This window comes from Pandoraea terrae (assembly GCF_902459695.1).
GTDB lineage: Bacteria > Pseudomonadota > Gammaproteobacteria > Burkholderiales > Burkholderiaceae > Pandoraea > Pandoraea terrae.
Genome location: NZ_CABPRZ010000012.1, coordinates 57,284 through 172,626 on the forward strand (window position 1 = coordinate 57,284; position 115,343 = coordinate 172,626).

Sequence of the window (115,343 nt, forward strand, 5' to 3'; positions counted from 1 at the left end):
GTACAATAATCTCATGGATTTCACGATCCAGTTCGACCCGGTCAAATGCGCGCGAAACGTCAGGGACAGAAACCTCTCGTTCGAAGCGGCCCGTCAGTTTGACTGGTCCACAGCTGCGCTACTGGAAGATGCCCGCAACGAATATCCAGAGCGCCGCTTCATTGCGGTGGGGTATCTCAATGCGCGGCTGCACGTGATGTGCTTTACTCCGATTTCCGGCGGCATACGCGTCATCAGTTTTCGAAAGGCCAACTCCCGAGAGGCACGTGATCATGACAAACCGCTTACCCTTGACCGATAAGGACGGTGAAGTGCGCGAACTGACGCAGGAAGACTTGCGCAAGTTCCAGCCCGCCGCCGACGTACTTCCCGGCGTCGTCGGGAAAGCATTGTCCGAAGTGATGCTCAGGCCGCGCGGACGTCCCAAGGCAGATCAAACGAAAGTCCACCTGAACGCACGATTCGACCCTGAAGTCGTGAATGCCTTCAAGAACACCGGATCCGGTTGGCAAACTCGTATGAACAATGCCCTTAAGGATTGGCTCAAGACGCATGATCCCCAGGAGGCGTGAGCCTCTCGCCCGCGCAGCCCGAAACAATTACGTGCCGCGACACCTGACGCGCTAAGATGCCGACGGCACATATTCACGCGCTTAGAAGAATAAAGCGCCAGCCGGCGACTCCCAAGTCCACCCGAATTCGGCACAAACGCTTCTCGGAACGCTTCGACCAACACATCCTCACTCCCCGTCCAAGCGTTATCAGGCCATCGATTCAACATAAGAACTTCTTAATAAGAAATTCTCACTTTCGCGGCAATAGAAGCAAAAATCCCTCGCCGCTTTCAATGTTTCTCAGAATCGACCGTTTTCCAACCGAAAAACTCACAACCGACGAGTTCTTCCCCCGTTGCACCTCACCGGCAATCCATATATCATCAGCCGTAGATTTAATTCCGGCGATGTCCGATTGAGTTGACGCCGCGCCGGTTTTCCCGTCCCGCACCGCATGACGACGGCCTCTGGCCGCACGCAGGGACCTTGCATTCTCTTTGCCAAGACGCATCATGACGCCATTCGGAAGAGAAGTTCCGCCGCGCGCACCGCGCCGGAGGCTCGGCAAGATCGCCGCTGCCGCTGCGGCCGGACTGTTGATCGGCGGCCTTGCCGCCTGCGGCAAGAAGCCGCCCCTGCCCACCGCGCCTCGCCCGGTCGTCGCTGTCGCTGCCCAGGCAGACGGTCAAATGCCGGTCGCCTCGCTGCCGGGTCAGATCGAAGCCCGCTATTCGACACCCCTGTCGTTCCGCGTCTCCGGCAAGCTCGTCGAGCGCAATGTGCGCCTGGGCGATATCGTCATAGCCGGCCAGCCCGTCGCCAGGCTCGATCCGTCCGACATCGCCAAGAACGCCGCCATCGCGCGTGCGCAACTCGACGCCGCGCAGCATCAGCTCGACTTCGCCAAGCAGCAGCTGGACCGCGACCGCGCGCAGGCCAAGGAAAACCTGATCGCGCCCGCCCAGCTCGAACAAACCGAGAACGCCTACGCCGGCGCCCTCGCCCAACGCAATCAGGCGGCACAGCAAGCCGCGCTGACAGGCGACCAACTCGGCTATGCCACGCTCAAGGCCGATCACGCTGGCGTCATCACCGCCGAACAGGCCGACACCGGCCAGAACGTCACCGCCGGCCAGCCCATCTACATGCTCGCGTGGAGCGGCGACGTCGACACGATTGTCGACGTTCCCGAAAGCGCACTCGCCGCGTTCGCCGTCGGCCAACATGCCACCGTCACACTTCCCGCACTGGCCGGCAAGCCCTTCAACGCCCGGGTGCGCGAAGTGTCGCCGGCGGCCGATCCCCAAAGCCGCACGTATCGCGCCAAGCTCACGCTTGAAGCGCCCACGACCGACATCAAACTCGGCATGACGGCCAACGTCGCGTTCACACAAACCGCACCGCAAGGCGCACAGCCCCAACAAGGCTCACAAGGCGCCACCGCCGCGTTCACCGTCCCGTCGACCGCCCTTTTCCACGACGGCAAACTGCCGGCGGTCTGGGTCGTCAAAGCCCCGGGCGACACGCTCGAACTGCGCCGCGTGCAGGTCTCGCGCTTCGGCGAGCGCACCGTCACCGTCGTCGGCGGCATCCAGGCCGGCGAGCGCATCGTCTGGCAAGGCGTTCACACCGTGACCGCCGGCGAGAAAGTCCGTGTCGTGCAGCCGCTGCACCCCGAGGACTTTGCTTCATGAGCGCGCCGCAAGAAAACGCCCTGTCGCCAAACGCGCCTGACGAGGCCAAACGCTACGAAGAGGGCAGCTTCAACCTGTCCGCATGGGCGCTGCGTCACCGCGCGCTGGTCGTCTTCCTGATCGGCATGGCGACGATCTTCGGCATCTTCGCTTACTCGCGTCTGGCACAGTCGGAAGATCCGCCCTTCACGTTCCGCGTGATGGTCATCCGCACCTTCTGGCCGGGGGCGACCGCCCAACAGGTGCAGGAACAGGTGACCGACCGCATCGCCCGCAAACTCCAGGAGATGCCGACGATCGACTTCCAGCGCAGCTACTCGCGCCCCGGAGAATCGTTACTGTTCTTCGCGATGAAGGACTCCGCGCCGCCCGGCGAAGTGCCCGAGACGTGGTATCAGGTCCGCAAGAAGGTCGGCGACATCGCCGTGACACTGCCGCCCGGCATTCAGGGCCCCTTCTTCAACGACGAATTCGGCGACGTCTACACGCACATCTACACGCTCGACGGCGACGGTTTCGGCCCCGCGCAACTGCGCAATTACGCAGATGCCTTGCGCACCGTGCTGCTGCGCGTGCCCGGTGTCGCGAAGGTCGATTACTTTGGCGACCAGGATCAGAAGATCTTCCTCGAGATCTCGAACACGCAACTCACGCGACTCGGCCTGTCGCCGCAGCAGATCGCACAGGCGGTCAACGGCCAGAATGCCGTCTCGCCCGCCGGCACGATCATGACGCCGAACGACCGCGTGTTTGTGCGTCCAGGCGGACCATTCAAGGATGTCGCCGCGTTGGCCGACACGCTGATCCGCGTCAACAATCGTACCTTCCGGCTCGGCGACATCGCCACCATCAAACGCGGCTACGTCGATCCCCCGGTCGCGCAAATGCGCTTCGCGGGCAAACCGGTGCTCGGCATCGGCATCACCATGCAGCCCGGCCGCGACGTCGTCCATCTCGGCCGCGAAGTCGAAGCCAAAATGGCGGCGTTGCGCAAGGAATTGCCCGCAGGGCTCGTGCTCACCGAAGTCTCGAGCATGTCGGAGGCTGTGTCGCAATCGGTCGACGACTTCCTCGAAGCCGTGGGCGAAGCCGTCCTCATCGTGCTGATCGTCAGTCTGCTGTCGTTGGGCGTGCGCACCGGCATGGTCGTGGTCATCTCGATTCCGATCGTGCTGGCCGTCACGGCGCTGTGCATGTACGTCTTCGACATCGGCCTGCACAAGGTCTCGCTCGGCACCTTGATTCTCGCGCTCGGCCTGCTTGTCGACGATGCGATCATCGCCGTCGAAATGATGGCGGTGAAGCTCGAGCAAGGATGGAACCGTTCGCGCGCCGCCGCCTTCGCCTATACGAGCACGGCCTTCCCGATGCTCACAGGCACCCTCGTGACCGTCGCCGGCTTCCTGCCGATCGCGCTGGCGAAGTCGAGCACCGGCGAATACACGCGCTCGATCTTCGAGGTGTCGGCCATTGCGCTGCTGGCCTCCTGGTTCGCAGCCGTCGTGCTGATTCCGCTGCTCGGCTACAAGCTGCTGCCCGAACGCAAGCGCGAAGCGCATCACGACGAGCATCATGAACACGACGTCTACGACACGAAGTTCTATAACCGCCTGCGCGTCTGGGTGACGTGGTGCATCGAGCGCCGCTTCGTCGTGCTGGCGATCACGGCCCTCCTGTTCGTTATCGCCATGGCCGGCTTCTCGCTCGTGCCGCAACAGTTCTTCCCGAGTTCGGATCGTCCGGAACTGCTCGTCGACCTCCGCCTGCAGGAAGGCGCCTCGTTTGACGCGACGTTGCGCGAGACGACACGCCTGGAGAAAGCGCTCGACGGACGCCCCGAGATCGATCACACCGTGAGCTTCGTCGGCTCAGGCGCGCCGCGCTTCTATTTGCCGCTGGATCAGCAACTGGCACAGCCGAACTTCGCGCAGTTGGTCGTAACGACGAAATCCGTCAAGGATCGCGAAGCGCTGGCCCGCTGGCTGGCGCCGAAGCTGCGGGAAGAATTCCCGTCCGTACGCACGCGTCTTTCGCGTCTGGAGAACGGGCCGCCCGTCGGCTTCCCGGTGCAGTTCCGCGTGAGCGGCGACGACATCGCCACAGTGCGCAAGTTCGCCGACCAGGTCGCGGCCGTCATGCGCGCCGACAACCGCACGTCCGACGTGCAGCTCGACTGGGACGAACCGTCGCAGCGCTCGGTCCGCTTCGAAGTCGATCAGCAGAAGGCGCGCGCGCTCGGCGTCAGCTCCGACGACATCTCGAACTTCATCGCCATGACGCTCACGGGCTACACGATCACGCAATATCGGGAGCGCGACAAACTGATCGCCGTCGATCTGCGCGCGCCGAAGGCGGAACGCGCAGATCCGTCGAAGCTGGCAACGTTGGCGATGCCAACACCGAATGGCCCTGTGCCGCTCGGCACGCTGGGTCATGTCGTCAACGAGCTGGAATACGGCGTGATCTGGGAACGTGACCGTCAACCGACCATCACCGTGCGCTCGGACGTGCGCAACGGCGCGCAGGGCATCGATGTCACGAGTGCGATCGACAAGCAGATCCAGCCGATTCGCGACACGCTGCCGGTCGGCTACCGCGTCCAGATCGGCGGGTCGGTCGAGGAAAGTGCCAAGGGCCAGTCGTCGATCATGGCACAGATGCCGATCATGATCATCGCGGTGCTGACCTTATTGATGCTCCAGTTGCAAAGCCTCGCCCGGGTGATGATGGTCGTGCTGACGGCGCCGCTCGGCATGATCGGCGTGGTCTTGACGCTACTGCTGTTCGGCAAGCCGTTCGGCTTCGTCGCGATGCTCGGCGTGATCGCCATGTTCGGGATCATCATGCGAAATTCGGTGATTCTCGTCGATCAGATCGAGCAGGACATCCGCGCCGGCCAGCCGCGTTTCGATGCGATCGTGGGGGCGACGGTGCGCCGATTCCGGCCGATCGTGCTGACGGCGGCCGCCGCCGTGCTCGCGCTGATTCCGCTGTTGCGCAGCAACTTCTTCGGACCGATGGCGACCGCCCTGATGGGCGGCATCACCAGCGCCACGATCCTGACCCTGTTCTATCTGCCCGCGCTGTACGCGGTATCGTTTCGCGTGAAGCATCACGAACGCGAAGGACATACGCCGCCCGGCAACGATCCGGCCGGGACCACCGGCGCCCCCGGGGGTGCTGCGCCAGCCAACGGAGGTGCGCAATGAGAGCCGGCTCGACACTGAATCGGCGCCGTGTACGTCCGGCCTCGCGCGCCTTGGCAAGAACGCTCGGCCTGTCACTGCCGCTGTGGCTTGCGGCCTGCGCGTTCGCGCCGAGCAGCGACGCACCGAAAATGCCGGCGCCGGCCCACTACGGCGCCCAGGCCCAGCCTGAACAGACCGTGTCCGCACAGGGGACGTCGCAACGTTTCGATGTGGGCGCAGCGCCCGTCGCCGCATGGTGGAAGGCGTATCGCTCGGATGCCCTGAATGCCCTGGTCGACGAAGGGCTGCGCAACAGTCCGTCGCTGGCGGCGGCGGACAAAAACCTGCTGGCGGCGCGCGAGCAGTTGAAGGCGCAAATCGGCGCCTCGCTGTTTCCGTCCATCGATCTCGGCGGACAGGCGACGCGCCAGCGCAATCTCGGCGTACCGACGTTCGGCCCGCCGACGGCTTTGTACAACGTGTTCGTCGGGCAGGTTCAGGCGCGCTATGCGTTCGATCTGTTCGGCGCGGCACGCTATGCGGATACGGCGCTCGCGGCGCAGGTCGACCAGCAGGCACGTCAGTTCGATGCGGCGCGCCAGGCACTCGCCGCCAATATCGTGACGGGCGCCATCGCCGCGTCGGCGCTGCATGCGCAGATCGTGGCGACGGAGCGGCTTGTGACGCTCGCCGAGACCGACGCTCGCGAGACCGAGCGGCGCGCGGTACTCGGCTCGGCCTCGCGCAGCGATGCCCTGTTGGCGCGACAGAACGCCGAGTCGATCGCCGGGTCGCTGCCCGCGATGCGGGCGCAGTGGTCGTCAACGCGCCATGCACTGGCCGTGCTGCTGGGCCGCACGCCCGACCAGGCACCGGACGATCTCGCTTTCGACACCCTCGCCGTTCCCGCATCGGTGCCGGTCGTCGTGCCCTCGACACTGCTGGCTTCGCGCCCCGACATCCAGGCGGCCGATCTGGCCTTGAAGGGCGCGGCGGCGGAGGTCGGGGCGGCGACGGCGCAGCTGTTCCCGAGCTTGTCGCTCACGGCGTCGATGGGTAAAGGCGGCTTCAACTGGACAACGGTGATGTCGAATGCGGGCTCGTTGTGGAGCGTCGGCGCGGCGATCACGCAGCCGCTTTTCCACGGCGGGGCATTGCTCGCCCAGCGGCGATCGGCCAAGGCGGCGTATGATGCAGCCGTCGAGCAATACAAGCAGACGGTGCTGACGGCATTCAAGAACGTCGCCGACACGCTGTCGTCGCTCGAGCAGGACAATGCCGCGCTCGCGCACGCCGATGCGGCCAGCCAGGCCGCGCTGGGCGTGTTCCGGGACGCCGATGCGCGCGTGCGCCACGGCGCCCTGCCGCCGTCAGCGGCGCGCGGACGCGAACAGCAGTACCTCAACGCGCATTTGAGCACGCTGCGCGCGGCGGGCTCGCGCCTGTCCGACACCGCGTTGCTGTTCTACGCAATGGGCGTGCCGCCTGCGGAGCCGCAAACGGCAAGCGAGTCACCAGCGGGGGCGAATGTTGCGCCGTCACCTTGAGTAAGCAAATGTCATGCGGCCCGGCGCACTGCGCCGGCCGCTGACTCGGGAATGGGTTGTGAAGAAAACGGATATCGAGGCGCCCGTCACGCGTGGCCGCCGCCCCAAACATATGCCGGAAGGCCGCACGGCGTTGCTCGACGCCGCGCTGAAAGTGTTCGCCCAACGGGGTTATGCCGGCGCGGACCTGCGCAGCATTGCGCGTGACGCCAAGGTCGATGCGAGCCTCGTGCGCGTGCATTTCGGGTCGAAGGAAAATCTCTGGCGCGCCTGCGTCGACATGCTCCAGGCCAGTTTGACCGAAGCCGCGGCGCGGCTCTCGGCTGTCGCCGGCGATACGGCGCTACCGGTCGTCGACCGCCTCAAGGCGGCCATCGGCGCCACCGCCGAATATACGGTGCAGCACCCCGAGCATCGCGAGTTCATCAAACAGCACGCGGCCGAGATGGGCGAGCGTGCCGAGATCGTCAGCCGGCAGCTCGTCAAGCCGATTTTCGACAGCATGGAACCGCTCATCGCAGAAGGCATTCGTGCCGGCGTGATTCGCGCGGAACATCCGGCGTTATATTTCTGTCTGCTGGTGAACGCACTGCACCCGCCCCCCGGCTGCGACGCGTTGATGAGTGTGCTGGCGCCGGAAATCGGCGGTCCCGAAAAATTCATGCCGGCGCTGCTGCAGCATGTCACGACGATCTTCGTAAACGGCCAGGACAACTAGGGCCTCAGATGTGCGCCAGTAGCAGACGCAACAGCGCCGCGCCTTCGCGGCCCTTGGCGGAGTCGGCCCACAGCCGGTCGATCATGGCGCCATACATTGTCACGGCATCCGGCGAGGTCGTAATCGTGGCGATGCCGTTTCGCAGGTTCGGCAGTTCGCCCAGACGAAACGGCGAGACGGCGACGTACGTCTGTTCGGCGGCTTCGAAGATCTGAAAGGTTTCGTTCGGCACGTGGTCGCTGACAATGCCGATCTGCACACCCAGCGTATCCGTTTCAAGAAACTCGACGATGCGCGCTACCTCGTCGCGCGCAGCCTGCCGACGCGACGCCTGCACTTCAGGCGGCAATCCGAGGCGGCCGACAAGGCCGTGATGCAGGAACTGCTCGATCTGCCGCAAGCCAATCAGGCTCGTGACGTTCGGCCGCATGCGCGAGAACGCCTGTTTGCGTTCCTGCAATATGCCGAGCACACGATCAATGGTCTGGGTCCAGTCCGCGTCCGCCAGTTGCGAGGGGATGCTCTCTTCGAGCATTTCGCGCAACCAACTATCGTAGGCGTCAGACGTCAGCAGGAACGAGATCGGGTCGAAATGCGCCACGATGCGCCCGGAACGGCTTTCGAGCTGCCGCATGCGCTCGAAATAGCTGACGGCCGAGTTGTGATACTCCACTTCCACGCCGAGCAGGTTGGCCAACGACACGTTGAACAGCGCGGCCAGGCGCTCAAGCGTATCGATCTTGACGATCTCGCCGCGCTCGAGGTTGTAGATCGCCGCACGCGAGATGGCGAGGCGCTCGGCCACGTCCTCGCTACGCAGCGCCGCCGCCATGCGATAGGCGCGCAGCCGCTCTCCGATGCTGCGGAAATTGAAGCGCGCGCCGCGTGGCGCATTCGAATTCGTCGCGAGCTGGTTCAATTCGCCCCCCCCAGGTTCAGTGGGCGAATTATACCGGCGGCATCTGTGAATCACGGCGCCGTCCGACCATCGGCCGTGCCGCGGCATTTCGCCGCAAGCGCATCTCGTCTGCGGTTGACGCAGATCGAGGCGGAGTGCAGACAGGTCAACGACTTGCAGTGTTTGGCCGCGTATCGCCATCGTCTGCCCGCGCGTGCCTGCGACCTTTCGTCACCTGCCATACGAGGTCACCAGCGTCTACGCTCCAACATGCGGGCACATCCCGGACATTGGCTTTCCCCTTGCCATGACGGCGTACCCGGCGCCCCAACACATCATGGAAACTTCATTGAAAGCCCTCGACCTGGCGCGAATCCAGTTCGCGTTCACGGTCTCGTTCCACATTGTCTTCCCCGCCCTGTCAATCGGCCTCGCCAGCTTTCTGGCCGTGCTGGAAGGGGCCTGGCTCAAAACAGGCAAACAGCACTACAAGGACCTGTTCCACTTCTGGTCGAAGATTTTCGCCGTCGCCTTCGGCATGGGTGTCGTCTCCGGCGTCGTGATGGCGTACGAGTTCGGCACCAACTGGTCCGGGTTTTCGAGCTTCGCGGGGCCGGTCACCGGGCCGTTGCTCGCCTACGAGGTCATGACCGCGTTCTTTCTTGAAGCCGGCTTTCTGGGCATCATGCTGTTCGGCTGGCATCGCGTGAGCGCGCGCGCGCACTTCGGCGCGACCTTGATGGTGGCCGTGGGCACCCTGATCTCGACGTTCTGGATTCTCGCGTCGAACAGCTGGATGCAAACGCCGCAGGGCTTCGAGATCGCCGACGGACGGGTGGTGCCGGTGTCATGGTGGGCGATCATCTTCAATCCGTCATTTCCATACCGTCTCGCCCACATGGCGATCGCGGCGTTCATCGTCGCAGGACTGGTGGTCGCCGGCACGGGCGCGTGGCATCTGCTGCGCGGGCGCCGCGATCCGGCCGTCAAGACCATGTTCTCGATGGCAATGTGGCTGCTGCTGATCCTGGCCCCCGTGCAGGCGTTCGTCGGCGATCTTCACGGCCTGAACACGCGCGAACATCAGCCGGCAAAACTCGCCGCCATCGAAGGCATCTGGGACACCGAGAAAGGCGGCACAGCGCTGAACCTCTTCGGCATCCCCGACATGGAAGCCGAGACCACGCGTTACGCATTGAAGATCCCGCGTTTGGGAAGCTTGATCCTCACGCATAGCTGGGATGGCGAGATTCGCGGTCTCAAGTCGTTTCCGAAGGAAGACCGGCCGAATTCGCTGATCGTGTTCTGGAGTTTTCGCGTGATGGCGGGTCTCGGCATGCTGACGATCGCGTTCGCCGCCATCGGCGCGTGGCTGCGCAAACGCGGACGTCTGTTCGATTCGCGCCCGTTTGCGCGCGCGATGGTCTGGATGGCGCCGACCGGCTTTCTCTCGCTGCTCGCCGGCTGGGTCACGACCGAAGCCGGCCGCCAGCCGTGGGTCGTGTACGGCGTGATGCGCACGGCGCAAGCGGTCTCGCCGCTGCACGAACAGCAGGTCGAAGTCACGCTGCTCGTATTGGTGCTTGCCTACACGCTGGTCTTCGGCACCGGCATCTATTACCTGCTGAAACTCATGCGCACCGGTCCGGCGCATCCCGACGGCCACGACACCGCGCGCCACAAGCGGCAGCAGCAAACCGCCCGCCGGCCGATGTCGGCCGCCGACGACACGATCGAGGCCGTATGAAGACGCATACACCGGTCGCCACCTTCCCCCCGGCACGCTTGGACGAGGCTTGAAATGGATGTAACACTGGCATGGGCCGCGATCATCGCGCTGGGCCTTTTCATGTATGTCGTACTCGACGGCTTCGACCTCGGTATCGGCATTCTCTTTCCATTTTTCCCCGACGAACGCGAGCGCGACGTGATGATGAACACGGTCGCCCCCGTCTGGGACGGCAACGAGACCTGGCTCGTGCTGGGCGGCGCGGGACTCTTCGCGGCGTTTCCGCTGGTCTATGCGACGGTCCTCTCTGCCCTGTACCTGCCATTGATGTTGATGCTCGTCTGCCTGATTTTTCGCGGGGTGTCGTTCGAGATCCGCGCGAAAGCGAACCGCACGCGTCCATGGTGGGATCTGGCGTTCATCGGCGGGTCGGCCGGCGCAACATTCTTTCAAGGCGTCGCGTTGGGCGCCTACCTGTCAGGCATTGACGTGCAGCACGGCCGCTTCGCCGGCGATCCCTTCGGCTGGCTGACGGCCTTCAATCTGTTCACCGGCCTCGGCCTGCTGGTCACCTACGCCTTGCTCGGCGCGTGCTGGCTGATTGCGAAGACGCAAGGCGACCTGCAGCGTCGGATCTACCGGCTCGCCTGGCCGTTGACGCTCGTGCTGCTGGGCGTGATGGCTGTGGTCAGCCTGTGGACGCCGCTGCTCGATTCGTCGATCGCCGATCGCTGGTTCAGCCGTCCGCTGTTTTACCGCTTCCTGCCGGTACCGCTGCTGGTGATCGGCCTGACGTTCGGGATGCACCGCGCGATTCTCGCCGGGCATGAACGCTCGCCGTTCGTGATCGCGCTGCTGCTCGTCTTCCTCGGCTACACGGGCCTGCTCATCAGTCTGTGGCCGTACGCGATCCTGCCCGGCGTCACATTGTGGGAGGCCGCCGCACCGCGCCCGAGCCAGGTGTTCACCCTGTGGGGCGCGGCCATCATCCTGCCGATCATTCTCGTCTACACGACGCTCGGCTACTGGGTCTTTCGAGGCAAGGTGACACACGATGCGCATTATCATTAACGCTGTGCCGCTTACAGTGATAACGGCACCGCGCTCGTGCATTTGATTTCGTCGAGGCAAACGCTCGAATTGACGCCGCTCACCCCGGGGATCCGCATCAGGGTATCGAGCAGGAAATCCGAAAGGGCCTTCAGATCGCGCGCCACGACCTTCAGCACGTAGTCGATATTGCCGGTCACGGAGAAGCACTCCTGAATCTGGGCTAATTCTGATACGAGCGACTTGAATTTCTCCAGGTCGCGGATATGCCCGCGCTCCATCGTCACCTGGATGAAGGCGACGACGTTCAGGCCGAGCGCCTGCGCGTCGAGGCGCGTCTCATACGCCTTGATGACGCCCATTTCTTCCAGGCGACGATGCCGCCGCAACGTCTGGGCCGGTGACAGCTTGATGGCCTCCGCCAACTCCAGGTTCGACACCCGTCCGTTGGCCTGCAAGACCCCCAAAAGCCGTAGGTCGATACGGTCCATCTCGATCGTATGCATTTATATTTCTCCATTGGCCGCTTGCTGGAAATTTTAACGCACATTCTAGGGTTTGCCTGTGGGCCTTATGAAATCCTATTTTGCGAGGACAAATTTACACTGGCGCCATAACAGATGCGTTCACGTACGATGCGTGCCGACAAATTCCGTAGCGACGTGTAACACTGCGCCGCTGCGGCCAGGCCGCTGATCGTGCGGGGATCACCGAGAAATTTTATTTCCCGACGCGCCGGAATGCGCGGGGCGGGAAATACCGATCCAGCGTTTGACGTCCAATAGCCGCTCCTTCCTCACATCCGCAAATACGAACATGGCCGATTTGTTTGAAAATCCGATGCAACTGATGGGCTTCGAATTCGTCGAATTCGCTTCGCCCACGCCGAATGTGCTTGAACCGTTGTTCGAGAAGATGGGCTTCCAGCTTGTTGCGCGGCACCGCTCGAAAGATGTCGTGCTGTATCGTCAGAACGACATCAATTTCATTGTCAACCGCGAGCCCCACAGCCAGGCCGCCTACTTTGCCGCCGAACACGGCCCGAGCGCCTGCGGCATGGCGTTCCGTGTGAAGGATTCGCACAAGGCCTACGCCCGCGCGCTTGCCCTGGGCGCCCAGCCCGTCGAGATTGCCACCGGCCCGATGGAGCTGCGCCTGCCGGCCATCAAGGGCATCGGCGGCGCGCCGCTGTACCTGATCGACCGCTTTGAAGACGGTAAATCGATCTATGACATCGACTTCGAATTCATCGAAGGCGTCGACCGCCGCCCGGCCGGTGTCGGTCTCAAGCTGGTCGACCACCTGACGCACAACGTCTACCGCGGCCGCATGGCCTACTGGGCGAATTTCTACGAAAAGCTGTTCAACTTCCGCGAAATCCGTTATTTCGACATCCAAGGCGAGTACACGGGCCTGACCTCGAAAGCGATGACCGCCCCCGATGGTAAAATCCGCATTCCGTTGAACGAGGAATCGTCAAAGGGCAGCGGCCAGATCGAGGAATTCCTGATGGCCTTCAACGGCGAAGGCATCCAGCACATCGCGTTCCTGACGGACAATCTGCTCGAAGTCATCGACAAGCTGCAAATGGCCGGCGTGGAACTCATGACGGCGCCCAACGAGTACTACTATCAAGGGCTCGAAAAGCGTCTGCCGGGCCACGGTCAGCCGGTCGCCGAACTTCAGGCGCGCGGGATCCTGGTCGACGGCACGACCGAAGGCGGCAAGCCACGCCTGCTGCTGCAAATTTTCTCGAAGACCCTGCTCGGCCCGGTGTTCTTCGAGTTCATCCAGCGCAAGGGCGACGACGGGTTCGGTGAAGGCAACTTCAAGGCCCTGTTCGAATCGCTCGAACGCGATCAGATCGAGCGCGGCACGCTCAAGGTCTGACCCGCAATCGCATTGCCATCCATGCGCCGTCCAGCGCCACAAGCGCCGGGCGGCGGCGGCCCAACACATTCAAACGCTTACGGGCGAGAACAGAAATGTGCGCCGATTTGACTCAAAGGTAGGGGAACAGGAATAGACATGGCAGCAACTCAAGAACACGACGAACTCAAGCGTGGCCTCAAGAATCGTCACATTCAATTGATCGCCCTCGGCGGTGCGATCGGCACCGGCCTCTTTCTCGGCATCGCACAAACCATCCAGTCGGCAGGCCCCTCGGTCCTGCTCGGCTACGCGATCGCCGGCGTGGTGGCCTTCTTCATCATGCGGCAACTCGGCGAAATGGTCGTCGACGAACCTGTCGCCGGTTCATTCAGCTACTTCGCCAACAAGTATTGCGGGCATTTCGCCGGCTTCATGTCGGGCTGGAACTACTGGGTGCTGTATATCCTCGTGAGCATGGCCGAGTTGTCAGCCGTCGGCATCTACATGCAGTACTGGTGGCCGGAACTGCCGACGTGGGTGTCTGCACTCGCGTGCTTCGTGCTCATCAATGCGATCAATCTGTCGAGCGTGAAGTCATACGGCGAGATGGAATTCTGGTTCGCCATCATCAAGGTCGTGGCGATCGTGGGCATGATCGGCTTCGGCGGCTATCTGCTGTTTTCGGGCACGGCCGGCCCCGATGCCAGCGTGTCGAACCTGTGGCGGCACGGCGGCTTCTTTCCGAACGGCGTTTCGGGACTGGTGATGGCCATGGCCGTCATCATGTTCTCGTTCGGCGGTCTGGAACTTGTCGGCATTACGGCGGCGGAAGCCGATGACCCGTCGCGCTCGATCCCGCAAGCGACCAACCAGGTCATCTACCGGATCCTGATTTTCTACGTGGGCGCGCTCGGCGTGCTGCTCTCGCTGTATCCGTGGGAAAAGGTCGCCTCCGGCGGCAGCCCGTTCGTGCTGATCTTCCACGCAATGAACAGCAATTTCGTGGCGAACGTGCTTAATCTGGTCGTGCTGACTGCGGCGCTGTCGGTCTACAACAGCGGCGTGTATTGCAACAGCCGCATGCTGTACGGCCTGGCCCGCCAAGGCAATGCGCCGCGCGCGTTGCTCAAGGTCAATGCCCGCGGCATCCCGCTCACGGCCCTCGCCGTGTCCGCGGCGGCCACCGCCACGTGCGTCGTGATCAATTACTTCATGCCCGGCAAGGCGTTCGAATTGCTGATGGGCCTCGTGGTGTCCGCGCTGATCATCAACTGGGCGATGATCAGCATCATTCACCTGAAGTTCCGTCACGACAAGCGCCGTGCGGGCAAAACGACGTTGTTCAAGAGCATTGGCTATCCGCTCACGAACTACCTGTGCCTGGCATTCCTCGCCGGCATTCTGGTCGTGATGTACCTGATCCCGGGGCTGCGCATCTCGGTGTATCTGATCCCGGTCTGGCTGGCCGTGCTCGGTGTCGGCTACTGGGTGCGCCAGAAGCGCGCCGCCGGTGTGGTGCCGGCGCAGGTGTCGGCGTCGTAATGCGTGAATCGACGGGCGGCCGGTGCCGCCCGTTGTGCTTTACGGGCGCGCTCCCGTCGGACAGTTCGGAATTCGCGCGCGGCAACGATGGCCGCACTGCCCGCCGGCCGAATCTGACGGTATCATCGTTGTCTTGGCCTAACGCCCGTTGTCGAGTTTTCCGCAAGTTCCCCCCGTTTTTGTCAGGAATTACCATGTTCGAACATATCGATGCCTATCCTGGTGACCCGATCCTCACGCTGAACGAGAATTTCCAGAAGGATCCGCGCGCCAACAAGGTCAATCTGAGTATCGGCATCTATTTCGACGACGAAGGCCGCCTGCCGGTGATGCAGGCCGTGCGCGAAGCCGAAACCGCGATGCTGGGCGAGATCGGCCCGAAGCCGTACCTGCCGATGGCGGGCCTGGCCCAATATCGCGATGCCGTGCAAGCGCTCGTCTTCGGCGCCGATGGCCCGGCGCGAGCCGACGGCCGTATCGCCACTGTGCAGACGCTGGGCGGCTCGGGTGCGCTCAAGGTCGGCGCGGATTTCATCAAGCGCTATTTCCCGGATGCCCAGGTGTGGGTGAGCGATCCGACCTGGGAAAACCACCGCTTCATCTTTGAACGCGCCGGTTTCACGGTCAATACCTATCCCTATTACGACGAAGCCACCGGCGGCCTGAAATTTGACGCCATGCTGGCCGCCATCGATGCGCTGCCCAAGCGCAGCGTCGTGCTGCTGCATGCCTGCTGCCATAACCCGACCGGTGTCGACCTGACGCAAGCGCAGTGGGAACAGCTGATCGGCGTGCTGCAAACGCGCGAGCTGCTGCCGTTCGTCGACATGGCCTACCAGGGCTTCGGCGCCGGTCTGGACGACGATGCCTTCGCGATCCGCGAACTGGCCCGCCGCGGCGTGCCGGCATTTGTCGCGAACTCGTTTTCGAAGAACTTCTCGCTGTACGGCGAGCGTTGCGGCGGCCTGTCCGTGATCTGCGATTCGGCGGAAGCCGCCGACCGCGTACTGGGCCAGCTGACCGGCTCGGTGCGTTCGAACTACAGCAATCCGCCGACGCACGGCGCGAAGATCGTCGCGAAGATCCTCACGACGCCGGCGCTGCGTCAGTCGTGGGAGGCCGAGCTGGCGTCGATGTGTGAGCGCATCGCACGCATGCGCACCACGATTCACGCAGGCTTGGCCGGCCACGTGCCGTCAGCCATGCTGGCGCGCTACGTCGACCAACGCGGCATGTTCACCTATACGGGTCTGAAGGCCGAGCAGGTCGACATCCTGCGCGAGCAGCACGGCGTCTACGTCTTGCGCTCGGGCCGCATGTGCGTGGCCGGCCTGAACGACAGCAATGTCGGACCGGTGGCCACCGCCATCGCGAAGGTGCTGGCCACGGCCTGACGGCCGATCTCGGGGACGGGGGCAAACACGCCCCCCGTTTTCCCCGCCGGCAAGAATTCGTTAACACGGTTATATTGTTCGTTCTGCACGCCAATCAGGACGCAAGATGACCGATCTGTCGACATTCGCCATTACCCGCAAATGGCCAGCGAGCCATCCCGAACGCCTTCAGCTGTACTCGCTGCCGACGCCGAACGGCGTGAAAGTCTCGATCATGCTCGAAGAGACCGGCCTGCCGTACGAACCGCATCTCGTGAGCTTCCAGACGAACGACCAGCTCTCGCCTGAATTCCGGTCGCTCAATCCGAACAACAAGATCCCGGCCATCATCGATCCGAACGGTCCCGGCGGCCAGCCGTTGCCGCTATTCGAATCGGGCGCGATCCTGTTCTACCTCGCCGAGAAGACAGGCAAATTTCTGCCGAAGGACGCCGCTGGCCGCTATGAAACGGTGCAGTGGCTGATGTTCCAGATGGGCGGCATCGGCCCGATGTTCGGCCAGGTCGGCTTCTTTCACAAGTTCGCCGGCAAGGATTACGAAGACAAACGTCCGCGCGACCGGTACATCGACGAATCGAAGCGTTTGCTGAAAGTGCTCAACGATCGTCTGGCCGAGCGCGAGTGGATCCTCGGCGACGAATACACGATCGCCGACATCGCCACGTTCCCGTGGGTGCGCAACCTGATCGGCTTCTACGAAGCCGGCGATCTCGTCGGCATTCAGGACTTCGCGCATGTGACGCGCGCGCTGGACGCATTCGTCAAGCGTCCGGCCGTCCAGCGCGGTCTCGAAATCCCGAAGCGCGGCTGAGTTCGCCGCGCCCCGGGGAGCGCTCATTTCTTGAAACGGGCCGCCTCTTCCGAGCCGCCTGTGGCATTGCCGGCGCTGTAGGAGTGCGCCCCGACCCCCGCGAGCTTGCCGTTTTGCACGATCAGATACTCGTTGCGGATCGGTCGATTCTCGAAGTAGCACTCGAGAATCTCTCGCGTGCCGGCAGCATAACGTGTCTGCGCGGACAGGCTGGTACCGGAGATATGGGGCGTCATCCCGTGATGGGGCATGTGACGCCACGGGTGGTCGGCCGGCGCCGGCTGCGGGAACCAGACGTCGCCGCCATAGCCCGCGAGTTGCCCCGATTCAAGCGCGGCCGCGATGGCGTCGCGATCGCACAACTTGCCGCGTGCCGTGTTGATCAGATAGGCGCCACGCTTGAAGTGCTTGAGCGAATCGGCGTTGATCATGTGCTCGGTTTCGGGATGGAGCGGGCAGTTCAGCGTAACGACATCGCACACCTTGGCCAGGCTTTCGAGGCTGCTGTGATGCGTGAGGCCCAGTTCCGCTTCGACGGACGCCGGCAAACGGTGCCGATCCAGATAGTGCAGCTTCGTGCCGAACGGCTTGAGCAGGCGCAGCACGCGCAAGCCGATGCGCCCAGCGGCCACGGTACCGACGTGCATGCCCTCGAGGTCGTAGGAGCGCGATACGCAATCGGCAATGTTCCAGCCGCCCTTGAGCACCCACTGGTTCGACGGCAGATAGTTGCGCACCAGCGCCAGCGTCGTCATCAGCACGTGCTCAGCCACGCTGTTGCTGTTGCAGTACGTGACTTCGGCCACGGTGACGCCGTGGTCCATGGCGGCCTGAAGATCAGTGTGGTCCGAGCCGATGCCGGCCGTCACGATCATCTTCAGGCGCTTGGCCTTCTTGATGCGCTCGGCCGTCATGTAGGCAGGCCAGAACGGCTGCGAGATGACGATTTCCGCATCATGCAGCTCGCGGTCGAGCACGCTGTTGTCCCCGTCCTTGCTCGACGTCACCACGAGCTGGTGGCCGTTCGATTCCAGATACTTGCGCAGGCCCAATTCGCCCGACACGCTGCCAAGCAGCGTGCCCGGCTGAAAGTCGATCGCGCGCGGCGTCGGCAGCGACTGCCCGTCAGGGTAGGCTTCGAGGACCGGCAGGTCGTCGCGCGCATAGGTCTTGGGGTATCCGGTGACGGGGTCATCGTAAAGCACACAAACGATCTTGGCCATGCTGTCTCTCTCCTCATCGTGGCACGCCCTTCAGGGCGGATGCCGGCATCGGTAAATGTCTGCAAGCAATCGCGCTGCATTGAGGAGGATGATCGGCGCTGGCGCTCGCGCTGGAAAATCGTTGTGGCCGATCGATTGATCGGCGCCGCCTATCAAAGATCGAGCAGGGCGTCGACGCGCGACTGGATTTCGATGCCGCGAAATGCCTCCATCGCCGCGTCGAGCAACGGCGGGCGTGGCTGACGGTCGCGTAGCACCAGGCCGATCTCGCGATGCATCGCAGGCGTCAACGGCACGGCGTGCAACTCGTGGCGCATCTCGGCCAGGCACAGCACGCTGTGCGGCACGACACTGCATAAGCCCGCACATCGCACATGGGCGTACAGTGCCATCAACGAATCCGTTTCGACGCGCGGCGAGACGACGACCCCGGCGTTGGCAAAGGCATCGTCGACGCCCTGACGACATTGCATGTTGCCGGTCAGCAGCACCAGGGGGAATCCGGCGGCTTCCGCCCACGTCAGCGAATCACGCCCGCCGAGCGTCGCCTCGTCGCGCACGATCAGCACATAACGCTCACGAAATACGGGAATCGTGTCGAACTCGCGCAGACGGGGATCGTCGAGATAGCTGAGCACGACATCGAGATCGAGGTCGCCCAACTGGCGGAGCGCCTGCGCCGCAGAGAGGGTGTAGACCTCGTGACGCATGGCGGGGAAATCGCGCAGACAGGCATCCGTCAGCATCGGCACGAGCGGCAAGGCCGTTGGAATGGCGCCGATGCGCAGACAGCCCGAGACCTCGCGGCGACTCGAGGACGCTTCCTGGCGCAACCCCTCGCAATCGGCGAGCACCTGCCGCGCCCACGCAAGTACCCGCTCACCCTCGGGCGTGAAACCCTCGAAGCGCCGCCCTCGCCGCACGATCGGCAGCCCGAATTCTTCCTCGATGCTGCGAATCGCTCCCGAGAGCGCCGGCTGGGAAACATTGCATAGCTCGGCCGCGCGCCGGAAATGCTGTGCCTGTGCGAGCGCAACAAGATACGTCAATTGCCGGATGAACATGCCCTTCCCCCGGTATGCGCCGGCGGGAATCGTCAGCGTTATATTCCCGAGAATATAACGCACTGCCGCCTGTGGCAGTCATGAGAAAACGTCATGAGTTGGGCCGGGTGTCGTCGCTTGCCGGTGCAGGTGGCATCGAGGGCGCCGGCGATATCGAGGGCGCCGGCGATATCGGCGGCGCCGGTGTATAAGCGGGCGCCTCGCTGCTGCCCGGCGCATCCGACGGATACGGCGACACCGGCACGGGCCATGGCGCAGCCACACCGCTGTCAGGCGCCGGCGCATTGACATCGGACGCACCGAAGATCGGCGCCGTCACCTCGGACTCGCTAGCGGCGGAGGCTGGCGTGTCGGGCGGCGGCGCCACGCGCTTTGGGGCGGGCTTGGGCGGCGGTGCGGGTTTGGAGGCGAACAGACCAACCACCCAATCTCGGGAGCGCGTGAACCATCCGTCATACCAGTGCGATGCGTCCGGCGCCTGGAATTTTTCGTTCGGATCGACGATCCGCGCACGCAGCGACCGCGAAAAGAAATCGCCAACGATCGGCAGCGCGCTATGCGCGCCCTGCCCCCAATAATCGCTGCGCAGCGTCACGCGGCTGTCGTTGAAACCGACCCACGCGCCCGCCACCAGTTGGGGGTGGATGAGGATGAACCAGCCGTCCGCATTGTCCTGCGTCGTGCCGGTCTTGCCCGCCACGTCGGCGCGAATACCGAAACGGCTGCGAATCAGCGAACCCGTCCCGCGATTCACGACTTCGCGCATCACGGACAAGAGCGTGTAGTCGTCTTCGGCCGACAGCGCTCGTTCGGGCGCGCTCGGCGCGAACTCGGCGAGTACGTTGCCATGCGGATCTTCGATACGCGTGACCATCAGCGGCGTGTGGTAACGCCCTTCGTTGGCGATCGTGCCATACGCAGACACCATCTCGCGCAGCGACACGGGGCTCGTGCCCAAGGCGAGAGACGGCACCGCCTCGAGCTTGCTGTCGCGCACGCCCATGGCGCGCGCAAGACCCACGACGCGCGACGGGCCGACCGTCTGCATCAGCTGTGCCGTGATGGAGTTGCGCGAATACGCCAGACCGTCGCGCAGCGTCATCGGCTTGTTCGACGGGGGTGTGTCGTCGGTCGGACGCCACACCTCGCCGCCCGCGAGCGGAATCTCGACCGGTTGATCCAGCAGCGTATCGTCGGGTTTCGCGCCCTTCACGAACGCCGCGCCGTAGACGAACGGCTTGAACGTCGACCCCGGCTGCCGGCGCGCCTGCTGCACGTGATCGAACGGGTCCTGCGTGAAGTCCCGGCTGCCGACCCACGCGCGAATCTCGCCGGTGCGCGGATCAAGCGCCAGGAAACCGGCTTGCACGCGCGTCTTGGTCTGGCGCAGGTTCTGCATGAACTGGCTGTCGGCCAGCAGGTGCTTCATCGCGGCTTCCGGCGTTTGCCCGGCATCGCGCTCGGCGCGGTATTCGGGTGTTTCGCGCACGAACGCCTGCACCAGCGCCGGATTTTCGCGCCAGCCATTGCGCGGTGACCATGCCGCGTCGGCAATCGACTGCAGTTGGTTCCCCTGGCGATTGAGCGCCTGCGTCGCCATGGCCTGCAAGCGCGCATCGATGGTAGTGCGCACCACGAGTCCGTCGGCGTAGATGTTGTAATTGTGACGATCGGCCCAGCCGATCAGCCACTTGCGCAGTTGCTGCGCAAAATGCGGCGCAGGACCCGGCGGTTCCGTCTGACGTTCGAAATCGATACGCAACGGACGCCGCTGAAGTGTCCTGACGCGCGCCTCGTCCAGAACGCCGCGCTTGGCCATCTGCGCGAGCACGATATTGCGCCGTTCGACCGCGCGCTCAGGATTGATCACCGGGTTGTAGTAACTGTTGCCCTTCAACATGCCGATCAGCGTGGCGGCTTCGACCACGTCGAGTTCGTCCGCCGACTTGTCGAAGTAGGTGCGCGCCGCCATCTCGATGCCGTAGGCGTTGTACAGGAACGGGACGGTGTTCAGGTACGTCTCCAGGATCTCCCGCTTCGTGTACAGCGCCTCGATCTTGAAGGCCGTGATCGCTTCCTTGAGCTTGCGCGTCAGCGTCGGCGCACGGCCGATCTCGTCGGGGTAGAGATTGCGCGCGAGCTGCTGCGTGATCGTCGAGCCGCCCTGGCGGTCTCCGGAGAAGGTATGCACGGCCGCAGATGCGGTGCGTTTCCAGTCAAGCCCGTGGTGTTCGTAGAACCGATGATCTTCCGTCGCGATCAGCGCGTTCACGACATGCGGCGAGATGTCGGACAGAGCGACCCATTCGCGATGCGTGGGCTTGAATTCGGCGAGCAGCTTGCCGTCGGCGGAGAGGATCTGCGCCGGCTGCTCGACTTTTGCCTTGCGGATGTCGCTGATGCTCGGTGTAAACGGAATGAGGAGCAGGACATACAGCAGGAACAAGGCGGGCACGGCAGCGGCGGCAAGCGCGGCGCCGCGCCGCGTCGGATGACGCACGTGGTGCCAGCCGCGCGCGGCCAGGGGCTTGCATCGGAGCCATTGCTGTTGCAGGAATTCGCGGACGGCGGGGACGTTCGGGCGCTTCACGCTGACATTGCCGGAGAATCGAAAGAACGAATGCTACCAAAACCCGGCGGCGGGCCGGCGAAACCGGACACGATGGGTGCGCGCCGGTTCGCGGTCAGGGGATCGGCGGCACGGGCACGTCGGGCTCCAGCTTGCGCCAGATGAAGCCGATGTGTTCGCGCATGACGCGCCGCGCCTCATCGGGTTGGCGGGCACGAATGGCGTCCCACAACGCCAGATGATGCGCGAGGATGTGTTCCGACGCCATCTCGCGCAGTTCAAAGAGACCGGCGTTGTTCAACGAGATGTGCTCGTAGAGCATCTTGACGACGCTGCCCTGCAGGTGGCGCAGCATCGCATTGTGCGACGCATTGGCGAGCGCGGTGTGAAAGTCGCCGTCGAGCCGGGACTCCAGGACCGTGTCGCCGCTCTTGTGCGCCTCGACCAGCCCGTGGACGACCTCGGCCAAGCGGGCGAGGTCCTCGTCAGTCGCGCGCAACGCGGCCAGATACGCGGTCGTCCCTTCAAGCATCAGGCGAAATTCAAGCATGTCCGGGCGCAACTCCGGATGGTCCGACACGAGCTGCCGCCATGGCGAAATGAGGCCCGTCTGCAGACGATCGGAAACGTAAATACCCGACGCCGGGCGGCTCTTGAGCAGACCGCGCGCCACAAGCCGCTGCAATGCCGTGCGCACGGTGGAGCGCGCCGCGCCCATCGATTCGGCCAGCGCGCGTTCGGACGGAATGCGCTCGCCCGGCACCCACATGCCCTCCAATAACTTCGTTTCGATATCGCGCATGATGCGCTCGGTCACGTTCGGGGTGGTCACGGTGTCTCTCAGGCCTGGCAGGCGGATTTCCGCGCGCGGGGGGCAGCACCGCCGGGAAATGCATGAAGTCCGGAAAGTGTGCCCGAGTCGGGCGGCGGTGTCGACAACGGCAACTGGTACTACCAGTTTGCCGCGCGCCCCCTTGCGTGACGATGATGCATTCGGCCGGATATCCCGATGCCGTGCCAACCGCGAAACCCGCCTCATCGCCGCCGCCCACGGCATTCCGACACGGCGACGGCACGCGGAACAAGTACCAATCGATCACCAAATCGAGGAGACGTTACAGTGGAAGTGTGGCTTCAGAACTATGTGCCGGGTGGCACGCTATGGATCGCGGCGCTGATGGCTGCGCTGCCGATTGTCCTATTTTTCGTCGCACTGGCCGGGCTTCGCATGAAGGCCCATACTGCCGGCGCCCTGACGGTGGCGCTCGCGCTGACCGTTGCCATCGGCTATTTCGGCATGCCGGCTGGCATGGCCGCGATGTCGGCCGCCTACGGTTTCGCCTATGGCCTGTGGCCGATCGCGTGGATCATCGTCACGGCGGTGTTCCTGTACCGCGTGGTCGTGAAGACGGGCCAGTTCGACATTATCCGCAGTTCCGTCGTATCGCTGACCGACGACCAACGCCTGCAGATGCTGCTGATCGGTTTCTCGTTCGGCGCATTCCTTGAAGGCGCGGCGGGTTTCGGCGCTCCGGTGGCGATCACCGCCGCGCTGCTTGTCGGCCTCGGCTTCCAACCGCTCTACGCAGCCGGCCTCTGCCTCATCGCCAACACCGCGCCGGTTGCCTTCGGTGCGATGGGCATCCCGATCATCGTCGCGGGGCAAGTCAGCGGTCTGGATGCATTCCATATTGGCGCGATGGCTGGCCGGCAGTTGCCGTTGCTGTCGCTCTTCGTGCCGCTCTGGCTCGTGTTCATCATGGACGGCGTGCGTGGCGTCAAGGAAACCTGGCCGGCAGCACTGGTCGCCGGCGGCAGCTTCGCCGTCGCGCAGTACTTCTCGTCGAACCATATCGGACCGGAACTGCCGGACATCATCTCCTCGTTGTTCTCGCTCGTGTGTCTGGCCAGCTTCCTCAAGGTCTGGCAACCGAAGACGGCTTATGCACGCGGCACGTCCGGCGTGAGAGTCTCCGGTGGCGCGGCCGCGCTGGGTGGTTTTGGCGGAGGAGGCGATGCGGCACGCGGCGCGCGTCAACCGTCGCCCTACAGCGGCTGGCAGATCCTGCGCGCGTGGTCGCCGTTCCTGATCCTGACCGGCATGGTCACGATCTGGAGCCTGCCAGCCTTCAAGGCTTTGTTCGCCAAGACCGGCGCCCTCGCGTGGACCGTTCCGTCGTGGCACGTGGCCGGCCTCGATCGCCTGGTCGCGAAGGCCGCGCCGATCGCGGCGAAGCCGATGCCGATCGATGCACTGCTCAAGTGGGATGTACTGTCCGCGACCGGCACCGCTATCTTCTTCGCCGCGCTGATCTCGATGGCCCTGTTGCGCATGAAGCCGTCTGATGGCGTTCGCAGCTTCACCGAAACCGTTTCAGAGCTGAGGAAGCCGATTCTCGCGATCGGGCTGGTGCTGGCCTTCGCGTTCGTCATGAACTACTCCGGCATGTCGACCACCCTCGCGCTGCTGCTCGCGCACACCGGCGCCGCGTTCCCGTTCTTCTCGCCATTGCTGGGCTGGATGGGCGTGTTCCTGACCGGTTCGGATACATCGTCGAACGCGCTGTTCTCGGCGCTGCAAAACACCACCGCGCAACAGATCGGCGTATCGAACCTGTTGATGGTCGCGGCCAACACGACCGGCGGCGTGACCGGCAAGATGATCTCGCCGCAGTCGATCGCCGTGGCGTGCGCCGCCACCGGCCTGATCGGCAAGGAAGCCGACCTGTTCCGCTTCACCTTTTGGCATAGCCTGATGTTCGTGGTGTTGGTCGGCCTCATCACGCTGGTGCAGGCCTACTGGCTCACCGGCATGCTGGTCCATTAGGGCCTGCTCACACCTGGCCCGACACTTCCGCCGCGCAGGGTACCCGCCATGCGCGGTGGAAGCTTTGCAATCGCTGGAGAGATTTCCCCATGAAAGTGGCCTTGTTCGTGCCCTGCTTTATCGACGCCCTGTTCCCCGAAGTCGGCATCGCCACCCTGGCACTGCTCGAAAAGCTCGGCGTGACGGTCGAGTATCCCCGCCGTCAGACGTGCTGCGGACAGCCGCTCGCCAACAACGGCTGCGAAGCCGACGCGGCTGGCGCCGAGACCCTTTTCGTCGAAAATTTCGCCGGCTACGACTATATCGTCGCGCCTTCGTCATCCTGCGTGCACCATGTGCGCAAACATCTGACGGCCGTGGACGAATCCGCGCGCTCTGCCCAGGTGCGCACCAATACCTATGAACTGACCGAATTCCTGCATGATGTACTGAAAGTCCGGGCGTTTCCGTGGGCCGAATTCCCGCACACGGTCGGCCTGCACAACAGCTGCAGCGCGATCCGTCATCTGCATGCTGCGTCGGCCAGCGAGATTCCCGGCGAGCCCTGGTCGAAGGCGCGCAACCTGCTCGCGGGCGTGCGCGGCCTGACGTTCGCCGCCCCTGCCCGCCCCGACGAATGCTGCGGCTTCGGCGGCACGTTCGCCGTCAGCGAGGAAGCGGTGTCCGTTCGCATGGGACAGGACAAGGTGCGCGACCATTCGGCAGCCGGCGCCGAAGTCATCGTCTCCGCAGACATGTCCTGCCTGATGCACCAACGCGGCTGCGCGGCCCGTGCGCATATGCCAATGCAATTCCTGCATATCGCGCAGGTCCTCAACGGGACGACGCTCGCCGCCGCCGGGGTGGCCGCATGAAGCCCACCGGACGCGTCGATCACGCCAAGGCGGCGCAGGCGTTTCTCGCGAAGACGGAACACGTGGCCTTCCATGACAAGCGGCTGTGGGACCTGCGCCAGAAACGCGACGGTCAGGCCGCCGGCATCGGCGAATGGGAAACGTTGCGCACGCTCGCCTCGCAGATCAAGGAGCATACGCTCTCGCGGCTGGCCGACTATCTCGCGCAGTTCGCTGCCAACGCCGAAGCGAATGGCGTGAAGGTCCATTGGGCGCTCGACGCCGCCGCACACAATGCCGTGGTCCACGACATTCTGGCCGCGCACGACGTGAAGACTCTCGTCAAAAGCAAATCCATGCTGACGGACGAATGCGAGCTTCGCGAATACCTTGAGCCGCGCGGCATCCGCGTGATGGAGACGGACCTCGGCGAACGTATCCAGCAGCTCGACAACCAGCCGCCGTCGCATGTGGTCGTGCCGGCCGTGCACAAGCTGCGCGGCGACGTCGCCGAGCTGTTCGGCCGCACGCTCGGCACCGATCCGGCCAACGACGACGTGCACTACCTTGCCGAGAGCCAGCGCATGACCACGCGCCCGGCGTTCCTCGAAGCCGGTGCGGGCATGACCGGCTGCAATTTCGCCGTCGCGGAAACAGGCACGGTCGTGGTGTGCACCAACGAAGGCAATGCGGACCTGTCGGCGAATGTGCCGCCCGTTCACATCGTGTCCCTCGGCATCGAAAAACTGATACCACGGATGGCCGATCTCGGCGTGTTCATCCGCCTGCTCTCGCGCAGCGCGCTCGGCTCGCCCATCACGCAATACACGTCGCATTTCCGCATGCCCCGGCCCGGTACGGAGATGCACTTCGTGATCGTCGATAACGGCCGCTCGGCGCGGCTCGCCATGGACGACTTCTGGTATTCGCTCAAGTGCATCCGCTGCGGCGCGTGCATGAATACGTGCCCGGTCTACCGGCGCAGCGGCGGATTGTCATACGGCAGCACGTACGCCGGGCCCATCGGCGCGATTCTGAATCCGGCGTCGGATTTGAAACGCTTTTCCGCGCTGCCGTTCGCGTCGACCATGAATGGAAGTTGCACCAACGTCTGTCCGGTAAGGATCAATATCCACGAGCAGTTGTACAAGTGGCGGCAGATCATCGCGGAAGAAGGCGAGTTGCCGCGCGTGAAGCGCGGCCTCATCAAGGTTGCGGGCAAATTGCTGGCGAATCCGGTGCTGTACCGCGCGTCCGTCAAATCGATGAACGCCGCCCTGCACCGGCTGCCCAATCTCGTGCTGTACAACCCGCTCAACACGTGGGGCAAGCAGCGCGATCTGCCTGAACCGCCGAAACAGACGTTCCGCGATTGGTACGAAGCCACGCGAGGCAACCAGCCATGAACACGACGAAAGACGAATTCCTGACGCGCGTGCGCGCGGCGCAACGCGTGGCGATGACCGGCGGGCAATGGACGCCTGCGCAAGCGGCGCATACGCAAGCGGCGCACGCGTACGCCCCCTACCCGCTGCCTGAACTGCCGCGGTTTGCAACGCCGCACGGCGATCGGCTCGCACGGTTCTGCGCGAACCTGACGACCATGGGCGGCGAACACGTTGCGCTTGACAGCGCAACCGCGCTGCCGGCATGGCTCGCCGAACGCTTTCCGGGCGTCGTGCTGGTGAGCGCAACGCCCGAAGCAACGTCCGCTGCGCCGCTCGACCTGACGCGCCCGCCGGCGCATCTGCATGACGTGGAAGTGGGCATCGTACGGGCGCGCTACGGCGTGGCCGAAACCGGCTCGTTGTGGCTCTCCGAAGCCGAGTATGGCGTGAACGCGCTCGGTTATCTGGTTCAGCATCTCGTCGTGCTGCTCGATCCGGCCGCTATCGTCGACGGACTGCAGGACATCTACCGCTTGCCGGACTTCCATGAAGCGCGCTACGCCGTGCTGGTGACGGGCCCCTCCGCGACCGCCGACATCGAGGGCGTGCTGATCCAGGGGGCGCAAGGGGTGCGCTCGTTGACGGTGATCCTGACTGCGGCAAATTGTCGCGCGGCGGAAAATTCGGGATGAGAATCGTTTACCGAATTCCGGGGCGCGCCTACAATGCCGGGTCCCCCCTTAGTAACTTCCCCCCTCCTTTCCAGGTCCGGCATGCGCAAGCTTCGTCTGCATCGCGTCGCAATCGGGATCGCGTTGCTCGCGATCCTGCTGGCGTCGCTCATGCCGGCAATCGCGCAATGGCGTGCGGCGCTCACAGCCGATCCGTTTGCGGTCTATTGCGCGACACAAGCGTCCGCTGACGCCCCCGCGACCGCCCGTTCCGCGCATGCGTCGCCCGGACCGCATGCCGAACAAACGGCGCTCACCGGCGAAGGCCACGAAGGCCACGGCCACACGCTCGCCTCCGCCGACCATTGGGAGAAGTGCGGCTACTGCACGTTGTTGGCGCATCAGCCGCTGTTCACCACCGTTTTCGCCACACCCGGGCTCGACGCCCCACAGGGTGCCGACGCAGCGCTGAGCGCGCCGGCACCCTTTCACCCGCGCATGCCATTCCCTGCGGCACGCGCACGGGCGCCGCCCCTCCTCGCTTCCTGAACACCCGGTCGCCTCACGCGGCGCACACACCTTTTCAAAAAACAACTGACACATGGCTCGCCGGCCACCGGCGCGCACGTGTGCGTTGGCTCGGCCTGCGCACGCGTGCACGCGCGACGCTCGACGCCGAGCCGCAGGAGAACCAACATGCTTCGCCCAACGCCTTTTCATCGCGCCACGATTCTGCTTTTTGCCTCGCTGGCCGTGTTCGGAAGTGCGCCTGCTTTTGCCCTGACGACGGACGCGGATGCGGACACGGCCGCAACCGCGACGACCGTTGCGCAGGTGCCCGCTGCCACGCTTCCCGCCACCACGGTGACCGCCGCGCCTGAGTCGTTGACGTCGCCCGGCGTCGTCCAGCAACGCCGTCAACTGTTCCAGACGACGGGTTCGGTCGGGTTCGTCGACGCCGACGCGTACCAGAATACCTACGCGTTCAATTTGCGCGACGTGCTCAAGGACACGCCGGGCGTCTATGTCCAGAACCGCTACGGTCAGGAGCTTCGCCTGTCGGTCCGGGGATCGGGCATCGCACGCGGCTATCACGTTCGCGGGATCGACCTCCTGCAGGACGGCATCCCGACCAATCTGGCCGACGGCAGCGGCGACTTCTACCAGATCGATCCGTTGGCCTTGCGCTCGGCCGAGGTCTATAAAGGCGGCAATGGCCTCGCTTACGGCGCAACGACGCTCGGCGGTGCGATCAATTTCGTGACGCCGACCGCCTACACCGCCGAAGCGCCAAACGTGTTCCGCATCGATGGCGGCAGCTTTGGCACCGTGCGTGCGAGCGCCCAAATGTCGCGCATCCATGGTCCGCTCGACGCCATCGCCACGCTGTCCGTCAATCGTGCCGACGGCTTCCGCGACCACGACAAGGGCACCTATGCGCAGTTCAACGCCAATTTCGGCTACCGCTTCACGCCGAACGTCGAGACACGGTTTTTCGTCGGCGCGTACATTGTCGACCAGAAGCTGCCGGGTGCCCTGTCTCTGTATGACGCGCTGAACAACCCGACCAAGGCGGCCGCGTCGGCGCTGTCAGGCGATCAGGCACGCAATACGCGAACGGAACGCCTGGGTAACCTCACGACGATCCGCCTTGACGTCGGTCGGCTCGATATTGCCTCGTGGCTGATTCACAAAAGCCTGTATCACCCGATTTTCCAGGTCCTCGATCAGGACGGTTGGACATATGGCGTGGCCCCGCGCTACACCGCCAACCTGACTGTCGCCGGCATGCGCAATGACCTGATTGTCGGTGCACGTTTCTTCGGCGGCAACACGAAGGCACTGCAGTTCGTCAACAACGGCGGCTCGCGGGGCGCGCAGACGCTCGATTCGCGGCAGAACGCGTACAACTATGAGGCGTACTTCGAGAACCGCCTGTTCTTCCTGCCGACGGTCGGGTTGATGGTCGGCGCAAAGGCCTATCGCGACGTGCGGCAGTACGTCGACCGTGGCGGACGGCCCGCCGATCCGAACTACCGGTCGACGCGTGCCGCCTACGCCGGCATCAATCCGAAAATCGGTCTGTTGTGGGAGCCGCGCAAGGATGTGCAGGCGTTCATCGACGTCACACGCAATGCCGACGTCCCGGACTTCGGGGATCTCTCGCAAACCTTTGGCGCGACCTCGCGATTCGTGCCGCTGGCCGCCCAGCACGCCTGGACGATCGAAGCAGGCACGCGCGGCAAGCTCGGCCGCGTGGCATGGGACGTGACCGGCTATCGCTCGCTCGTGCGCGATCAACTGCTGCAGTTCACGACAACCGCCGATATTCCCGCGTCGACGTTCAACGCCAACAAGACGGTGCTGCAAGGGCTGGAAGTGGGTGCGTCCGTCGATTTGTTCGAGGACGTCGTGGCCACGGGTGATCGCGTGACACTCTCGCAGCTCTGGAACTACAGCGACTTCCGTTTCAAGGACGACCCGCAATACGGGGGTAACCGTATCGCGGGCGTGCCGGCGAATGTGCTGCGCACAACCCTCGGTTACGCATGGCCGAAGCACTTCCAGATCGCCGCCACGCTGGACTGGGTGCCGGCGGGCGCGTATGCCGATTACGCCAACACGTTGCGTGTGCCGGGCTATGCGTTGATCGGGCTGCAGGGGTCCTACGAACTGCACCGTGGCGTCACGCTGTACGTCGACGCACGCAATCTGACGAACAAGCGCTATGTCAGCGATCTGAGCACGATTACCGACGCACGTAAGGCGAGCACGGCGATGTTCTATCCGGGCGACGGGCGCAGCGTGTTTGCAGGTGTGCGGATGACGTTCTGAGGTTTGCCTGAGAATCCCGTCGATCGCCCTCCGTGGCGGGCGATCGACATCCAGGCTGGCGAATCCGGATTCCTGAAATAAGAATTATCCCAATCCACAACCGGCGAAATGCGCCCAGAATACGGGACTTTCGTGGCATCTACGCCGCCAGATGTTGCCCAACCTCCTTGGCCGGTGTCGCGAGCATCGGCCTTTAGCCCCGCCTGGCGGGGCAATTTTTTTTAGCGCGCCGTGCAACGTCCTTGCGACCGCCGGACGTTAATTTTCATGCGCGTCACTGTCCGCCTCGCGGTGCCCGAGGTGCGTGCGCAACGATACGCCGTTGGTGCCGTGCATGTGGCCGCGGACACTGTAGAGTTCGCCGGCAAGCGCCACGTCAATCTCTCGCCCGAGCATGAAGCCGTAGCTGTTGTTCGCCTCCCCGGCCTTCACGGATAGCGTACGATCTGCCAGCATCCGGCCGCGCGTGTTATCGACAAGATGCCCCTGCGCATCGATCGCAATCCCGCCTCTGCCCGCGATCGTGCCGCCGGCGTTATCGACGCCGGCAGCACGCAACGATATGTCCCGCCCCGCATGGATGGCACCCTTCAGGTTGTTCAGCGCCTGGCGCGGCGTCACGATCGTTACGTTGCCCGTGTCGCTGCGAATATCGCCATAGGCGTTATCCAGCGCCCCGGCATCGATCGAAACGTGCCCGCGCGCCAGCAAACGGCCTGCCCCGTTGTCGACAACGCCGTCGTCCCCCACCGCTAACGCGAGCGAACGGGTTGCCTCGATTCGCCCGTGGGCGTTGACCAGCGCCTTTGCCGCGACTTCGATGTCGCCCGCCGTCATCGCGCCACGGTTGAGCACCTCGCCGTCGCTGGTGATCTGCAAGTGATCATCGGCGTGCAATCGCCCCGCGTTGCGCACGCCGAGACCGTCCCTGCGACCAATCAGGCGAATACTGTTTGCATACATGCCGCCCAGCGCGCTGACGTCGAGCGCGTATTCGTCATCGGGCGCAGCGCCGCCCTCGCGTTCACGCTCGCTCGCATCGCCCGGGCCCTGCCCGCCAGTCGCCGTCACACGCAAGTCGTTCGCCCAAAGGGCGCCCCCGACACGTACGGCGTGCGCAAGGATCGCGGTGTAGTCGGTATCGCGCGCATTCAGGCCGGCACCGTCGACGACGACCGTGCCTTCGCGAACGTCATATCCCGCCAGCGCGCCGTCGCGCCATCGTGGCGTGCCAGCCACCAGCGTGCCCCGCCTCGCATTGATGAACCCGCATCCGTCACAGGCGATGCCTGACGGATTGGCCACGATCACGTCGGCCCGGTCGCCCGCCACCTCGAGCATGCCGCGAAGTTGCGAGGGCGCACCTGACAAGACTTCGTTCAGGATCACGCGCGCGCTCCCGCCGGACAAGGCAGGATTGGCCTCGACCTGCCCGGCCAATCGGGTATCGGCGCACTCACGCGCATTGTTGAGCACGACGCCCGCTTGTCCGACGTCGAATTGTGCGTATCGGTTGTGCGACACGCCCGCGCCGTTGGGCGCAGCAATATCGACGCGCTGCACGCCTGCCGCAGGCGCCGTCTGAACGCTGGCCGCGCCGCCGCCCGCCCCGATCGGGACGATGTCCGCCCGAGCCTGGCTCGCCACCGCCCACACCACAATCGCCACACCTGCCGCGCCTATGCCGTGCGCCTTTCGTATGCCGCCCATTGCTCGCATCATGCCTCCGGCTAAAATCGCGCCGGGGGGAAACGCGGGGTTCCAATGAAATGTCTGCCGATGCGCGGCGTGCGACGGAGAAACGACGCACGCATTCGCAGCCGCACTGCACGCTCACTTGCGCCGTCTCGTTGCGATGATCGGCAAACGACTGCGGTAGCGCATCGGCAAGCACCACCTTAGCGGTCCAGACTGGACATGCCTAGTGCCGGCGGATCAGATTTGTCCGAGAAAGCACGCAGTTCGTAAGAATCCCGGACCCATCCGATCGAATCGTCGGCGCGCAAGCATGCCGAAAGATCGGAAGCTGCCGCGACATGCGCACGGGTGCCGGCGGGGAGCGGACAAGCGTTGCGGGTCGGGCAATAATGGAGGCAGACATTCCAGCAGGAGACACACAATCATGCGAACCGTGATGTTGCCGGACGGCGAAGCCGTCCCCGCCTTGGGCCAGGGTACGTGGATGATGGGAGAGCGGGCCGCCCACCGCGCCGCGGAGATTGCCACGCTGCGCACCGGCGTCGCGCTCGGCATGACGCTTGTCGACACCGCCGAGATGTACGGCGAGGGCGCCTCGGAAACGCTGATCGGCGAGGCGCTCGCCGGCCTGCGGGACAATATCTTTCTGGTCAGCAAGGTCTACCCGCACAACGCGTCAAAGCGTGGCGTGATCGCAGCGTGCGAGCGCAGCTTGAAACGGTTGCGCACCGACAGGCTCGATCTTTACCTGTTGCATTGGCGCGGCGAAGTGCCGATCGAAGATACGATCGCCGGCTTCGAAGCGTTGCGCGATGCCGGCAAGATTCGCCATTGGGGTGTGAGCAATTTCGACACGGAGGACATGGCGGAATTGTTTGATACCCCGGGGGGTGACCGCTGTGCCGTGAACCAGGTACTCTACAACCTGTCACGACGCGGCGCCGAATTCGACCTGCTGCCGTGGCTCGACGCGCACAAGGTGCCCACGATGGCCTACTCGCCCATCGAGCAGGGCCGGCTGAATACGCGCGGCGTGTTGACGGAGATCGCGACCCGGCTGGGGATCGCCCCCTTGCAGGTCGCACTGGCATGGGTACTGCGCCAGCCAAACGTTATCGTCATTCCGAAGGCGAGTTCCGAAGCCCACGTCCGCGCCAATCGCGCCGCGCTCGATGTTGCGCTCAGCCAAGCAGACTTGGCCGCGCTTGATCATGTCTTCGAGCCGCCCGGCCGCAAACGTGCGCTCGAAATGATCTGACCGCTCAACGCCCGTCGGCCCTCACCTGCGCCACGATGTCGAAAGACCGCTGGCGCAGTGCCGGGTCATAAATGTCCGACACGATCATCAACTCGTCGGCCTGCGTGCGCTCCAGCAATGCATCGAGACCCTGGGCGATCTTCTGCGGACCGCCCACGACCGCGACGCCGAGGAACGCTTCAACCGAATGCTGCTCCGCCGGGTCCCAGCGGGCATCCATATCGTTGACCGGCGGTTGCAGTTTGAGGCTTTGCCCTCGCATCAGCGCCAGAATCTTCTGCTGCGTCGACGTCGCCAGATACGCGGCCTCTTGGTCTGTCGGCGCGGCGATTACCGGCGCGCCGACCATGACGTAGGGCTTGTCGAGCGCCGCCGACGGGCGGAAGAGCTCGCGATACAGACGGATCGCATCGAGCAGGAAGCGCGGCGCGAAGTGCGACGCAAACGCGTACGGCAGACCGAGATGCGCCGCCAACTGGGCGCTGAACAAACTGGACCCCAGCAGCCACACCGGGATGTCGGAGCCCGCCCCGGGCGTCGCAACGAGACGCTGTCCCGGTTGCGCGGGCGCGAGCAGCGCCCGAAGCTCGGCGACCTGTTCAGGGAAATCGTCGCCATTGGACAAGCGATCGCGGCGCAGCGCGCGCATCGTGGCCTGGTCTGCTCCCGGTGCGCGCCCCAATCCGAGATCGATGCGCCCCGGATACAGCGCCGCCAGCGTCCCGAAATTCTCCGCGACCACAAGCGGGGCATGATTCGGCAGCATCACGCCGCCCGAGCCCACGCGAATCCGTGACGTCTGGCCGGCAATATGCCCGATCAGCACCGGTGTCGCCGAACTGGCGATACCGTCCATGTTGTGGTGCTCGGCCAACCAGAAGCGCTCAAAACCCAGCGCTTCGACATGACGCGCCAGCGACACCGATTGCTGCAGCGCCTCAGCCACCGTGCCATTCGCCCGGATCGGCACCAAATCCAGTACCGACAACGCCGCTTTCGACAGCCTGCTCATTCGTTTCTCCAAGCCTTCATTTCCATGCGGCACCACGCACCCTCGACGTCTGCGTCATCCCGTTCCCATGGCAAAGTATATGACGACGGCGCAAATTCGACAGTGGACACGTTTCTGTTTAGTAGTCGCCTTGGGTAGCCATGACGATGCTCGAGCGTCCGCCTTCGCTGAAACCCGTGCATCGCCGGGTTTCCCTTTCCTTGGACTCATCGATTACACGCGTCTGGTACTAACACCGGATATTTTTGGCCTTCAATACTGGCATGCAGACAACCGGCAATATGTTGCGCTCAACGTCAAGTGACGTGAAGTGACGTAACGTCCGACCGGTTGCCTCCCGTCCCATTGCCGATGGCCGGCGGCGCCCCCGCGCCCATGGCCCCGGCAAGACACTTTCGGAGGAGACATCCATGCTCAGGTATCTCATCGGCATCGGACTGCCGTATCTCGGCGTCATCGGCGTGCTGCCATGGGTTGCGGCGCAAGACCGCTTCGTGTTCGGCGTGCCGTTCATCTACATGTGGATCTTCACCTGGTTCCTGCTGACGTCGGCGTGCCTGTTCACGTGCTGGCGCCTGTTCGACCGCCATCTGCCCGAACCGGACACACACGCGTCCTGACCCGGCGCGTCCGGGTGCTGCCCGTTTCACGCCGTTCACCGTCCCCCAATGGAGTTTCCGGCATGTCCACCGTCGTCTTTCTGGGCTTCATTGCCTATTCGCTCTATCTGGCGCTGCGCTCCAAACGCGGCCACGGTTCGCAGAGCGTTCATGATTTCTTCGTCGCGTCGCGTCAGTTTGGCACCGCACTCGTTTTCTTCCTGACCGCCGGCGAGATCTACAGTATCGGCACGATGGTCGGTTTTCCCGGGGGCATTTACGCCAAAGGGCCGACCTACGGCGTCTGGTTCCTCGGCTACATCCTGCTCGCTTACCCGATCGGCTACTTCATCGGGCCGCTTATCTGGGAAGCCGGTAAACGCCACAACGCCATCACGTTGCCGGACCTCTTCAAGGGTCACTTCCGCAGCCGTGCGCTGGAACTGGTCGTCGCGGTCACGGCAATCCTGTTTCTCGTGCCCTGGGGCCAACTGCAGTTCACGGGCCTCGTTGCCGCGCTCAAAGGCCTGGGCTGGCATTTCGAGCCCTTGCACCTGATCCTCATCTCCGCCGCGCTTGCGTTCACCTATATCGCCATCTCCGGCGTGCGCGCATCCGCCTATATCGCGATCCTGAAAGACATCTTGATGGTCGTCGCCATCGTCGTGACGGGCGTCGCTGTCGCCTGGAACGTTGGCAGCGTGCACGACGTCTTTCACGCGGCCAGCCAACAGGTCAGCAATAGCATGTCGGGCGATCAGTTGCGCTTCTCGATGAGCACCATGCTGTTTCAGTCGCTCGGCTTCTACATGATGCCGTTCGCGGTGCAGAACTTCTTCACGGCGAAGAGCCCCGGCACGATTCGCCGCACGCAGGTCGCGATGCCGTTGTACATGCTGATGTATCCGTTTCTCGTGATCGCGTCGTACTACGCGATCAGCGCAAATCTGCATCTGAGCTCGCCGAACGATGCGTTCTTCGCCGCCGCCGTGAATCTGCTGCCGGGCTGGTTGCTCGGCCTCGTCGCCGCCGGAGCTGCGCTGTCGGGTCTGCTGGTGCTGGCCGGCATCTGTCTCGCGATCGGGCCGATCGTCACACGCAACCTGCTGCCGAATCTGCCGGAGAGCAAACAGAAGCGCACCGCGAAGTTCGTCATCGTAGGCTATCTGCTGGTGTCGATCGTGACGACCATGCTCACGCCCAACCTCATGCTCACGCTGGTCAACACGACGTACTACGGCGTGACCCAGTTCGTGCCGGGCATGGTGATTCTCCTGCTGCAGCGCCGCGTGCGCCCTGCCGCGGTCGCAGCGGGGATCATCGCCGGACAAGGGCTTGCGATCTGGTGCTACACCCGTCACGTCGATTTCGGCGGATTCAACCTCGGGTTGGTCTGTCTCGCGGTCAATCTGGCGGTCCTCGGCATGGGTCACACGCTGCTGCGCCCGATGAAGCCTTACGCACTGTCCTGATTCCCGCCGACGACCATGTCACCGACGCCCATGCCATCGAAAATGCCATTGAACGAAACCCGACGCGACATTACCGTTTTCGTCGCGCGCCGCATCCTCACGCAGAATCCGCGCCAGCCGCACGCCACCCACGTTGCCGTGCGCGACGGACGCATCCTCGCCGTCGGCGACCTGGACGACGTCTCGGCATGGGGGCCGTGCAACATCGACGAGACATTTCACGACAAAGTGCTCATGCCCGGACTCGTCGAGGGCCACTGCCACCTGATGGAAGGCGCCATGTGGGACGCCACCTACGTCGGGTATTACGACCGGCGCGGGCCTGACGGCACGTTATGGCCCGGACTGAAGACGCTGGATGCGGTCATTGCGCGGTTGCGCGAGGCGCGAGCGGCAATGCAGGACGACGGGCCCCTGCTGGCTTGGGGATTCGACCCGATTTTCTTCGGCACGGCACGCCTGTCGGCGCGTGAACTGGACACGGTCTGTGCCGAGCGTCCGATCGCCATCCTGCACGCCAGCGTGCACTTGATGAACGTCAACAGTGCGATGCTGAGCCTCGCGGGCATCGACGAAGACACCGACATCGACGGGATCGCACGCGATGGCGACGGGCAGCCCACCGGCGAATTGCAGGAGTTCGCGGCGATGTTTCCGATCTATCAGGTCATCGGCGCGAAGCTGTCAATCGCGGCGAGCGAAAAACCGCACGCCGTCTGGAATTTCGGGCGCGTGGCGCAACTGGCTGGGGTCACTACGGCGACCGATCTCGTCAACGATCTGTCCGAGACCGGCAATCGCACCTTGCGCGAAGTCACGTCCGACCCGGACTATCCGGTGCGGATCGTGCCTGCGCTTGCGCCTCAACGCAGTCCGTCGCTGGGCGCCCGGGGACTGCGCGAGGCGATCGCCGCCAACACGGACAAACTGCATTTCGGCCCGGTCAAATTCATCGTTGACGGATCAATTCAAGGCTTCACCGCGCGCGTGCGCTGGCCCGGCTACGCGGGCGGCCAACCGAACGGACTGTGGCTGATCCCCCCCGAACAGCTGGTCGAGACGTTCCTGCCGTTCCATCGCGCCGGTCTGCAGCTGCACATCCACACGAATGGCGACGAGGCGACGGACGTCGTGCTCGACGCCATGGAGACAATGCTCGCGCAACACCCGCGCCCCGATCATCGGCACACGCTGCAGCATTGCCAGATGGCCGATGCCGCGCAGTTGCGGCGCATCCGCTCGCTCGGCATGTGCGTCAATTTCTTTGCGAACCACATCTACTACTGGGGCGACGCGCATTACACGCAGACGATGGGCCCCGACCGGGCGAGGCGCATGGATGCCGCAGGCTCCGCGCAACGGCTCGGCATTCCGCTCGCCTTGCACTCGGACGCGCCGATCACGCAGCTGAGCCCGCTGTTTACCGCGTGGTGCGCGGTCCGGCGGGAAACGTCGTCAGGGCGCATTCTCGGGGAATCGGAACGGCTCACGGTCGATGAAGCGCTGCACGCGATTACCCTCGGCGCCGCCTATACGCTGGGCCTCGACGACCGGATCGGCAGCATCGAAGTCGGCAAATATGCCGACTTCGCCGTGCTGGACGAGGATCCAAGCGCCTGTGCGCCGCATGCGCTGAAAGACGTGCCCGTGTGGGGCACCGTACTCGGCGGCAAAGTGTTCCGCGCGCCGCGATGAGCACGGAAGCGTTTGAGGTGCGCGCGCCGATCGATCTGATTGTCGTCGGCGGCTACCTCGGCGCCGGCAAGACGACCGTCGTCAACGCATTGCTCACCGAGCCGCACGGCAAGCGCATCGCCGTGCTCGTCAACGATTTCGGTGCGGTCAACATCGACGCAAAGCTCGTGCGCACCCGCACCGACGACGTGATCGAGCTCGACAACGGATGCATCTGCTGCACCATCGGCGGCGCGCTGGTGGATGCCCTGACACGGCTGGAAATGCGGGACGATCGTCCGGACGTGCTCGTCATCGAAGCAAGCGGGGTTTCCGACCCCGCAAAGATTGCCCAGATCGGCCTGCTCAATCGCGCGTTTCGCCTGACTGCCGTGCTGACCGTGGCTGACGCCGTCAACTTCGCGCAGACCCTGGGCGATCCCCGTGTCGGCAGTATGGCGCGCCAACAGCTGGACGGCGCAAGCGCGGTGATCGTCACCAAACTGGATCTCGTGCCGCACGCCGCTCGCGCCGGCGTGCTCGCGCGCGTTCGCGCGCAGGCGGCCACCGACATCGTCGTGGCGGCCGACCATGGCGCGATTCCTCCGGCCTTGGCCTTCGACGCAGCGCATGCCGACAGCCGCCCCGCCGCTGCGTCGATGTTCGTGGGATCCCGTGACGGAAGGTGGCATCCGCGCATCGCCATGCCTGCATTCGAGAGCCTGGCGTTGCCCGCCCCCGGTCCGCTGGACAAAGGTCGTCTGAAGGCATGGCTGAAGCAATTGCCGCGCACCATCCTGCGGGCGAAAGGCATCGTGCGGCTCGCTCGCCCGGGCGATGCGGACGGCCCCGCGCACGTGGTGCAGGTGGCTGCGCGGCGGCTGCAAATCACGCTGGCGGATCACCGGATGACACAATGTGCCACGCCGTTGGCGGCGGCGCCGAAGGACGTCCTTGTCTTCATTGGATGGCTCGATGCGGATACGATCGTCGCGTTGCGGCAAGGTCTGGCATCTTGCGGCACGCTGGCGCCAGCGATGGTTGCGTGACGACACCCGCGTTTGGCGCGGTTGCCGATTTCATTTTTATCTGAGAGAGTGCAGATATCCCGACGTCTATCGCGGTCTCACGATCGCTTAGCCGAGGTTCTATGCCGCGCATTCTTTCCGGCGCCAACGCCCGGGCTGCCGCCACGCCGGAAGGCGCCGCGCAGGCTGGGGCCCCGCATGCCCCCTTGAAGATCGATCTCGCGCTGCAGGGCGGCGGTGCGCACGGCGCCTTCACCTGGGGGGTGCTCGACCGGCTGCTCGAAGCGCCGCGTCTTCAGATCGAAGGCATTTCGGGGACTTCGGCCGGGGCGATGAATGCGGCCGTACTGATCTCGGGGCATGCCCGAGGCGGCCCGGACGCCGCCCGCACCGCCCTCGACCATTTCTGGCGCGGCGTCGCTTCGGCGGGGCAATTCAGCCCGTTTCGCCGCATGCCCTTCGATGTCATGGCCGGGCGCTGGTCACTCGAAAATTCGCCGTTGTTCACCCTGTTCGATCTCGCTGCACGCGTCGTCTCGCCTTACGACCTGAGCCCGGTCGATTTCAACCCGCTGCGCCGGCTGCTGACGGAACATATCGATTTTCCGGCGCTGGCCGCGTCCTCGATCCGCTTGTTCGTCACCGCGACCAACGTGCGCACGGGGCGCGGGCGTGTGTTCCGCAACGCCGACCTCACCGAAGACGCGCTGCTCGCCTCGGCATGCCTGCCAATGCTCTATCACGCAGTCGAAATCGACGGCGAAGCATACTGGGACGGCGGTTACACCGGCAACCCCACGATCACGCCGCTGATCCGCGAATGCGAATCGAATGACACGCTGCTCGTCCAGGTCAATCCGGTCGAGCGTGCGTCGGTACCGCGTACGGCACGCGAGATTCTGAACCGCGTAAACGAGGTGTCATTCAACGCGACCTTGCTCAAGGAATTGCGGATGATGGCCTTGCTCCGGCAAGTGGCCGACGCCGGCAGCCCGGAGGGCAGACGCTGGGCGGGCATGCGAATCCACCGCATCGCCAGTGACATGATCGTCACGCTCGGCTCGACGTCCAAGCTGAACGCGGAATGGGATTTCCTGGTGATGCTGCGCGACGAGGGCCGCCGGTGCGCGCAGGCATTCCTCGAAGCGCATGCGGGCGATCTCGGCCATCGCGCGTCATACGATCTGGATGCCCTGCTCGATTGCGTCTGACGGCGCTGCCGGGCATCCTGAGCGGGCGCGAGACGGCCCCGCCCTCGTTAGCGTTAGCGGTCCAGCAGGCGCCCCAGCCGCATCAGCGTCACGCCGACACCGAGGTGCCGCAACGACGGCTGCACGATCACGCAGTTGTCGTACGGCGTCACAATCGGCTCGCCGCCGTCGCGCGCAATCTCCGTGCCTGCCTTTTCGATGACTTCCAGCCCGGTGAACGGCTGGGAGAACGTGAAATCCATCGTGCGCGCGATCACTGGCTGCGTGATCTCGACGAACTTCTGCTTCACGCGCGGTTGCGTCAGCCATTCCGATACGTCCGCTTCCGCCACCACGCCCGCATGCAGCAGAAAACGCGCAGCGCAGTCCAGCGCGACTTCCCGCGCGCTCTTCGCGAAATGCTGGCCTGTCTCGATCAACAGGGCATTCTTCGGGCTCGAAGCATCGCCAAAACCGCCGAAGTCGCGCAGGCGCGTGCCGTTCGCGTGGCCCTTGTCGATGATGACATGCTCAGGCGTACCCAGTTCCGCCGCCAGCGCAATGGCCTTGTCCAACGGCCCCGTCATCATCAACGGCGCGGAGGCTTCATGCATGGAGTGGATGTCGAGGAGCAGGTCGACCGTATCCAGGAACGGCCGCATCGCACGCGCACGCGTCAGTTCACGGCTCGTGCGCGGACCGTCCAGCGCCGCCGTACTCCATACGCGGTTCATGTCTTCGTCCAGAAAACGCGTGGCGTCGGCGTTCTCGGCGCTGAATTGCTCGTACGCGCCAACGTTGCCGAAGCCGAAGCTCAGACGGCCGGCGACCGGCCTCAGCCCCGACGCGAGCAGCGTATCCACGGCGATCGCGCCGCTGACCTCGTTGCCGTGCGTGAGCGCCAGGATCATGACGTGCATGCCCGGCTTGCCGCTGTCGAAGGTGTGCACATAATCGATGCCCGTGTTGCCCGCCTTCCAGCGAGTGATGTCGGGAAAGGAAACTTCGATCGGATACGCCGGCAAGGCAGCGCGGATCGCTTCGAGCGTGGTCATGTCAAGGCTCCGGGAGGGGTGCGATATCAAACGGTTATCGTGCGGTGGCCGCAGCCGTGGCGCGCGCGCCGTGCATGCGGCGGCCCAGCGCGACGACGGCCCAAATGCTCAGCACAGCCGTGCCCATCACGTAGTAGCTCGGCGCGAGCTTGCTGTGCGTGGCGCCGATCAGCCAGGTCACGATCAGTGGGGCGAAACCGCCGAACAGCGTCACCGAGAAGTTGTACGAGAGCGCCAGGCCCGTGCCGCGCGTGCTCGTCGGGAAAATGTCCGCGAGCAAGGCCGGCAGCGGGGCCAGGCTGGCAGCGATCAGCAAGCCGACCAGCGCCTGCACCGCGAGCAGGGTGCCGAAGGTCGGGAACAGGTTGAGCAGCAGGAACAGCGGATACGTCGTCACGCCGACGAGCAGCAACGCCCACAGCATCACGCGCAAGCGCCCGAAACGGTCCGACATCGCGCCCACGACGGGCGCCGCGATCATCAGCATGACGCCGGTGACGACCGCGCCGACGAACGAGGACGTGGCCGGAATGTGCAGTTGCTTGACGGCATACGTCGGCATATAAAGCTTGTGGACGTAATTGAAGGCCGTCGCGGCGGCAACCACGCCCGCGCCCAGCAGCATGTTCCGGCGGTCGCGGCCGAACACTTCCCTGAGCGGCGACTTTTCTTTCTGCGCGGCGCCCAGCTTCTTGAAATCGGCGGTTTCGTCAATGTTGCGGCGAATATACAGACCCACCGGCCCGATCAGCAGACCGATCGCGAAGGCGACGCGCCAGCCCCACTCGGTCAGTTGATCGTGCGAGAGGAACTGGCTCAGCAGGGCCGACACGCCCGCCGCCAGCACAGTCGCCAAGCCCTGTGTCGACATCTGCCAGCTCGCGAAAAAGCCACGGCGCTTCGCATCGGCATGTTCGACCATGAATGCCGTGGCGGCACCGAATTCCCCGCCCGTCGAGAAACCCTGCAGCATGCGTGCGACGATGATGATGATCGGCGACACAATGCCGATCTGTTCGTAGGTCGGCGCGAACGCGATCATCGCGGTGCCGAGCATCATCAGGGCGATCGAAACGGTCAACGATGCCTTGCGGCCGGCGCGGTCGGCATAGCTGCCGAGGATGATCGAGCCCAGCGGTCGTGTAACGAAGGAAATGCCGAACGTGCCCACCGACAGCAGCAACGACGTGGTCGCGTCGTGCGACGGGAAGAACAACTGCCCGATCACGATAGCGAAATAGCCATAGATCAACAGATCGTAGAATTCGAGCGCGTTGCCGATGCTGGCGGCGCAGATCTCGCGCCAGGGATTGTGAGGCGCCGGCGCGGCGCTGCGGGTGTTCTTGGTCATGCCCTGCTCCTCTTGATCGCTGGCTGGGGATTTGGCGAACCGTCCCCGAAATGCGGGGCAAGACGGCGCCCTGCCAGTCTGAAGGAGCGAAGTGTAGACGGCGGAAAATCGGGCTTTGTGCCGTTTCGGCACGGAAATCTGCTTTTTCGGGCGAAGCCGTCAGTCGTCAGCGTGACCGGCGGCCAGTTGCGGCCAGAGCGCGTCGAGCACGGGATGCGCATCGTGCCTGCGCCGATACAGGGCGATGTCGAAGCCGGCCTGCCATTCCGGGCCGCCGACGACTGCGAGGATGCCGCGCGAGACGTCGTCCTGCACCAGCCGATGCGGCAGCCACGCGATGCCGGTCCCGCGGCGCGCCATCGCGAGGATCGATTCATAGGAATCGGCCTGATACACGGGGCGCAGCGCCGGACGGTTCGGCATTTCCGCCAGATGCCGCGCCAGCACGGCCCGTAACGTCAGCGTCCGGGCAAAGGCGAGCCACGGCAGCGGATCGCTGCCCGCCGGCAGGTGAAACAAGGCCCGCCCGCGTCCGTCGAGCGCGCTCACAGGCACCAGGCGCTCCCGCGCCACCGGCAGCCAGTCGAAACGATCGCGGTCGATCAGCAGCCGCGTATGCGGACTCGAATAGACAATCAGCAGGTCCACCTCGCCTGACGCCAGCCGGAGGATCGCCTCCTCGGCCCCGCTCGTGGTCAGCGTCGCCGTAAAGAAGCCTGCGCGACGCACGGCATCGTCATACCAATCCGGAAAATAGGTGGCGGCGAGCGTGCGGCCCGTGGCAATCTTCAGATTGTTCTCAAGCGCCGGCGCGGCGTCCTGCAACTGGGTGCGCGCGCCGTGCAGGATTTCCAACGCGTTGGTGGCCGCATCGAGAAAGACCGTGCCCGCCGGCGTGAGTTCGAGCGGCTTGGACCGTTCGATCAGACGCGTGCCGACCCACTCCTCGAGGGCGCGGATGCGCCGCCCGAAGGCAGGATGGGTCACGAACCGGTTCTCCGCCGCGCGCGTGAAGCTGCGCGTGCGCGCCAGTTCAACGAAATCTTCGAGCCATCTCAGTTGCACGGGGTGACTCCTGTGGGCTGCACGGTCAGCCGCAGGCGCAAGCACGCCCCGCCCACCGGCGACACGTCAGTCCCTCAAGCCTTCGAGAGCGCCTTGAGGGCATGCTTGATGCCGTCCGACACGCTCGCGCCCTCCGGCACCGTCTTGACGGCCGCCAGCGCTTCCTTGTCGGAATAGCCGAGGGCCAGCAGCGCATTGACGACATCGCTCTTGTGATCGTGCGGCATGGCGGTGCCCGGCGCTGTGCCGAGTTCCGCGCCCAGCTTGCCCTTGAGCTCGAGCAGCAGGCGTTCGGCAGTCTTCTTGCCGATACCCGGGATTTTCGTCAAGCGGCCGGCCTCCTGCAGGGTGACGGCCTGCGCGAGGTCGGCGACGCTCATGCCGGAGAGGATCGCCAGCGCCGTGCGCGCACCGACGCCGGAAATCTTCAGCAGCTCGCGAAAGGTATTGCGCTCTTCTGCGCTGCCGAAGCCGAACAGCAGCTGGGCGTCTTCGCGCACGATGAACTGCGTGAGCAGCGCCACACGCTCGCCCATGTGCGGCAAATTGAAGAAAGTGCTCATCGGCACCGAGAGTTCATAGCCGACGCCCTGGCAGTCGACCAGGATGTGGGGGGGATTCTTTTCCAGCAGGACGCCGGAGATGCGGCCGATCATTGGGATTCCGCCAAGGAGATAACGATGGCGGCAAGTGTAGCAATTAATTTTCCTCGCAGCGCCGCAAACGTTCGTGATATAAATCGCCTCAGCAAGAACGACGCTGCAGGAGAGACTGGCGGCGCATGACGCGATCATGCGCCGGGCCGGCGCCGACGGAGCAACCACCCCGGAAACTCTCAGGCAAAAGGACTGTAGCGCCGCCGCAAACTCTGGAGAGAGGCGCTTCGGGCGCCCACCGAAGGGGATGGCACACCGCCGTCAGGTGCGCCCAAGCTCTCAGGTACCGTGACAGATGGGGTAGTCGGCCGCCAATCGTGCAGAAATGCATCAAGGCCGGCTCAACCCGTCATTCACAGGACCTGTCATGCCGCACATCCTCGTGCTCGGCGCCGGTATTACCGGCGTCACGACCGCTTACACCCTCGCCGAACTCGGCTATTCCGTCACCGTCATCGACCGTCACCGCTATGCGGCGATGGAAACGTCGTTCGCCAACGGCGGCCAACTCTCGGCCTGCAACGCCGAAGTGTGGAACAGTACCGCCACGATCCTCAAGGGCCTCAAGTGGATGCTGCGCCGCGACGCGCCGCTGCTGCTCAATCCCGCGCCGTCGTGGCACAAGTACTCCTGGCTTGGCGAGTTTGTCGGCGGCATCGCCCACCATCGCGAGAACACGATCGAGACGGTGCGTCTTGCGATCGCCGCACGCGCCCGCATGTTCGAGATCGCCGAACGCGAAGGCATCGATTTCGACCTGGAAAAACGCGGCATCCTGCACTTCTATCACGACGCAGAATCCTTCTCCGCTGCCGTTCGCGGCAATACCTTGCTCACGGCCGGCGGACTCGAGCGCTACGCCGTGACCCCCGAGGAAATCACCGCCATGGAGCCGGCCCTGCAAGGGCGTTATCACGGCGGGTTCTATACCCCGTCGGACGCCACGGGAGACATTCACAAGTTCACGCGCGGCCTCGCCGACGCCTGCCGCAAACGCGGCGTGACGTTCCATCACGGCGTGATTGCCGAAACGCTGCGCGCTGATGCGGGTGGCGTGCGCGCCATCCTGCGCGCGGCCGATCCGCTCGATGCAACCCCCTCGGATACGCCCGAGACCATCGAGGCGGATGCGCTTGTCGTCTGCGCAGGCGTCGGCAGCCGCGACGCCGCAGGACAGCTCGGCGACCGCATCAACGTGTATCCGGTGAAGGGCTATTCGATCACGGTCCACCTCGACGACGAAGCCAGTGTCGCCGGCGCACCGTGGGTCAGCCTGCTCGACGAGAGCGCGAAAATCGTCACCAGCCGTCTGGGCGCGTCGCGCTTTCGCGTGGCCGGCACCGCCGAATTCAACGGCTATAACCGCGACATTCGTGCCGATCGCGTGGAACCGCTGGTGCAGTGGGTGCGGCGCAATTTCCGCATCGATACGTCTCGCGTGGTGTCCTGGGCCGGGCTGCGGCCAATGATGCCGGACATGATGCCGCGCGTCATGCGTGGCCGGGCGCCGCGTGTTTTCTACAACACCGGCCACGGCCACCTGGGCTGGACCCTGTCCGCCGCGACGTCGGCATCGCTCGGCGCGTTGGTGTCGCAGCATCTGCCGGCGTAGGCCCTAAGCGCTTTCCCCCCCGTCACTGACGGCCCGGTCCGCGGCCCGGCGCAGGCATTCGAGCGCCGTGGCCACGGCCACGCGCGCGAGTCCGTCTTCACGCCAGTACATCGAGACCGACCCGAAGCCCGCCAGCCGCAGCGGCACGATCCGCAGCGCGCCCAGTTCCTCCAACCGGCGCGCCGTGCGGTGAGACTGAAGCCCGATCATGTCGCTGTGGTTGAGCAGCGTCAGGTTCAGCACGGTCGAGTTGGATTCCACGCTGTCGGCCGGAAACGGATGCCCCGCCGCCGCCAGCGCCGTCTCCAGCGCGTTGCGGATCGGCGTGCCGCGCGGCCAGACCACCCACCGGAACGGCTGCAGGTCGGGCCAGTCGAGCGTGGCCACTGTCTCGCGCGCAAACAGCGGATGGCGCGGCCGGGCCACGAAATGCAGCGGCTCAAGGTAAAGCGACTCCGTCAGCACTTGGCGATCATGCAGCTCCGGTGCGGAACGTCCGACCACGATGTCCAGTTCGTTATGCGCCAGCTGGCTCATGAGCCGGTCCATGGTCGTCTCGACCACGCGCACCTGCGCCCCCGGCAAGCGCTGCAGCAGTTGCAGCACGGCCAACGGCACCGTATCCGCCGCTGAGGCGCCGGACGTGCCGATCACCACCAGGCCGCTGCCCCCCTCCCGCATGGCGTCCAGATCGTCGCGCGCGGTGTCGAGCTGCGCCTCGATCCGGCGTGCATGGGCGATCAGCGACTCGCCATAGGGGGTCGGCCGCAATCCGCGCGCCAGACGCTCGAACAACGGCAGGCCGATATCGTCCTCCAGATCCTTCAGCCATTTCGACAAACCCGGTTGCGTGGTGTTGAGCATGGCCGCCGACTGACTCATGTTGCCCGTCTCGGCCAGACTCAACAGCATCTGCAGGTTTCGCAGCCGCAGGCGTTGTGTCCAGTCCATCGTCCCGCCTCCATTTTTCCCTCGCCCCCGCCGTTCCAGCCATACGATTTTTCGTATGGATATGACGAATATTTCATTTCAATCTTCATATGTCGGCGAGTATAACGTGAGTCATAGACCGAACGCACAGACCTGATTGGCCCCCGTCCCACCCGACGAACGGCAACCGCAGGCGCCGACATCAACACGGAGACTTGCATGAACGATCGCGCTCCCAGCGCTGAACGCGCTGCCTACTACGAACACATCGGCCGCAGCCACATGACGCCGCTGTGGGAATCGCTGCATTCGCTGGTCCCGCCGCATCCCCGTCCCCGCATCGTGCCTGCCATCTGGAAATACGAGCAGGTGCGGCCGCTGGTCATGGAAGCGGGCAAGGTCATCAGCGCGGAAGAAGCCGTGCGCCGCGTGCTGATTCTCGAGAATCCCGGCACGCCCGGTCAGTCGAGCATCACCGGTACGCTGTACGCCGGGTTGCAACTGATTCTGCCCGGCGAGATCGCACCAAGCCACCGCCATACGCAGTCGGCATTGCGCTTCATCGTCGAGGGCAAGGGCGCATGGACGGCCGTCAACGGCGAGCGCACCACCATGCGTCCCGGCGACTTCATCATCACGCCGTCGTGGACGTGGCACGACCACGGCAATCCCGTTGAAGCCGACGGGGGCGAGCCGGTTGTCTGGCTCGACGGCCTGGATATCCCGCTCGTGCAGCAGTTCGACGCCGGTTTCGCAGAGAACTATCCCGAATCGCAGCAGCCGGTCACCCGCCCGGAAGGCGACAGTTTCGCGCGCTTCGGCTACAACATGGTGCCCGTGCGCCATCGCGTCACGGACCCGACGTCGCCGATCTTCAGCTACCCGTACGACCGCTCCCGCGAAGCGCTCGATCAACTCTTTCGCAACGGCGAACTCGACGCCTGGGACGGCATCAAGCTGCGCTACACGAATCCCGTGACCGGCGGCTGGCCGATGCCGACGATGGCGACGTTCATGCAGTACCTGCCTGCCGGCTTCGAAGGAAAGACATACCGCAGCACCGATGCCACCGTTTTCTCCGTGGTCGAAGGCCGCGGCACGGTACGCATCGGCGATGCGCAGTTCCAGTTCGAGCCGCGCGACGTCTTCGTCGTGCCGTCATGGGCGCCCGTACAGCTCGCCGCCATCGACGACGCCGTGCTGTTCAGCTACTCGGACCGCCCCGTGCTCGCCGCGCTGAACCTGTTGCGCGAATCGCGCACCTGACGCCGCGCGGGGATGCGCGTTCGATCCCGGTCGATCCGCTCCCCGCCGGCTCCCGAAAACCGCTTCGCCGGATAACGACGCCGCCCCGCGCGCCCTCCGGCCGGCCCCGTGTTTCCATTTTTCTGAGGCAACGACCATGTCCTACGTTTTCCCGCCGCCCGCCACCGTCGCAGTTCCCGTCGCCGGCAGCGACGCGCAGTTCGCCGTGCGCCGCGTCTATTGCGTCGGCCGCAACTACGCCGCGCACGCCCGCGAAATGGGCTTCGACCCGGACCGCGAGCCGCCGTTCTTCTTCTGCAAGCCGGCCGATGCCGTGATCCCGGTCGCTTACGGCGAAACGCTTGAACTGGCGTACCCGGCGCAAACGGCCAACTATCACTTTGAAGCGGAACTGGTCGCGGTGATCGGCAAGGCCGGGTCGGACATTCCGCTGGAGAGCGCGCTTGAACACGTGTGGGGCTACGCGGTCGGCCTCGACATGACGCGCCGCGACCTGCAGATGAAGATGCGCGAGATGGGCCGTCCGTGGGAAATCGGCAAGGCATTCGATGCCTCCGCGCCGATGGGGCCGATCCATCCGGTCAGCGAAATCGGTCATCCGGCGCATGCGGGCATTTCGTTGACCGTTGACGGCGCGCGAAAGCAGAAAAGCGACATCACACACCTGATCTGGTCCGTCGCCGAAACGGTGTCATACCTGTCGCAATTCTTCCGCCTGGAACCGGGCGACCTGATCTTCACGGGAACGCCCGAAGGCGTGGGCGCGGTGAAGGCCGGCGAGACGATGGTTACGGCCGTCGAGGGTCTCGGCGAAATCAAGGTCCATATCGTTTGAGGCGCCGGTTACGCGTTCGCCGGCATTGGCCGGCGCCGGTGCCGGCGAACGCACCGCGAGACACATCATGCAGCTTTACAGTTTCTTCAATAGCTCGACGTCCTACCGCGTGCGCATCGCGCTCGGTCTGAAGGGCGTCGCGTTCGATACCCTGCCCGTCAACATCCGTGTCGGCGAGCATCGCGACGAGACGTACGTCGCCACCGTCAATCCGTCGGCCGTGGTGCCGGCGATCGTCGATGGCCAGTTCTCGCTCGGCCAGTCGCTTGCGATCATCGATTACCTCGACGCGGCGTATCCGGAACCTCGCCTGATTCCGCAAGACACCGAAGCGCGGGCTCGCGTGCTGGAGCTGTCGAGCCTGATCAGCTGCGACATCCATCCGGTCAACAATCTGCGCATCCTCAAGTATTTGCAGGAAGTGCTGAAGGTGTCGCCGGAACAGAAGGACGCCTGGTACCAGCACTGGATCGCGCAAGGCATGGCCGGCGTGGAGCGTCTGCTCTCGCGCCACAGTCACGGCCAATGGTGCTTTGGCGATGCGCCGACCCTCGCGGACGTGTGCCTGATTCCACAGATCGCCAACGCGCAACGCATGCGCTGCGACCTGTCCCGCTATACGCGCGCGATGGCGATCTACGCGCACGCAATCGAACATCCCGCATTCGCTCAGGCGGCGCCCGCCATGCAGCCGGACTATTCCGCATAGACGAACGGGAGGAGGCATCATGCGAGGAGGCATCATGAATACGCAGCAACGCAAAGTCATCATCGTCGGCGGCGGCATCGGCGGCCTGGCCGCGGCCCTGGCGCTCGCGCGCCAGGGCGTACGCATCGAACTGCTTGAGCAGGCGGAGAAGATCGGCGAAATCGGCGCGGGCATCCAGCTCGCCGCCAACGCCTTCGCCGCGCTCGACGCCCTCGGCGTCGGCGATGCAGCGCGCAATCGTTCGGTGTTCACCGATCAGCTCAAACTGATGGACGCCATCGATGCGAAGGAAATCGCCGTTGTCGACGTCGGCGACGCCTATCGCGCGCGCTTCGGCAATCCGTACGCGGTGATCCATCGCGCCGACATCCATCTGTCGATTCTCGAAGCCGTGCAGGATCACCCGCTGATTCAGTTCCGCACCGCCACGCGCGTCGAACGTCTCGAACAGGATGCCCAGGGCGTGACAGTCATCGATCAGCATGGCGAACGCCACACGGCCGACGCCGTGGTCGGTTGCGACGGCGTGAAGTCCGCGATCCGTCACGCGCTCATCGGCGACGAACCGCGCGTGACCGGCCATGTGGTCTATCGCGCCGTGGTCGACGTGGAGAACATGCCGGCGGACCTGCAGGTCAACGCGCCTGTCGTGTGGGCGGGCCCGCATTGCCATCTGGTGCACTACCCATTGCGCGGCGGCCAGCAATACAACCTCGTCGTGACATTCCACAGCCGCGAAACGGAAACGTGGGGCGTGCGCGAAGGCAGCAAGGCCGAAGTGCTGTCGTATTTCGATGGCATTCATCCGCTGCCGCACCAGATGCTCGATCGCCCGACGTCGTGGAAACGCTGGGCGACCGCCGACCGCGATCCGGTCGAGCAATGGAGTTTCGGCCGCGCCACGATTCTCGGCGACGCCGCGCATCCGATGACGCAATACGTCGCGCAAGGCGCATGCCAGGCGCTTGAAGATGCCGTCGCGCTCGGCGCTGCCGTGGCAAAGACCGGTGGCGATTTCGAAGCCGCGTTCCAGTTGTACGAACAGGCCCGCATCCCGCGCACCGCGCGCGTATTGTTCGCCGCCCGCGACATGGGCCGCATCTATCACGCGAAAGGCGTCGAGCGGCTCGTACGCAACTCGCTGTGGGTCGGCCGGACGCAAACGCAGTTCTACGACGCGCTGCAATGGCTGCACGGCTGGCGCGCCGAAAACTGCCTGAATCCGGTGTCCTGGCTGTAAATCGCGGTCTGCACCGCAATTGCAGCAAGTGCAAAAAGCGCAGTCGCACCCACAAAAACAAGCGACGCGAGCCGGACCTTTCGATTCATTTTTTGCGGCAGCCTCCGGGTCGCCGCCGCCCCCTACAGGCACACGGAGGAGACAACCATGCCTGCAATCCCCCCCATCAACGTGACGGCGTTCATCGATCGTCATCGCTTGTCGCCGTTTCAGGTCATGACGGTGGTGTTGTGCTTCCTGATCGTGGCGATCGACGGCTTCGACACGGCCGCCATCGGCTTCATCGCGCCAGCGATCCGCGCTGAATGGCAACTGACACCTGCCCACCTCGCGCCGTTGTTCGGCGCCGGGCTTGCCGGCCTCATGGCAGGCGCGCTTATCTTCGGCCCGCTGGCGGACCGCTTCGGCCGCAAGCGCGTGCTGATCTTCTCGGTGGTCTTCTTCGGCTTCGCGAGCCTCGCCTCGGCAGGGTCCGGCGACCTCTGGCAATTGATCGCCCTGCGCTTTCTCACGGGCCTCGGACTGGGCGGCGCAATGCCCAACACGATCACGCTGACCTCCGAGTACTGTCCGGAGCCGCGCCGTTCGTTCCTCGTTACGACAATGTTCTGCGGCTTCACGATCGGTTCGGCCATCGGCGGCCTCGCATCGGCGTGGCTCGTCGAATCCTTCGGCTGGCGCTCGGTGCTGCTGACGGGTGGCGTCATGCCGCTGGTGCTGAGTCTGGTCCTGATCTGGAAGCTGCCGGAATCGGTGCGATTCCTGGTCATCGCGCGCAAGCCTGTCGAACGGATCGTCGCGCTGCTGCAACGCGTCGCCCCGGCGGAAGATCTGCGCGGCGCCACGTTCGCGGTGCCTGAGCGCGCCCCCGGCTCACCTGTCAGCCATCTCTTCAAGCCGGCCTTCCTGCGCGGCACGCTGCTGTTCTGGCTGACGTTCTTCATGAGCCTGCTCGTGATCTATCTCCTTTCGAGCTGGCTGCCGACGCTGTTGCGCACGACCGGCTTGTCGCTGCGCACCGCAGCGATCGTCGCCGCCATGTTCCAGGTCGGCGGCACGCTCGGCGCGATCGTGCTCGGTTGGCTGATGGACCGTTTCAACCCGCACTACGTCCTGAGTGCGAGCTATGCGCTGGCCGGCGTGTGCATTGCGACGATCGGCGCGTTGGCCACCTCGCCGCTGCTTGTCTCGGTGGCCGTATTCTTCGCCGGCTTCTGCGTGTCGGGTTCGCAAGTCGGCGCGAATGCGCTGTCGGCCAACTTTTATCCGACCGATTGCCGCGCAACGGGCGTGGCTTGGGCCAACGCCGTCGGCCGGCTTGGCTCGGTGGTCGGTTCGGTCGGCGGGGCCACGATGCTGTCGCTGGGCTGGTCCATGCCGGCTTTGTTCGCCGCCATCGGCGTGCCTGCCCTGCTGGCCGGCATGACCATGTTGACGCTGGGGAGATTTCGCGCACGACCGGCGCGAAACCCGGTTCCCGCTTGAAGTTTTACCCACCGGAACGACCTCGAAGGCGTCCGTCGGGAAGTCTCGAGCAAGGATTCATCTTTCCCGCTACAGTGTCGCAGTTGACGCAATGCACAATGCGTCGCGTAGCGGTACGGTGCGGCACGTGGCCTCAAGGGCGGCGTGCCGTTTCTGCCTTGCGGCCACCGCAATGGCGAAGATGACGAATCCTGCGGAGATTCATGGTGTTGCCCTCCCTACTGGTACTGATCCCCCTCAAGCCCGAGTATCTGGAACGCCTCGGCGCCCACTTCCACGTCATTCACGATCCCGGTTTCGATCCATCCGATACCGGCTGGGGCGACGCCGACGCACATATCCGTTTTGTGCTGACGAATGGTGCGCGCGGCCTGCACAAGCAGGAATTCGCGCGCTTGCCCAAGCTGGAGTTGGCGGCCGCACTCGGTGTCGGTCATGAAAGCATCGACCGCAAAGCCGCCGCAGCGCATGGCGTCAAGCTGGTCAATGGCGCGGGCAGCAATGCCGATTGCGTGGCCGATCACGGTTTTGCGCTGCTGCTTGGCGCGGTGCGCTTCGTGCCGTCATTCGACGCCGCGTGCCGCAAGGGTGTCTGGCGCGACGCGCTGCCGACGCCACCGAATTTCTCCGGCAAGCGCATGGGCATTGTCGGCCTGGGCGCCATCGGCAGCCGCTTCGCGGTGCGCGCCGAGGGCTTCGGTATCGATATCGGCTATCGCAACCGCAAGGCGCGTGACGATGTGCCGGAACATTATCGTTACTTCAATAGCGTGCGCGAACTCGCCGAATGGGCCGACTATCTGGTCGTGACCGCCCCGGGCGGCCCGGATTCGCATCACCTGATCAATGCGGAAATCCTCGACGCGCTTGGCCCTTCGGGATATCTGGTCAATGTGGGACGTGGCAGCTCGGTCGACACGGCGGCACTTGCCGAGGCCCTCAGGGACAGGCGGATCGCCGGCGCCGCGCTCGACGTCTACGAGGGTGAGCCTGCACCGCCTGCCGAGTTGATCGGGTTGGAGAATGTGGTGTTGAGTCCGCACGTCGGCGCACGGTCCCCCGAAGCGGAGGACGCCGCGATCACGCTATTCATCGAGAACGCCAACCGGCATCTCGCCGGACAGCCGCTGCTCACGCCGCTGTAATCGCCGGTGCCGCCTGACGCGCGGCCTGGCGTCCGTCTCAATGATTGTCCATGCCGTCCAGGCTGCGCTCCGGCGTGGGCTTGAGCGTGACGCCGTCCTGCACGGGTTCAAGTTCGACACTGCTGAGCGCCTTGTTGCAAGCGAAGGTCGTATCGCACGTCGGGCATCGCACCCGTGCGTCGGACGCCAGATATTGCCGCATGTGCTCAATGTCGGGCGTTGTCGCCGCGACAGGAAAACGCGCGAGGCACGCCGGACACACGACGAAGCCGGTATGCATGGCATGCATGGTCTACCTCCTGGAATGCGGCGGTCACCGGACGTCATTTGCGCCTCACCCGAAGCGCAATTCGCATCCATTCTGCGCTGCGGTGCCGGTGACTGCAAGACACGCGATACGGCCGGCGTAAGCCGGACTTTGCCACGCAAGCCACAACGCAGGCAAAATCGGCCCTGGCTTGGCGCAGGATGAACGCCTCGGTCTTGGCGCCGGCGAACCGCGCTCACGCGCGAAACACTTCCCGCCCTAATTCCTGGCTAAGCATTGCTGATGCATAGTTCAGGCATCGCAGTTTCGACGAGGAAAGCATCATGCACCGGTCACAGCAATACGATGGCTTCGCTCGACTCCTGCACTGGGGCGTCTTGATCGTTTTGGTCGCGCAGTACGGGGTCGCCTGGACCATGCCCGACATTGGGAAGGACACCTTGCCGGTGGGTCTGGTGGCATGGCATTTGTTGCTCGGGACAGCCATTCTCGCCCTCACGGTGATTCGCGCCGTCTGGCGCCTGAGCCACGCTGCCCCGGTCAGCGTCGCGTCGCCGACGTTGCGTTTTCTCGCGCGCACCGGCCACCTTGGGCTTTATGCGCTGCTGTTTGCAGTCCCGGTGATGGGGTGGATTAATGCGTCGTCGAGAGGCTATGCGGTCACGCTGCTGGGTGTTGTTCCGCTGCCGGCGCTCTCGCCGGTGGGCTCGGCGCTGGGACATGCATTCGGCGATATTCACGCCATTGCGTCGTATGTGCTGATCGGACTCATCGGTGTGCATGTTTTGGGCACGCTTTACCATCAGCTGGTTTTGCGGGACAACACGCTATCCCGCATGTTGCCTGGGCGTGATTAGAGGCGTTCAGTCGCCCCCTGCCAAATTGAATCGTCGCCGATAATGGTGGGGGCTGGTTCCGAGCCGTCTTCGAAAATGATTTCTCAGTGTTGCCGCCGAACCGAAGCCGACTTGCTCGGCAATGTTTTCCACGGGTAAGTCGGTCTCTTCAAGCAACTCGCGCGCCCGGTTCATTCGCTCCGTCAGCAACCACTCCCCGGGCGACACGCCCAAGGTGCGCGCGAAATGCCTTTGAAAACTGCGAGCGCTCATTGCGGACTGCGCGGCCATTCGAAGGATTGACCAATCTTCGCCCAGCGTTGCGCGTACGGCATCCGTCAACGGCGCCAGGGGCGAGCCGCTGCGCTTCGACACCGGCCCTTCGATATATTGGGCTTGGCCGCCCTCACGATGCGGCGGCATGACGAGCCGGCGAGCCACATGATTTGCGGCTTTTGGCCCAAGATCCCGCCGAATCAGGTGCAGGCATAAATCGATTCCCGCCGTGCTCCCTGCCGAAGTGAGCACGTTGCCGGCGTCGACATACAGCACGTCCGGTTCCACTTGAATTTTTGGATATCGTGACGCAAGCGCCGCGACATGCCGCCAATGCGTCGTCGCGGATTTGCCGTCCAGCAACCCTGCCGCCGCAAGCGGGAACGCCCCCGTACAGATCGACATCACCCGAGCGCCGCGCTCATGCGCTTTTCGCAGTGCGAGACAAAGCGCCTCCGGGACAGGTGCGTCTATGCCACGCCACCCCGGGACGATGATGGTCTTCGCTTCATCCAGAAGTTCGAGACCGCCGTCGGCCTGCACGCGAATGCCTCCCGCCCCGCGCAGCACCCCCGGTTCTGCGGCACAGGTGGCGAATCGATACCACGTGTCACCCATTTCCGGCCTTGGAAGGCCGAAGATTTCGACGCTACAGCCATATTCAAACAGGCTCAGGCCGTCGTACACGACGACGGCAACCAGACCGGCATCCGAAGACGCGGGCGAATGCTTCTTTGGCATGATTTGCACGGATATAGGCATTGATGCCACTCGTGCCCACATTTTGCACTGGATAAACTTCGTTTCGCAAGTCGATCAAGGCGTTTTCCAGGAGAGAGAAAATGAAAGACCAATTGTTTATTCTTCGCCCCGGCTTTTTCAAGGAATCGGAAGGTCCGTTCTATTGCGGCGATTCCGTGTCAGTGGAAGGACTGCTTGGGTTCTACCCGCAATTGCGCCACGCGGTGGATGTCGTTTACGTCGACGCTGCCCGCCCGCGCGTGCCGATTGTCAAGTTGATCGGCGAGGATAACCAGTCCGCCCCGGTGCTCGTCCTGAGCCCGGAGAGCGGCCCTGCCTGCGACGGTGTGGACATTCGCGTTTCCGGCGAGATGCGATTTATCGACTCCCCGGACCATATTCGCCGGTACCTGTCCTCGAAATACGGCGTCGCACATCAGGCGTGACGTTCATAGGGCGAAGCACTCTGCAGCCCGTGCTGATCACCGGCATGGCCCAAGGCGGCCAGCTGATGACCACCACTGACGTGGAAAACTGGCCGGCCGACCCCAACGGCGTTCAGGGCCCGGAACTGATGCAGCGCTTTTTGGACCACGCCGAGCGCTTCAACGCTAAAATCATCTTCGATCAAATCCATACCGCCAAGCTGACCGAGCACCCGATCCGCCTGGTCGGCGATGTTGGCGAATACACCTGCGATGCGCTGATCATTGCCACCGGCGCCTCGGCCCGGTACCTCGGCCTGCCGTCCGAAAAGGCCTTCATGGGCCGCGGCGTGTCGGCCTGCGCCACGTGCGACGGATTCTTCTACAAGGATCAGGAAGTCGCAGTGGTCGGGGGCGGCAATACCGCCGTGGAAGAAGCGCTCTACCTGTCGCACATCGCCAGCAAGGTCACCGTGATCCATCGCCGTCACAAGTTCCGCGCCGAGCCGATCCTGGTCGATCGCCTGCTGGCGCGCGAGCAGGAAGGCCGAGTCGAAATCCGCTGGAATTCGGTGCTGGACGAAGTGGTCGGCGAAGCGGCCGGCGTGACGGGCATCAAGGTACGCAATGTGCAGACTGACAGGGTCGAGGAGATTCCGTTGGCTGGCGTGTTCGTCGCCATCGGCCACAAGCCCAACACCGATCTGTTCGAAGGCCAACTCGAGATGCGCAACGGCTATATCGTGACCAGGAGCGGCCTGGCCGACGATGCCACGGCCACCAGCCTTCCGGGCGTGTTTGCCGCCGGCGACGTGCAGGACCACATTTACCGTCAGGCCATCACGAGCACCGGCACGGGTTGCATGGCTGCGCTCGATGCACAGCGCTTCCTGGAACGCGCTTCAAGTGTGCATGCGGACCGAGGTGCTTCCGTAAGCACCGCGTTCTGACGACGGTGCAGCGCCCGCGTGGATGCCGGGCTTTACGCGTTCACCGTCGCAAGCACCGGAGCGGCTGTTACGGCCCGCTCCACCTACACATGCCCGGACCAAAGCAATGGCGCGACCACCAGCATTGCAAGAATTGCTGTTTCACCAACGATCAGCAGGACTGGGCGAAGGCCAATCTTCGCCAACGATTGCAGCGACGTTTTCATGCCGATCGCCGCGATCGCGCTGACGAGGCACCATCGGGAGAGTTCGCCAGCGTTTTGTAGTGCGGCAGTTGGCAACTTCACCATGCTGTTGATGATCACGAGTATCGCAAACACGATAAGAAACGTGGGCAGCAGGCGCGGCCGCTTGGTCTGGCTTTCATTCGCCGCATGCTGGTGACGGAAGCGCCAGGCCACCACAAGACTCACGGGCAGCAGCATCGCCACGCGCATCAGCTTTACGATAGTCGCAGTATCACCGGTTTCTGGTGAAATGCTATACCCGGCCACGACAACCTGGGCCACATCATGAATGGTGCCCCCAAGGAAAATTCCCGCCTGATGGCCATGGAGGCCCAGGACCGCAACCAGCATGGGATAAATGATCATCGCCAGCGTACTGAGGCAAGTGATCCCCAGAACGGCGAACAGGGTATCCCGCTCGGAGTCTTCATGTTTCGGCAAGATGGCAGAGACCGCCATCGCAGCACTGGCGCCGCAGATGGCCACCGCCGCGCCGGTAAGAATACCGAACTCCTCTCTCATGCCCAACCATCGCGAGAGTATCCAGCCGAAAAGAATGGTCGCAGCAATGGCGCCGACCACCAGCATCAGTGGCGCGGCACCCAGCGAGACAATCTGCCCGGAAGTGATGCGCAACCCGAGGAGGGCGACACCGACGCGCAACACGGTAGTCGATGTAAAGCGAATACCCTCTGCGCACGGCCCTTCGGAAGACAGGAAGTAGAAGGCCATCCCCAAGAGCAGGGCGTACAGCATGGTCGGCCCGCCATAGTGGCTGGACAGGAACGTGGCTGCCACGCCGACCGTGACAGCCGTCAATGTGCCGGGAAACAAATTGCGATAGGTGGACAGTGGAGGCAACAAGAACTTCATGATGCATTCTCCGGAATTACCCTACGCCACTCAAAGGGGCCAGACGGACGACGGCACGGCCGTGATAAGTATAGTCGGCAACCGCCGCTCCACGACAGGGGGTATTTGCGCTTGACCGACTCAACAAAACAAAGCGGGGACGCTGCCTTCGGCCAGGCAGCCGTCCCCGCCATCAAGAAGTTCGCGCCGCCGCGAGCGGTGCTCAGTTCGCGAGAAAGTCCAGGACCATCTGGTTGAACCGGTCGGCATGTTCCCACTGGGCCCAATGCCCGCACCGGCCAAAAATATGCATGTGCGCGTTTTGCATGCCCCACACAAGTCGCAGGCCGACGTCGAGCGGCACAAAGCGGTCGTCGCGACCCCAGATGACCAGCGCCGGCGCGGCAATTTCGCCGAGACGCGGACCGTAGTCGGTGAACTGCTTCGGATTCGCCGCGAGACTCTTCACGAAATTCTCGAGGTGGTCGCGCCTGGCAAGCATGTTGTCGAGCCGTGCCTGCATCAGTTCTTCTGTCAGCGTGCTGGTGTCGTAGACGAAGATGCCGAGCATCTTCCTCAAGTTTTCCAACGTCGGATCACGATACAACCCCTGCAACAGCTTGATGCCTTCAGTGGGCATCGGCACGAACTGGCTTGGCCCGCCGGTGCCGCCGCCCATCAGCACGAGCTTGCCGACGCGCTGCGGATGCGCAAGCGCAAACGCCACTGCACTGTGCCCCCCCATCGAATTGCCGAGAATGTGCACACGGTCGATGCCGAGCGTATCGAGCAGCCCCTCCAGCACGCGCGCGTTCAGCTCAGAGCGCGAGCTCGTGCAAACGATCGGATCACTCTTGCTCCAGCCCGGGCAGTCCATCAAGATCACGCGATAGCCCGCGTTCACAAGCGGCTCGACGTTGCGATTGAAGTTGGCCCAGCCGCTCGCGCCCGGTCCCGAGCCGTGCAGCATCACAATCGTTTCGCCGCCCGTACCCGCGTCGTTGTAATGAATCCGGAGATCGACATCTCCTTCCCTGACCTCGGCAAACCGGCTTGTGGATGCCTCGGTAATCGTTTGCGCGGTGGCAATCATGTGATATTCCTTTTGACGCTAATCCGATGGTGGTGAGGAGCGCCCGCGCTTTCCGGCGCGCGCAGGCACGTTGAACCTACTGCGCGGGGCGCGCGGCGTAATGCGGCCTATACCGGCCGACCACGAGCAACGCGGCGGCGGCCGCGATCACGATCAGCGGAATGCTGGCCATCACCAACATCGACGCACTTTGGCCGAGTGCAAGCAGTTGTCCGGCAACGAGCGGCCCCAGAAACGAACCGACCCGCCCGACCGCCACTGCCGCACCGACGCCCGTACCCCGTACTTCCGTCGGATACGCGTGGCCCGCGAGCGCATACAGCACCGACTGCCCGCCGACCAGGAACAATCCGCACAGAAGCCCGCCACAGGCCGTCGCGACATTGCCGTTTGCACTCGCCAGCATCGCAAGCGCGACCGCGATCCCCACATACATGCCGATCACCGTGCGACGCCCGCCCACGCGGTCCATCATGTTCGCTATCCCGATGGCACCGATGCCGCCGCCGAGGTTGAACATCATCAGCACGACGCTTGACTGAACGCGCGTGAGGCCGCGCGAGAGCACCATGGACGGCAACCAGTTCATCAGGAAGTACAGCACGGTCAGCGTACCGAGATAGCTGATCCACAGAACCATCGTCGTGCTCGCGCGGCCCTCGCGCCACAAGGCATGGACGACACCCGACGTGCCGTACGCCGACCTTTCCGCCTTCGACCTGACAAATTGCGCGGACTCGCGCAGAAACAATGCAAGCAACGGCACCGTCAGAAGCGGCCCAAAGCCACCCACGTAGAACACGCTGCGCCAGTCCGCGTCGCCCGGGCTCAAGATGCCGATCACCGCGGCCAGCGCCGCGCCAAACGGCATCCCGCAGTACATTGCGCCAACCGCCGTGTTGCGCTGCTTCGGCGAAGCCGCTTCGGAGCACAGCGCAATCAGGTTCGGCATTGCCGCGCCGAGTCCCAGTCCGCAAAGGAACCGTGCGGCCAGCAGACCCTCGAAGTTCCAGACCCGTGTCGTTGCAAGCGAGAACAAGCCGAACAGCACCACCGACAACATCAGGACTTTCTTGCGCCCCAGCCAATCTGCCAGTCGTCCGCCAAGTGCGGCGCCCGGCAAAAGGCCGATCGCGCCGGCGCCGAATGCCCAGCCCATCTGTTCGACCGTGAGCGAAAATTCGCGCGCGATGCGCGGACCTGCCAGTCCCGCAGACTGCAGGTCAAGTCCTTCCAGTAATGCGACGATCAGGCAAAGTGCGATCGTGGGTGCGCTACTCGTGCGCCCCGTTTGTGGCGTGTTCATGCATGCGTCTCCAATGTATGGGTTTCAATTCGCGCTTGCCGGCGATTGTTTTTCTGTCGCGATGTCACGTACCGCGTGGGCCATCGCCGCGATTAATCGGTGAAGGTTGCGCGGACACTGCCAAGGGCATCGATCTGCGCGGTGAAGGTGCCGGGCTGCGTGACCGTCACCATTGGGCCGAGCGCGCCGGTCAGGACCACGTCGCCGGCGCGCAGCGGCGTGCCGAGCTGTGCCATGCGGTCCGCGAGCCAAACCGCCGCGTTCAGCGGATTGCCGAGACAAGCCGCGCCGCTGCCGCGCGACAGCACTTCGTTGTCGCGCGATAGCGTCATCGCGCACGCTGCGAGATCGATCTCTGCGAGCCGCACGGGACGGCTGCCGAGCACGAACAGCCCGCTCGACGCGTTGTCCGCGACCGTGTCGACAAAGCGGATATCCCAGTCACGAATGCGGCTGTCGACCACTTCGATGGCGGCCAACGCGTAAGCACTTGCGCGCAGGACGTCGGCAAACGTATGTTTTTCGTGGGTGAGATCGTGTTCGAGCACCAACGCGATCTCCGCTTCGATCTTCGGCTGGATCAGCCGCGTGAGCGGCATTGGCTCGCCGTCACCGTATGCCATCGTCGCGAACAGCGCGCCGAAATCCGGTTGATCCACCCCCAGTTGACGCTGCACTGCGAGTGACGTCAGGCCGATTTTTCGGCCGACAATGCGTTCGCCGGCCGCACGCCGCATGTCGACATTCACCTGCTGCACGGCGTAGGCCATCGCAATGTCGTCAAGGGAAATCTGACCGCGCACAGGCGCCATCGGTTGGCGTGCCGCTTCTGCTTCACGCAACTGCACGGCCAGGGCTTGAATGGTGTTCTGATCGGACATCGAATACTCCTTGGGCGATACGCATTACGCCGTGACCGGCGTGGCATGCATGGCGGCGAAACCTGCGATCCACTCGGGAATTGCACGGTAATAGTCAAGCGACGCGCGGTAAGGACCGTAGGCGGCGAGCGCACCGAACGCGGCCACCCACGTGCGGATCTCGTGCGCGGACTTGCCCGCGTCGCGTGTAATCGCGTTGTTGTTCATACCGTCAACCGTGGTCAGTTCGCCGGACGCGAGCACCGCGAGAAAGGCACGGTCCCATTCGGGGTTGAGCGGATGCAGATGGCTGTCGCCCGCTGTGAACGCCTGCGCGGCAGCAAGCGTGCGCGCCTGGCGCGCCGCACGCGAATCAGCCGACGGATTGCGGCCCGCGATCAGACGTTCTGCCACTTCCGCGCTGGCGCCGGCGAGTTCCGGGACAGGCGGCTCGTGCGAAATTCCGCCCGAGCCGACCACCAGCACGCGCCTTTCCGTGCGTGACAGGAAGCGCCCGATCGCATCGCCGAGCAGCCGTGTGCGGCGCAGCGTCGCCATCGGCGGCGCCACGGAATTGATGAACACAGGAATGACCGGATACTGGTCGAGACCGCCGGTGAGCACCTCAAGCGCCTGCGCGCAGCCATGGTCAACCTGCATCCGATACGACAGCGACACGTCGACATCGCTTGCGAGCACGGCTTCCGCCACCGACTGCGCGAGTTCGCCGGGCACTGCCAGCGGGCCCGCCAGGCTGTTGAAGTCGCCGATCGCGCTGGCTGCGGCGCCAATGCAAAACGGCGGCATCATGTCGTAGAAGAAGCCGTTATAGTGATCCGGCGCAAACACGACGACAAGCTCCGGATCGAACGCGCGCACACGCTCATGCGCTGCGGCTTGCACGCGCTCCACTTCCGCCACGACTTCGGGCGCGGGGTCGAAATAGCCGTGCAACGGCGTGTGCGACAGGCATTCAAGTTGAATCGGCATGTCAGGCTCCTACGGCGAGGGCAATGTCACGGTCGCAGACGGGTTGCGACATCGGCGCATGGCTTGCCGTGGCATCGCGCCGCGGCGCATGGGTCAGCGCAAGCTTTCCGGCCAGTTCGACGATGGCGTCCGACACCTGCTGAGGCGTACACACGCCCGCCACGAAACGGTCAGGGCGCAGCAACACCACCGATTCCGGCTGGCGGCTGAACCATTCCTTCAAACGGCCACTGACATCGCCAATGGCGATCACGCTGGCAGGCACATCCTCGGTATGACGCAACTGCACGTCCGGCTTCGCAATCACAAAACACGCGCCAAGTATTTCCCACACCTCACGCGCCTGCGGCGTGAGCCCGAAAGTCGGGTCGGCGCCCCAGCCAATCACGGCAAAGCGGTTGCCGATCGCGTCGTCGAGCAGCACAACGCTCCCTTCGGGGTTCCGGACACGCGGCTGGATGAACATGCGGCCCACCGGCGAGCTGCCGAGCGGATCACGGCCGTAGGCAAGACGCCCGACGAATGAATCGCGCTTTTCGCTCATCAATCCGAGCATGCGGCCCGGCGCGGAATTGCCGGCACGCTCGAGCATGCGCGCGAACCCGCCGCCGGTCTGCCGTGGTTCGAGCAGGAGTACTACGCCGGCCTCGTATCGCGGCATCGGCTTGAAGCGCATTTCGACAAAGTAGCGCTTCACAGACGGGAAAAAGTCGAGGCAGCGCACGAACGCATCGCGAAAGCGCGCGCCGAAGCGCGTGGTCGGCGCGAAGATGTCGCCGGCCACTTCGGAAAGATGGATCATGGAGCGCGCATGCGCGCGGCGCTCGACCGTATAGGTGTCCAGCAAGTGATGATGCGCGAGTCCCTTCGCCACCATTGCAAGCTTCCAGCCAAGGTTGTTGGCATCGCGAATGCCGCTGTTGTAGCCTTGCCCCTGCCACACCGGCATGATGTGCGCGGCGTCGCCAGCCAGCAGCACACGATCAACCCGGAATGTGTTCGCCAGCCGCGCGTTGTGCGTGTACACCCGCTTGCGGATGTAGTCCACTTTGTCCGGGTTCGCGACGACCTTGCGAATCAGCGCCGCCAAGTTCTCCGGCTGCGACAGGGCTTCCTCCGTCTCGCCCGGCATGACCATGAACTCGAAGCGCCGAATGCCGTGCGGCAGCGCCGCCGACACATAGGGCCGCTCGTGGTCGCAATGCAGGTAGACATGCGGTGAACCGATCGGGTCATTGCGAACGTCAACGACAATCCATTGATTCGGCTTCGTGCGGCCCTCGAACGGCACGTCGAGCACACGGCGCACAAGACTGTTGCCGCCGTCCGCACCGACCATGTACGCGGCCCGCAACGCGCGCCGCACACCGCCGGCGTCTTCCATTTCGATCGTCACGCCGGCCGCGTCCTGGCGGAAGCTGTCAACCGAGTGGCCGAACAGCACCTGGACGTGCGGGAAGCGCTTGAGTCCTTCGTACAGAATGCGGTCGGCGAGCGGCTGGATGAACGCGTTGCGGCGCGGCCAGCCAAACTCGTCGGTGCGCGGCTCGATCGACGCGAAGCAGTGGCCGGACTTCGTAACGAAGCGCATCCAGTGGTCCGGCGTGGTGTGTGGCAGCAGGGCGTCGGAGAGGCCCACGGCCTGGAACACGCGCAGCGCCTCGTCATCAAGGCCGATTGCCCGCGGATAGTCGATGATCTGATCGAGCTTCTCGACCACCACAACGCGCACGCCCTGCGAGCCAAGGATGTTGGCGATCATCAGGCCGACCGGCCCGGCGCCGATGATGGCGACGTCTGCGGAAAGGGCGGCCGACGGGTCCGCCGCCGGCGAATGGATGCGACGCTCCGAATGCATCGCCGGATAGGCAGGATTTGCCATGAAACGCGTCTCCTTGACTCTGTGATTTTGATGTGAGTCTAGGTTCGGCGAGACGGGGCCTCAACTATTTCCGAGAAATGTGCGTAGAATGCACATTATTGATTTTTATAGATTTTCCAATGACAAAGTACGCGAACGTGAGAGGGCTTGCGCGTGGTTTGCTGGTGCTGCAGGCGCTCAATTCAATGGAAAACGGGCGGGCGACGAGTCAGCAGATCAGCGATGCAACGGGCTTGCACCGAACCACCGTTCGACGGCTGCTGGAAACGCTCGTCGAGGAAAACTTCGTGCGGCGCAGCGCGTCGGACGACAGCTTCCGGCTCACGCTCAACGTGCGCTCGCTCAGCGAGGGGTTCACCGATGACGAACGTATCGCGACAGTCGCCCCGCCGATCATGGGGCAATTGCTGCAACGCGTCGTGTGGCCTTCCGACCTCACAACGCCCGATGGCGACGCAATGATCATTCGGGAAACCACGCATCGCTTCAGCCCTCTCTCGTTCCATCGTTCGATGGTGGGCCGGCGGCTGCCGATGTTGCTAACCGCAGCGGGACGCGCGTATTTCTCGATGTGCCCCGACACCGAGCGCGATGACATTCTCGAGGTATTGCGCTCGGGCGCCGGCGGCCAACAACAGCAAATGCTTGCATGTGACGAAGCCTACGTTCGCAATCTGATCCGGCAAACCCGTGCCGATGGCTTTGGCTCGAATCATGGCGACTGGTCGGATCAACGCAAGATCGGCGCGGTGGCAGTTGCGGTCAGGTCACACGATCGCGTGCTGGCGAGCCTCAACGTGGTTTATCTGGCGCAGGCCATCACGCCCGCGGAAGCGACGCGGCGCTTCGTACCCGAGTTGCAACGCGCGGCCCAGGACATGGCCGACGCGCTTGACGTCGAGGAAACGGAAGCGCCCGCCCAGCGCGGTCGGCACGTGTAGCGCACCGCCGCGCGGCGGCCTCACCCGCCTATCCGGGACAGGATTCCATGACGTGCTGCCGTGCGCCTTGCGGTCAGCTTCTGCTGCCAGTCGAGCCATTCGCCCACCATGCCCCGACGGAACAACAGCACGCACAAGACGAAAATTCCGCCGGTCACCACGCTGACCATCGTTCCTAGCCCGGCAAAGCCCTGCCAGCCGGTCCATTGCGCGAGCGCATTGCCGATGTCGCCAAGCCTGGTCTCCAGCGAGACGATAAGCAAGGCACCCACGACCGGGCCGAAGCGTGTCCCCATTCCCCCTACCAGCGTCATCAGGATCACTGATCCCGACAACATCCAGTGCACATCGCTGAGCGTCGCGAAGCCCAGCACCAGGGTCTTGAGCGCGCCGGCGAGACCCGCGACGGCAGCCGACAACACGAACGCCAACAGCTTGAAGCGGTCGACCTGATAGCCCAGCGAAATCGCGCGCGCTTCGTTTTCCTTGATGGCGGACAGCACGCGGCCGAACGGCGACGCCACCACACGCGAGAGGAAGGCGAACGTGGCGGCAACGATGGCCACGACCACGTAATACAGCGTCAGGTCGCGATCGAGCGACAGGCCGAACAGGGCATTGCGGGGTACACCCTGCAGGCCGTCCTCGCCGCCCGTGAACGGTGCCTGCAGGCAGAAGAAGTAGAACATCTGCGCGAAAGCCAGGGTGATCATCGCGAAATAGATCCCATGACGGCGAATCGCCAACAAACCGAAGACGAGCCCGAACGCCGCGCCGGTCGCCACGCCGGCGACGAGACCAATCAGTGGCGACAAGCCCAGGTCGCGCATGATATAGCCGGCGAAATACCCTGCACCGCCAAAGAAGGCGGCGTGTCCGAACGACAAGAGTCCCGTGTATCCGAGCACCAGATTCAGCGAACATGCGAACAAGGCAAAGCACAGCACCTTCATCGCGAACACGGGATAGACACCAAGCGCCGGCAGCGCGAGCAGCACCGCTAACAGGCAATAATCGAAACGGTAATTGCGCATCATCTCTCTCACTTGTTGGCCGAACCGCCGAACAGACCGTTGGGGCGCGCCAGCAGCACCAGCGCCATGATCACGAACACCACGGTGGCCGAGGCCTCCGGATACCAGAGCTTGGTCAGCCCTTCCACCACGCCCAGCACCAGCCCCGTCACCACCGAGCCGGCGATCGAGCCCATGCCGCCGATCACGACGATCGCGAAAACCGTCACGATCATCGGCTGTCCCATGAGCGGCGAGACCTGCGTAATCGGTGCCGCAAGTACTCCGGCGAAGGCGGCAAGCGCCGCACCGAATGCATAGGTCAACGTGACCATCAGCGGCACGTTGACGCCGAACGTTTCGACGAGGCGAGCGTTTTCGGTGCCCGCACGCAGTAGCGCGCCGACCCGCGTGCGCTCGATGGCGAACCACGTCGCAGTGCAGGCCGCGAGCGACGCAACCACGACCCACGCGCGGTAGTTCGGCAGCACCATGAATGGCAGGCGCGTGGCCCCGGCCAGCAGTGCTGGCCCGTCGAACGGCATGCCCGACACGCCGTAAGCCGAGCGTCCCAACCCTTCGATCACGAGCGTGAGGCCCAGCGTGAGCAGCAGACCGTAGAGATGATCGAGTTTGTAGATGCGAGAGAGCAGCCCCCGCTCCAGCGCCGCGCCGAGCAGCCCCGCGGCGAGCGGCGCCAGCGCAAGCATGGCCCAATAGTCGAGCCCAAGGTATTGGGCGCCCATCCACGCCACCAGCGCACCGGTCATGAAGAAGGCGCCGTGGGCGAAGTTGATGACGTTGAGCAAGCCGAAAATAACCGACAGGCCCAGGCTCAATACCGCGTAGAAGCAGCCGTTGACGAGGCCGAGCATCAACTGGCTCAGCAACACCGGCAGGGGGATATCAAAGGGATTCACGTCATTGACCTCTAGACATTGAGCAACGCCTGCAGCGCCGCCGTATGCGTCGCGAGCTCGGGCGCTTCGAAGCGCAGCACGATGCAGCCGTGCTCCATCACGTAGAAGCGATCGGCCAGGGGCGCCGCAAACCGGAAGTTCTGTTCGACCAGCACGATCGTGTAGCCTCGCGCCTTGAGGGTCTGGATCATGTGGCCTAGCGTGCGCACGATCGCCGGCGCGAGGCCTTCGGAGATCTCGTCGAGCAGCAGAAGCCGCGCGCCGGTACGCAAAATGCGCGCGATCGCCAGCATCTGCTGCTCGCCTCCGGACAGGCGCGTTCCCGGGCTGTGCCGCCGTTGCGCGAGATTGGGGAACATTGCATAGATCTCGTCGAGCGACATCCCGGCGGGTCCGGTGCCGGGCAGCAGCGGCGGCAGCAGCAGGTTTTCCTCGCACGACAGGCTTGCGAAGATGCCACGCTCCTCAGGGCAGAACCCCACTCCGCAACGGGCGACCCTCCGCGTAGGCAGGCCGATGGTCTCGCGCCCGAACACGCGCACGGACCCTTCTCGCGTGTCGGTGAGTCCAAGTATGGCGCGAAGCGTAGTGCTGCGCCCTGCACCGTTGCGGCCCAGCAGGCTGATCACTTCTCCCTGCCCCGCGACCAGATCCACACCGTGCAGGATGTGTGACTCGCCGTACCACGCCTGCAGCCCGGAGACCTCCAGCGCCGCCTGCACGCCGGTCTGCGTCAGAAACGTTTCACCCGCCTTCATGCGTGCGCTCCTTCCAGTTCGGCGTCGGCCGTGCCCATGTATGCCTCGCGCACGCGCGGGTCAGCCGTGACCACGGCATACGCACCCTCGGCCAGGATCTCGCCGCGCTGCAGGACGGTAATCGTGTCGGCAATGCCTGCCACTACCTTCATGTTGTGTTCGACCATCAACACCGTGCGCCCCCTTGCAACCTGCTTGATGAGCGCCGCGACACGGTCGACATCCTCATGCCCCATGCCCTGCGTCGGCTCATCGAGCAGCATCAGGTCGGGCTCCATCGCGAGCGTGGTGGCGATCTCCAGCGCGCGCTTGCGGCCATACGGCAGAGACACGGTCAGATCGTCGGCATATGCGGCGATGCCCACCTCGTCGAGCAGCGCCATGGCGCGTTCGTCAAGCTCGGAGAGTCCCTTCGCGCTCCGCCAGAAATGAAACGACTGGCCGCTCGCGCGTTGCAACGCCACGCGTACATTCTCCTGCACGCTGAGATGCGGAAACACCGCGGAAATCTGGAACGAGCGGATCATGCCGCGCCGCGCAACGGTGGCCGGCGCGGCGCGCGTAATGTCCTCCCCACGGTAGAAGATTTGCCCGGATGTCGGTGCGAGAAACTTTGTGAGCAGGTTGAAGCATGTCGTTTTGCCGGCGCCGTTCGGCCCGATCAAGGCATGGATCGCCCCGCGCCTGACCTTCAGGTCGACCCCGGACACGGCGGTAAAACCGCGAAACGCCTTGGTCAACTTGCGGGTCTCGAGAATGATGTCGTCGTGATGCATGACGTCTCCGGACTTACTTCCTGACGAAGGCGCATTGGCTCTGCGCCAGCGGACGAAATGCGTCGTTCGCCGGGATCGTCTGCAGCACCTTGTAGTAATCCCACGGCTTCTTCGATTCCTTGGGGGTCTTCACTTCGACGAGATACATGTCGTGCACCATCAGGCCGTCGGGACGGATCTGGCCGTTCCTGGCAAAGAAGTCGTTGACCGGTGTCTTCTTCATCTCCGCCATGACCGTATCGGCGTCATCGGTGCCGGTGCGCTGAATGGCTTGCAGGTAATGCATCACCGACGAGTAAGTGCCCGCGTGCACGAGCGTCGGCATCTTGCCTGCCTTGGCATAGAAGCGTTGCGCCCAGGCGCGCGAGGCGTCATCGCGATCCCAGTAGAACGCCGTGGTCAGCGTCATGCCCTGCGCAGCCTCGAGGCCCAGGCTGTGGATGTCGCTGATGAACATGTGCAAGCCGGCAATTTTCTGCTTGCCCGGGCCGACCAGGCCAAACTCTCGCGACGTCTTGATCGCGTTGACGGTATCCGCACCGGCGTTCGCGAGACCGATCACCTTCGCGCGCGACGCCTGCGCCTGCAGCAGATACGAGGACAGGTCCGACGAATTCAGCGGATGCTTGGCGCGGCCGGCGACCTTTCCGCCCGCGTGCGCGAGTGCTTCGCTGGCATCCTTGTCGAGTGAAGCACCCAGCGCGTAGTCGACCGTCAGGAAATACCAGCTGTTGTCGCCGCCGCGGGTCATCGCCTTCACGGTGTTGGTGGCGAAGGCGTAGGTGTCATAGGAATACTGGATCGTGTAAGGCGAGCATTCCTCGTTGACAAGCCGCGTCGTGCCGGCGCCTGTGGCGATCGCAATCCTGTGCTTGGCACGGGCGACGTTGGCCACGGCCAGTGCCACGGACGACGGCAGCAGATCCTCCACCATGTCGACCTGTTGGTTGTCGAACCAGTCGCGCGCAATGGTCGCAGCAACGTCGGTCTTGTTCTGATGGTCGGCCGAGACGACTTTGATGGGCGCCCCGTTGACCTTTCCGCCGAAGTCGTCGACAGCCATCTGGGCGGCGATGACGGAGCCTTTGCCACCGATGTCGGAAAAGATCGACGACATGTCGGTCAACACACCGATCTTCACGACGTTGTCGCTTATCTTGCCGGGTTGCGCGTGGGCAGCATGGCAGAATGCGAGGCCGGCGGCGAACGCCAGGGCGATGCGGCTTGCTTGGAACTTGAACATGATGATTTCCCGATAGCCAGAAGTGAGGGCTGCGAGTGGAAGTCTCCAACGGTGCGGCGCGCCCTCACGCTGCCGCACACTGACGTCCGGCTCAGGCCGGATCGTAATAATGAATCTCGAGAAGCATGCAGCCGCCGTTCGACTTGAACGGGCCGTGGAAGGCGCCGGGCGGACGGCAGGCATAGGTATTCGGCGCGAACGCCTCGCCGCCCTCGCCACTCGCGTCGTTGCCCACCGTCAGGTCGCCGCTGACCAGATAGACCTCCTCCCAGTACGTATGCACGAATGGGGCTTTCGTGTAGATGCCCGGCGCGAACCGCAGCAGGCGCGTACGGCTGCCGGACTTCGCCGTTTCGTCAAGCGAGCCTGAGAGCACCTTCTGCTCGATGCCTTGGGGATAGCCGGGCGGGACTTCCCAGCCCTCATGCATGTCGATGGTATGGAACTCATCGTGCTTTTTGTTGATCGCCATGGTGACTCCTCAGGGATAGCGATGGAAAAAGAAAAAGGGGCGGGTTCAGGCCGCAGCCGGTTCGCGGCGGATCTCGTCGGAAAGCGCGTAGCTGCCCAACAGGTTGTCGACCAGACCGGTGGCCTTCTGCCAGTCGTAGGTGCGGTAGGCGTGACCTTTGGTCACGAAGGTGGCGCCCGCGTAGAACATCTCGTACTGGTTGTGGCGCGACGCGAATTCGGACCCGACGGCGTCCCACGCGAGCTTGAAGAATTTCACGCGCTCTTCGGCGCTGGCCACCGGGGACTTCTGGGTCTTCTCGATGATGCTGGCAAGCATCGGGTTCTCGAAGTCATGGATGCTCGAGGGCAGCATGATCATGCCGCCGCCGGCGAGCTCACGCAGGGAATTGAGTACCTTGGCGTAAAGCTGCTGCGTGACGACCTGCGACGCGTACAGCAGGTTGCGGTCCGGCACGAAGTAGCCTCCCGCCATCTGCCCCTTGGCCTCCATGCCGTGGACCCACGCTTCGATCATGGCGGCCTCGGCGGCAAGCTGACCGAGCATCTCGCGTACCTGCGGGAACGTGTTGGTGCCGTTGACCTCGGTGATCTTCATGGCGATGCCCACGAGGAAGCGCAGCTTCACCATCAGGCGCACCTGGCACTGGTAGTTCTGGTAGCTATGCGCCGGCGTGGCGTGAAACTGTTTGGCGCACATGGCCGTGTCGCCCGCCACGAAGATGCGCTCCCACGGCACCTTGACGTCGTCGAAGTACAGCACCGCGTCGTTCTCGTCGTAGCGCGACGCGAGCGGGTTGTCGAACACCGATGCCGCATTCTCCTCATACGACTTGCGCGAGAGCACACGCAGGCCCTTGGTGTTCATCGGAATCGCGAACGACAGCGCGTACATCTCGTCGCCTGCCTTCAATGGCTGGATGCAACTGCAGAACACTTCGTTAGCCATGATGCCGCTGGTGGCCAGCATTTTCGCGCCGCGCACCGTGATGCCCTCGTGGTCCTGATCCACGATGCCGACCGCGAGGTACTTGTCTTCCTGCTCGTGTGCCGCCTTCGACTGGTTGGCCTGCGGATTGACGATCACGTAGGTCAGGAACAGGTCGTTGTCACGAGCGTACTTGTAGTAGTCGCGCAACGCGCCTGCGCGTTTCGCATCGTATTGTTCAAAGACGTCGATGCCCATGACCATGCCGGAAATGCACGATGCCACGTGATCGGGCGAGCGCCCCATGAAGCCGAAGTGCAGTTCGGTCCAGGCCTCCAGCATGCGCCGGCGCTCGACCAGTTCGTCGTAGCTCGTGGGCATCTGCCAGATGCGCGACACGCGATCGCCCGTGTCAGGTGAGGCGAACGTCATCGCCTCGATGTTCTCCGGGCGCGCCTGGAAATCGTAGAGGCTCGCGTAGCTGCGGATCGAATTACGGAATGCCGGGTGCATCGTCACGTCGCCGACCGCCTGGCCGTTCAGATAAACCTCGCGGCCGTCGCGCAACTGACTGATGTGTTGACTGCCATTCTTGACCATGACTCTCTCCTGAAAATTGTCGGATAAGGCCGCCGTCATGCCGCTGCGGGCTCGACGTCGAGCGAGCGGTACTGACCGCCGAAAAAAATGAGGGGGCGGCCGTCGTGCCGCGCGTCGTGCCGCACCACGCGGCCGAGGAAGATCACGTGATCGCCGCCGTCGTGCCGGGCATACGGCGCGCATTCGAACGCCGCGAGCGTGCCCGGCAGACGGCAAACGTCCTCGGCGTCGAGCGGCAGGCCGTCCCACTTGCTGCCGCGCGCCGTGGCGAAGCGGTTCGAAACGTCGCGCTGGGCTTCGTCGAGCACGTTGACGGTGAAACGCGGTGCGGCGCACAGGTCGTCCAGGCTCAGGCAGCGGCGATCGACCGAGAACAGAATCAACGGTGGATCGAGCGATACCGAGTTGAACGACGCCACCGTGATGCCGATGGGGCTTCCCGTTGCTCGCGGTGCAGTAATGACGGCCACGCCCGTGGCAAACATGGCGAGCGCGCGCCGGAATCGGCGGGCGGCGTCTTCCGGGGTTTCCGCCGGACATGGAGCATCTTTCATCACAACCTCCTCACGACATCAGGGATCAAGGCGCAGACAACCCGCCATCAACCTTTCATAATTAGCTTTGTTTGTTAGTCATTATTGAACGTTAACAAAATTAGCTAATCAAGCAAGGTAAACCCTAGGTTAGGAAATTGAGCTATCGACCGCCGCCAATGCTGCGCCGCACGAAAACGTGCCATCCCCTTATGTGGCGGTGGTTTTCTGGCGATTTCGCACCTGCACGACTGCGCACTCGAGATTGAATTCCCCCGCTGATCGTGGGGAGATGAAACCCTGCTTTCGATGTGGGAGACCGCATTCGCCGCAAATCGCGGTGCTACACTCGGCCGCAGTTTGATGGGTGCGCCGTCGCGGCGGCCGCACCTATCCGCCCATCCGCACCCCATGTTTGGAATTCGTCATGCAGACGCTTTTTGAAGCCCCGATTTACATGGACTACAGCGCAACGACGCCCGTCGATCCGCGTGTGGTCGAGAAGATGGTGCCGTACCTGAACCAGCACTTCGGCAATCCGGCCTCACGCAGCCACAGTTACGGCTGGTCGGCCGAAGAGGCGGTGGAAACCGCGCGCGAGCACGTGGCAGCGCTCCTCAACGCGGATCCGCGCGAGATCGTCTGGACCTCCGGCGCCACCGAAGGCAACAATCTGGCGATCAAGGGCGCGGCGCATTTCTACAGCGGGCGCGGCAAGCACTTGATCACGGTGAAGACCGAACACAAGGCCGTGCTCGACACTTGCCGCGAACTGGAGCGCCAGGGCTTCGAGGTGACGTATCTCGACGTCCAGGAAGACGGGCTGTTGAGCGTCGACGCCCTGCGGGCCGCGCTGCGGCCGGACACGATCCTCGTGTCGGTGATGATGGTCAACAACGAGATCGGCGTCATTCAGCCCATCGCGCAAATTGGCGACATCTGCCGTGAGCGCGGGATCGTCTTTCACTGTGATGCAGTGCAGGCCGCCGGCAAGATTCCCATCGACCTGGACACGCTCAAGGTCGACCTGATGACAGTGACGGCGCACAAGGTATATGGCCCCAAGGGCATCGGCGCGCTGTATGTGCGCCGCAAGCCGCGCATCCGCATCGAGGCGCAGATTCACGGTGGCGGACACGAGCGCGGCATGCGCTCGGGCACCCTGCCGACGCACCAGATCGTGGGCATGGGCGAAGCCTTCCGCCTCGCAAGGCTGGAGCAGGCCGACGAAGCGGCGCGCGTGGGCGCGCTGCGCGACCGGCTACTGGCGGGATTGCGCGAAATGGAAGAGGTCTACGTCAACGGCAGTCTGGAACACCGCGTGCCGCACAACCTGAACATCAGCTTCAACTTCGTCGAAGGCGAATCGCTGATCATGGGCATCAAGGGCGTGGCCGTTTCGTCCGGCTCGGCGTGCACTTCGGCGTCGCTGGAGCCGTCGTTCGTGCTGCGTGCGCTGGGCCGCAGCGACGAGCTCGCGCACAGTTCGATCCGGCTCACTCTCGGTCGCTTCACGACGCGGGCGGAGGTCGATAGCGTCATTGACCAGCTGCGTGGCACGGTCGAGAAGTTGCGTTCGTTGAGTCCGCTGTGGGACATGTACCAGGACGGTGTGGATCTGAACACGATCCAGTGGGCGGCGCACTGAACCTCAGGACGCGAACGATCGCTGCCGTGCGATCAGCGCAATTCCTTGGTGGCGAGCAGATGACCGAGTTCAAGCGTGGCCCGGTCGCCGTTATTGACGAGCCGGTCAACCACGGCGCACAGCACCTTGAATTCCGTGCGGCTGATCCCGTCGAACAGCACGTCATTGATATGCTGTTGTGACGGGGTCAATTCGCGGAGCAACTTCGCCCCGGCGGCCGTGACCGTCAGGCGCATCTTCCGGCGGTCTTCGGGATTCTGTTCCTTGTCGATGAGATTGAGCGTCTTGAGCTTGTTGGTCTCGATCGTCACGAACGCACCCGAGAGATGCAGATGATCCGCAAGCTGGTTGACGGTGACGTCACCTTTTTCCGCCAGGTGGGTGACGGATCGCAGCAGCGAGTATTGGATGCCCGTCAGTCCTATGAGGCTGCCGAAACCATCACGCACCGATAGCAGACGCGCGGCGAACGGCAGCAAGCCGTTGATGAGATGACGGAACTCGGTGTCCGAGCCATCGATCAGGCATGCCGGATGGGTAATCGTCAGGGCCTTGGCGGCAGTCGTTCTTGTCATACGTTCACGACTTGCGAGGTCGGAATAATAGCTTTGGAAAAAAATTATACCGCAAAGCGTATTACTGCCTGGACAAGGTGTTGACGGACGAATCGCCACTCGCAAGACAGCTTGAGGAGCATGCGCAACGCTTCCTTACGTTCGCGAAACCTGATGTCCGTTGGCTTGGCGGGGGCGGAACGAGGACTTGCGGATCCCATTTAACAAGATCAAGATTGTATTGGCCGAGGATGCTCAAGCTTCGGTTCAGGATTCAGGCCTTTGACCGGTTCGACGTGAAAAATCAGGGGGAACCCCTATGAACACTCCGGGTCATATCCGCGCCGTCCGTCGTCGCACGGTGCTCAAGGGGGCCGCTGCAGCTGCAGCGTTGCAGCTCGCCTCGCCCTTCATCATCAAGGCACGTGGGGAGACGCCGCTGCGCATCGGCATGGTCGATCCGTTGACCGGCGTTTATGCTGCAGTTGCACAGAATGAAGTGACGGGCGCCAGGCTCGCCGTGCAACAGGTCAATGCCAAAGGCGGCATTCTCGGGCGCCCCATCGAACTGCTGGTAGAAGACTCGGCGAACGACGTCGGCACTGGCGTGCAGAAGGCGCGAAAGCTGATCGATCGTGATCAGGTCGCGTTCATGATCGGGGATGTGAATTCCGGCGTCGCTCAGGCAATCGCCCAGGTCACCAACGAGAAGAAGGTATTGCACATCGTCTCGGGAGGCCACACCGACACGATCACCGGCAGCGATTGCAAGTGGAACGTATTTCGCGTCTGCAATACGACCAGCATGGAGGCCAACGCGGTCGCCGACCTCCTCTTCACCAAGTTCGGCAAGAAGTGGCATTTCATTACGCCGGACTACGCCTTCGGCCATACGCTGCAGAAGGCCGCGCTGGCGGATTTGCAAAAGCTCGGCGGCCAGATGACCGGCAACGAGCTCACGCCGCTCGGCACGACCGATTTCTCCGCGTACCTGATCAAGGCGCGCGCCGCCAACCCCGATGTTTTGCTGGTGCTGCCGCAAGGCTCCGACATGGTCAACTGCCTGAAGCAGATCGCGCAGTTCGGCATCGGAAAGCAAATCCACGTTGCCGGGCTTCAGCAGGAGCTCGAATCGCTCGAGGCGATGCCGCCGGAGGCGCGCGTCGGCATCTGGATGTTCGAGTGGTACTGGAAGCAGCCGGGTGTCCCGAGCGTCGAGAAGTTCGTCGCCGACATCCGCAAGATGAACGGCGGCAAAGTCCCCACTGCACGTCACTGGTTCGGCTACACGTCGGTTCATACGCTCGCCGCGGTCGCCAACAAGGAAAAGAGCCTCGATGCGAAAAAGCTCGCGGAGGCGCTCGGCGGGTTCGAACTCCCGGACAACGTCAAGCTGCAGCCCAACAAGTGCTACTACCGCAAGGGAGACCACCAGTTGATGACCTCCTCGTTCGTCGGCGAAGCGCTGTCTCAGCCGGCGGGCGACCCGGAGGATCTGTTTCGCGTCGAGCGCGTGGTCGCTGGCGACAAGACTGCGCCGCCCGAGGCTGCGACTGGCTGCCAGCTGAAGTGGCCGGCCTGAGCCCGGCGACGATGCCCGCCCGAGTCGTGCCGGAAACCATTGCCACAAGCCGGCCACGCATGCGTGGCAACACAGCGGCCCAAGCTGCCCGGTGCGGCTCGTGCATGGGTCGCGTCGGAACATGAGCGGCCGATGACTCAACTACTCCTTTTCAACGTCACCAACGGGTTGATCATCGGTGCGTTTTACGTGCTGATGGCGCTTGGCCTGTCGCTCATTCTCAACTTGAGCAACGTGATCAACTTCGCCCATGGCGGCTTTCTCGTGATCGGCGGCTACATTGCCTATACGATCACGCCGTATGTCGGGTTCTGGGGTGCATTGCTGATCGCGCCGCTTTGCACGGCCGTCATCGGTCTCGCCGTCGAGCGGGTGCTCATCCGGCGAGTCTACGGGCGCGATCCGCTCTACAGCCTGCTGCTGACGTTCGGCCTCGCCTTCATGATCGAGGACGGCACCCGCTTCATCTGGGGTGCGCAGGGCAAACCTGTGACGATTCCGCCCGCGCTGGCTCAGCCCTTGAGCAACGAGCTGTTCTTCATCACCGGCTACCGCCTGTTCATGGTCGGCACCGTGACCATCGCGGTTGCATTGCTTTTCATGCTGTTACGCTACAGCCGGCTCGGCATACGCATCCGGGCCGGCACGCTCGATCTCGAGACAGTCGCGGCGCTCGGCATCAACGTGGGCAGGCTGCGCGCGCTCAATTTCGCCGTCGGCATCTTTCTCGCCGGTCTGAGCGGCGTGCTCGCCGCGGGCCAGCTCGGGCTGGAACCGACGATGGGAACCGGTCTCCTGATGCCGAGCTTCATCGCCATCATTGTCGGCGGGGTTGGCAGCCTCACCGGTACGCTGCTCGGCGGCTTGCTGATCGGCGTCGCCTCGGGCGTCGCCGCGGTGTTCCTTCCTGCAGCGAGCGAAGCCATCATGTACGTGCTAATGGCCGCGGTCCTGCTGATCCGACCGCGCGGGCTGCTCGGCGAAGAAGGCATGATGACATGAGCGAATACCTTCACCCTCCCCGGCTGCCCGGTATCGCTGCACTCTGGGCAGCGCTCTTGCTGGCCCCCTACTGGATGCCGCTGCTTGGCGGCTACACCGCGCTCGGCACCCGCGTGCTCGTGCTCGGACTGGCAGCCATGTCGGTAAACTTCCTGCTCGGCTTTACCGGGGTGCTGTCTTTCGGACATGCGGCGTATTTCGGGCTCGGCGCGTATGGGGCCGGTTTCGCGCTGAAGTTTCTCGCGCCGAGCACACCGCTCGCACTGTTGTGCGGCACGCTGCTCGGCGGCATTGCCGGCGCACTGCTGGGCGCCCTCATCGCACGGCGACGCGGCGTCTACTTCGCGATGGTCACCATCGCCTTCGGGCAGGTCTTCTACTACATCGCGTTCCAATGGAGCTCCGTCACTGGCGGCGACGACGGGTTGCGCGGCTTTTCGCGTCAGCCGCTCGATCTCGGCGTCGCCCGGATCGACATCCTGTCGAACGCCAACGCGTTCTACTACTTCGTGCTGTTTTGCCTTGCGCTGGCGATCGGCGTGATGGGTTTCATCCTGCGCTCCCCGTTCGGGCGCACCATGATCGCGATCCGCGAAAATGAGCGGCGTGCGCGCTTTCTCGGCATTCCCGTCGATCGGCATATCTGGATCGCCTTCACGCTGTCCTGCTTTTTCATGGGGTTCGCCGGTGCGCTCTACGCGCTCCTGAACAACTTCGCCGATCCGCGCGGGCTACACTACAGCCAGTCGGGCGATTTCGTGATGATGGCCGTCATGGGAGGCATGCGCAGCTTGTGGGGGCCGCTGCTCGGCGCGGCGGTGTTCGTCGTGCTGCAGGATTATCTTTCGAGCATCACGGTCAACTGGATGTCGTTTGTCGGCATGCTGTTCGTCGCGATCGTGCTGTTTTTCCCGCGAGGGCTGCTCGGCTTCATTCAGCGCAGGGGCGACTCATGAGCGTGCTCGAAGTCAAGCGCGTCAGCAAGCGCTTCGGCAGCCTGGCCGCGGTGCGCGACGTATCGCTCACCGTCGAGCAGGGGGAGCTGCGCGCTGTCATCGGGCCGAATGGCGCCGGCAAGACCACCTTCTTCAATCTTATCAGTGGCTTTTTCCCGCCGAGCATGGGAACGATAGTGTTCGATGGACTCGACATCACGGCGCTTCCTGCGCATCGGCGCGTTGCATCCGGCATTGCCCGCACGTTCCAGATCACCGAGATTTTTCCCGAACTGACGGTATTCGAGAACGTGCGCATCAGTGCTGAGGTGACGAACGGTTTTCGCCTGCGCCCGTGGATCAGTAGCCGCGAGCGGGCGCGGGTTCGTCGTCACGTCGAGGAAACGCTGGATCTCACGGGTCTTGCCGGCAAATCGCACCGGCTGGTCGGGGAGCTGCCGCACGGTGACCAGCGGGTTGCCGAGATCGCAATGGCGCTGGCGCTGCGACCGCGCCTGCTGCTGCTCGACGAGCCCACCGCCGGCATGGGCGATCAGGAGACGCACGAGATTACGCAACTCGTGCGCCGCCTGCAAAGCGACCGCAATTTCACCATCGTGCTGATCGAGCATGACATGCGCGTGGTCTTCCATCTGGCCGATCGCATCACGGTGCTCGACCAGGGCAACCTCCTCGCCGAAGGCTCGCCAGAGGAGATCGCTTCCAACGAGGCCGTACAGGCCGCCTATCTGGGTAGTGCAACATGAGCGCCGCGCCGGACCGCTCCAAGCAAGCTCGCGCCCCCTCGGGGGGCAGTGAGGACACGAAGTGCCGAACGTGGGGGTTCCAATGAGCGCCGCGCCGGACCGCTCCAAGCAAGCTCGCGCCCCCTCGGGGGGCAGTGAGGACACGAAGTGCCGAGCGTGGGGGTTCCAATGAGCGCCGCACTGATCGCCGACGGGCTGCATACCTACTACGGCAAGAGTCATATCCTGCATGGCGTAAGCCTGGAGGTAGCGCAAGGCCGGATCACGGCATTGCTTGGTCGCAATGGCGCCGGCAAGACCACGACCTTGCGTACCCTCGTGGGATTGACGCCCGCGCGCGAAGGGCGGGTGACGATCTTCGGGGCGGATACCACGCGCTGGCCGACCTTCCGGATCGCCGCGAGCGGCGTCGGCTATGTGCCCGAGGGGCGAAGAATCTTCGCCAATCTCAGCGTCGAGGAAAATCTGAAGGTCCCGCTGGAGCGCGGCGGGCCGTGGACGATCGCGCGGATCTACGAGCTGTTTCCGCGCCTGGCCGAGCGCAAGCTCAGCCGCGGGCGCCAGCTCTCCGGCGGCGAACAGGAGATGCTGTCGATTGCCCGCGCACTCCTGCTCAATCCCCGGCTGCTCATTCTCGATGAGCCATCACAGGGCTTGGCCCCGCTGATCGTTCGGGAGGTCTTTCGCGTCGTGTCGCAGATGCGCGATGAGGGGATCTCGGTACTGCTGGTGGAGCAGAACGCACGCATGAGTTTCGAGATCGCCGACTATGCTTACGTCCTGGACGATGGCGGCATCGCTTATTCGGGAAACGCGCGCGCGCTCGCCGCCGACGAAAGCCGGGTACGAGCCCTGACCGGCGCCAGCGCGGAGCAGTGAACACGCTCATGGCGGAAGAAAAAAGCCCATGACCACTTGGATCACGGGCTTGCTGCTTACACTTCTCTACAAGTACCGGTTAGAACGGAATATCGTCATCCATGTCGTCGAAGCCGCCGGACTGCTTGGCCGGGGCTTGCTGACGCGAAGCACCGCCGCGCGCGCCACCGCCACCGCCACCGCCCCCGTAGCCGCCTTCATCGCCACCGCCGCCGCCGGCGTTGCGCGAGTAGCCGCCGCCACCGCCACCACCGCCTTCGCCGCCAGAACTGCGGCCGCCGAGCATTTGCATCTGGTCAGCGATGATTTCCGTGCTGTACTGGTCCTGGCCTTGCTGGTTCTGCCACTTGCGCGTGCGCAGGCGGCCTTCGACATATACCGACGAACCCTTCTTCAGGTATTCGCCCGCGATCTCGGCCAGCTTGCCAAAAAACGCCACGCGGTGCCATTCGGTCGCTTCCTTGAACTCGCCGCTGGCTTTGTCCTTGTAACGGTCCGTGGTGGCCAGTCGGATGTTGGTGACCGCATCGCCGCTCGGCATGTAGCGGGTTTCCGGATCGGCACCCAGGTTGCCGACCAGAATTACTTTGTTCACAGATGCCATAATCTTTCTCCGGTATTGCAGATTCGCTGATGTCCGCTCAAGAAAACGCCGGGCCTTCCCGGGGCTTCTTGCTCAATGGCGGGGCGCAGGGGCCTTCATCGGTGCCGCGATTATAAGCCAGACCAATGCCCCAACCCCGCAGAACACGAAAATCGAGGTTTGCCCGAGATGGGTCATTAAGAATCCTCCGAGCACACCGCCACAGAAGAGTCCCAATGCCTGGGTGGTGTTGTACACGCCCACCGCCGCGCCCTTGCGCGGGCCCGGCGCCAGCTTCGACACCAGCGAGGGCTGCGAGGCTTCCAGCACGTTGAAGCCCGCAAAATAGATGAACAGCAGCGCAGTCAGCACCGCCACCGTCGGCGGCAGTTCCGCCAGCGCGAACTGGGCAATCATCACCAGCCCGATGGCCGAAAGCAGCACCGCCTTCATCTTTCCGCGCTTCTCCGCTGCGATGATCGCCGGGACCATCGCCACGAACGACAGGAACATCACCGGCAGATAGATTTCCCAGTGCGACGACACCGGCAACCCGGCGGCCACGAGCATGCGCGGCATGGCCACGAACAGTGCCGTTTGCGTGGCATGCAGCACGAACACGCCGAAGTTCAGGCGCAGCAGTTCGGGGTTGTGCAGCACCTCGGAAAAAGGCGCATGGCCGGTCTTGGGATGTGCGGGCGGCGTCGGCACGACCCACAGCACCACGAAAATCGCCAACACGGCCAGAATGCCGATGGCCGAGAACAGGCCGCTCATGCCCAGCCAGTGATAGAGCGACGGCGCCGAAACGATCGCCAACGCAAACGACACACCGATGCTGCCGCCGATCATCGCCATCGCCTTGGTGCGGTTCGCCTCGCTCGTCAGATCCGCCACGCAGGCCATGACCGCCGACGAAATCGCGCCCGCGCCCTGGATGGCCCGCCCCACGATGATCCAGTAAAGGTCATGCGATAGCGCCGCCACCAGGCTGCCGATCGCGAACACGATCAGGCCGAAAATGATGACTGGCTTGCGGCCGAGCCGATCGGAAGCCCAACCGTAGGGGATATACAGCAGCGATTGCGTCAGCCCGTAAATGCCGATCGCCAGACCGACGAGGAAAGTATCGTTGCCGCCGGGCAGGGTCTGCGCGAACACCGAAAAGACCGGCATGATCAGGAACAGGCCCAGCATGCGCAGCGCAAAGATGGCCGCCAGCGACGCGCTCGCGCGTACTTCGAGCGCGCTCATGCGGCCGCTGCGGGCGGCGGGCGTAGCAGTGGAAACGGAATCGGTCGGCATTGAGTCTCGGTTCAGAAGAGGCTTGCCAGACCGAAGTCCCGATGCGGCGCGGCGGTGCGCCATTCCGCCCTTGGAATGGTGCGAAACGGCGTCATATGGCCCTTGTGGCCGACGCACACGCGGTTGCGCCGGCAGGCCCCGTCCGGCGGGTTCAACCCTGGCAATCAAACTTGGGTATATTAGCAGGTTTAGCCGCCCGGATTTTGTCCCCGGCCGTCCCCCCGTCGATCGCGCCCCTCGCCTACCCTGCAGGCCCGGCGCGCCGTTCCGGGGAATTCCGGATGCCGCGGGACCGTTGGGGGCGCTGGACCTGCCGGACCCCGCAAGCCGACTTCGGCGTGTGGCGACGATTCTCGGAAGCGTTGATGGAAACCATTCGTATTCGTGGGGCACGTACCCACAATCTCAAGAACATCAATCTCGATTTGCCGCGCCACCAACTGGTGGTCATCACCGGATTGTCGGGTTCGGGCAAGTCGTCGCTCGCCTTCGACACGCTGTATGCCGAAGGCCAGCGGCGCTACGTCGAGAGCCTGTCCGCCTATGCCCGTCAGTTCCTGCAATTGATGGAAAAGCCGGACGTCGACCTGATCGAAGGCCTGTCGCCGGCGATCTCCATCGAACAGAAGGCAACGTCGCACAATCCGCGCTCTACCGTCGGCACCGTCACCGAAATCCACGATTACCTGCGTCTTCTATACGCCCGCGTCGGCACGCCCTTCTGCCCCGATCATGGGTTGCCGCTGGAGTCGCAAAGCGTCGCACAGATGGTCGACGCCGCACTCGCGTTGCCCGAAGATACGAAACTGATGATCCTGGCGCCGGTCGTCGCCAATCGCAAGGGTGAGCACGCCGACCTGTTCGACACCATGCAGGCGCAGGGTTTCGTGCGTTTTCGCGTGCGTTCCGGCGGCGGCGCCGCCAACGAAGGCACGGCCAAGGTCTACGACATCGAGACCCTGCCCAAGCTCAAGAAGAACGAAAAGCACTCGATCGATGTCGTGATCGACCGCGTCAAGGTGCGCGCCGACCTCAAGCAACGTCTGGCCGAATCGTTCGAGACGGCACTGCGCCTGGCAGACGGACGCGCCGTCGCGCTCGAAATGGATACGGACAACGAGCACGTGTTCAGCTCGAAGTTCGCGTGCCCGGTTTGCTCGTATTCGCTGCAGGAGCTCGAGCCGCGCCTGTTCTCGTTCAACAATCCCATGGGCGCCTGCCCGACGTGCGACGGCCTCGGCCAGATCACGTTCTTCGACCCGAAGCGCGTGGTCGCCTTCCCGTCGCTGTCGCTGGCCTCCGGCGCGATCAAGGGCTGGGACCGCCGCAACCAGTTCTACTTCCAGATGCTGCAAAGCCTCGCCGCATTCTACGATTTCGACGTCGACACGCCGTTCGAGGAACTGACCGAAGCGACGCAGAAGATTGTCCTCTACGGGTCGGGCGAACAAGCCATTCCGTTCACCTACGTGAACGAACGCGGCCGCACGTCGGTGCGCGAACATGCTTTCGAAGGGATCGTCCCGAATCTGGAGCGCCGTTACCGAGAGACGGATTCCGTGGCGGTGCGCGAAGAACTGGCGAAGTACCAGAACAACCGTGCTTGCCCCGACTGCGAAGGCAGCCGCTTGCGCCGCGAGGCGCGCTTCGTGAAGCTCGGCGACGACACCCGCGCGCGTGCGATCTATGAAGTGAGCGGCCTGCCCCTGCGTGAAACGCTCGGCTATTTCCATGAACTGCAGCTCAAGGGCGCGAAACGCGAAATCGCCGAGAAGATCATCAAGGAAATCGTCGCGCGCCTGTCGTTCCTCAATAATGTCGGCCTCGACTATCTGTCACTCGAGCGTAGCGCCGATACGTTGTCGGGCGGTGAAGCCCAGCGGATTCGTCTGGCTTCGCAGATCGGCTCGGGTCTCACCGGCGTCATGTATGTGCTGGACGAACCGTCCATCGGCCTGCACCAGCGCGATAACGACCGGCTCATCGCCACGCTCAAGCACCTGCGCGATCTCGGCAACTCGGTCATCGTGGTCGAACACGACGAGGACATGATTCTCGCGTGCGACCACGTCGTCGACATGGGGCTCGGCGCCGGCGTGCATGGCGGCAACGTTATCGCCCAAGGCACGCCGAAGCAGATCGCCGACCATGCGGAATCGCTGACGGGACAGTACCTGTCCGGCGCACGCCGGATCGAAGTGCCGCCGTCGCGCCATGCGCCGACCGATGCGTTGCTGCGTATCACGGAGGCGGCCGGCAACAATCTCAAGAACGTGACGCTCGATCTGCCGGTCGGCGTCCTGACTTGCGTGACGGGCGTGTCGGGCTCGGGCAAGTCCACGCTGATCAACGACACGCTGTATCACGCCGTCGCGCGCCATCTGTACGGGTCGTCCGCGGAACCGGCGCCGTTTGAACATATCGACGGCCTCGAGCATTTCGACAAGGTCATCAACGTCGACCAATCGCCGATCGGACGCACGCCGCGCTCGAATCCGGCCACCTATACGGGCCTGTTCACGCCGATCCGCGAGTTGTTCTCGGGCGTGCCGGCGTCGAAGGAACGCGGCTACGACCCGGGCCGCTTCTCGTTCAACGTGAAGGGTGGACGCTGCGAAGCGTGTCAGGGCGACGGCGTGCTGAAGGTCGAAATGCATTTCCTGCCCGATGTCTATGTGCCTTGCGACGTTTGCCACGGCAAGCGGTACAACCGCGAAACGTTGGAGATCCAGTACAAGGGCAAGAACATCCACGAAGTGCTCGACATGACGGTCGAGCAGGCACACGAGTTCTTCAGGCCCGTGCCGGTCGTGGCGCGCAAGCTCAAGACGCTGCTGGACGTCGGTCTTGGCTATATCCGTCTCGGCCAGTCGGCCACGACGCTGTCCGGCGGCGAAGCGCAACGCGTGAAGTTGTCGCTCGAACTGTCCAAGCGGGATACGGGGCGTACACTGTATATTCTGGACGAGCCGACCACCGGCCTGCACTTTCACGACATCGAACTGCTGCTGACAGTGATTCACCGATTGCGCGACCAGGGCAACACGGTGGTTATCATCGAGCACAATCTGGACGTGATCAAGACGGCCGACTGGCTCATCGACCTGGGTCCCGAGGGCGGCGCCGGCGGCGGGCAGATCATCGCGCAGGGCACGCCGGAGCAAGTGGCAAAGAACAAGGCAAGCTTTACCGGCAAATACCTCGCGCCGCTCCTCAAGCCGAAAAGCTGAGCACGGGCGGCACAGAAAAATCGTTACCGGCATACGAACAGGCAGCACGGGGGGCAGGACCAGAATGGAATTACGATTTGACCGGGACTTCTTCGTTGAAGCGGCCAGCTATGTGGCCGCCGCGGTGGCGCTCTGGCTGGTGCTCAGCGTTCATTTGCTGGCGGCGTTGCTGGCCGGACTCGTGGTGTATGAGCTGGTGCACATGATGACGCCCCGTCTGGAGATGCGGATTTCGAGCGAATGGGCCAGGCTCGTCGCCGTGGGACTGTTGTCGGCGATCATCGTAGGGCTCCTCACTGCGCTGGTGCTCGGCGTCGTGGCATTTTTCCGAAGCGATGCCGGTCATCTGCAGCACCTCAACAGCCGCATGATGGAAGCCATCGAGCAGGCACGCACGCAGTTGCCGCCGTGGATCACCGATCGGCTGCCCGCCGACAGCGAGGACGTTCACAACGCCATTACGGAGTTCCTGCGCGACCATACGCGGGAAATGTCGCTCGTCGGCAAGGAAGCGCTCAATGCCGTCGTGCACATTGTCGTGGGCATGGTGCTCGGCGCGTTGGTGGCGCTCTCGACGGTGCGTCCGGTTCATTACATGCAGCCGCTCGCCGCCGCGCTGACGCGTCGCGTCACGCTGTTCGCGGACGCGTTCCGCCGCATCGTGTTCGCGCAGGTCAAGATTTCGCTGATCAATACCTTCTTCACCGGCATTTTCCTGATCGGCGTATTGCCGCTGTTCGACATCCATGTGCCGCTGCGCAAGACGATGATCGTCGTGACTTTCATGGTCGGGCTGCTGCCGGTGATTGGCAATCTGATCTCGAACACGTTCATCGTGGTGCTCGGCCTGTCCGTATCGCTGTATGTCGCGATCGCGGCGCTCACGTTCCTGGTCGTCATCCACAAGCTCGAGTACTTCCTGAACGCCCGCATCGTCGGCACGGAAATCCGCTCACGCGCATGGGAGCTGCTGCTCGCCATGGCCGTGACGGAAGCCGCATTCGGACTGCCCGGACTGGTGGCCGCGCCAATCTACTACGGTTACCTCAAGAGCGAACTGGCGGAAAAGCGGTTGGTGTGATGCCTTGATAGCCGACGCCGGCGCGACAGGAACCGCCGGCGCCGCCCCGCGCTCACAGGGGATCTTCCGATATTTCGGTTGAAGAACCGGGTCGGCAGGTCCTTGCGCCCATCCGTGACATTCGGCACGCATCCCTTGTAGATCAAGGCGAAGGCCTCCCTCGCCCACGCGGAATAGTGCGCGTCCCCTGCCCCGCACTCATCGCAAACGCCTTGGCGCCGCCGGCGAATCGATCCGGATGCGCTACATTGACTGCGCCCCCCGATTCAACCATTGCAAGAAAGGTTCGCTGTCGTTGGCGAGCCTCGGCTCGGGCACACGTCATGACAAGTCACACTAAATCGCAGCATTCAGCACAGTTCAGCCGGCTCGACCGAATCGCCGATGCGGCAGCGGCAACCCGCCCTCAGGTATCTGCGTGGATTGACGAGGATGTGTACCCCTATCGGGGCGCAACCGCTACCCATATGGCGCGACTTGAGCGCCAGGTGTTCGATATTGTCGCCACCCATGTGGCGCAGTACCTGCCCGAATTCGATTCGATGCCGGCGAAGCAACGCGCATTGGTCCTGAGCATGCTGCGGGAAACGGTCGAAAAGAGTCCGGCAAATCTCCTGGCCATCGTCACCGAGGTCCTGCTGCTTCCCGCGCCGCAGCGCGAGATGCTGGCCGATCTGCTGGAAGACGTTTCGCTTGCCTCCATGATCAGCGCCGCGCGAACTGTCGCCGATCGCCTCAAGTTCCTGAAAGGCCTCGAGACAATGATCTTCGCGCGCAAACGCGGCAAAAAGCTGCGTGAGCGCGACCAACTCCACCGCATCGTCGCCGAAAATTGCTGGCTCTTCGGGGAGGAGTATCTCCTTTCGGTGAGCGACAGGTCTCTGACGGAGGTACTCAGGGCCCATCAGAAATTGATCGGAGAAGACGTCCTCATCGACGTCCCGGTCCCGCACATCTCACAAACGCGGGGTATCGTGGATCTCGTCCTGTCGAAGGCGACGCGTCAGCATCGGCCGAATTCGCTTTCGCACCTGGTGATCGAACTCAAGGCACCGGGGACAACGCTCAACTCGGTGGAGATTTCGCAGATCGAGGGCTATGCGTTCTCGCTGTTCGAAGAGCGGCGCTTTCGCAATGTCGACGTCCAGTGGGACTTCTGGTTACTTGGCGACGACCTGGGCCCGCACGCCCGCGGCCGGATTCTTGACGCCGACTCGGGGCTCATCATCAACACGCGCGGGCTGAAGGTGCATATCAAGACGTGGGCACAGCTCATCGACGCCAACCGCGCGCGCATGCAGTACCTCCAGGAACGGCTCGAGTTTCATCCTGATGAAACCGGATCGTTGGATTATATGTACGATACCTATGCCCAGTATCTCAACGAATCCGCGTGCGTGTCGGAGCCGTCTGCCATCTACGGCGCCGGGGCCAAACACGCGTTGCCGGTTGGATAAGCTACCATCGGGCTGACGCTTCGCTGAACGCCTCCCACCGACGAGTTGACTCATGACCTCTCCAAACCTGGCAATCACGTATGACGACATCGTCGCCGCGCACGACCGGATCCGCGCAGCGGCCCATCGCACGCCTGTCCTGACCTCGGCCACCGCCGACGCGCTCACCGGCGCGAAGTTGTTCTTCAAGGCGGAGAATTTCCAGCGCATGGGCGCGTTCAAGTTTCGCGGCGCCTACAACGCCATCGCCCAGTTTTCGCCCGCCCAGCGCGCGGCAGGCCTGCTTGCGTTCTCGTCCGGCAATCACGCGCAAGCCATTGCCCTGTCGGCTCGCCTGCTCGGCGTCAAGGCCGTCATCCTCATGCCGGAAGACGCCCCCGCCGTCAAAATCGAGGCTACGCGGGGCTACGGCGCAGAAGTCATCCTGTTCGACCGCTACAAGGAAGATCGTGAAGCCTTGGCCAAACGCCTCGCGTCCGATCGCGGCCTGACGCTGATTCCGCCATACGATCACGCGCATATCATGGCCGGCCAGGGCACGACCGCCAAGGAGTTGATCGAGGATGCGGGCGAACTCGACATGCTGTTCGTCTGCCTGGGCGGCGGCGGGCTGTTATCCGGCTGCGCCGTGGCTGCAAAAGGGCTGAATCCGAACATCCGCATCTACGGCGTCGAGCCGGAAGCGGGCAACGACGGCCAGCAAAGCTTCCGCACCGGCCAAATCGTTCACATCGACACGCCGCGCACGCTCGCAGACGGCGCGCAAACGCAGCATCTCGGCCAGTTGACGTTCCCCGTCATCCACGCGCTCGCCGACGATATCCTGACCGTTTCCGACGACGAACTCGTCGAAACGATGAAGTTCTTCGCGAGCCGCATGAAGACGATGGTCGAGCCGACCGGCTGCCTCGCGGCGGCGGCCGTGCTCAACAGGAAGATCGACGTGACCGGCAAGCGAGTGGGCATCATCGTGTCCGGCGGAAACATCGATCTCGCGCGCTTCGCACGTCTGACCCTGGGGCAAAGCGAATGAGCCACAACTGATCCGCGCGCGCCGATCAACCTCGCGCCACCCGCCCCAACACATCCATATAGTGCTCAAGCGGTGGCGTGACCATGCCGGCGACCTTGGCCTTGTCGTCCCAGCGGCGCAACCGCAGCGCGTCTTCAGCGTAGGGCCGGGCGAGAAATTCATCTGCCGCTTCCCTTGAAAACACCCCACCCTGCAACGCCAGGCTGCGCACCGAATCCGCCGACAACTTGCCGTAATACTCAGCGTCGACAGCACACAGGCAACGCTTGGCGTCGACATGCAGCCGGATCGGTTCGAGCACGGCGTCGTCGAAGACCGGCCGCAGGAACGGCAAGGCGAAGTATTGGTGAAGATCGTCGATGCCGCGCGCCGTGGGCGTTTCGCCATGGCGGTTCAGCAGATGACCGAGATCGTGAAGGAAGCTGGCGGCGACGAGCGCATCGCTCGCGCCCTCCGCCTCGGCAAGCGCGCCGCTTTGCAGGGCATGCGCCAGTTGGGTCACGGGTTCGCCCGTGTAGGCCAACCCGCCGAATTCATCGAACAGGGTGCGGATGTCCTGGAGGCTCAGCGCCATCGTTGGAACTCTCTTTTTGTTGAAGGTCGGCGGCCACCGCCAGCGCCACGTCGTCGGCGGCAGCAGCGCCCGGGGATTTCGGCGATTTCGGCTTGTCGCGCATGCGGCTCTTGCGCAAGGCCCCGGCATCGTCGAGCACCGGATAGGCGGTCGAACAGAACAGAGAATTCAACCGTTTCATGTCACTGATCACGTCCAGGTGCAGGGAACTCGTTTCGATACTCTGCACCGACTGGCCGGCCAGGCGATTCAAGTGCGTGTACGAATACGCGCGCTCCAGGTCGCGAAAACTTTCCTTTTCCACCATCAGCCGCTGGGCGCTCTTCAGGTCGCCATTGAGGAAGACCGACAGCCCCAATTGCAGATTGTTCACCAGCCGCCGATGCATGTCGCAAATCTCCTGCAGCCCGGCTTCGGAAAACGACAGCTTATGCGAGATTTTTTTCTCTTCTATGTCAGTGACCATGCGCTCGATGATGTCACCCGCATGCTCGAGGTTGATCGTCAGCGAAATGATGTCCGTCCAGCGCCGGCTGTCCGCCTCGTCGAGATCCTCGCGCGACACGCGCGTCAGGTACATCTTCACCGCCGTATAGAGATGGTCGACGTCGTCGTCCATGCGGCGCGTCTCTCTCGCGCGCGCGACGTCGTTCGTCTTGATGACTTCCAGCAGGCCGTTAAGCATCTGCTCGATCAAGTCACCCATGCGCAACGTTTCGCGCGCGGCATTGGCCAGCGCCACCGACGGCATCGACAGTGCATTCTCGTCGAGATGCCGCGGCCGCATCGTTGTGTCGAGCTCCGGTTTGTCCTGCAACAGTCGCAGGCACAGCCGCGACATCGGTTCGGTGAACGCCAGGCACGCCACGCAGCGAATCAGGTTGTACGCGACGTGGAAATTGACGACAGCCTGCGCCGGTTCATCGGATAGCCAGTCGACGAGCGCCGGCCCATAGTCGACGAATGGCAACACCAGCAAACTGCCGATCAACTTGAAGATCAGGCTGCCGAACACCACGCGGCGGCCGGCGGCGTTCTGCGCCGACGACGTGAGCATTGCCAGCATGCCGCTGCCAAGGTTGGCGCCGATCACGAGGCACAGCGCCACCTTCAGGGAAATCACCCCGCTCGACGCGAGGGTGGCCGTCAAAAGCACGGCCGCGAGGCTCGAGTACGAAATCATTGCGAACATCGCGCCGATCAGCGTGTCGAGCAGGACATCGCCCGTCAGCGATCCGAACAGCACCTTGACGCCGGCCGCTTCGGTCATCGGACGCGCGGCGGCCACGATCAATTGCAACGCCAGGATAATCAAGCCCAAACCGATCGCCACACGGCCCAGTTGGCCGGCACGCATCTGTTTGCGGGACAGGAAGAAAATGACGCCAAACAGGATCAGCAGCGGCGACAGCCACGACAGGTCGAACGTCAGTACCCGTGCCATCAGGGCCGTGCCGACGTCGGCGCCGAGCATGATCGCCAGCGCCGGCGTCAGGGCGATCAGCCCTTGCGCGCCGAACGAAGCGACGATGAGCGCGGTGGCATTGCTGCTCTGCACAAGGCTGGTCACACCGACGCCCGAAGCGAACGCGGTCAGCCGGTTCGAAATGCTGTGCGAAAGGATGCGGCGCAGATCCGCACCGTAGACGCGCAGGACGCCCGTGCGGACGATGTGCGTGCCCCAGATGAGCATCGCCACGCCGGACAAAAGGTTGAGCAAAGTCAGCATGCCAGTTTTTCCGTGATCTTGTTATCAACGGGACCGGCGGTGCGCCGGCACCATCGGGACACCGTACACCAAAATCACCCCCGCAACAATCGCGTCATCAATTTGTCACATTTGTGTGCTGGCCGGTGTCGCACCCCCGGTCACAGGCCAGCACCCCGCGACACCGCTTGCGCTTGGCCTCACAGGCCCCAGGGCAGCGTGAAGGTCTTCAGGTTGGTGAAGCTCTTCATCGCCTCCTGCACGCCCTCCTTGTAGCCCAGGCCCGAATCCTTGATGCCGCCGAACGGCGTCAGCTCGATACGGTAGCCCGGGACTTCCCACACGTTGACGGTGCCGACCTGGAGTTCGTTGGCAAAGCGCGTGACGTAGTCCAGACGATTCGTACAGACGCCGGACGACAAGCCGAAGGCCGTGCCGTTCGAGATCGCGATGGCTTCGTCGATATTGCCGAACGTAATGATCGGCGACACCGGGCCGAACGTCTCTTCGCGCACGACCGTCATCGCCGGATCGACGCGATCGATGACCGTCGGCGAATACAACGCGCCTTCGCGCTTGTTGCCCACGAGCAAACGCGCGCCCTGCGACACCGCCTCGTTCACGCGCGACTCGAACAGCATGGCCGCTTCTTCGTCGATGACGGTGCCCATGTCGACGTCACCGCTCGTCGGATCGCCATACTTCCACGCACGCGTCTTCTCCACGACCAGTTCCGTAAAGCGCGCCGCCACGTCCTTGTGCACGAGCATGCGTTTGACAGCCGTGCAACGTTGGCCGGAGTTCTTGTACGAGCCCTGCACCGCCAGGTCCGAGGCGCGGTCGAGATCGGCATCTTCCATGACGATGAGCGGATCATTGCCGCCGAGCTCCAGAATGATGCGCCGGTACCCGGCCTTGGCCGCGATGTACTTGCCGATGGCCACGCCGCCCGTGAACGTGATCAGGTCGACGTTCTCGTTGGTCAGCAGTTCGTCGGCGATCTCGCGCGGGTCGCCCGTCACGACTTGCAGCATCTCCGGCGGCAGGCCGGCTTCGTACAGGACGTCTGCCAGGTAGAAAGCCGAAAGCGGCACTTTTTCGGACGGCTTGAGCACCATCCGGTTGTTGGTCGCCACCGACGGCGCGACCTTGTGCGCCACCTGGTTCATCGGGTGATTGAATGGCGTGATCGCGCAGATCGCGCCCAGCAGCGGATCGCGCTGCGTGACCACGCGGCGCTTCTTGCCGTGTGGCGTCAGGTCGCACGAGAACGCCTGGCCGTCGTCCTTGAGCGCTTCCGTGGCGGCAAAACCGAGCACGTCGGCCACGCGGCCGATTTCATAGACGGCGTCCTTCTTGCAAAGGCCCGACTCCATCGTGATGATCGCCGCGGCCTCGGCGGTGCGTTCGCGCAGGATCGCGGCGGCCTTGTTGAGGACGTTCGCGCGCTCGAAACGGGTCAGCTTCGAACGGTACTGCTTCGCGATCGTGAACGCGCGGCGGACATCGTCGAGCGAGGCCTTCGGCACGGTGCCGACGAGGTCGTTGGTGAACGGATTGAAGACTTCGATGACCCGTTCACGGGTCACTTTTTCACCGCCGATACGCAGGCTCTCGGCGCGGAACTGGGGGTGCAGCTTGTGCGGCGCGTTCATTCGGAGATCTCCACAGCAGGTCAATCAAGGATAGTCGTTCGGCCGATTCGCCGCGCGCGTCGATGGACGCACGCGGACCCGGCAAGCCCTCGTCAGACGTAGTTCAGCGCCACGTCGAGAATGTCGAAATTACGCAGACGTGTCCTTCCGGGAATGCCGGCGGTCTTGCGATTGAACAGCAACGGCACCGTCTGCTCCGAGATACCGCCATGCGAGCGCAGTGGCACCGTCAGGCCGGAAAGGTCGTGACGGCTCGCGCTCGTGCCGAGCACCACGGGCTGGCCACTCACCACGACCAGATCGCCGACGCGATCGCGCGGCAGCTCGAACTTTGCGCACGCTTCCGCGTTCGTCAGCACGACTTCAACGCCCGGCAGCGCCGCCAGGCGCGCCTGAATGCGGTCGCGGTCGACGTCCTGCGGCAGGTAAACCGTGGCGTACGATCCCAGCGCGCCATGATGGACCACGTACGGATCCGTGATCGGCAGGATCACGCGCGCACCGCCCTGTTCGACGCCGCGGCCGAGCCAATCGTCGAGCAGATCCTGCAGATAGATCACATTCGGCTGGCCCGTCTTCGGATCATGCTTGGCGTTCATGCCGTGGTCGGCGGTCAGGCCGATGACGGCGCCGAGTTCGTCCATGCGGCGCAGGTACTTGTCCATCATCGCGTAGAAGGCATTGGCGCCCTCCGTGCCAGGCGCCCATTTATGCTGGACGTAATCGGTCGTGGACAGATACATCAGGTCGATCTTGCGCGTTTCCAGCAGGCGCACACCCGCCGCGAACACGAACTCCGACAGCTCGGCGCTGTACACATCCGGCACCGGCATGCCCACGAGACCCAGGACGTCCTCGATGCCGTTTTCCGCCATCGTGACCTGATCGGCCTTCTCCGAAGAGAAGCAGATGCCCTTCATCTGATAGCCGAGCAGCTTGCGCAGCTTGTCCTTCGCGGTGACGACGGCCAACGACGCCCCCGCCTCGGCAGCCGCGGCGAACACCGTGCCGGCGCGCAAGTAGGCGGGGTCGTTCATCATCACTTCCTTGCCGCGGCCGCCGTCGGCCGCCGGATCCCAGAAGTAATTGCCGCAGATGCCGTGTACCGCGGGCGGGGCCCCCGTCACAATCGAGAGATTGTTTGGGTTCGTGAACGATGGCACGACGCAATCGCCCTTGAAGGCAGCGCCGTTCTCCAGCAGGTGCTTGATATAGGGCGCAACGCCCGCGGCAGCGGCCGCTTCCAGATACTCGAACTGGCAACCGTCGACACAGACGATGACGGTCGGTTGTTGCGGCAGGCGATAGCTGCGGCCGTTGACTTGGATCTGCACGGGCTGATTCACGACGTTTCTCCTGAGAGGAATTGGGCTGCCGGCGGCCGCGTCAAACGGCCATCCAGATGGCATTCGCTGGCATTACTTGGGGGATCCCATTCAGCCTGCCGCCTTGACGGAAGGCTGACCATGCTTGGCGAGCGCGCCGCGCATGCGCGCGCGGCCCCGCTCTACGTGCTCGCGCACCACCTGCGCCGCGCGCTCCGGATCGCGCGACGCGATCGCGCTGACGATGTCGCGGTGCTCACGCTCCGACTTCGGCGGCGCCGACGCGTCGACGACGAGCGCCTCATGACGGAACAGGCTCAATTCCTTGACGAGCCGCCGGTAGGTCTCCAGCAGCTTGCCGTTGCCGACGAGTTCGACGAGTGTGTCGTGAAACGCCAGATTGAGCCGGTAATAGGCCTCGGTGTCGCCCGCTTCGTTCGCCGCGTGCATCGCTTCGACCGATTCGCGCAGGCGGGTCAGTTGCTCCGACGTGATCTGCTCGGCCAGCGTGCGGCCGACGTATTCGTCGAGCACCGCGCGCAGCGTGTAGATCTCTTCGGCCTCGGCCAGCGAAATCACACGTACGAACACACCGCGGTTCTTCTCCGTTCGGAGCAAGCCCGCCTCTTCCAGCGCCCGGAATGCTTCACGCACCGGCCCGCGCGAGACACCCAGGCGTCCGGCGACTTCGATCTCGTTGAGCTTGGTGCCCGGCGTCAGCTCGCCCGCCATGATCTGACGCTCGATCTCGTGCTGCACCAAGGTCGTCAACGACTGGCTCTGCAACAACTCGATGGCATTCGGCGAAGTGGATTTGCTGGTCATACGGCCGTTCCTTGCGTGACGACTACGTGATTAATTTTGTTACTTGACATTCAAGCACAACGTTTTGTAGATTGTCAACAACATACACTTAACAGCAAACGGAATGTCGCCATTCCGAGACGGGCATCAGGGTAAAAGCTAACTGCATCACAGCCATAACCCAATAAAATCAAGGCGTTTCATACTATCGGAGGCATTTGACGACCAGATGACAATCTCGCAGGGTTTCAAAAAAACGAAATAATTTGCAAATAAACTGCAAAATCGCCGCTTCAAGAAAACGCCGGGCTGCCCCAAGTTTTCTTGTCCCCCTCGGGGGGCGACCTGGCGCGAAGCGACAGGTCAGGGGGCATCTGGTAAGTGGTCGTTTTACCCACAGGAGCCATCATGAATCAACCGTTGCGCCGCGCCGCTTGTGCCACGTTCGCCCTCGTGGCGGGCGTGTTCGCCGCCACTCACGCCGGCATCGCTGCCGCCAAGACCACCCTGACCGTGTATACGGCGTGGGAAGTGGAGGTCATGCGTCCTTACGCCGAAGCCTTCCAGAAAGCCAACCCCGATATCGAAATCAAGTATGTGCGCGACTCCACCGGGGTCGTCACCGCAAAGTTGATGGCCGAAAAAGCCAATCCCCAGGCGGACGTGATCGCCGGGCTGGCCGCATCGAGCCTGGAACTGATCAAGCAGGAAGGCATGCTGATGCCGTACTCGCCCAAGGGCTTCGATCAGCTGACGCGCGCGTATAGCGACAAGGAAACGCCGCCGTCGTGGATCGGGGAGGACGTATGGGGCGCAACGGTCTGCTTCAACACCGTCGAGGCCCAAAAGCATAATCTGCCGAAGCCGACGTCGTGGGAAGACCTGACCAAGCCGATCTACAAGGGCATGATCGTGATGCCGAACCCGGCCACATCCGGCACCGGTTTCCTCGACGTGACGGCCTGGCTGCAGATGTTCGGCAAGGACGGCGGCTGGAAATACATGGACGCCCTGGACAACAACATCGTCAAGTACACGCATTCGGGCTCGAAGCCGTGCCGCGATGCGGGCTCCGGCGAATACCCGATCGGCATTTCGTTCGAATTCAACGCCCACCGCACCAAATCGGCCGGCGCGCCGATCGATCTCGTCTTCCCGAAGGAGGGACTCGGCTACGACATCGAGGCGGCAGGGATCATGAAGACGACCAAAAAGCTCGACGCGGCCAAGAAGTACATGGACTGGCTCGCCAGCAAGGAAGCCAACGAAATGTACGCCAAGGACTGGGCGATCGTGGCCTACCCGGGTGTCGCCAAGAAGCTCGACACCATTCCGGCCAATTATCAGCAGATGCTCGTGAAGAACGACTTCACGGAAATCGCCAGGAGCCGCGAACAAGTGCTGACCGAATGGCAGAAGCGCTACGGCGCCAAGTCGGAAAAAAAGTAAGCTGGCGGCTTGGCGCGCGGGCAGGAGATGCCGCGCGCCGGTTGCTCCGATCGTGCCGTGCCGGCCCGGGAAGACGGGCGGCACGGCGACTCGACCGCCCGCAGGAGTCCCCCGTATGAGCGCTGAAGACTATTTGACACTGCAAGGCATCCACAAGCGTTTCGACGACACCGTGGTGCTGCGCGACATCCATCTCTGTGTGAAGCGCGGCGAAATGCTGTGCTTCCTTGGCCCGTCCGGCTGCGGCAAGACAACGCTGCTGCGCATCATCGCCGGACTCGAAGCGCAGACACGCGGCACGCTGCATCAGGCCGGACGCGACATCTCGACGCTGCCGCCGATGCAACGCGACTACGGCATCGTCTTCCAGTCGTATGCCCTTTTTCCCAACCTGAGCGTCGCCGACAACGTCGCCTACGGCCTGACCAACCGCAAGATGCCGCGTGCCGAGCGGCAGGCGCGCGTCGCCGAATTGCTGGAGATGGTCGGCCTGCCTGAATCCGGCCGCAAATATCCGGGCCAGCTCTCCGGCGGACAGCAGCAGCGCATCGCCATTGCCCGCGCGCTGGCCACCTCACCCGGCCTGCTCCTGCTCGATGAACCGCTGTCCGCTCTCGATGCACGCGTACGGGTGCGGCTGCGTGGCGAAATCCGTGCGTTGCAGCAGCGCCTGGGCATCACCACGATACTGGTCACGCACGATCAGGAAGAAGCATTGTCGATGGCCGACCGGATCGTCGTCATGAATCAGGGCGACATCGAACAGATTGGCACGCCGGGGCAGATCTACCAGCGTCCGGCGACGCCATTCGTCGCCGATTTCGTCGGCAAGACCAACATCCTGCCCGCGAAACTCGGCGAACACGGCCGCGTGCAGGTCGGACGCTACGAACTGGCCTGCGGCACGCTCAACGGCTGCCATAGCGGCGAAGACATCCGCGTGTTCTTCCGCCCCGAAGACGTGCGCGTGCGGTCGCTTGACGAAGACGAGACCAATGTGTTCGACGGCGACATCGAGAAGATCGAGTTCCTCGGCGCATTCTCGCGTGTGACGCTGCGTATGGCGTCATGCGATCACCCGCTTTACGCGGATCTGTCGCCCGCCGACATGAACGCGCTGCGCCCCGCCGCCGGCGGCACGCTGCGCTTTGCCGTGCCGCAGGAAGCGGTACGCGTGTTCCGTCATGGATAAGACCGCCATGCAGACCGTCAGCCCCGCCCTCCCGCCGACCGCCGCCGACGCGCGCAGTGTCCATCCCTTCGCCGACACCGGCAAATCCGGATCGGATCCCGCCACGCCGGTGCGCGTCGCTTCGCACTGGACCGACCGTCTCGCGCAGGCGCTGCTGCTTGTCGTGGCAGCCGCCGGCGTCGTGTTCCTGCTCGCGCCGATGGCCGCCATCCTCGTCAAGAGCGTACAGGACAACGACGGACATTTCGTCGGCCTGAGACACTTCTACGAGTATTTCCATTCGCCGGCGCTGCTGACGTCGATTTGGAACAGCGTATGGATCTCCACGGTCACCACGGTCGTTACGGTGCCGCTGGCGTTCATCTTTGCGTACGGTCTGACGCGCAGTTGCCTGCGCGGCAAGCCGTTCTTGCGCAACATTGCGCTGATCCCGATCCTGGGGCCGACGCTGCTGCCGGCGATCTCGTTCATCTTCTGGTTCGGCAACCAGGGGCTGCTGCGCCCGTGGATGGGCACCATCGACATCTACGGCCCGCTCGGCATTGTCATGTCGCTCATCAACGCCACGTTTCCGCACGCACTGATGATCCTGATCACGGCGTTGTCGTTGACCGACGCGCGGCTTTACGAAGCCGCCGATGCGCTCGGCACGCCGATGTTGCGCCGCTTCCTCACGATCACGTTGCCCGGCGCGAAGTACGGCGTCATCAGCGCCGCGATGATCGTCTTCACCTACGCGATTTCCGACTTCGGGATTCCCAAGGTGATCGGCGGCGACTTCAATGTCCTGGCGACCGACATCTACAAGCTAGTGATCGGGCAGCAGGACTTCTCGAAGGGGGCGGTCGTCGGCCTGATGCTGCTCGTGCCGGTCGGCATCACGTATCTGGTCGACGCGATCGTGCAGCGCAAGCAGCAAGCGTTGCTGTCGGCGCGCGCGGTGCCCTACGTGCCGAAGCCGGCGCGCGGCTTCGACTGGCTGATGGCGACGATGTGCTGGGGCATGGCGGCCATCATGCTGTCGATCCTCGGCATGGCTGTGTATGCATCGTTCGTCAAATTCTGGCCGTACAACTTCAGCCTGTCGTTCAATCATTACCGTTTCGGCCTGATCGAAAGCGGCGCGGTCGAGGCGTATGTCAACAGCTTGCAGATGGCTTTCTGGTGCGCGCTGTGGGGCACACTCGCGATCTTCGTCATCGCGTACCTGCTGGAAAAGACGCGCGGCATGAACTGGGTGCGCGGCGTGATCCGCATGATGGCCGTGCTGCCGATGGGCGTGCCGGGCCTGGTGCTCGGTCTGGGCTACATCTTCTTCTTTGTGCCCGAGGGCAATCCGTTGCATTTCCTGTACGGATCGCTCGCGATCCTGGTGATCGTCAACGTGGTGCACTACTACTCGTCGAGCCACCTGACGGCGCTGACCGCGCTCAAGCAGATCGACCCCGAGTTCGAGTACGTGTCCGCTTCGCTGAAGGTGCCGTTCTACCGTACGTTCTGGCGCGTGACGGCGCCGATCTGCCTGCCGTCCATTCTGGAAATCAGCCGCTATCTGTTCGTCAACGCCATGACCACGGTGTCCGCCGTGGTGTTCCTGTACTCGGCCGACACCGCGATCGCCTCGGTGGCCATCGTCAACATGGACGAAACCGGATCGATCGGTCCGGCCGCCGCCATGGCGACGCTGGTGGTGCTGACCTCGATGCTGGTCTGCCTGCTGTATTACGGCATCCATCTCGTGGTGGAACGGTACACGCAGGCGTGGCGGCGTCCGGCAAAGTCACAGTGACACGCCATGATGCGGACGTTTTCCTCTTCGTTTTCCTCTTCGCTCTCTCTCAACCCTCCCGATAGGAGACGGTCATGATTCTCGGTCAGGAACCGATTCTGCTCACCCCCGGCCCGCTCACCACGTCGCCGGCCACCAAGCAGGCCATGCTGCGCGACTGGGGGTCCTGGGACACCCAGTTCAACCAGATCACGGCCACGCTGTGCCGCGATCTGGTCGACGTCGTGCACGGCGGCAACGATTACGTCTGCGTGCCGCTGCAAGGGTCGGGCACGTTTTCGGTCGAAGCCGCCATCGGCACGCTGGTGCCGCGCGACGGCAAGATTCTCGTGCCTCAGAACGGTGCGTATTGCCAGCGCATTCTGAAGATCTGCAAATATCTCGGCCGCGCGGCGGTCGAACTCGCGATTCCGGAAGACCAGATTGCCAGCCCCGCGCTGATCGAGGAAGCGCTCAAGCGCGATCCGTCGATCACGCACGTCGCGCAGGTCCATCTGGAAACCGGCGCCGGGCTGCTCAATCCGCTGCCGCAGATCGCCGAGGTATGCCGGCGCCTGGGCCGCGGGTTGATCGTCGATGCGATGAGTTCGTTTGGCGCGATCGAGATCGACGTGCGTTCGATGCCGTTCGACGCGCTCGTTGCCGCCAGCGGCAAGTGCATCGAAGGCGTGCCCGGCATGGGGTTCGTCATCGCGAAGAAGTCGGTGCTCGAGGCGTCCGCGGGCAACAGCCATTCGCTGGCGATGGACCTGCATGACCAGTACGCTTATATGCAGAAGACGACACAGTGGCGCTTCACGCCGCCGACGCACGTGGTGGCCGCGTTGCGCGCCGCGCTTGACCAGTTCAAGGCCGAAGGCGGCCAGCCCGTGCGCGGCGCGCGCTATCGCAAGAACTGCAAGACGCTTGTCGACGGCATGGCTGCGCTCGGCTTCAAGCCATTCCTGTCGCCTGAGGTCCAAGCGCCGGTCATCGTGACGTTTCACGCGCCAACCGACCCGAAATACGTGTTCAAGGCGTTCTACGACGCGGTGCGCGACAAGGGCTACGTCCTGTACCCGGGCAAGCTCACGCAAATCGAAACCTTCCGCGTGGGTTGTATCGGGGCGATCGACGACAATGAAATGCGCAATGTCGTCACCGCTGTCGCGCAAGCGCTCGATACGCTCGGCGTGCGGCAGATCGCAGCACTGACCAAGGCGGCCTGAGTTGTATCGCTGAGTTGTGTGGTTTGTGGCGGGCGCTTCGGCGTCCCGCCGCACGCACTCACCCGGCGCCGCACCGCCGTCGCCGACACACGCTGTACCTCCCCGCCTCCGCTTCCTGCCTCCGCTTCCTGCCTCCGCTTCCCGCCCCCGCTTCCCGCATGCGCCAGCGCGCCAGCGCGCCATATAGAGCGTGCACGCGTCACGTATTCACGGCCAACCGCATTGAGGATTTTTCCGAAAGCCCCGGGGCCGCTCGCACGGTCGTTGCTGCCGTTTCCCACCCCCCTGACGCCTCAAATGCCGCGTCGGGCAAGCCCTTCGCGTAGCGCCTGCCCCCATTCCCATATCGACTTCGCTGCGCCCATGCCTACGCAATCTGCGTATGTACATAGTCTTTCCACTACGTGAAACGCGTATATGGACGGGACCACGATGAACACTGGCAACTTTCAACGAGTACGGCGTGACGCGCGCACTGCCGCCATCGCCATCTGCATCGGGCTGGCTTCCGATACTGTCCGGGCGACATGCACGACCACCGGCAACGTTGTCATTTGCGCCGGTCCGGCGCCGGTGCTGACACCATCGGTTGCCAACGCCGCCGACGGCTTGCGGGTCGACGTCCACGGTGACGCCACTGTCGGCGTTCCGCCAGGGCTGGGGGGCGCGGCAGTGTTCCTGACCGGCAACGACGTCACGCTCAATAACGCCGGCGTCATCGACGCGGCATTGCTTGGTGTCAGCAGTGTCCTTGCCAGCGGTGCCGTCATCGGCAACGCGTCGGCGAGTAACCTCATGGTGTCCAACAGCGGCATCATGATGGGCACGACCGGTCTTCTGGGCGCCACCTTGCCGAGTCTCGACGGCATGGCGCTATCCATCACGAACGGCGCGGGCGGCCTGAGCATCGTTGAAAACGCCGGCGTCATCGGTGCCACGTCGCTGGCCGGCGTGTCCGTGAATCCGGCCGATACGCCGGTGATCGCTGCGCTTGGGGGCGGCAGGGTCATTTTCACGAATTCGGGCAGGATCACGGGACGCATTGCATTTGCGCCCACCGGCATCGGCGGCACCGGGCACTCGTTCATCAACAGCGGCACGATCGACGGCAGCGTTTCGCTCGGTGCGAATCGCGCCAACATCTTCACCGCCGTCACAGGCTCGAAGGTGAGCGCGATCGGCAGTGTCGGCGGCACCGCCCTTGGGGTGGACGGCCTGCCGCTGGCATTTGCTGCGACCGGCACGGTCGACGGTGGCGCGGGCGGCAACAACACGTTGCTACTGCAAGATTCGGTCTCCGGCCCCGGATCGGGTAACGGCGGCACGGGCATGCTGGACGCCAAGCGGTACTTGAATTTCAACCAGGTCATCGTGAACAGCGGCACATGGACCATTTCCGGCGCGTTGGCAGTACAGACCGCGGACCTCAACGGCGGCGTGGCGATCATTGACAACCCCGCCGGACTCGGTAACGGCATCGTGATAGCCGATGCGGGGACGTTGTCGTCCGGCGTGGACGGGCTCACTTTGACCAATGACGTGATGATCGCCAATGGCGGCCTCACGATTGACGGCAGGTATGACCTGGTACTCGCGGGCACGCTCTCTGGCGCGGGTGCACTGACAAAGGACGGCCCCGCGGCCATCACGCTGTCCGGCGCAAACACCTACACCGGCGATACCGTCATTGCCGGCGGCACACTCTCCCTGCTCGGCTCCATCGGTGCGTCGCGCGTTTCCGTCACAGCCGGTGCGCTTTCCGTCGCACCGGACAACGGTGGACCGTTCGCCGGCACGCAAAGCGTGGGCGGCCTGTCGGTCGGCTCAGGCGGCACCGTAATCGTCGGGGCCAGCGCGTCGAATGGCAACGGGTTGCAGGTCAATGGGGATGTCTCGTTCGCGCCCGGTTCGGTCTATCAGGTGAAAACGTCGCCAACCGGGCCGACCAGTCAGATCCATGCCGCCGGGTCCGCGACACTATCGGGCGGCACGGTGGCCGTCGATGCGGAGCCGGGCGCCCACGCGCCGACATCAACCGCGGTCATCCTGACAGCGGCGGGCGGCGTGACGGGCGTCTTCGACGCCGTCACGACGAATCTGCTGTTCCTCACGCCGGAACTCACCTATGCACCCACGCGCGTGTCGTTGACGTTCACGCGCAACGATGTTCCGATCGTCGAAGTCGCCGACACGCCCAATCAGGAGTCCGTTGCCGCGATACTCGATACGATTGAGGCAGACGACCCGACGCCGGCGAGCGAAGCCTTGACGGATGCCTTGGTGAGTCTCGATGAGCCTGCCACCGAGTCGGCGCTCGATCGTTTGTCCGGCGATGTCCACGCCAGCGTGAGCAGCATGCTGCTCGACGACAGCCGCTTTATACGCGAAGCGCTCACGCATCGATTGCGCGGCACAACGGCGCGCGACGCCACCGCGTGGGCGGCTGGATACGGCTCACGCTCACGCATGAACGGATCGAACGCGGCCAACGGCGGGAACGGCGCGGCGGACCTGACGCGACGCCTCGGCGGTGTTTTCCTCGGCGTCGACGGCCCGGTCGGCGACGCGTGGCGCATCGGCACCGCCGGCGGACTGGGACACAGCACCTTCGATACGGGCCCCGCCGCCTCGGGCCGCGCGAATATCGCGCATATGGCACTGTATGCGGGTGGCCGCCGGGAACCGTTCGGCGTCTTGGTGGGAACGGCCTACACGTGGCAGCGGCTGGATGTCACCCGCAATGTCGCGTTCCCCGGATACCAGGAGACCGACCGTGCGGTCTATGACGCAGACACGGCGCAGGTCTTCGGCGAAGTCAACGCGCGCATCCAGGCATCACGACTGACGCTGGAACCGTTCGCCGGGCTCGCATACGCGCGCCTGCGCACCGGGGCCTTCCAGGAAACCGGCGGCGCGGCAGCCCTGCGCGCCGAGGGCCGCACACAGCACGTGACATTCTCCACGACAGGCTTGCGGCTGGCCGCGCCGCTGATTGCCGAAACGCTCACAGCGCGCGCGACATTGGGCTGGCGGCATGCGTTCGGCGACACGACACCCGCCGCACGGCTCACGCTCGCCGGAAGCGCGGTCCCGTATACGGTAGGCGGCGTACCGGTCGCGCGCAATGCCTTGATCGTCGAAGCCGGGTTGGAAACGTCGCTAAGCCGCGCATTGACCCTGCAGATATCGTATGCGGGCCAATTCGGCGGCGGCATCGCCGACAACGCCCTCTTCGGCATTTTCAACTGGCAATTCTGAGCGGCGGACCGGACCTGTTGAACGTCGGGGACGTCGGGAATGTGACCCGCAGGACACCGATCCCCCGGCCGGGCGCGCGTACGGTAAGCTTGCGGCATGTCAGTCATCAGGAGCCTTTCATGCCGGCCAAGCGTCATGCCATCCGTTTGAAGCGCATCTACGATGCCCCATCGCCGGAAGACGGCAAACGCGTTCTCGCAGACCGGCTGTGGCCGCGCGGTATCGCCAAGGTGAATGCGCAACTGGATTTGTGGGCCAAGACGGTGACGCCGTCGAACGAATTGCGGCAATGGTTCCACCAGCATACCGATCAATACGCGGCGTTTCGCGATCGTTATGAAGACGAACTTGAGGCACTCGCCGAGGCCGGCGACGAAACACTGAGCGCCGTTCGCGAGTGCGTCAGGCACGGAACCGTTACATTGCTGTCCGCGGTCCGGCTCGAAGACGACGACGGGCACGAGGTCTATACCCACCTGCAAGTCCTGCGCGATTTCCTGCAATCGCAGTAGTCCACCAGGGCCGGGCAACGCGAGCCCGATATTAGCGTGAACAGGCCCTACCTTGTAGAATCGGTTCTCCCTGTTCGTATGCTCCCGTGGCGGCCCCTCGTCTCATGCTAGTTCCATTAATCGTCGCGTGCGCCCTGTTCATGGAAAACATGGACTCGACGGTCCTGTCCACGTCCCTGCCGCTGATCGCGCAAGATCTCGGCGAGAGTCCGATCGCCCTGAAACTCGCGTTGACGTCATATCTCGTCAGCCTCGCGGTTTTCATCCCGATCAGCGGCTGGATCGCCGATCGGTTCGGCACGCGAAACGTCTTCCGCTCGGCCATCGCACTGTTTGTGCTCGGCTCGGTGCTGTGCGGCATTTCCAGCACGTTGGGCGAGCTCGTCGCGGCGCGTTTTCTGCAAGGCGTGGGCGGCGCGATGATGGTGCCGGTCGGGCGCCTGGCCCTGCTCAAATCCGTGGAAAAGCGCGACATGGTGAAGGCGCTCAACACGCTGACCATCCCGGCGCTCATCGGCCCCGTGCTCGGCCCGCCACTGGGCGGCTTCATCACGACCTACTGGCACTGGCGCTGGATCTTCTTCATCAACGTGCCGGTCGGCGTCGTCGGCTTCGTGCTTGCAACGAAGTTCATTCCGGATCTTTTCGAGGACAATGTGCCGCCGCTCGACGTGATCGGCTTTGTGATGTCGGGCGTCGGATTGTCATCGCTGATGCTCGGCCTGTCGACCCTCGGCCGGCATCTGATTCCGACACCGGTGTCGATCGGCCTCGCGGTCCTTGGCGCGGCGTTGTTGTGGGCCTATGTCGTCCACGCGCGCCGCACCGCGCATCCGCTGTTGCGGCTCGATCTCTTCAAGGTGCCGACGTTTCGCGCGGGCGTTGTCGGCGGCACCCTGTTTCGCATCGGCGTGGGTGCGACGCCGTTCCTGCTGCCCCTGATGCTGCAGCTCGGCTTCGGCATGTCGCCGGTACAGTCGGGCTTGTTGACCTTCGTTTCCGCCGCCGGCGCGATGTTCATGAAGACGATCTCGCTGCGGATTCTGCAGCGTTTCGGTTTTCGGACGGTGCTGCTGGCCAATGCCGCGATCGCCTCGGCGACGATCGGCGGCTACGGCCTGTTCACCGCCGAGACGCCGCACGCAGTAATCCTTTGCGTGCTGCTGTTCGGCGGATGTTTCCGTTCGCTGCAGTTCACGAGTCTGAACGCGATTTCCTACGCTGACATCGAACCGTCGCGCATGAGCCAGGCGACGAGCCTGGCCAGCGTGGCGCAGCAGGTCTCGTTGAGCACCGGCATCACCATCGGCGCGGCCGCCCTGCAAACATCGATCGCGCTGCAAGGTCACGCGCACGTCGCGGCAAGCGATTTCCCGTGGGCGTTCCTCGTCGTCGCGCTCATCTCGGTTTCGTCGATCTTTTCCATCGCCAGGCTGTCGCGCAACGCCGGCAGCGAACTGGCGCGGCGGGCCTAGTCCACTAGCGGAACACCACCGTCTTGTGCCCATTGAGCAGAATGCGGTGCTCTGCGTGATAACGCACCGCGCGCGCCAGCGCCACGCATTCCACGTCGCGGCCGATGGCGGTCAGTTGCTCCGGATCCATGGTGTGATCCACGCGCTCGACCTCCTGTTCGATGATCGGGCCTTCGTCGAGATCGGTCGTGACATAGTGCGCGGTCGCGCCGATCAGCTTCACGCCACGGTCGAATGCCTGAGAGTACGGCTTCGCGCCCTTGAAGCTCGGCAGGAACGAGTGGTGGATATTGATCGCGCGGCCCGCCAGTTTCCTGCACAGATCGCCTGACAGCACCTGCATGTAGCGGGCCAGCACCACGAGGTCGACGTTGTTGTCCTGCACCAGATCGAACACTTTCGCTTCTTGCGCGGCCTTCGATTCCGCTGTCGCGTTCATCAGCGGCAGATAATGGAACGGAATGTTATAGCTCGCGGCGAGCTGATAGAAATCCTTGTGGTTCGAGACGATCGCCGGGATTTCGATGTTCAATTGTCCGGTCTTGTAACGGAACAGCAGGTCGTTCAGGCAATGGCCGAACTTCGAGACCATCAGCATCACACGCGGCTTGACCGTCGCGTCGACCATCTCCCATTGCATGTCAAATGTCTCGGCCAGCGGCGCGAACTCGCGTTGCAGGCTCGCCAGCTCGGCATCGCCCGGCAGCTGCTGGAAATGCACGCGCATGAAGAAGCCGCCCGTGAAGCGGTCATTGAACTGGGCCGAATCGAGGATGTTGCCGCCGCGCTCGACCAGGAAACCGGCCACCGCGTGGACGATGCCGGGACGGTCCGGGCAGGACAACTTCAGGATGTAGCTATGTTCGATCGGGGCCATGAGTGCTCCTTGGGTTCAAGCAATGTCAATCTTCAAAATACTCTCGGGTGCGGCGCATGAAACGTCAGACCGCGCCTTACTCCTCCGGCGGATGAAACAGCGCCGCCATGCCGGCGCATTCATGTTCTCGCACCACGCCTTCGCGCATCAGGAAGTCGAGGCTGACAAGGCTCGCGTCGACCGTCATCGCGCCGCGCGCGATCACATCGCGCACATTGCCCGCGCTGCACAGCCAATGTGCACTCGCCTCGCCGTCCTGATTCGCCGGTACGAAGCTCGCGGGCAACGCCAGGTCGTAGACGAAAATCTGCTCGGCCTGCACCCCTTCGGGGATTTCCGCCAGCACGTGCAACGTGCGCCCGGGCGTCGCTTCACGCGCCAACGGTGCCGGAATGCCCGCTTCCTCCCAACACTCCTTCACCAGCGTATCGCCCACGCCGTACCCGTCGCCGATGCCGCCGCCGACGGCGTTATCGAGGCAGCCCGGGTCCGTAGACTTCAACACGCTGCGGCGGGCAATCCACAACTGAGGCGCCTCGCCCGTGACGCGCGCCGGCACAAAGCCGTTGACGTGCACGGCGAACGTGCGCGTGCCGAAAAACCGCGCCGCGGCGCGCTCGATCCAGGCCAGCGGCGCGTCGTACAACCGCTGACGAATGGCATACCGCTCATTGCGCCACCCGACAATGACGCCCTCGGCGTGCAGGGCGGCGATCACCGGCTCGAGCGCGGCGGTACGCGCTTCGCACGAATCGTGGCGCGGATGAATACGGACGGCCAGCGAGCTGATCTCGAACACGTCCGGCCAGCGCCGCAAATGCTCGACGTCACGGCGGCGAATCCAGCCAAAGCGCTGTGCGCCAATCACGAGCGGTACGTGCGCCGAATATTCAAAATGGCGCGCGGCGGCAATACAGGGAAAGGTCATACGGGAAACCTGGCGACGACGCCCGTCTTCACCGGCCGAAGCCCGCAAAGCGGCGCACTGATTTGAGGCAAAACCGTCATTTTACCGCCTGCCCGCCGGTTTCGTGCGCCCGTCGCCTGATCAATCTTTCACGCGCTCGCCGGCCGGATCGTACGGCGAGCGCAAATGCACGCTCACGTCGAGCAAATCGCCCGCGAGATCTACCTGGTATCGTCCGGACTGTACATATGCCGCGTCGGCCGAACCGTCGGGATGACCGACATATCCCAGCGCGACCGGGCAGCCGAGCGTGTGGCCAAAGGCCGCTGAAGTCACGAAACCGACGGGCTTGCCGTCGCGCAGGATCGCTTCACCGCCCCACAACATCCTGTCGGCGGCACCGTCGACGGTGATGACGGTCATCCGGCGCGCCACCCCTTCCGTCTTCGCCCGCAGCACCGCCTCCCGACCGAGAAACGGGATGCCGCTGGCCAATTTGCACGCGAAGCCCAGGCCCCCTTCGATCGGATTCGTATCGGGCGTCAGTTCGCGTCCCCATGCGCGGTAGCCCTTCTCGATGCGCAGCGAGTCGATGGCGTAGTACCCGGCGTTCACAAGCCCGAACGCCTTGCCCGCGGCATGCAGCGCTTCATACACGCCAACGGCGAATTCGACCGGCACGTAAAGCTCCCAGCCCAGTTCCCCGACGTAGGTCAGCCGCGTGGCGCGCACCGTTGCGTAGCCCAGGTCGATCTCGCGGCTGGTGCCGAACGGAAACGCGTCGTTGCCCAGATCGGCGCGTGTCAATGATTGCAGCAACGCGCGCGATTTCGGCCCCATCACGGCGAGCACGGCATACTGCCCCGTCACATCGACAACCGTGCAGTGCTTGTCAGACGGAATTCGCCGCTCGAGCCAGTCATGATCGCGGGTCGTCTGCGCGGAACCGGTGACCATCAGATACTGATCGTCCGCCAGACGTGTGAGCGTGAAATCCGATTCGTACGTACCGCGCTCGTTGAGCATGCCAGTGTACACGGTCTTGCCCGGTGGCACCGCCACGTCGTTCGTGCACAGGTATTGGAGCACGGACTGGGCGTCGCGCCCCTTGATCAGCAACTTGGAAAACGAACTCATGTCGAACAATGCCACGCCCTCGCGGCAGGCGCGGTGTTCGGCAGCGCTCCACGCATGCCAGTTCTGTTGGCCAAACGAGTACTCGATCGTCGCTTGCGCGGGGGTCGGCGCGAAGAAGTTCGGCCGCTCCCATCCCATCTTGCTGCCGAAACACGCGCCGGCGGCGTGCAAATGCGCATACAGCGGCGAGCGGCGAAACGGCCGTGCCGTATCGAGCTCGCGATTCGGCCACGGCATGGCGTAGTGCAGGCCAAGGGTTTCCTTCACGCGATCGTGCAGCCACGTGTCGTTGCCGTTAAAGCGCGCGAAGCGGCGAATATCAACGGGCCACAAGTCCATCGTCGGCTCACCCGCCACGATCCATTCGGCCAGCGCCATGCCCGCGCCGCCGGCGGACGCGATGCCCATGGAATTGAAGCCCGCGCCGACGTAGAAGTTACGCAGCTCCGGCGCTTCACCGAGCATGAAATTGTTGTCCGGCGTAAACGATTCAGGCCCGTTGTAGAACTGCTTGACCTGCGACGTCTGGAGCGCCGGCACGCGGATCAGCGCATTCTCCATGAGAATTTCAAACTGATCCCAGTCGTCGGGCAACAGCTGAAATTCGAAATTCTCCGGAATCCCGTTCATTCCCCACGGTTTGGCGTTCGGCTCGAAGCCGCCCATGACCAGGCCGCCCACTTCCTCCTTGAAGTAGATGAACCCGTCGGGATCGCGCATGACCGGCAAATCGGGATGCACGCCCTCGATGCGCTCCGTCACGATGTAGTAATGCTCCGCCGAGTGCAGCGGCACGGTCACGCCGCACATGCGGCCGACCGCCTTGGCCCATTGGCCCGCGCAATTGACGACGATGTCGGCGTCGATGCGCCCCTGTTCGCCTTCCTTGTTGCGCCACGACACGCCCGTGACGGTCCGCACGCCGGCCGGCTCGGCCGTGTGAATCTCCGTGAGTCGGGTGTTCTCGACAATCCGCACGCCGCGCATGCGCGCCCCGCGCGCCAGGGCCTGCGTCAGATCCGTCGGGTTGGCCTTGCCGTCGCCGGGGAGCCAGACGGCGCCGACCAGATCGTCCGTGCGCATCGCCGGCCACAGTTCGCCGGCTTCCTTCGGCGAGATCACGTCGCACTGCACGCCGTACGCGCGGGCGACCGCCGCCGTGCGCTTGAGCTGCGTCATGCGCTCGGCCGTGCGTGCGACCGACACCGAGCCGCATTGCTTCCAGCCCGTGGCGAGCCCCGTTTCGGCCTCGAGCTCGCTGTAGAGCTTTGTCGAATAGCGGATCAGCTTCGTCATGCTCTCTTGCGAGCGCAGTTGGCCGACGAGCCCCGCCGCATGCCAGGTCGTGCCGCACGATAACTGCCCCTGCTCGATGAGCACGACGTCGCTCCAGCCGAGCTTGGCGAGGTGATACGCGACGGAACATCCGATGATCCCGCCGCCGATAATGACGACACGGGCATGTGCGGGCAATGCGCTGGCCATGGCAACTCCGATGAGAGAGACCGCGCGGCGGCGGCCGATGCATCACACAGTAATCGATGTGGTGGCTTATTGCAATATTTTGCAAAATTAAAACACACATTGCCACAGCAGGGTGACGGCGCGATGACAGGACCGGCGCACGTGTCACGGGGGCGTCACCGGAAGGTCACGACGCCTTCATGCGAGGCGGCAACAATCGCTGCGGCCTATTCCGCCCCGTTTTGGAGACTTCCCGCCATGCAACGCCGCCAATTCCTGAGCTCCGCCATCGCTGCCGCTACGCTGGTTTGCGCAGCGGGCACCCACGCCGAAACGCGCGTCATCAACTTCGGCGTGATCTCGACCGAATCGAGCGCCGGTCTGCGCGACGCGTGGACGCCGCTGTTCGACGACCTCGCCAAACGCACCGGCTACACGGTGAAGGGCTTTTTCGCGACGGACTATGCGGGCATCATCGAAGCGATGCGCTTCAACAAGATCCAGATGGCCTGGTATGGGAACAAGTCGGCGATGGAAGCCGTCGATCGCGCGAACGGCGAAGTATTTGCGCAGGTCCTGAAGGAAGACGGCACCGCCGGCTACTACTCGCTGCTGATCACACGCAAGGACAGCCCGCTCAAGACACTCGACGACGTCTTCAAGAACGGCAAGAACCTGAACTTCGGTTATGGCGATCCGAATTCGACGTCGGGGTATCTGGTCCCGGGCTATTACGTGTTCGCCAAGAACAACATCGATCCGCAAAAGCTGTTCAAGTCGGTGCGGCCGTCGAATCACGAAACGAACCTGATGGCGGTGCTCAATGGTCAGGTCGATGTGGCGACGAACAACACGGAATCGTGGGATCGTTTCGAGCTGCGCTTCCCCGGCAAGCTCAACGACAATATCCGCGTGCTGTGGAAATCGCCGCTGATCGCCGGTGATCCGCTGGTGTGGCGCCGCGATTTGCCGCCGGAAGTCAAGGCGAAGATCAAGGACTTCATGCTGTCGTATGGCAAGACAGACCGCGAAAAGGTCATTCTCAAGCACTTGACGTATAGCGGCTTCAAGGCGTCGGACGACAGCCAGTTGATTCCGATCCGTCAGTTGGAGCTCTTCAAGGAGCGCCAGAAAGTGGCGAACGACACACACATGTCGGATACCGCGCGCGCCGCACGACTGAAGGAAATCGACACGAAGCTCGATGCGCTGGGCGGCGGCAGCACGACGGCTGCCGCGCAATAGTCGTCAATTTGGTCGGCAAACATCACCGCCGCCCCGCGTCTACGTCGATCGTTCAACGAGCAGATCGACGAGCGTCTCGCCCGCCGCCGCCAACGTGCCGTTGTTGGCAATGCGCGTGAGCGGGACGCCTGCGGGCGGCGTCCATTCGACGGCGTGCGCGACGCGTTGCGCCAAAGCCTCGCCCGCTTCCCGCCCCCGGCTCGCCAGTCTCGCCGCACGCACCGCCGTATCGACGTGAATCACCACCAGATGAAGCCGGCCGTCGTAGCGCTTCACCGCGCGTGACAAATGGGCACGCGAGCCATTCATGACCACGTCGCAGCCGGCGTCAAGCCATGTGTCGATCTCGATGCCCACGCCGTATCGGCAGCCGTGGCTGTCCCAATCCAAAGCGAACAGTCCGTGCGCCTTGCGTACTGCAAACTCGGAGAGGCTTAGCGCAATGTGATTCTCGCCGCCGGCGCTTTCCGGGCGCGTGATGTAGCGATGCGCGAACAGCACGGACGCCGGACTATCTCCCAAACGCTCGCGCGCGTAGCCGAGCAATGCATCTTTGCCTGCGCCCGACGGGCCCATCACATAGAACAGACGGCCACCGTTCATGCCTCGTCTCCCATGCTCGCCCGGAGGGCAATGCGCTGCGCCAAATGAAACGGCTCACCCGCCCGGGCCTGTACGAAGATAGCAATGTCGTTGACCGGCAGCGGGCCCAACGCCGCCACGCGCGGCGCCCACCATGCGCGAATCGCCGTCGCGTCCGAGTCGCCGACACGGTCCGACAGCGTCATGTGAAAACGGAATTCTTCGCCGACGAACGGGTAGCCCCATCGCTGCAGCAGTGCGTCCTGCCGGGGCGTCAAGCCCGTTGCGCGTCGTTGCGCGAGTTCGTCCGGGGTGGCAGGCATGCGCAGCGCGTCGAGCGACGTCACACAGTCGTGCGCCAGTGCATCGATGGCTTCGCGGGCTGCTTGCCCGTGTGCCGGCCGCAAGGCCATGAACCCGCGAGTACCGTCTTCCTTCGCGCCCAGCAGTGCGGCGTGGACACTCACGTCGAAACCGCGATGACGCGCCGCCACGGCCATGGCCGCCGCACGCAGATCGGACACGCCAGCGCCATCGCGCAACCGCATGGGCGGCTTGAGCGTGGCATGCCAGCCATAGCGCCGCGCGTCGATAGTGAGCCCGTGCAACGATTGCGACAATCCCGGCACGGCCGGGGCATCGCACGGTGCGCCCGACTGCGCGTCGCGGCCGAGCCAACGGCTGCCTTCATACCACCATGCCGAGTCCGACGGCGGCGCGTAATAGATCGCGAAGCGTGCTTCACGCAGATCGACGGCAGCCTCGTCGAGGGGCGTTACCGCGATGTCATCGCGCACCGTCATGACGGCTCTCCCTGCACGACGAGCTGCATGCGGTCCGCGGCAAAGTACGCGACGCCGTACTTTACCGGTGCACCCACGTCGTCCACATCGACACTCTCGACCGTCAGCACCGGCTGCTGGCGGTTGATGGCCAGATAACGCGCCATCTCGGCATCGGGCAAGCGTGCGCCGATCCGACTCTCCTTGCGCGTGTAATCCGTTACGCCATGCGCGGCCAGCATCGCGCTGATGGTCTCGCTTCGGCGAAACGCCGCTTCGAGCTCGGCAAAACGCCGCGCGGGGAAATAGTTGTGACTGTATGCCAGCGGCACGCCGATGCCGCCGTCGTCGCTCACGCTGCGACGCAGAATCTCCACGCGAAACACCTGCGCGCCAGCACGCAGCCCAAGTGCACGCGCCACAATCGGCTCGGCTGCCCCTTTGCGGACCGACAGAATCTGTTGCGTCGCCTTGAGGTTGTGCTGCTCCAGGTTCTCCGAGAAGCGGGTGCGGCGGCCGATCACGTAATCGATCGCGCCGGCCTGCACGAAAGTGCCGCGCCCATGTTCGACGTTGACGAGACCCTGCTCCGCAAGTCCAAGGATCGCGCGGCGCACGGTATGACGATTCACGCCGAAGCGACCGGCCAGATCGGTCTCGCTGGGTAGCCGGTCATCCGGCTGGCCTTCGCCGTAACGGCGTTCACCGATTTCGGTGGCCAGGATCTGCGCGATCTGCCGCCAGACGGCGACGCCAGCGCCGCGTTCGAGTTGTGTTGTCATGAAATTGACACCAGGCAAATGTGTAATGAGGGCGCTCGCTTCCCCCGCTCACCCCGATTGATCATACACACGTCTATACGACTAGACAATCATGAACAACACAAATTTCGACGGCACGACGGCGCGGCGGCAACGCTGGCTGGCGTTGCTGGCGCGCGCGACCCGCGCCGAACTCGATGCCGCCCTCGCCCAGTGCCCGGACGCCCCGCCATTCACGTGGCTGCGCGCGCCGCAAACTGGCCTGGCGCTGGTACAGGGGCGTGTGGGCGGCACCGGCGACCGCTTCAATCTTGGCGAGACGACCATCACCCGATGCACGCTGCGCCAGGATGACGGCACGCTCGGCACGGGCTACGTGCTCGGCCGCGACGCCTCGCGGGCGGCATGTGTCGCCCGCCTTGACGCACTGCTGCAAGACGAACGCCACAGCGCGCAGTTGCGTGACGGGCCACTGCGCGCGATTGCCGCGAGGCTAGCGGCTGAGCAAGCCTCGCAAGCCGCGCGCACCGACGCCAGCCGTGTCGAATTTCTCACGATGGCCCGGGAGGCCTGAATGCCGACGACATCCGCCCCGTTGGCCTCTGCCCCTGCGTGCGCGCAGACGGAAGCGCTTGCGCCTGACTGGTCGCAATTGCAGCCAGGCTTTGCCGATCCCGTGCACGATGCACAACGCGTCTTTCGCGCGTTGCTCGACGCCCTCGCGCGTCCCGGGCAGTTACGCGATGTCGGCGTTGTGCTGCCCGCCAGCAACGAAGCCGGCATCGCCGCTCGCGCTGCATTGCTGGCATTGGCGGACGCCGAAACGCCGGTCTGGCTGCAGCGTCCGATGCCGGCCCTGTCCGCCGCTTTGCGGTTTCATACGGGCGCACCGGTCCTTTCCGGCCGTGACGCGCAATCGCAAGCCCATTTCGCACTGCTGACCGAGACCGCACATTGGCCTGCGCTTGACGCATTTTCGCTTGGATCGCTCGAAGCCCCTGAACACTCGACCACGCTGCTCATTGACGTTACCGCGCTCGCGGCCGGCTGGCACAGCGCGGACGGCGTGAGATTGCGCTTGCGCGGCCCGGGCGTCGCAGAGCACGCAGACGTCACCGTGCATGGCCTGCCGTCGAGGTTCTGGGCGGAGCACGCGGCGTTGGCCCCCCAATTCCCTTGCGGGCTTGACCTATGGCTTGCGGCCGGCGCGACTGTGCTGGGCGTTCCCCGCACCACGCGCGTGGAGGTTTGCTGATGTACGTTGCAGTCAAGGGTGGCGAAGCCGCCATCGAACAATCCTGGGCCTTGCTCGCCGCCGCCCGCCGAGGCAACCCCGAAGTGCCCGAGCTCTCCGTGGCGCAGATTCGTGAGCAGATGCGTCTGGCTGTCGCGCGCGTGATGAGCGAAGGGGCGCTGTACGACGAGGAACTGGCCGCGCTCGCCATCAAGCAGGCAAGCGGCGATCTCGTCGAGGCGATTTTCCTGCTGCGCGCGTATCGGACGACGCTGCCGCGCATGGCGGTCACGCTGCCGCTCGACACAGCGGCCATGCGGCTCGACCGGCGCATCTCCGCGACATTCAAGGACGTCCCCGGCGGCCAGGTGCTCGGGCCGACCTACGACTACACGCAGCGCCTGCTCGACTTCACGCTGCTGGCGGAAGCCTGCGGCACGGCTTGCACCGAGGGCGCAGCGCCGACGGCCGATACCAGCGACACCATCGATAGCGCGCTCCACATAGCGGCCTCTCCGTTCGCGCCCCCGCCCGTGCCACGCGTGACCGACCTGCTCGGCCGCGACGGCCTGCTCGAAGGCGCGCAAGCCGGCACCACGGATCCGGAGCCGCACGACGTCGTGCGCACGCCGCTGTTCACGCCGGCAAACCGCACCGCCCGTCTGCAGAACCTCGCGCGCGGCGACGAGGGTTTCCTGCTTGCCCTCGGCTACTCGACCCAACGCGGCTACGGCAACGATCATCCGTTCGCCGGCGAGATTCGCATGGGACAA

At 64.0% G+C, this 115,343-nt stretch carries 99 protein-coding genes, 1 pseudogene and 2 riboswitches (1 of these 102 cut by a window edge); of the genes and pseudogenes, 56 read left to right on the forward strand and 44 right to left on the reverse strand.

What is annotated here, in order from left to right; genetic code table 11:
* The first annotated feature begins 13 nt into the window (after positions 1–13).
* Together PTE30175_RS15145 and PTE30175_RS15150 are read left to right on the forward strand one after the other, a co-directional pair.
* Complete coding sequence (locus tag PTE30175_RS15145) at positions 14–301, forward strand: BrnT family toxin (RefSeq protein WP_150697891.1); 288 nt, start codon at positions 14–16, stop codon at positions 299–301.
* Positions 273–572, forward strand: a complete 300-nt coding sequence (locus tag PTE30175_RS15150) for a BrnA antitoxin family protein (protein ID WP_191629091.1) — start codon at positions 273–275, stop codon at positions 570–572. Before PTE30175_RS15145 ends, PTE30175_RS15150 begins: the two co-directional genes overlap by 29 nt.
* Before the next feature lie 232 nt (positions 573–804).
* On the opposite strand, the gene PTE30175_RS15155 is transcribed toward PTE30175_RS15150, so the two are convergent.
* The gene (locus PTE30175_RS15155; RefSeq protein WP_150697893.1) at positions 805–1,068 is read right to left on the reverse strand and encodes a hypothetical protein; all 264 of its coding nucleotides are present in this window, start codon (positions 1,066–1,068) and stop codon (positions 805–807) included.
* Here PTE30175_RS15155 and PTE30175_RS15160 point away from each other — a divergent pair.
* The 4 genes from PTE30175_RS15160 to PTE30175_RS15175 are packed head-to-tail and all read left to right on the forward strand — an operon-like array spanning position 1,067 to position 7,701.
* Positions 1,067–2,248 carry an efflux RND transporter periplasmic adaptor subunit gene (locus PTE30175_RS15160; RefSeq protein ID WP_150697894.1) on the forward strand — a complete coding sequence of 394 codons (1,182 nt, stop codon included), beginning with the start codon at positions 1,067–1,069 and terminating at the stop codon, positions 2,246–2,248. The two genes, PTE30175_RS15155 and PTE30175_RS15160, sit on opposite strands and share 2 nt — an antisense overlap.
* Entirely contained in the window at positions 2,245–5,457 is a 3,213-nt protein-coding gene (locus PTE30175_RS15165) for an efflux RND transporter permease subunit (protein ID WP_150697895.1), read from the forward strand. The genes PTE30175_RS15160 and PTE30175_RS15165 overlap by 4 nt, the downstream gene beginning before the upstream one ends.
* Positions 5,454–6,983, forward strand: a complete 1,530-nt coding sequence (locus PTE30175_RS15170) for an efflux transporter outer membrane subunit (RefSeq protein ID WP_150697896.1) — start codon at positions 5,454–5,456, stop codon at positions 6,981–6,983. Before PTE30175_RS15165 ends, PTE30175_RS15170 begins: the two co-directional genes overlap by 4 nt.
* 58 nt (positions 6,984–7,041) lie before the next feature.
* Complete coding sequence (locus tag PTE30175_RS15175) at positions 7,042–7,701, forward strand: TetR/AcrR family transcriptional regulator (protein WP_191629079.1); 660 nt, start codon at positions 7,042–7,044, stop codon at positions 7,699–7,701.
* Positions 7,702–7,705: 4 nt separating this feature from the next.
* On the opposite strand, the gene PTE30175_RS15180 is transcribed toward PTE30175_RS15175, so the two are convergent.
* On the reverse strand, positions 7,706–8,620 hold the full coding sequence (locus tag PTE30175_RS15180) for a helix-turn-helix domain-containing protein (protein WP_224788792.1): 915 nt from the start codon (positions 8,618–8,620) through the stop codon (positions 7,706–7,708).
* Positions 8,621–8,936: 316 nt separating this feature from the next.
* On the opposite strand from PTE30175_RS15180, the gene PTE30175_RS15185 reads away from it, so the two are divergent.
* Both PTE30175_RS15185 and cydB read left to right on the forward strand, forming a co-directional pair.
* Positions 8,937–10,346, forward strand: a complete 1,410-nt coding sequence (locus tag PTE30175_RS15185) for a cytochrome ubiquinol oxidase subunit I (RefSeq protein WP_150697899.1) — start codon at positions 8,937–8,939, stop codon at positions 10,344–10,346.
* Between the two features lie 54 nt (positions 10,347–10,400).
* Positions 10,401–11,399, forward strand: coding sequence for a cytochrome d ubiquinol oxidase subunit II (gene cydB, locus PTE30175_RS15190; RefSeq protein ID WP_150697900.1), 999 nt, complete (start codon positions 10,401–10,403; stop codon positions 11,397–11,399).
* Positions 11,400–11,410: 11 nt separating this feature from the next.
* On the opposite strand, the gene PTE30175_RS15195 is transcribed toward cydB, so the two are convergent.
* A complete protein-coding gene (locus PTE30175_RS15195; RefSeq protein ID WP_150697901.1) occupies positions 11,411–11,884 on the reverse strand; it encodes an Lrp/AsnC family transcriptional regulator in 474 nt (157 codons plus the stop codon).
* A 310-nt stretch (positions 11,885–12,194) separates the two neighbouring features.
* Here PTE30175_RS15195 and hppD point away from each other — a divergent pair, with 310 nt between their 5' ends.
* The 4 genes from hppD (at position 12,195) to PTE30175_RS15215 (ending at position 16,997) form a co-directional block, all read left to right on the forward strand.
* Complete coding sequence (gene hppD, locus PTE30175_RS15200; protein ID WP_150697902.1) at positions 12,195–13,268, forward strand: 4-hydroxyphenylpyruvate dioxygenase; 1,074 nt, start codon at positions 12,195–12,197, stop codon at positions 13,266–13,268.
* Positions 13,269–13,406: 138 nt separating this feature from the next.
* Positions 13,407–14,792: an amino acid permease gene (locus PTE30175_RS15205; protein ID WP_150697903.1), complete on the forward strand. Its 1,386-nt coding sequence runs from the start codon at positions 13,407–13,409 to the stop codon at positions 14,790–14,792.
* A 194-nt stretch (positions 14,793–14,986) separates the two neighbouring features.
* On the forward strand, positions 14,987–16,186 hold the full coding sequence (locus tag PTE30175_RS15210) for an amino acid aminotransferase (protein ID WP_150697904.1): 1,200 nt from the start codon (positions 14,987–14,989) through the stop codon (positions 16,184–16,186).
* Between the two features lie 106 nt (positions 16,187–16,292).
* A complete protein-coding gene (locus PTE30175_RS15215; RefSeq protein ID WP_150697905.1) occupies positions 16,293–16,997 on the forward strand; it encodes a glutathione S-transferase N-terminal domain-containing protein in 705 nt (234 codons plus the stop codon).
* Positions 16,998–17,020: 23 nt separating this feature from the next.
* Here PTE30175_RS15215 and PTE30175_RS15220 read toward each other — a convergent pair whose 3' ends face one another.
* The 4 genes from PTE30175_RS15220 to PTE30175_RS15235 form a co-directional block, all read right to left on the reverse strand.
* A complete protein-coding gene (locus tag PTE30175_RS15220) occupies positions 17,021–18,220 on the reverse strand; it encodes an NAD-dependent formate dehydrogenase (protein ID WP_150697906.1) in 1,200 nt (399 codons plus the stop codon).
* A gap of 152 nt (positions 18,221–18,372) precedes the next feature.
* Positions 18,373–19,284: a LysR family transcriptional regulator gene (locus PTE30175_RS15225; RefSeq protein WP_150697907.1), complete on the reverse strand. Its 912-nt coding sequence runs from the start codon at positions 19,282–19,284 to the stop codon at positions 18,373–18,375.
* Positions 19,285–19,375: 91 nt separating this feature from the next.
* Complete coding sequence (locus tag PTE30175_RS15230; protein WP_150697908.1) at positions 19,376–21,874, reverse strand: penicillin-binding protein 1A; 2,499 nt, start codon at positions 21,872–21,874, stop codon at positions 19,376–19,378.
* A 94-nt stretch (positions 21,875–21,968) separates the two neighbouring features.
* Entirely contained in the window at positions 21,969–22,685 is a 717-nt protein-coding gene (locus tag PTE30175_RS15235) for a FadR/GntR family transcriptional regulator (protein ID WP_150697909.1), read from the reverse strand.
* A gap of 288 nt (positions 22,686–22,973) precedes the next feature.
* Here PTE30175_RS15235 and PTE30175_RS15240 point away from each other — a divergent pair, with 288 nt between their 5' ends.
* The 6 genes from PTE30175_RS15240 (at position 22,974) to PTE30175_RS15265 (ending at position 30,407) form a co-directional block, all read left to right on the forward strand.
* Complete coding sequence (locus PTE30175_RS15240) at positions 22,974–24,680, forward strand: lactate permease LctP family transporter (protein ID WP_150697910.1); 1,707 nt, start codon at positions 22,974–22,976, stop codon at positions 24,678–24,680.
* 89 nt (positions 24,681–24,769) lie between these two features.
* Positions 24,770–25,534: a (Fe-S)-binding protein gene (locus tag PTE30175_RS15245; RefSeq protein ID WP_150697911.1), complete on the forward strand. Its 765-nt coding sequence runs from the start codon at positions 24,770–24,772 to the stop codon at positions 25,532–25,534.
* Positions 25,531–26,919, forward strand: coding sequence for a lactate utilization protein B (locus PTE30175_RS15250; RefSeq protein ID WP_150697912.1), 1,389 nt, complete (start codon positions 25,531–25,533; stop codon positions 26,917–26,919). Before PTE30175_RS15245 ends, PTE30175_RS15250 begins: the two co-directional genes overlap by 4 nt.
* Entirely contained in the window at positions 26,916–27,593 is a 678-nt protein-coding gene (locus PTE30175_RS15255) for a LutC/YkgG family protein (protein WP_150697913.1), read from the forward strand. The genes PTE30175_RS15250 and PTE30175_RS15255 overlap by 4 nt, the downstream gene beginning before the upstream one ends.
* An 81-nt stretch (positions 27,594–27,674) precedes the next feature.
* A complete protein-coding gene (locus PTE30175_RS15260) occupies positions 27,675–28,121 on the forward strand; it encodes a DUF2946 domain-containing protein (protein WP_191629081.1) in 447 nt (148 codons plus the stop codon).
* Between the two features lie 147 nt (positions 28,122–28,268).
* Positions 28,269–30,407: a TonB-dependent receptor family protein gene (locus tag PTE30175_RS15265; protein WP_150697915.1), complete on the forward strand. Its 2,139-nt coding sequence runs from the start codon at positions 28,269–28,271 to the stop codon at positions 30,405–30,407.
* A 258-nt stretch (positions 30,408–30,665) separates the two neighbouring features.
* Here the strand turns inward: PTE30175_RS15265 and PTE30175_RS15270 are convergent, their stop codons facing one another.
* Positions 30,666–32,129, reverse strand: coding sequence for a filamentous hemagglutinin N-terminal domain-containing protein (locus PTE30175_RS15270; RefSeq protein WP_150697916.1), 1,464 nt, complete (start codon positions 32,127–32,129; stop codon positions 30,666–30,668).
* A gap of 400 nt (positions 32,130–32,529) precedes the next feature.
* Between PTE30175_RS15270 and PTE30175_RS15275 the strand changes: the two genes are divergently transcribed.
* Positions 32,530–33,363, forward strand: a complete 834-nt coding sequence (locus PTE30175_RS15275; RefSeq protein ID WP_150697917.1) for an aldo/keto reductase — start codon at positions 32,530–32,532, stop codon at positions 33,361–33,363.
* Positions 33,364–33,367: 4 nt separating this feature from the next.
* Here the strand turns inward: PTE30175_RS15275 and PTE30175_RS15280 are convergent, their stop codons facing one another.
* Entirely contained in the window at positions 33,368–34,375 is a 1,008-nt protein-coding gene (locus tag PTE30175_RS15280; RefSeq protein ID WP_150697918.1) for an LLM class flavin-dependent oxidoreductase, read from the reverse strand.
* A gap of 410 nt (positions 34,376–34,785) precedes the next feature.
* Here PTE30175_RS15280 and PTE30175_RS15285 point away from each other — a divergent pair, with 410 nt between their 5' ends.
* From PTE30175_RS15285 to PTE30175_RS15305, 5 genes are all read left to right on the forward strand, one after another.
* On the forward strand, positions 34,786–34,995 hold the full coding sequence (locus PTE30175_RS15285; protein WP_150697919.1) for a DUF3311 domain-containing protein: 210 nt from the start codon (positions 34,786–34,788) through the stop codon (positions 34,993–34,995).
* A 62-nt stretch (positions 34,996–35,057) separates the two neighbouring features.
* The gene (locus PTE30175_RS15290; protein WP_150697920.1) at positions 35,058–36,446 is read left to right on the forward strand and encodes a sodium:solute symporter family protein; all 1,389 of its coding nucleotides are present in this window, start codon (positions 35,058–35,060) and stop codon (positions 36,444–36,446) included.
* Between the two features lie 42 nt (positions 36,447–36,488).
* Positions 36,489–38,141: an amidohydrolase gene (locus PTE30175_RS15295; protein WP_150697921.1), complete on the forward strand. Its 1,653-nt coding sequence runs from the start codon at positions 36,489–36,491 to the stop codon at positions 38,139–38,141.
* Positions 38,138–39,169 (forward strand): CobW family GTP-binding protein, encoded by a 1,032-nt coding sequence (locus PTE30175_RS15300; protein WP_150697922.1) that lies wholly within the window; start codon positions 38,138–38,140, stop codon positions 39,167–39,169. Before PTE30175_RS15295 ends, PTE30175_RS15300 begins: the two co-directional genes overlap by 4 nt.
* Before the next feature lie 203 nt (positions 39,170–39,372).
* The gene (locus PTE30175_RS15305) at positions 39,373–40,359 is read left to right on the forward strand and encodes a patatin-like phospholipase family protein (protein WP_224788799.1); all 987 of its coding nucleotides are present in this window, start codon (positions 39,373–39,375) and stop codon (positions 40,357–40,359) included.
* A gap of 53 nt (positions 40,360–40,412) precedes the next feature.
* Here PTE30175_RS15305 and PTE30175_RS15310 read toward each other — a convergent pair whose 3' ends face one another.
* The 4 genes from PTE30175_RS15310 to ruvA all read right to left on the reverse strand — a co-directional run bounded on the left by PTE30175_RS15310 (position 40,413) and on the right by ruvA (position 44,465).
* On the reverse strand, positions 40,413–41,393 hold the full coding sequence (locus PTE30175_RS15310; RefSeq protein ID WP_150697924.1) for a M14 family metallopeptidase: 981 nt from the start codon (positions 41,391–41,393) through the stop codon (positions 40,413–40,415).
* A 34-nt stretch (positions 41,394–41,427) separates the two neighbouring features.
* Positions 41,428–42,744, reverse strand: a complete 1,317-nt coding sequence (locus PTE30175_RS15315) for an MFS transporter (protein ID WP_150697925.1) — start codon at positions 42,742–42,744, stop codon at positions 41,428–41,430.
* A 159-nt stretch (positions 42,745–42,903) separates the two neighbouring features.
* The gene (locus PTE30175_RS15320; protein ID WP_150697926.1) at positions 42,904–43,809 is read right to left on the reverse strand and encodes a LysR family transcriptional regulator; all 906 of its coding nucleotides are present in this window, start codon (positions 43,807–43,809) and stop codon (positions 42,904–42,906) included.
* Positions 43,810–43,883: 74 nt separating this feature from the next.
* Entirely contained in the window at positions 43,884–44,465 is a 582-nt protein-coding gene (gene ruvA, locus PTE30175_RS15325; protein ID WP_150697927.1) for a Holliday junction branch migration protein RuvA, read from the reverse strand.
* Positions 44,466–44,561: 96 nt separating this feature from the next.
* Positions 44,562–44,670: riboswitch (glycine riboswitch) on the forward strand.
* Positions 44,671–44,770: riboswitch (glycine riboswitch) on the forward strand.
* A 62-nt stretch (positions 44,771–44,832) separates the two neighbouring features.
* On the opposite strand from ruvA, the gene PTE30175_RS15330 reads away from it, so the two are divergent.
* Positions 44,833–46,077 carry a D-amino acid dehydrogenase gene (locus tag PTE30175_RS15330; RefSeq protein ID WP_150697928.1) on the forward strand — a complete coding sequence of 415 codons (1,245 nt, stop codon included), beginning with the start codon at positions 44,833–44,835 and terminating at the stop codon, positions 46,075–46,077.
* Positions 46,078–46,080: 3 nt separating this feature from the next.
* Here the strand turns inward: PTE30175_RS15330 and PTE30175_RS15335 are convergent, their stop codons facing one another.
* Positions 46,081–47,028, reverse strand: coding sequence for a LysR family transcriptional regulator (locus PTE30175_RS15335; protein ID WP_150697929.1), 948 nt, complete (start codon positions 47,026–47,028; stop codon positions 46,081–46,083).
* A gap of 198 nt (positions 47,029–47,226) precedes the next feature.
* Between PTE30175_RS15335 and gtdA the strand changes: the two genes are divergently transcribed.
* The 6 genes from gtdA (at position 47,227) to PTE30175_RS15365 (ending at position 53,687) form a co-directional block, all read left to right on the forward strand.
* A complete protein-coding gene (gtdA, locus tag PTE30175_RS15340; RefSeq protein WP_150697930.1) occupies positions 47,227–48,273 on the forward strand; it encodes a gentisate 1,2-dioxygenase in 1,047 nt (348 codons plus the stop codon).
* A 136-nt stretch (positions 48,274–48,409) separates the two neighbouring features.
* Complete coding sequence (locus tag PTE30175_RS15345) at positions 48,410–49,108, forward strand: fumarylacetoacetate hydrolase family protein (protein ID WP_150697931.1); 699 nt, start codon at positions 48,410–48,412, stop codon at positions 49,106–49,108.
* A gap of 67 nt (positions 49,109–49,175) precedes the next feature.
* Positions 49,176–49,817: a maleylacetoacetate isomerase gene (maiA, locus tag PTE30175_RS15350; protein WP_150697932.1), complete on the forward strand. Its 642-nt coding sequence runs from the start codon at positions 49,176–49,178 to the stop codon at positions 49,815–49,817.
* A 34-nt stretch (positions 49,818–49,851) separates the two neighbouring features.
* The gene (locus PTE30175_RS15355; RefSeq protein ID WP_150697933.1) at positions 49,852–51,057 is read left to right on the forward strand and encodes a 3-hydroxybenzoate 6-monooxygenase; all 1,206 of its coding nucleotides are present in this window, start codon (positions 49,852–49,854) and stop codon (positions 51,055–51,057) included.
* Positions 51,058–51,204: 147 nt separating this feature from the next.
* Positions 51,205–52,542, forward strand: a complete 1,338-nt coding sequence (locus tag PTE30175_RS15360; protein WP_150697934.1) for an MFS transporter — start codon at positions 51,205–51,207, stop codon at positions 52,540–52,542.
* 206 nt (positions 52,543–52,748) lie between these two features.
* Positions 52,749–53,687 carry a 2-hydroxyacid dehydrogenase gene (locus PTE30175_RS15365; protein WP_224788800.1) on the forward strand — a complete coding sequence of 313 codons (939 nt, stop codon included), beginning with the start codon at positions 52,749–52,751 and terminating at the stop codon, positions 53,685–53,687.
* A 37-nt stretch (positions 53,688–53,724) separates the two neighbouring features.
* Here PTE30175_RS15365 and PTE30175_RS15370 read toward each other — a convergent pair whose 3' ends face one another.
* Entirely contained in the window at positions 53,725–53,976 is a 252-nt protein-coding gene (locus tag PTE30175_RS15370; protein WP_150697936.1) for a hypothetical protein, read from the reverse strand.
* A gap of 302 nt (positions 53,977–54,278) precedes the next feature.
* Between PTE30175_RS15370 and PTE30175_RS15375 the strand changes: the two genes are divergently transcribed.
* Entirely contained in the window at positions 54,279–54,812 is a 534-nt protein-coding gene (locus PTE30175_RS15375) for a cytochrome b (protein WP_150697937.1), read from the forward strand.
* Positions 54,813–54,818: 6 nt separating this feature from the next.
* Here the strand turns inward: PTE30175_RS15375 and ftrA are convergent, their stop codons facing one another.
* Positions 54,819–55,808: a transcriptional regulator FtrA gene (gene ftrA / locus PTE30175_RS15380; RefSeq protein WP_224788793.1), complete on the reverse strand. Its 990-nt coding sequence runs from the start codon at positions 55,806–55,808 to the stop codon at positions 54,819–54,821.
* A gap of 101 nt (positions 55,809–55,909) precedes the next feature.
* Here ftrA and PTE30175_RS15385 point away from each other — a divergent pair, with 101 nt between their 5' ends.
* Both PTE30175_RS15385 and trxB read left to right on the forward strand, forming a co-directional pair.
* Positions 55,910–56,254, forward strand: a complete 345-nt coding sequence (locus tag PTE30175_RS15385) for a DUF3088 domain-containing protein (protein WP_150697939.1) — start codon at positions 55,910–55,912, stop codon at positions 56,252–56,254.
* Positions 56,255–56,265: 11 nt separating this feature from the next.
* Positions 56,266–57,183, forward strand: a pseudogene (gene trxB, locus PTE30175_RS15390) (thioredoxin-disulfide reductase); the annotation flags it as partial.
* 83 nt (positions 57,184–57,266) lie between these two features.
* Here trxB and PTE30175_RS15395 read toward each other — a convergent pair.
* The 6 genes from PTE30175_RS15395 to PTE30175_RS15420 form a co-directional block, all read right to left on the reverse strand.
* The gene (locus PTE30175_RS15395) at positions 57,267–58,283 is read right to left on the reverse strand and encodes a YeiH family protein (protein ID WP_150697940.1); all 1,017 of its coding nucleotides are present in this window, start codon (positions 58,281–58,283) and stop codon (positions 57,267–57,269) included.
* Between the two features lie 202 nt (positions 58,284–58,485).
* On the reverse strand, positions 58,486–59,355 hold the full coding sequence (locus PTE30175_RS15400; protein WP_150697941.1) for an alpha/beta fold hydrolase: 870 nt from the start codon (positions 59,353–59,355) through the stop codon (positions 58,486–58,488).
* A 76-nt stretch (positions 59,356–59,431) separates the two neighbouring features.
* Positions 59,432–60,661, reverse strand: a complete 1,230-nt coding sequence (gene mhpT / locus PTE30175_RS15405; RefSeq protein ID WP_150697942.1) for a 3-(3-hydroxy-phenyl)propionate transporter MhpT — start codon at positions 60,659–60,661, stop codon at positions 59,432–59,434.
* Between the two features lie 92 nt (positions 60,662–60,753).
* Positions 60,754–61,542 (reverse strand): 2-keto-4-pentenoate hydratase, encoded by a 789-nt coding sequence (gene mhpD, locus PTE30175_RS15410; RefSeq protein ID WP_150697943.1) that lies wholly within the window; start codon positions 61,540–61,542, stop codon positions 60,754–60,756.
* A 24-nt stretch (positions 61,543–61,566) separates the two neighbouring features.
* Positions 61,567–62,511, reverse strand: a complete 945-nt coding sequence (locus PTE30175_RS15415; protein ID WP_150697944.1) for a 3-carboxyethylcatechol 2,3-dioxygenase — start codon at positions 62,509–62,511, stop codon at positions 61,567–61,569.
* Between the two features lies 1 nt (position 62,512).
* Complete coding sequence (locus PTE30175_RS15420) at positions 62,513–64,393, reverse strand: bifunctional 3-(3-hydroxy-phenyl)propionate/3-hydroxycinnamic acid hydroxylase (protein ID WP_420819643.1); 1,881 nt, start codon at positions 64,391–64,393, stop codon at positions 62,513–62,515.
* A gap of 119 nt (positions 64,394–64,512) precedes the next feature.
* Here PTE30175_RS15420 and PTE30175_RS15425 point away from each other — a divergent pair, with 119 nt between their 5' ends.
* Positions 64,513–65,334, forward strand: a complete 822-nt coding sequence (locus tag PTE30175_RS15425) for a DNA-binding transcriptional regulator (protein WP_150697945.1) — start codon at positions 64,513–64,515, stop codon at positions 65,332–65,334.
* 20 nt (positions 65,335–65,354) lie between these two features.
* Here the strand turns inward: PTE30175_RS15425 and PTE30175_RS15430 are convergent, their stop codons facing one another.
* The 8 genes from PTE30175_RS15430 to PTE30175_RS15465 form a co-directional block, all read right to left on the reverse strand.
* Positions 65,355–66,371, reverse strand: coding sequence for a branched-chain amino acid ABC transporter permease (locus PTE30175_RS15430; protein WP_150697946.1), 1,017 nt, complete (start codon positions 66,369–66,371; stop codon positions 65,355–65,357).
* A gap of 5 nt (positions 66,372–66,376) precedes the next feature.
* The gene (locus tag PTE30175_RS15435; protein ID WP_420819646.1) at positions 66,377–67,222 is read right to left on the reverse strand and encodes a branched-chain amino acid ABC transporter permease; all 846 of its coding nucleotides are present in this window, start codon (positions 67,220–67,222) and stop codon (positions 66,377–66,379) included.
* 56 nt (positions 67,223–67,278) lie between these two features.
* Entirely contained in the window at positions 67,279–68,025 is a 747-nt protein-coding gene (locus PTE30175_RS15440; protein WP_191629083.1) for an ABC transporter ATP-binding protein, read from the reverse strand.
* Positions 68,022–68,801: an ABC transporter ATP-binding protein gene (locus PTE30175_RS15445; protein WP_150697948.1), complete on the reverse strand. Its 780-nt coding sequence runs from the start codon at positions 68,799–68,801 to the stop codon at positions 68,022–68,024. Before PTE30175_RS15445 ends, PTE30175_RS15440 begins: the two co-directional genes overlap by 4 nt.
* A gap of 13 nt (positions 68,802–68,814) precedes the next feature.
* On the reverse strand, positions 68,815–70,044 hold the full coding sequence (locus PTE30175_RS15450; RefSeq protein WP_150697949.1) for an ABC transporter substrate-binding protein: 1,230 nt from the start codon (positions 70,042–70,044) through the stop codon (positions 68,815–68,817).
* Between the two features lie 91 nt (positions 70,045–70,135).
* The gene (locus PTE30175_RS15455) at positions 70,136–70,516 is read right to left on the reverse strand and encodes a cupin domain-containing protein (RefSeq protein WP_150697950.1); all 381 of its coding nucleotides are present in this window, start codon (positions 70,514–70,516) and stop codon (positions 70,136–70,138) included.
* A gap of 45 nt (positions 70,517–70,561) precedes the next feature.
* Positions 70,562–72,043, reverse strand: a complete 1,482-nt coding sequence (locus PTE30175_RS15460) for a 4-hydroxyphenylacetate 3-hydroxylase family protein (protein ID WP_150697951.1) — start codon at positions 72,041–72,043, stop codon at positions 70,562–70,564.
* A gap of 35 nt (positions 72,044–72,078) precedes the next feature.
* On the reverse strand, positions 72,079–72,597 hold the full coding sequence (locus PTE30175_RS15465; RefSeq protein ID WP_150697952.1) for a flavin reductase family protein: 519 nt from the start codon (positions 72,595–72,597) through the stop codon (positions 72,079–72,081).
* 406 nt (positions 72,598–73,003) lie between these two features.
* Here PTE30175_RS15465 and PTE30175_RS15470 point away from each other — a divergent pair, with 406 nt between their 5' ends.
* Positions 73,004–74,224 carry an IscS subfamily cysteine desulfurase gene (locus PTE30175_RS15470; RefSeq protein ID WP_150697953.1) on the forward strand — a complete coding sequence of 407 codons (1,221 nt, stop codon included), beginning with the start codon at positions 73,004–73,006 and terminating at the stop codon, positions 74,222–74,224.
* Between the two features lie 32 nt (positions 74,225–74,256).
* Here the strand turns inward: PTE30175_RS15470 and PTE30175_RS15475 are convergent, their stop codons facing one another.
* The gene (locus PTE30175_RS15475) at positions 74,257–74,799 is read right to left on the reverse strand and encodes a MarR family winged helix-turn-helix transcriptional regulator (RefSeq protein WP_150697954.1); all 543 of its coding nucleotides are present in this window, start codon (positions 74,797–74,799) and stop codon (positions 74,257–74,259) included.
* A gap of 298 nt (positions 74,800–75,097) precedes the next feature.
* Between PTE30175_RS15475 and PTE30175_RS15480 the strand changes: the two genes are divergently transcribed.
* The 5 genes from PTE30175_RS15480 to PTE30175_RS15500 all read left to right on the forward strand — a co-directional run bounded on the left by PTE30175_RS15480 (position 75,098) and on the right by PTE30175_RS15500 (position 79,943).
* Positions 75,098–76,360 carry an ABC transporter substrate-binding protein gene (locus PTE30175_RS15480; RefSeq protein ID WP_150697955.1) on the forward strand — a complete coding sequence of 421 codons (1,263 nt, stop codon included), beginning with the start codon at positions 75,098–75,100 and terminating at the stop codon, positions 76,358–76,360.
* Positions 76,361–76,492: 132 nt separating this feature from the next.
* The gene (locus tag PTE30175_RS15485; RefSeq protein ID WP_150697956.1) at positions 76,493–77,362 is read left to right on the forward strand and encodes a branched-chain amino acid ABC transporter permease; all 870 of its coding nucleotides are present in this window, start codon (positions 76,493–76,495) and stop codon (positions 77,360–77,362) included.
* Positions 77,359–78,318: a branched-chain amino acid ABC transporter permease gene (locus tag PTE30175_RS15490; RefSeq protein WP_150697957.1), complete on the forward strand. Its 960-nt coding sequence runs from the start codon at positions 77,359–77,361 to the stop codon at positions 78,316–78,318. The genes PTE30175_RS15485 and PTE30175_RS15490 overlap by 4 nt, the downstream gene beginning before the upstream one ends.
* Positions 78,315–79,064, forward strand: coding sequence for an ABC transporter ATP-binding protein (locus tag PTE30175_RS15495; protein WP_150697958.1), 750 nt, complete (start codon positions 78,315–78,317; stop codon positions 79,062–79,064). The genes PTE30175_RS15490 and PTE30175_RS15495 overlap by 4 nt, the downstream gene beginning before the upstream one ends.
* 168 nt (positions 79,065–79,232) lie before the next feature.
* Complete coding sequence (locus PTE30175_RS15500; RefSeq protein WP_150697959.1) at positions 79,233–79,943, forward strand: ABC transporter ATP-binding protein; 711 nt, start codon at positions 79,233–79,235, stop codon at positions 79,941–79,943.
* 79 nt (positions 79,944–80,022) lie between these two features.
* Here PTE30175_RS15500 and PTE30175_RS15505 read toward each other — a convergent pair whose 3' ends face one another.
* Positions 80,023–80,547 carry a single-stranded DNA-binding protein gene (locus PTE30175_RS15505; RefSeq protein WP_150697960.1) on the reverse strand — a complete coding sequence of 175 codons (525 nt, stop codon included), beginning with the start codon at positions 80,545–80,547 and terminating at the stop codon, positions 80,023–80,025.
* Between the two features lie 72 nt (positions 80,548–80,619).
* Complete coding sequence (locus PTE30175_RS15510) at positions 80,620–81,831, reverse strand: MFS transporter (RefSeq protein ID WP_420819644.1); 1,212 nt, start codon at positions 81,829–81,831, stop codon at positions 80,620–80,622.
* Positions 81,832–82,196: 365 nt separating this feature from the next.
* On the opposite strand from PTE30175_RS15510, the gene uvrA reads away from it, so the two are divergent.
* The 4 genes from uvrA (at position 82,197) to PTE30175_RS15530 (ending at position 88,632) form a co-directional block, all read left to right on the forward strand.
* Positions 82,197–85,061: an excinuclease ABC subunit UvrA gene (gene uvrA / locus PTE30175_RS15515; protein ID WP_150698000.1), complete on the forward strand. Its 2,865-nt coding sequence runs from the start codon at positions 82,197–82,199 to the stop codon at positions 85,059–85,061.
* Between the two features lie 64 nt (positions 85,062–85,125).
* Complete coding sequence (locus PTE30175_RS15520) at positions 85,126–86,142, forward strand: AI-2E family transporter (RefSeq protein ID WP_150697961.1); 1,017 nt, start codon at positions 85,126–85,128, stop codon at positions 86,140–86,142.
* Between the two features lie 323 nt (positions 86,143–86,465).
* Positions 86,466–87,599 (forward strand): type I restriction enzyme HsdR N-terminal domain-containing protein, encoded by a 1,134-nt coding sequence (locus PTE30175_RS15525; protein WP_150697962.1) that lies wholly within the window; start codon positions 86,466–86,468, stop codon positions 87,597–87,599.
* Between the two features lie 52 nt (positions 87,600–87,651).
* Positions 87,652–88,632, forward strand: coding sequence for a threo-3-hydroxy-L-aspartate ammonia-lyase (locus PTE30175_RS15530; RefSeq protein ID WP_150697963.1), 981 nt, complete (start codon positions 87,652–87,654; stop codon positions 88,630–88,632).
* 25 nt (positions 88,633–88,657) lie between these two features.
* Here the strand turns inward: PTE30175_RS15530 and PTE30175_RS15535 are convergent, their stop codons facing one another.
* The 5 genes from PTE30175_RS15535 to PTE30175_RS15555 form a co-directional block, all read right to left on the reverse strand.
* Positions 88,658–89,206 carry a phosphonate degradation HD-domain oxygenase gene (locus PTE30175_RS15535; protein WP_150697964.1) on the reverse strand — a complete coding sequence of 183 codons (549 nt, stop codon included), beginning with the start codon at positions 89,204–89,206 and terminating at the stop codon, positions 88,658–88,660.
* Complete coding sequence (locus tag PTE30175_RS15540; RefSeq protein WP_150697965.1) at positions 89,166–90,935, reverse strand: Na/Pi cotransporter family protein; 1,770 nt, start codon at positions 90,933–90,935, stop codon at positions 89,166–89,168. The genes PTE30175_RS15535 and PTE30175_RS15540 overlap by 41 nt, the downstream gene beginning before the upstream one ends.
* Positions 90,936–91,114: 179 nt before the next feature.
* Positions 91,115–92,569, reverse strand: coding sequence for a phosphonoacetaldehyde dehydrogenase (phnY, locus tag PTE30175_RS15545; protein ID WP_150697966.1), 1,455 nt, complete (start codon positions 92,567–92,569; stop codon positions 91,115–91,117).
* A 92-nt stretch (positions 92,570–92,661) separates the two neighbouring features.
* Positions 92,662–93,978 carry a phosphonoacetate hydrolase gene (gene phnA, locus PTE30175_RS15550; RefSeq protein ID WP_150697967.1) on the reverse strand — a complete coding sequence of 439 codons (1,317 nt, stop codon included), beginning with the start codon at positions 93,976–93,978 and terminating at the stop codon, positions 92,662–92,664.
* A 27-nt stretch (positions 93,979–94,005) separates the two neighbouring features.
* On the reverse strand, positions 94,006–94,719 hold the full coding sequence (locus tag PTE30175_RS15555; protein WP_150697968.1) for a phosphonate utilization associated transcriptional regulator: 714 nt from the start codon (positions 94,717–94,719) through the stop codon (positions 94,006–94,008).
* 387 nt (positions 94,720–95,106) lie between these two features.
* On the opposite strand from PTE30175_RS15555, the gene PTE30175_RS15560 reads away from it, so the two are divergent.
* The 7 genes from PTE30175_RS15560 to PTE30175_RS15590 all read left to right on the forward strand — a co-directional run bounded on the left by PTE30175_RS15560 (position 95,107) and on the right by PTE30175_RS15590 (position 105,581).
* A complete protein-coding gene (locus tag PTE30175_RS15560) occupies positions 95,107–96,147 on the forward strand; it encodes a putative 2-aminoethylphosphonate ABC transporter substrate-binding protein (RefSeq protein ID WP_150697969.1) in 1,041 nt (346 codons plus the stop codon).
* A gap of 115 nt (positions 96,148–96,262) precedes the next feature.
* Positions 96,263–97,339: a putative 2-aminoethylphosphonate ABC transporter ATP-binding protein gene (locus tag PTE30175_RS15565; protein ID WP_150697970.1), complete on the forward strand. Its 1,077-nt coding sequence runs from the start codon at positions 96,263–96,265 to the stop codon at positions 97,337–97,339.
* Positions 97,332–99,128, forward strand: coding sequence for a putative 2-aminoethylphosphonate ABC transporter permease subunit (locus tag PTE30175_RS15570; RefSeq protein ID WP_224788795.1), 1,797 nt, complete (start codon positions 97,332–97,334; stop codon positions 99,126–99,128). The genes PTE30175_RS15565 and PTE30175_RS15570 overlap by 8 nt, the downstream gene beginning before the upstream one ends.
* 74 nt (positions 99,129–99,202) lie before the next feature.
* Positions 99,203–100,336: a 2-aminoethylphosphonate--pyruvate transaminase gene (locus PTE30175_RS15575; protein ID WP_150697971.1), complete on the forward strand. Its 1,134-nt coding sequence runs from the start codon at positions 99,203–99,205 to the stop codon at positions 100,334–100,336.
* A 432-nt stretch (positions 100,337–100,768) separates the two neighbouring features.
* Positions 100,769–103,594 carry an autotransporter outer membrane beta-barrel domain-containing protein gene (locus tag PTE30175_RS15580; RefSeq protein WP_191629085.1) on the forward strand — a complete coding sequence of 942 codons (2,826 nt, stop codon included), beginning with the start codon at positions 100,769–100,771 and terminating at the stop codon, positions 103,592–103,594.
* Between the two features lie 119 nt (positions 103,595–103,713).
* Positions 103,714–104,106, forward strand: a complete 393-nt coding sequence (locus tag PTE30175_RS15585) for a DUF488 domain-containing protein (protein WP_150697973.1) — start codon at positions 103,714–103,716, stop codon at positions 104,104–104,106.
* Positions 104,107–104,210: 104 nt separating this feature from the next.
* On the forward strand, positions 104,211–105,581 hold the full coding sequence (locus PTE30175_RS15590) for a DHA2 family efflux MFS transporter permease subunit (protein WP_150697974.1): 1,371 nt from the start codon (positions 104,211–104,213) through the stop codon (positions 105,579–105,581).
* A 4-nt stretch (positions 105,582–105,585) separates the two neighbouring features.
* Here PTE30175_RS15590 and purU read toward each other — a convergent pair whose 3' ends face one another.
* The 3 genes from purU to PTE30175_RS15605 form a co-directional block, all read right to left on the reverse strand.
* Positions 105,586–106,458, reverse strand: a complete 873-nt coding sequence (gene purU, locus PTE30175_RS15595; RefSeq protein ID WP_150697975.1) for a formyltetrahydrofolate deformylase — start codon at positions 106,456–106,458, stop codon at positions 105,586–105,588.
* A gap of 76 nt (positions 106,459–106,534) precedes the next feature.
* A complete protein-coding gene (locus PTE30175_RS15600; protein WP_150697976.1) occupies positions 106,535–107,386 on the reverse strand; it encodes an NUDIX hydrolase in 852 nt (283 codons plus the stop codon).
* A gap of 120 nt (positions 107,387–107,506) precedes the next feature.
* Positions 107,507–109,987 carry a GcvT family protein gene (locus PTE30175_RS15605; protein ID WP_150697977.1) on the reverse strand — a complete coding sequence of 827 codons (2,481 nt, stop codon included), beginning with the start codon at positions 109,985–109,987 and terminating at the stop codon, positions 107,507–107,509.
* A gap of 237 nt (positions 109,988–110,224) precedes the next feature.
* Here PTE30175_RS15605 and phnD point away from each other — a divergent pair, with 237 nt between their 5' ends.
* Positions 110,225–111,211: a phosphonate ABC transporter substrate-binding protein gene (gene phnD / locus PTE30175_RS15610; protein ID WP_150697978.1), complete on the forward strand. Its 987-nt coding sequence runs from the start codon at positions 110,225–110,227 to the stop codon at positions 111,209–111,211.
* 39 nt (positions 111,212–111,250) lie between these two features.
* On the opposite strand, the gene phnN is transcribed toward phnD, so the two are convergent.
* Genes phnN through phnF form a run of 3 tightly spaced genes read right to left on the reverse strand, consistent with a single transcriptional unit; the run spans position 111,251 to position 113,357 of the window.
* On the reverse strand, positions 111,251–111,814 hold the full coding sequence (phnN, locus tag PTE30175_RS15615) for a phosphonate metabolism protein/1,5-bisphosphokinase (PRPP-forming) PhnN (protein WP_150697979.1): 564 nt from the start codon (positions 111,812–111,814) through the stop codon (positions 111,251–111,253).
* On the reverse strand, positions 111,811–112,596 hold the full coding sequence (locus PTE30175_RS15620; protein WP_150697980.1) for a DUF1045 domain-containing protein: 786 nt from the start codon (positions 112,594–112,596) through the stop codon (positions 111,811–111,813). Before PTE30175_RS15620 ends, phnN begins: the two co-directional genes overlap by 4 nt.
* A complete protein-coding gene (phnF, locus tag PTE30175_RS15625) occupies positions 112,593–113,357 on the reverse strand; it encodes a phosphonate metabolism transcriptional regulator PhnF (RefSeq protein WP_150697981.1) in 765 nt (254 codons plus the stop codon). Before phnF ends, PTE30175_RS15620 begins: the two co-directional genes overlap by 4 nt.
* A gap of 91 nt (positions 113,358–113,448) precedes the next feature.
* On the opposite strand from phnF, the gene phnG reads away from it, so the two are divergent.
* The 3 genes in view from phnG to PTE30175_RS15640 are tightly spaced (each overlapping or abutting the next) and all read left to right on the forward strand, a layout consistent with a single transcriptional unit that may run on beyond the window.
* The gene (gene phnG, locus PTE30175_RS15630; RefSeq protein WP_150697982.1) at positions 113,449–113,910 is read left to right on the forward strand and encodes a phosphonate C-P lyase system protein PhnG; all 462 of its coding nucleotides are present in this window, start codon (positions 113,449–113,451) and stop codon (positions 113,908–113,910) included.
* A complete protein-coding gene (phnH, locus tag PTE30175_RS15635) occupies positions 113,911–114,591 on the forward strand; it encodes a phosphonate C-P lyase system protein PhnH (RefSeq protein ID WP_150697983.1) in 681 nt (226 codons plus the stop codon). It abuts the gene before it with no gap.
* On the forward strand, positions 114,591–115,343 hold the 5' portion of the coding sequence (locus PTE30175_RS15640) for a carbon-phosphorus lyase complex subunit (RefSeq protein ID WP_150697984.1). 450 nt of this gene lie beyond the right edge of the window; 753 of the gene's 1,203 nt are visible here — the first part of the coding sequence; the start codon lies at positions 114,591–114,593; the stop codon falls past the right edge of the window. The genes phnH and PTE30175_RS15640 overlap by 1 nt, the downstream gene beginning before the upstream one ends.

Excerpts from the sequence above, each read along its gene's own strand:
- PTE30175_RS15355 (WP_150697933.1), top strand. The coding sequence starts at position 49,852 with ATGAATACGCAGCAACGCAAAGTCATCATCGTCGGCGGCGGCATCGGC.
- PTE30175_RS15220 (WP_150697906.1), bottom strand. The coding sequence starts at position 18,220 with ATGGCCAAGATCGTTTGTGTGCTTTACGATGACCCCGTCACCGGATAC.
- mhpT (WP_150697942.1), bottom strand. The coding sequence starts at position 60,661 with ATGAACACGCCACAAACGGGGCGCACGAGTAGCGCACCCACGATCGCA.
- phnA (WP_150697967.1), bottom strand. The coding sequence starts at position 93,978 with ATGCCATCTGGATGGCCGTTTGACGCGGCCGCCGGCAGCCCAATTCCT.
- phnG (WP_150697982.1), top strand. The coding sequence starts at position 113,449 with ATGAACAACACAAATTTCGACGGCACGACGGCGCGGCGGCAACGCTGG.
- PTE30175_RS15520 (WP_150697961.1), top strand. The coding sequence starts at position 85,126 with ATGGAATTACGATTTGACCGGGACTTCTTCGTTGAAGCGGCCAGCTAT.
- cydB (WP_150697900.1), top strand. The coding sequence starts at position 10,401 with ATGGATGTAACACTGGCATGGGCCGCGATCATCGCGCTGGGCCTTTTC.
- ruvA (WP_150697927.1), bottom strand. The coding sequence starts at position 44,465 with ATGATCGGCCGCATCTCCGGCGTCCTGCTGGAAAAGAATCCCCCCCAC.
- PTE30175_RS15475 (WP_150697954.1), bottom strand. The coding sequence starts at position 74,799 with ATGACAAGAACGACTGCCGCCAAGGCCCTGACGATTACCCATCCGGCA.
- PTE30175_RS15310 (WP_150697924.1), bottom strand. The coding sequence starts at position 41,393 with ATGACCACGCTCGAAGCGATCCGCGCTGCCTTGCCGGCGTATCCGATC.
- PTE30175_RS15285 (WP_150697919.1), top strand. The coding sequence starts at position 34,786 with ATGCTCAGGTATCTCATCGGCATCGGACTGCCGTATCTCGGCGTCATC.
- PTE30175_RS15440 (WP_191629083.1), bottom strand. The coding sequence starts at position 68,025 with ATGAAGGCGGGTGAAACGTTTCTGACGCAGACCGGCGTGCAGGCGGCG.
- phnN (WP_150697979.1), bottom strand. The coding sequence starts at position 111,814 with ATGAACGGTGGCCGTCTGTTCTATGTGATGGGCCCGTCGGGCGCAGGC.
- PTE30175_RS15540 (WP_150697965.1), bottom strand. The coding sequence starts at position 90,935 with ATGCTGACTTTGCTCAACCTTTTGTCCGGCGTGGCGATGCTCATCTGG.
- PTE30175_RS15425 (WP_150697945.1), top strand. The coding sequence starts at position 64,513 with ATGACAAAGTACGCGAACGTGAGAGGGCTTGCGCGTGGTTTGCTGGTG.
- PTE30175_RS15250 (WP_150697912.1), top strand. The coding sequence starts at position 25,531 with ATGAAGCCCACCGGACGCGTCGATCACGCCAAGGCGGCGCAGGCGTTT.
- PTE30175_RS15495 (WP_150697958.1), top strand. The coding sequence starts at position 78,315 with ATGAGCGTGCTCGAAGTCAAGCGCGTCAGCAAGCGCTTCGGCAGCCTG.
- PTE30175_RS15580 (WP_191629085.1), top strand. The coding sequence starts at position 100,769 with ATGAACACTGGCAACTTTCAACGAGTACGGCGTGACGCGCGCACTGCC.
- PTE30175_RS15270 (WP_150697916.1), bottom strand. The coding sequence starts at position 32,129 with ATGATGCGAGCAATGGGCGGCATACGAAAGGCGCACGGCATAGGCGCG.
- PTE30175_RS15535 (WP_150697964.1), bottom strand. The coding sequence starts at position 89,206 with ATGGCGCTGAGCCTCCAGGACATCCGCACCCTGTTCGATGAATTCGGC.
- PTE30175_RS15210 (WP_150697904.1), top strand. The coding sequence starts at position 14,987 with ATGTTCGAACATATCGATGCCTATCCTGGTGACCCGATCCTCACGCTG.
- mhpD (WP_150697943.1), bottom strand. The coding sequence starts at position 61,542 with ATGTCCGATCAGAACACCATTCAAGCCCTGGCCGTGCAGTTGCGTGAA.
- PTE30175_RS15280 (WP_150697918.1), bottom strand. The coding sequence starts at position 34,375 with ATGAGCAGGCTGTCGAAAGCGGCGTTGTCGGTACTGGATTTGGTGCCG.
- PTE30175_RS15170 (WP_150697896.1), top strand. The coding sequence starts at position 5,454 with ATGAGAGCCGGCTCGACACTGAATCGGCGCCGTGTACGTCCGGCCTCG.
- PTE30175_RS15445 (WP_150697948.1), bottom strand. The coding sequence starts at position 68,801 with ATGCATCACGACGACATCATTCTCGAGACCCGCAAGTTGACCAAGGCG.
- PTE30175_RS15370 (WP_150697936.1), bottom strand. The coding sequence starts at position 53,976 with ATGCATGCCATGCATACCGGCTTCGTCGTGTGTCCGGCGTGCCTCGCG.
- PTE30175_RS15585 (WP_150697973.1), top strand. The coding sequence starts at position 103,714 with ATGCCGGCCAAGCGTCATGCCATCCGTTTGAAGCGCATCTACGATGCC.
- PTE30175_RS15575 (WP_150697971.1), top strand. The coding sequence starts at position 99,203 with ATGATTCTCGGTCAGGAACCGATTCTGCTCACCCCCGGCCCGCTCACC.
- PTE30175_RS15530 (WP_150697963.1), top strand. The coding sequence starts at position 87,652 with ATGACCTCTCCAAACCTGGCAATCACGTATGACGACATCGTCGCCGCG.
- PTE30175_RS15330 (WP_150697928.1), top strand. The coding sequence starts at position 44,833 with ATGCCGCACATCCTCGTGCTCGGCGCCGGTATTACCGGCGTCACGACC.
- PTE30175_RS15290 (WP_150697920.1), top strand. The coding sequence starts at position 35,058 with ATGTCCACCGTCGTCTTTCTGGGCTTCATTGCCTATTCGCTCTATCTG.
- PTE30175_RS15500 (WP_150697959.1), top strand. The coding sequence starts at position 79,233 with ATGAGCGCCGCACTGATCGCCGACGGGCTGCATACCTACTACGGCAAG.
- phnY (WP_150697966.1), bottom strand. The coding sequence starts at position 92,569 with ATGAACGCGCCGCACAAGCTGCACCCCCAGTTCCGCGCCGAGAGCCTG.
- PTE30175_RS15415 (WP_150697944.1), bottom strand. The coding sequence starts at position 62,511 with ATGCCGATTCAACTTGAATGCCTGTCGCACACGCCGTTGCACGGCTAT.
- PTE30175_RS15335 (WP_150697929.1), bottom strand. The coding sequence starts at position 47,028 with ATGGACTGGACACAACGCCTGCGGCTGCGAAACCTGCAGATGCTGTTG.
- PTE30175_RS15490 (WP_150697957.1), top strand. The coding sequence starts at position 77,359 with ATGAGCGAATACCTTCACCCTCCCCGGCTGCCCGGTATCGCTGCACTC.
- PTE30175_RS15145 (WP_150697891.1), top strand. The coding sequence starts at position 14 with ATGGATTTCACGATCCAGTTCGACCCGGTCAAATGCGCGCGAAACGTC.
- phnD (WP_150697978.1), top strand. The coding sequence starts at position 110,225 with ATGCAACGCCGCCAATTCCTGAGCTCCGCCATCGCTGCCGCTACGCTG.
- PTE30175_RS15300 (WP_150697922.1), top strand. The coding sequence starts at position 38,138 with ATGAGCACGGAAGCGTTTGAGGTGCGCGCGCCGATCGATCTGATTGTC.
- PTE30175_RS15275 (WP_150697917.1), top strand. The coding sequence starts at position 32,530 with ATGCGAACCGTGATGTTGCCGGACGGCGAAGCCGTCCCCGCCTTGGGC.
- PTE30175_RS15265 (WP_150697915.1), top strand. The coding sequence starts at position 28,269 with ATGCTTCGCCCAACGCCTTTTCATCGCGCCACGATTCTGCTTTTTGCC.
- PTE30175_RS15165 (WP_150697895.1), top strand. The coding sequence starts at position 2,245 with ATGAGCGCGCCGCAAGAAAACGCCCTGTCGCCAAACGCGCCTGACGAG.
- PTE30175_RS15150 (WP_191629091.1), top strand. The coding sequence starts at position 273 with ATGACAAACCGCTTACCCTTGACCGATAAGGACGGTGAAGTGCGCGAA.
- PTE30175_RS15295 (WP_150697921.1), top strand. The coding sequence starts at position 36,489 with ATGCCATTGAACGAAACCCGACGCGACATTACCGTTTTCGTCGCGCGC.
- PTE30175_RS15455 (WP_150697950.1), bottom strand. The coding sequence starts at position 70,516 with ATGGCGATCAACAAAAAGCACGATGAGTTCCATACCATCGACATGCAT.
- PTE30175_RS15470 (WP_150697953.1), top strand. The coding sequence starts at position 73,004 with ATGCAGACGCTTTTTGAAGCCCCGATTTACATGGACTACAGCGCAACG.
- PTE30175_RS15155 (WP_150697893.1), bottom strand. The coding sequence starts at position 1,068 with ATGATGCGTCTTGGCAAAGAGAATGCAAGGTCCCTGCGTGCGGCCAGA.
- purU (WP_150697975.1), bottom strand. The coding sequence starts at position 106,458 with ATGGCCCCGATCGAACATAGCTACATCCTGAAGTTGTCCTGCCCGGAC.
- PTE30175_RS15400 (WP_150697941.1), bottom strand. The coding sequence starts at position 59,355 with ATGATTGCCACCGCGCAAACGATTACCGAGGCATCCACAAGCCGGTTT.
- PTE30175_RS15395 (WP_150697940.1), bottom strand. The coding sequence starts at position 58,283 with ATGAAGTTCTTGTTGCCTCCACTGTCCACCTATCGCAATTTGTTTCCC.
- PTE30175_RS15460 (WP_150697951.1), bottom strand. The coding sequence starts at position 72,043 with ATGGTCAAGAATGGCAGTCAACACATCAGTCAGTTGCGCGACGGCCGC.
- PTE30175_RS15430 (WP_150697946.1), bottom strand. The coding sequence starts at position 66,371 with ATGATGCGCAATTACCGTTTCGATTATTGCCTGTTAGCGGTGCTGCTC.
- PTE30175_RS15510 (WP_420819644.1), bottom strand. The coding sequence starts at position 81,831 with ATGCCGACCGATTCCGTTTCCACTGCTACGCCCGCCGCCCGCAGCGGC.
- PTE30175_RS15570 (WP_224788795.1), top strand. The coding sequence starts at position 97,332 with ATGGATAAGACCGCCATGCAGACCGTCAGCCCCGCCCTCCCGCCGACC.
- PTE30175_RS15255 (WP_150697913.1), top strand. The coding sequence starts at position 26,916 with ATGAACACGACGAAAGACGAATTCCTGACGCGCGTGCGCGCGGCGCAA.
- PTE30175_RS15480 (WP_150697955.1), top strand. The coding sequence starts at position 75,098 with ATGAACACTCCGGGTCATATCCGCGCCGTCCGTCGTCGCACGGTGCTC.
- PTE30175_RS15360 (WP_150697934.1), top strand. The coding sequence starts at position 51,205 with ATGCCTGCAATCCCCCCCATCAACGTGACGGCGTTCATCGATCGTCAT.
- PTE30175_RS15555 (WP_150697968.1), bottom strand. The coding sequence starts at position 94,719 with ATGACCAGCAAATCCACTTCGCCGAATGCCATCGAGTTGTTGCAGAGC.
- PTE30175_RS15605 (WP_150697977.1), bottom strand. The coding sequence starts at position 109,987 with ATGGCCAGCGCATTGCCCGCACATGCCCGTGTCGTCATTATCGGCGGC.
- maiA (WP_150697932.1), top strand. The coding sequence starts at position 49,176 with ATGCAGCTTTACAGTTTCTTCAATAGCTCGACGTCCTACCGCGTGCGC.
- PTE30175_RS15450 (WP_150697949.1), bottom strand. The coding sequence starts at position 70,044 with ATGTTCAAGTTCCAAGCAAGCCGCATCGCCCTGGCGTTCGCCGCCGGC.
- PTE30175_RS15485 (WP_150697956.1), top strand. The coding sequence starts at position 76,493 with ATGACTCAACTACTCCTTTTCAACGTCACCAACGGGTTGATCATCGGT.
- PTE30175_RS15525 (WP_150697962.1), top strand. The coding sequence starts at position 86,466 with ATGACAAGTCACACTAAATCGCAGCATTCAGCACAGTTCAGCCGGCTC.
- PTE30175_RS15600 (WP_150697976.1), bottom strand. The coding sequence starts at position 107,386 with ATGACCTTTCCCTGTATTGCCGCCGCGCGCCATTTTGAATATTCGGCG.
- PTE30175_RS15590 (WP_150697974.1), top strand. The coding sequence starts at position 104,211 with ATGCTAGTTCCATTAATCGTCGCGTGCGCCCTGTTCATGGAAAACATG.
- ftrA (WP_224788793.1), bottom strand. The coding sequence starts at position 55,808 with ATGCCAAAGAAGCATTCGCCCGCGTCTTCGGATGCCGGTCTGGTTGCC.
- PTE30175_RS15225 (WP_150697907.1), bottom strand. The coding sequence starts at position 19,284 with ATGTTCATCCGGCAATTGACGTATCTTGTTGCGCTCGCACAGGCACAG.
- PTE30175_RS15260 (WP_191629081.1), top strand. The coding sequence starts at position 27,675 with ATGCGCAAGCTTCGTCTGCATCGCGTCGCAATCGGGATCGCGTTGCTC.
- PTE30175_RS15465 (WP_150697952.1), bottom strand. The coding sequence starts at position 72,597 with ATGAAAGATGCTCCATGTCCGGCGGAAACCCCGGAAGACGCCGCCCGC.
- PTE30175_RS15185 (WP_150697899.1), top strand. The coding sequence starts at position 8,937 with ATGGAAACTTCATTGAAAGCCCTCGACCTGGCGCGAATCCAGTTCGCG.
- PTE30175_RS15195 (WP_150697901.1), bottom strand. The coding sequence starts at position 11,884 with ATGCATACGATCGAGATGGACCGTATCGACCTACGGCTTTTGGGGGTC.
- phnF (WP_150697981.1), bottom strand. The coding sequence starts at position 113,357 with ATGACAACACAACTCGAACGCGGCGCTGGCGTCGCCGTCTGGCGGCAG.
- PTE30175_RS15205 (WP_150697903.1), top strand. The coding sequence starts at position 13,407 with ATGGCAGCAACTCAAGAACACGACGAACTCAAGCGTGGCCTCAAGAAT.
- PTE30175_RS15160 (WP_150697894.1), top strand. The coding sequence starts at position 1,067 with ATGACGCCATTCGGAAGAGAAGTTCCGCCGCGCGCACCGCGCCGGAGG.
- phnH (WP_150697983.1), top strand. The coding sequence starts at position 113,911 with ATGCCGACGACATCCGCCCCGTTGGCCTCTGCCCCTGCGTGCGCGCAG.
- PTE30175_RS15620 (WP_150697980.1), bottom strand. The coding sequence starts at position 112,596 with ATGACGGTGCGCGATGACATCGCGGTAACGCCCCTCGACGAGGCTGCC.
- PTE30175_RS15565 (WP_150697970.1), top strand. The coding sequence starts at position 96,263 with ATGAGCGCTGAAGACTATTTGACACTGCAAGGCATCCACAAGCGTTTC.
- hppD (WP_150697902.1), top strand. The coding sequence starts at position 12,195 with ATGGCCGATTTGTTTGAAAATCCGATGCAACTGATGGGCTTCGAATTC.
- PTE30175_RS15435 (WP_420819646.1), bottom strand. The coding sequence starts at position 67,222 with ATGCTCGGCCTCGTCAACGGCTGCTTCTACGCGGTATTGAGCCTGGGC.
- PTE30175_RS15245 (WP_150697911.1), top strand. The coding sequence starts at position 24,770 with ATGAAAGTGGCCTTGTTCGTGCCCTGCTTTATCGACGCCCTGTTCCCC.
- PTE30175_RS15315 (WP_150697925.1), bottom strand. The coding sequence starts at position 42,744 with ATGACCAAGAACACCCGCAGCGCCGCGCCGGCGCCTCACAATCCCTGG.
- PTE30175_RS15560 (WP_150697969.1), top strand. The coding sequence starts at position 95,107 with ATGAATCAACCGTTGCGCCGCGCCGCTTGTGCCACGTTCGCCCTCGTG.
- PTE30175_RS15215 (WP_150697905.1), top strand. The coding sequence starts at position 16,293 with ATGACCGATCTGTCGACATTCGCCATTACCCGCAAATGGCCAGCGAGC.
- uvrA (WP_150698000.1), top strand. The coding sequence starts at position 82,197 with ATGGAAACCATTCGTATTCGTGGGGCACGTACCCACAATCTCAAGAAC.
- PTE30175_RS15345 (WP_150697931.1), top strand. The coding sequence starts at position 48,410 with ATGTCCTACGTTTTCCCGCCGCCCGCCACCGTCGCAGTTCCCGTCGCC.
- PTE30175_RS15420 (WP_420819643.1), bottom strand. The coding sequence starts at position 64,393 with ATGGCAAATCCTGCCTATCCGGCGATGCATTCGGAGCGTCGCATCCAT.
- PTE30175_RS15385 (WP_150697939.1), top strand. The coding sequence starts at position 55,910 with ATGAAAGACCAATTGTTTATTCTTCGCCCCGGCTTTTTCAAGGAATCG.
- gtdA (WP_150697930.1), top strand. The coding sequence starts at position 47,227 with ATGAACGATCGCGCTCCCAGCGCTGAACGCGCTGCCTACTACGAACAC.
- PTE30175_RS15375 (WP_150697937.1), top strand. The coding sequence starts at position 54,279 with ATGCACCGGTCACAGCAATACGATGGCTTCGCTCGACTCCTGCACTGG.
- PTE30175_RS15505 (WP_150697960.1), bottom strand. The coding sequence starts at position 80,547 with ATGGCATCTGTGAACAAAGTAATTCTGGTCGGCAACCTGGGTGCCGAT.